The sequence below is a fragment of the Roseibium sp. AS2 genome (assembly GCF_038900065.1).
In the GTDB taxonomy this organism is placed as follows: Bacteria; Pseudomonadota; Alphaproteobacteria; order Rhizobiales; family Stappiaceae; genus Roseibium.
In genome coordinates this window covers 113,792-229,134 of sequence record NZ_JBBMQN010000008.1, presented here as the reverse complement: position 1 = coordinate 229,134, position 115,343 = coordinate 113,792, and the positions used below count along the sequence as shown (strand labels likewise).

The following is a 115,343-nucleotide window of genomic DNA, read 5'->3' as shown; positions in this document are numbered from 1 at the left end:
TGAAGCCGGAAACGCTTTCGCCGTTCGACTGTTCGATCTTTTGACCAGCAGGGAGAGCTGAAGATGCGGGATACCATTCGCTTCCTGAAGGGCGGGCAAACGGTGGAACTTGAGTCTGTCGGCCCCACGGAAACCGTACTCGATTACCTGCGCCTGCGCCGCCGGGAAACCGGCACCAAGGAAGGCTGCGGCGAGGGGGATTGCGGTGCCTGCACGGTGGCACTCGGACGATTGGTCGACGGAAAACTGGTCTATCAACCGGTCAACAGCTGCATCCAGTTGCTCGGCATGATCGATGGCGCCGAACTGGTTACCGTCGAAGATCTGTCACAGGACAACCGGCTGCACCCTGTCCAGGCGGCCATGGTCGAATTGCACGGCTCCCAGTGCGGGTTCTGCACCCCAGGCTTCGTCATGACGCTGTTCACGCTCTACCATGCGGAAGGCGCGGAGAAATCGCGCAGGACCGTGACGGAGTGGCTTGCCGGCAACCTGTGCCGCTGCACTGGATACCGTCCGATCGTCGATGCCGCCATGGAGGCCTGTTTCGATGCCGCCGACGACGCCTTTTCCTGGCGCGCGAGCGACACGCGGGAAAAACTGAAAGCGCTTGCGGACGGCAGCGACGTCTTCATCGGCGACAGTTCAGGGTTCTTTTCCGCTCCCGCGAGCCTGGATGGCCTGGCGGCGCTGTATGGCCAGCATCCGGACGCGACCCTGGTCGCCGGCGCCACCGACGTCGGGCTCTGGATCACCAAACATCTTCGCGACCTGCCGAAAATGATCTGGCTTGGCCGGATCGACGGCCTGGACCGGGTGGAGGACAGTCCCTCGGGCGTGCTGATCGGCGCGACTGCGACTTATCAGGCAAGCGAGGCCGCAATGACAGCCCTGGCTCCGGACCTTGGCGATCTGTGGCGGCGTATCGGGTCCAAGCAGGTGCGCGCCTCGGGGACGGTCGGCGGCAATATCGCCAACGGCTCACCGATCGGCGACACGCCGCCGGCGCTGATTGCCCTGGGAGCCACGTTGGAACTGAGCTCCGTGGAAGGCTCCCGTGCCTTGCCGCTGGAGGCCTATTTCATCGACTACGGCAAACAGGATCGCCGGGACGGCGAATTTGTCACCGGTCTATTCGTTCCCCGCCCGTCCGCCAATCAGGCGTTTCGGTGTTTCAAGATTTCCAAGCGCTTCGATCAGGACATCTCCTCCGTTATGGCCGCCTTCCGGCTGACGCTTGACGAGGCGGGAACCGTGCTCGAGGCGCGGATTGTCTATGGCGGAATGGCTGGAACGCCCAAACGGGCGTCCGCCACCGAATCCGCTCTCACCGGCGCCTCTCTGGAGGATCCCTCCACATGGGGCCCGGCGATGCAGGCGCTTCTGGCGGATTTCTTGCCGCTGACAGACATGCGGGCAAGCGCCGAATACCGCATGGAGACGGCGCGGGCCCTACTGGCCAAGGCGCTTATGGAAATCAGCGGAACGGCACCGGGAGAACTGAGGGTTCTGGCAAGACGGGAGGCAGGCAATGACCGCGCCGCTTGACCGCAGGCACCCGGAGGTGCCGCTCAAACATGTCCGCAAGGCGCTGTCCCATGACAGCGCGACACTGCATGTCGCCGGCACCGCCACCTATATTGACGACATGGTGGAGCCGACCGGCACGCTGCATGTGGTGCCCGGCTGGGACAGAAATTCCGTGCGCGGCCAGATCCGCTCCGTCGATCTGGAAGCTGTACGCGCGGCGCCAGGTGTCGTCGCCGTGCTCACCTGCGCGGACGTGCCGGGCAAGAACGACTGTTCCTCCGCTTTCGGCGACGACCCCGTGTTTGCCGACGGCGAAATCCTCTTTTATGGCCAGGTTGTCTTCGCGGTTGTCGCCGAGACCCGTGACCTGGGCCGCAAGGCCGCGCTTTTGGCAAGGTTCGACGTCGCCCCGACGACACCGATCCTGACCGCCGCCGATGCGGACGCCGCAGACACCACGGTGCTTCCCGACTATCAGTTCCGGCGCGGTTCGCCGGAAACGGGCATGACCGCGGCCGAAACGGTTCTGGAAGGCGCCATGCTGATCGGTGGCCAGGAGCATTTCTACCTGGAAGGGCAGGTCGCCATGGCCCAGCCTCAGGAAGACGGGGGCATGCTCGTCCATTCCTCTACCCAGCACCCGACGGAAATCCAGCACACCGTGGCCAAGGTTCTCGGCGTTCCGGACGCTTTGGTGACCGCCGAGGTTCGACGCATGGGCGGCGGGTTCGGCGGCAAGGAATCCCAGGCGAACCAGTGGGCCGCGCTGGCCGCCCTTGCAGCCCGCAAGACCGGCCGGACCTGCAAGGTGCGCCTGGACCGCGACGACGACATGATCATGACCGGCAAACGCCATGATTTTAAGGTCAACTGGAAGGTCGGCCACGACGGCACTGGCAGGATCCGGGCCGTCGACATGGAGTTCCTGTCGCGCTGCGGCTATTCGGTTGACCTCTCGCTGGGGGTCAACGACCGCACCCTGTTTCATGCGGATTCCAGCTATTTCTATCCCGACGCGCTGCTCCGGTCCCGACGCCTGCGCACGGACACCTGTTCGAACACCGCCTTCAGGGGCTTCGGCGGTCCCCAGGGCATGCTGGCCGCGGAACGCGTGATCGACGCGATCGCAATTCAGCTCGGCAGGGACCCGCTCGAGATCCGCAAGTTGAATTTCTACGACGGCGACCACAACATGACGCCCTACGGCATGCCGGTGGAAGAACATGAGGTCATGCATGACCTGATCGGGCAGCTCGAGGAAAGTTCGGAATACTGGTCGCGCCGCGATGACGTCGAAAGATTCAATGCCGAAAATGCCGTCCTCAAGAAAGGCCTTGCGCTGACGCCGGTAAAATTCGGCATCTCGTTCACCTTGAAACACCTCAACCAGGCCGGCGCGCTGGTGCATCTTTATACCGACGGCTCGGTTCATCTGAACCATGGCGGCACCGAGATGGGGCAGGGGCTCTACCAGAAGGTCGCCCAGGTCGTCGCCGAGGAATTCGGGGTCACGCTCGACAAGGTTTGCATCACCGCCACGAACACGTCCAAGGTGCCCAATACCGGGCCGACCGCGGCGTCCTCCGGCACGGACCTGAATGCCATGGCCGCCTTGACCGCGGCACGCGAAATAAAGAGCCGGCTCATTGCCTTCCTGTGCGAGCGGCATCAATGCGGTCCCGACGCCATTCATTTCACCGACAACAAGGTGCTGGTCGGGGATCAGAGCTTCGCCTTGTCCGAAGTCGCGAAGCTGGCCCATATGGCGCGCATCCAGATGTCCCACGCCGGTTTCTACGCGACACCCGGCATCACCTGGGACCGGGACACGGTCACCGGCCGCCCATTCTTCTATTTTGCCTTTGGCGGGGCCTGCGCGGAGGTCACCATCGACACCATGACCGGGGAAATGACCGTGGACCGCGTGGATATTCTGCATGATGTCGGCCATTCCCTGAACCCGGCGATCGACCTCGGACAGATCGAGGGCGGCTTTGTGCAGGGCATGGGCTGGCTTACCACGGAAGAGCTCGTGTGGGACGAGCATGGCCGGTTGCGCACCCATGCGCCGTCCACCTACAAGATCCCGACCGCCTCGGACATTCCCGATGAATTCAACGTTCGGCTTTATGAGGGCAACGGCAATCCGCAGGACACCGTCTACCGCTCTAAAGCGGTGGGCGAGCCGCCGGTCATGCTGGCCAATGCAGTCTTCTGCGCGATCAACGACGCCGTCGCCAGCCTGGTGCCGGGGCAGATCCCGGAACTGGATGCGCCGGCAACGCCGGAAGCAATCATGAAAGCCGTCCAGGACATGCGCAGGCGGAAGGTGTCCTGATGAATGTGTGGGCGCACATTGCCGATTGCCTGGAGCGTGGCGGCGCCTGCGCCCTTGTGACCGTCGCCCTGGCGGAGGGCTCGTCACCGCGCGACAGCGGCGCCCGCATGATCGTGACCGGGAACGCGGAATTTCATGGCACGATCGGCGGCGGAACCCTGGAATTCGAAGCCATTCGCAGGGCTGCTGCTGCCGTTCAGACCGGCGTTCCGGCGTTTTCCCTCCAAACGGTCTCGCTCGGTCCCGATCTTGGCCAGTGCTGCGGCGGCCGCGTGCAGCTGGCCATCGAGGTACTGACCACCGAAGCGCTGGACCAGGCCCGGCACCTCGCGTCCCTGGAAGCGAAACAAGGCTCCTTCCAGACCGAAGCCCGGGTGACGGAGCAAGGTCTCGGTCAACGGCGGGTGAGCCGGCGCTCCTGCCCCGGACTGTTCGCGATCGAAACGGACGAAACAAGCGGAAGCCGGAGCATCATCGAACAGTTCGGCACCCGGCGGCGCGCCTTGTTTCTGTTCGGAGCCGGGCATGTCGGCAAGGCTCTGGTGCTGGCTCTGGCCCCGTTGCCCTTCGAGATATTCTGGATCGACAGCCGCAGGGAGCAGTTTCCGGGGCCGGTTCCCGCCAAAGTGCACAAGATCGCCTCGGCCAGCCCGGCATCGGAACTCGACCAGGCTCCTGACGGATCCTTTGTTCTGGCCATGACCCACTCGCACGCTCTGGACGAAGAGATCATGGCGCGGGCCCTGTTACAGCAGCGGTTTGCCTATTGCGGGGTGATCGGCTCGGCGACAAAACGTGCGCGCTTCCAGAAACGCCTGAATGCGCGGGGCCTGAATGACGCGCTTGTTGCCAGGATGGTCTGTCCGGTCGGCGTGACGGCAGTCAATTCAAAACAGCCGGCTGCGATTGCCGCCGGCATCGCCGTCGACCTTCTGGTCCGCGACGAAGCCTGTCATCAACAAGCGGCTTCAGGCAAGGGGCTTGCACAAAAACGCACACATGGTCGATAAGGCGGCATTCGCTCGGGGGACAGCGTGGCAGAAACGAGAAATTCAAGGTTGGACGACGGCACGGTCCGGCAAGACAGGTCCGGAACGGACACGTTGCTGGATGCCAGGGGTCTGACAAAACGATTTGGCGACATTCTCGCCAATGACCGGATCGACCTTGTCATCAACAAGGGTGAGATCCACGCCCTTCTGGGTGAGAACGGCGCCGGCAAATCCACACTCGTCAAGATGTTCTACGGGTCTCTGGAGCCGGATGCCGGCGAGATCCTGTGGCAGGGCCGTGCTGTCGGGATCGACAATCCGGCGGCGGCCCGTGACCTCGGCATCGGCATGGTCTTTCAGCATTTTTCGCTGTTCGAGGCACTGACCGTCGTTGAAAACATCGCACTTGCCCTGCCCAGACCCGGCCGGATGGCGGATCTCGCGAACCGCATCGAGACGGTTTCCCGCGACTATGGCCTGCCGCTCAATCCCGCCGACATCGTCGCCGACCTGCCGGTGGGCATCCGCCAGCGGATCGAGATTGTCCGTTGCCTGCTGCAGGAACCACAGCTCATCATCATGGATGAACCCACTTCCGTGCTGACGCCGCAGGAAGCGGACCAGTTGTTCCTGACACTCGGGCGGCTGGCATCGGAAGGCTGTGCCGTTCTTTATATCAGCCATCGTCTTGAGGAAGTGAAACGGATTTGTCACCACGCCACCATCCTTCGCCACGGTCAGGTTGTGCGCGAATGCGATCCGACACTGGAAACGCCGGCGTCGCTCGCCAGCATGATGGTCGGCGCCGATGTGGCCCCCGTGAACGCGGGAGCGCAGAAACCTGAATTTGGCGCGGCACGTCTCAGTTTGCAGAACCTCTCCGCCAGGGCGGCAACGCCTTTCGCCACTGCGCTGAATGACATCTCGCTGGACCTGCGCGCCGGAGAGGTGGTTGCCATTGCCGGAGTCGCCGGAAACGGCCAGGGAGAACTCTTCGATGCGATCTCCGGCGAGGTTCCGCTGGCCCCGGACATGGTCCGGATCGACGGCAAGCTGTGCGGCAACAAATCCATCACATGGCGGCGCCAACAGGATGCCGCCTTCGTTCCGGAAGAACGGCTCGGCCACGGTGCCGTGCCGGGCATGAAGCTCTCTCGCAACATCGTCCTGACGCGCCACAGCACCGCTGACGGCCTGATCACCGGCGGCTTGGTGTCGACAGCCCGGGCAAGCGCCCTGGAAAAACGCATCAAGAAGAATTTCGATGTGCGCATGTCCCACGACGATCCCGAGGCGCGTTCCCTTTCGGGGGGCAATCTGCAAAAATTCGTTGTCGGACGCGAACTTGACCGCAAGCCCGGCGTTCTGGTTGTCAACCAGCCCACCTGGGGCGTGGATGCGGGCGCGGCGGCCTTGATCCGGCAGGCCCTGATCGATCTGGCCCGGTCCGGCTCCGCCGTTCTGGTGATCAGCCAGGACCTCGACGAGATCTTCGAGATCGCCGACCGGATCGCGGTCATTTCCAGGGGCTATCTGTCCGTGGCCGAATCCGCTGCCGGAATGACCCGCGAACGTGTCGGTCTTCTGATGGCGGGCGGCGCCGAGACGCAAGGGGAGGTCGCCTGATGCGCATCGAACTGGTCAAACGCAAGGAACGCAGCCAGCTCATGTTGCTGCTGTCGCCCTTGATCGCCATCGCACTCACGGCACTCGCAGCCGGACTCATTTTCTCAATATCCGGTCACAACCCTCTGATTGCGTTGTACAAGTTCTTCATCGAACCACTCACACAACAATGGTCCCTCGAAGCGACCATCGACAAGGCCACCCCCCTGGTCCTGATCGGCTGCGGACTGGCGGTCTGCTATCTGTCCAACAACTGGAACATTGGCGCAGAAGGCCAATTTGTTGTCGGCGCCGTGTTCGGATCGGCCCTGCCTGTCCTGTTTCCGGAGTTTGAAACCGCCGCGACCCTGCCGTTGATGCTCCTTTTCGGAGCCATCGGCGGTGCCTTGTGGGCGCTGATACCCGCCGTCCTGAAAGCCCGGTTCAACACCAACGAAATCCTGACAAGCCTCATGCTGGTCTATGTCGCGAGCCTGATCCTGGACTATCTCGTGCGCGGCCCCTGGCGGGACCCGGGCGGCTACAACTTTCCTGAATCCCGCATTTTCTCGGATTCGGCAACGTTGCCCGAGGTTTTCGGCGGCCTGATGAGCCTGTCGACGCCCATCACCCTTGTCATCGCCGTGAGCCTCGCCCTTGTTCTGGCAAAAACGCTCAAGGGATTTGAAATCCGGGTCATGGGCGAAAGCCCGCGGGCGGGCAGTTTCTCGGGTTTTTCAGCCCGAGGCCTCACGCTGTTCTCATTCGCTCTGGCAGGTGCGCTGGCCGGTCTGGCCGGAACCATGGAAGTCTCGGGCGGGCTGAACCAGTTGCTGCCGGTCATTTCTCCGGGCTATGGCTTTACCGCAATCATCGTGGCCTTTCTCGGGCGTCTCAATCCGTTCGGCATCATTGTCGCGGGGTTCGTGCTGGCACTGTCCTATATCGGCGGGGAGGCCGTGCAGTCGGCCATGGGCGTGTCCAACAAGATCGCCAGCGTGATCCAGGGGCTGTTGCTGTTTTTCGTTCTCGCGTGTGACACGCTGATCCTCTATCGCTTCCGTCTGACAAGGCGGTGGTCCGCTGCCCGGGAGACCGCCCATGTTTGAAGCTGTTCTTCTCACCGTCATCACCGCCGCCACACCGCTGCTGATTGCAGCGACCGGCGAACTGGTCTCCGAACGCTCCGGCGTCCTCAATCTGGGCGTGGAAGGCATGATGATCATGGGCGCCGTGGTCGGTTTCGCGGTCGCCAACCAGACCGGATCGGGGGCGCTCGGTGTGATCGCCGCCATCGCCGCCGGCATGGCCATGTCCGCCCTGTTCGGCTTTCTCGTGCTGGTTCTGGTCACCAACCAGGTGGCGACGGGTCTTGCCCTGACCATTCTCGGGATCGGGTTTTCCGGACTGATCGGCGAGGCCTACATCGGCGTGCCCGGCCTGAAACTGCCGGAACTCTTCATACCGGTCCTTTCGGACCTGCCATTTGTCGGTCCGGTGCTGTTCCGGCAGGATGCCATCGTCTACCTGAGTTTCGCCCTGGTGGCCGTCGTTGCCTATGGTCTGTTCCGCACCCGCCTCGGCCTCGTGCTGCGCGCCGTGGGTGACAATCACGGCTCGGCGCATGCCCTTGGATATTCGGTCATCCGGGTCCGCTTCGCGGCCGTCCTGTTCGGCGGTGCCTGTTCCGGGCTTGCGGGCGCATATCTGTCGCTTGCCTACACGCCGCAATGGGTGGAAAACATGACCGCGGGGAGGGGCTGGATTGCGCTCGCCCTGGTGGTGTTTTCGTCCTGGCTGCCGCTCCGCGTGGTGGTCGGCGCCTACCTGTTCGGCGCCGTCAGCGTCCTCAATCTGCATGCCCAGGCCGTGGAAATCGACATTCCGTCCCAGTTGCTGTCCAGCTTGCCGTATCTCGCAACCATACTGGTGCTGGTGCTGATCTCGGCAAACCGCAGACTGACGCTGGTCAACACACCGGCCTGCCTCGGCAAGCCGTTTGTACCGGACCGCTAGGTCACGAATTCACACTTGAGGATGAATTGGCATCGAATTTGCTAAATATCGTCAGGAAAAACGAACAAAGCTGGCAGTTTGTCGGCTAAAACGCGCTGGCACCGCAAGGTGACACCATTCGTCGTCCTCCGGACAGCCCGCTCCCGCGCGATCTCGGGAACGGGACAGTAAGCAAGATCGCAAAAAGAGATCAAACCACAGGGGAACGATCCAGATGAAATCTCTACTGAAAACCACTGTTGCCGCCATCGCGTTTGCCGCGGCCGGCTCCGCCGCCAACGCTGCCGATGTCAAGGCCTGCTTCATCTATGTCGGACCGGTCGGCGATTTCGGCTGGTCCTACCAGCACGACCAGGGCCGCCTGGCTGTCGAAGCGGAATTCGGCGACAAGGTTGAAACCGCCTATCTTGAAAGCGTGCCGGAAGGGCCCGACGCAGAACGCGCCATCGAGCGCTTCGCACGCGAAGGCTGCAACATCATCTTCACCACCTCGTTCGGCTACATGAACCCGACCATCAAGGTGGCGAAGAAATTCCCGGACGTGAAATTCGAACACGCCACCGGCTACAAGTCCGCCGACAACGTGGCAACCTACAACTCCAAATTCCACGAAGGCCGCTACATCATCGGCCAGATCGCGGCGAAACAGTCCAAATCCGGCGTTGCGGGCTACATTGCCTCCTTCCCGATTCCCGAAGTGGTTTCCGGCATCAACGCGTTCCTGCTCGGCGCCCAGTCCGTCAATCCGGACTTCAAGCTGAAAGTCGTCTGGGTCAACACCTGGTTCGACCCGGGCAAGGAAGCCGATGCGGCCAAGGCCCTGATCGACCAGGGTGCCGACATCATCACCCAGCACACAGACTCCACGGCGCCGCTGCAGGTTGCCCAGGAGCGCGGCGTCCATGGCTTCGGTCAGGCCTCCGACATGATCAACTTCGCCAAGGATGCCCAGTACACGGCCATCATCGACGACTGGGCACCCTATTACGTGCATCGGGTTCAGGCGGTTCTGGACGGTGCCTGGGAGACGGGAAGCACCTGGGACGGCCTTGCTGAAGGTCACGTGGTCATGGCGCCTTACACCAACCTTCCGGACGATGTTGTTGCGATGGCCCAGGCCACCGAAGCGAAAATCAAGGGTGGCTGGGAACCCTTCACCGGCCCGATCACCAAACAGGACGGCTCCGTTGCGGCCGAAGACGGCGTCACGCTCGATGACGGCGCGATCCTCGGCATGAACTGGTACGTGAAGGGCGTCGACGACAAGCTGCCGCAATAAGACGCAAGCGGCTCGGGACCGGAACAGATCTTCCGGCCCCGAGCCGCATTGACAGGGTCGTTTCAGATTGGCGCGTCCTTGTATTTGTTACAGGACCACCGGTCCGTGACACGACCGGCACGGAAGACAATCCGGTTTGTTCAAGATGATCCAACGTCGTGACCTAATGCTTGGAGCGATTGCCGCCGGCGGCGCGGGACCGGTCCTCAACGCCGCTGCGGAGGACACGGCCGTGTCCGGGCCATCTCCGCTTTTGTCAAGACCGGACACGTTCAGCCTTGCTCTCGGCGGCGGCGCGGCCAAGGCCTTCGCACACATCCCGGTTCTGGAAGCCATGGACGACCTCGGTGTCAGGCCTGCGGAAATCGCGGCGACCTCGATGGGAGCCATTCTCGGCGGTTTCTACGCCAGCGGCCTGAGCGGCCGCGAAGTCCGGGAAATCACGGTCGACCTGTTCACCCGCAAACCGCAGTTGCTGCAGAAACTGTTCTTGAAGAACGGCCGCACCTGGGCGTCCCTGTTCAACATGATGCGCCCGGCCATCATCGATCCTGTCGTGCTGTTCGAAACGGTGTTCCCCGACGGCGTGGCAGACAGCTTCACGGACCTCAGGGTGCCGATGAAGATTATCGCGACGGACTTCCATACCCAGTCCCAGGTCGTTCTGGATCGCGGTCCGTTGCTGCCGGCGATTGCCGCCTCGTCATCCTTGCCCATGCTGCTGACACCGGTCAGCATCGACGGGCGGGTGCTGATCGATGGCGGTTTCGTCAATCCGACCCCTTTCGATGTCCTGCAGGGCAACGGTCATCTGGGCATTGCGGTGGATGTCACCAGCAGCACATTCGCCCGACGCAAGGGGTTGCCAAGCGGCCTGGACACATGGATCGGTTCGATTTCGATTACCATGCACTCGCTGGTGGCGGCGAAACTGGCCTGTTCCCGGCCAGATCTCCTGATCGAGCCCCCCGTCGGGCAGTTCAAGACCATGGACTTCTTCAAGATCGAAGCCATCCTGACCGCAGCCGAACCAGCCGGGGAAGCTTTCAAGCGCGGCCTGGCCGCGCTGCTCGATCGTCCTTGAAAAGGCTCAAAAGGCCGGCGCCCGCTTTTCGAAAATCACCTTGAGTTGCCGCGCCCGCTCCGGCGTCCAGCCGTCTGGAGCGATCAGCGCCGCCCACGCGTCGATATAGTCCGGCGCGACATAATAGTGCCCGAAGCGGGGCACATCGAGCGCGAACATGGAATCCAGCGCCAGTTGCAACATGGTCACCACGGGAAACCAGGAAAGCTCGTCCGTGACATCCGGCGCTCTCGGCATGGACAGCCAGGCTGGCGGCCTGATGGCGCTGTCGAAGGTGAAGTTGACGATCGGGTCGCTGCCGTAGTTGAGAAACACCGCGCGCACAGGTCCCCAGGGCGCAAAGTCACCCGCCAGTCCGCCATATTGGTCCATCACCCGGATCAGGGAACCATTGCCGAGCGCCGGCCGCCAGGAAGGACTGTCCGCATTCCTCTGATCGCGCACGGCAGCCCAGTATTGTGAAAAAAACGGTGACCCTGCCCACAGGGCCCCGTGAATCGGATCACTCAACAAATCGAGCACGGGCAGGGTCGCCTGGGAGTTGAAAGCGCCCTGGCTGAGGCCATGCACATAGAGCCTCGGACGGGATTGCTCCGGTAATCCGGTCCAGTGATCATAGATCGCGTCAAACAGCACACGGGACTGCTCGACCCCATAGTCCGGATGGGCCAGCAGGGAGAGAATGCTCGTCAGATAGGAATACTGCACCGTGACAGTTGCCACATCGCCGCCGGTCATGAAATCGAGAGTGTCGTGTGCGCCGGGATCCATCCAGCCGGTCCCCACTGGAACCATGACGATCAGCACGGAGCGGTCGAACCCGCCCGTTCGCACGAGTTCCGCAAGGGCGAGATCCGCTCGTTGCTGGGCCGTCTCCGCGGACCGCCTGCCGACATAGACCCGCACCGGCTCCTGCACCGGCCCGTCATGGAATTCGGACAATTCTGCAGGCGTGGGAGCCGATGCGATGAAGTGCCGGCCCCAGCGCCCCATTTCATCCCAACGGACCAGAGACTCCGCACTCCCCGTTTTCATCGGATCCAGCGGTTTCGGCGTATCCGGTTCGATCAGGATGTCGGCGGCTAGAAAGGACGCATCGGCGGTCTTGAAGGCGGTGCGGACCAGGGCCCCGTCGATGAGCGCCCAGAAAAGCCAGCCGACCAGACCGATCGAAAGCACGATGCCGACGCGGCGCGGCACCAGTTTTTCCAGCAGGACGGCAACCGAATTCCTGAGCATGCCTGCGCCCCGAAAACACAGCCACAGGCTGAGCGCGATCAGCGACCCGGTTGCGAATATGAAAACCGGAGCAGCCGTCTCGAGTGGAGGAAGGCCGACGGCCTCCCGGGTGGCGTTCTGCCAGCTTGCGGCCTTCGAAAGGGAATAGACCAGAATTCCGGCACTTGAAGCTAACGCAAGCCGGTTCCAGGCCCGTCTGTGCCGCGCCTTGGGTTCGGGAAGCTCCAGATACCGCCAGAGAGCCCTGAGCAGGAGAATGGCTTCGTATCCGAGCGAAGCGGAAACGCCCGCCAGCGCGGCCTGAACAAATGGATCTCGGGGCATCAGGGAGGGTGTCAGCGCGGCACCGAAACTGCTCACCGCAACCACCAGGGCAACCGCGGAAAAACTATCTCTCATGCGCGTCAGGAGCGTCATTGCAGGTCTTCCGGCGTTGTTTATCCCGTTGCAGAGTTTATTGCCTCGGGACCATCGTCAAGGCAGGGCATCACCGCAAGCATCGTAGAGACCCGGAAAACGGCAACCGCCTTGAAAAAACACGCGCAGAAATTACCATGCTTCTTTTTCCATTCAGACGGTTTTAACAGTTCCCGATCATATCTGGGGGCTTAGGAAAGGTGGCCACACGAGTTCGAATGCGACGCTCGGGGTGGACGCCAGTTTCATGAAAGCCTGTCGGCGGAATATCTGACAAGGAAACTCGTACAGGGGTGCTGCATCAAGGCCTTGCCTTTGCCAACGCCTTGAAATTGCCAAACCGGGGGGCACCGGTTGGCCCGAGACAGACACGGAACCGGGCACAAGGAATTGACGGTCCCAAAGAGGGGTCTGTCATCACAACGGATGGCCCGATGCGGTTTGAAAGACTGTTGAAACTCTTATTTCCAGCTCTGTGGGGCGGTCTCGCTCTGGCTGCCGGCCTGGCGGCCCTGGCTCTTTTGCCTGCAGGCGAAGACACCCAGCTCAGCCGGATCCTGCAGCACGGGCTGGCCTTGGCACTGCTCGTTGCCGCTGTCATCTGGATCCGCCATGTCAACGCTCGAAGCAAGACATGGAAAAACCGTGCAAGAGAGAACGCCGCTCAGGCGGAAGACCTGGCCCTGCGGTTGAATCACGACAACGCAACGGGTCTCATCAATCACAAGGTTTTTGCCGAACGGGTGCGCGCCGCCGCGACCGGACTGTCCGGGAACCAGACCCTGTGTGTTGTCAGCATAGATCTGGAGAGCCGCTGGCCGTCGGGCACGACCTTCACCACGGCTAAGGATGAAGCCCTGCTTGCCGCATCCACCGATCTGATGCGCCACGTGGCTGACCGCCTTGAAGTCTGTTACTGCCTTGCCCGGTCTGCAGGAAAGGGATTTTCCCTGATGGTGGCCTTCGACGAGGACCAGGGCGTTTCGGCACCGGACATTGCAAAGGCAATAACCGATGTCTTCCTTCGGCCTGTCCAGACTGCGCTTGGTGCCTCCCTGATCTCACCGGTCATCGGCTATGCGGTTTCCAACGCCCCGGACCAGGACACAGCCGAACTCATCAACAACGCCAATCTCGCCGTTGCCAATGCGAGCGAAACCAGCCGTTGGCGGACAGTGGCCTACAAGCCGATCATGCGGGAGGAACTGGATCGCCGCACGATCGTTGAGAACGCCCTGTCCTCCGCCATCGAGGCAAACGACTGCCTGCCGCATTTTCAGCCGCAATTCAATCTCACGACCGGGCGCATCTACGGCGTGGAAGCCCTTGCCCGCTGGTATCATTCCGATCTGGGCTGGATTTCGCCGCTTGAGTTCATTCCGATCGCTGAAGGCAACGGTGACATCATTTCACTCGGCTGGCGAATTCTGGAAACGTCCTGTTCGGAAGTGCAATTGCTGCCCGGGGACCTGTCGCTTTCGGTCAACCTGTCCGTAGCCCAGTTGCTGAGCGATGATGTCATGACCATGCTGGAGGAATGCCTGGACCGGTCCGGGCTGCCCGCGTCTCGGCTGAAGCTCGAAGTCACCGAAGCGACCTTGATGAGCGACCTGAAGCGGGTTCAGACCATCCTGAACGACCTGCGCGCTTTTGGTGTGGGCATTTCCCTGGACGATTTCGGTGCGGGCTACTCGGCTCTGTCCTATCTGACCGATTTCCACTGGGACGAGATCAAGATCGACAGATCCCTTGCCACAAGAGCCGTGAAGGACGCAAAACAGCGCGAAATATTGAAACTGGTTCTCGGTATAGCCGAGACCATGGGCTCGGAAGTCATGATCGAGGGCATCGAGACCGTCGAACAACGCGACATTCTGGTCGATTTGGGCTGCACACGCGGGCAGGGCTATCTGTTCGGCGGTCCGATGGCCATCGACGACATCAGCACGCTGTTTTTCCCCGAACGCCAACGCCTGGCGCAGGCAAGGATATCAGGTATCTCCCGGCAGTCCTGACCTTTTCAGGGGACGTCGCGAAGTGTTTCAGCCTCCTTGGCCAGAGCTTTCTACAATCTGGTTTTATTCATTTGCACTCAGCCGGAAGACGAATAACGGTCCGCCCGGGCGGCGATGCGTGGCAAAAAAGATCCCCGGGCGCCATGCAGCATTCCCTCTTTGTGACGGTGGCAGATGAGTCTTCGTTCAGACTGAACGTGCAGCCTGTTTCAGGGCATCCCTGAAAGGAAATAAACTATATGAACACCCGCAAAGTCTGTCCGATTGTTCTCAGGGAAAGAGGAGAAGGGATACAATTTCTGGGATTTGAACATCCCCTGGCAGGATGTCAGCTGGTCAAGGGAACCATTGAGCCAGGAGAAAATGATGAAGATGCGGCGCATAGGGAACTGAACGAGGAAAGTGGCCTGTGCCTTGAGCAAACTTTCAAAAGAATTGGGGTCTCGGAAAAAATTGCTCCCGGACAGGAATGGGTTTTTTATGAGGTAATGCTCCCGAAATCAGCCGAGCGATGGTCCCACCATACGGAAGACGATGGAGGTCATGAGTTCCGGTTTTTCTGGTCAGACCTCGATAGGCCGCTGGATGATACCTGGCATGAGATCTTTCACAGGGCACTGGATTTTTATAAAGACAGGATCTCATGATCCAAGACCTTCCTGGTGTCCGGACAGGCAGAACCCGCCTGTCCGCGTGCGCGTGAGCGAAGGCCCGGCAGCCGCGCGGAGAGCCGCAACAAAGCCCGCCGCGTGCTTTGCGGTTCAACAGAGTGTCAGCCCCGCCTCCGGATCACCTTCCGGCCGGTCGATCGTTTGTACAGGACCAACGCTGCGCCGGCCGCAGCCACCACGCCCAAAAGAAGCGCCATATGGAACGGCGTTCCGAGCAGATGCCCGGCAGCCACTTCCCAGCCGGAAAATCCGTCATGTGATCCGGGATGGGCAAACGCAGGTGCGCTGATGGTTGTCGCAAGTGCAGCTGTCAGGATCTGTTTCATTCTGCGATATCTCCTTGGCTAAGGCGTTGTGTGAGGATCTCGATCAGATCTGTATCTGTCCGCTCGGTCAGCGAGACATAGGTGAAGGACATGGTTTCCCGCGCCTGAACCATCGGTCCGGGGAACGGCAGGTAGACGAGTTCCCTGGAGGCGAAGGCGGGGGAGGCGGTCCCGACCTGCCAGTCGCTCACGATCCTGGCGTCGACCAGGTGCTGAACGAGGTGATCGGTGCCCGGCTTGTGAAACGGAACACCGGCAAGCCTCAGGTAACTGGTCTTGTCTTCCGCGCTCCGGAAACCGTCGATGAAACTCGTGCACAGGGCCTGGATTTCGTCGGCCCTGTCCGTGCTCGAGCCTGCATGCACATGGGAATGCAGATGATCGTGGCCCGCGTGGTTGTGACCGTGCCCGTGAGCCCCGTGCCCGTGAGCCTCGTGACCATGAGCGCCGTCCGCATGTCCAGGCCCGTGCGTGTGATCATGGTGGTGGTGATGATGATGGTCGTGTGTCATGCCGTCATCCCAGGTCCGGACCAGCGGGAATGCTGACAGGCTTGTCGATGATCCCCTTGTGCGAGCCCATCTTGCCGTGGGAGACCAGCGTGCCGAGCACATCGACAATGACCCGGGTCGCCAGAAGCGCGGTGATGTCGGAACAGTCGTAGGGCGGCGAGACTTCCACGACTTCGAGACCGCAGATGCCTTCCTTAGCAACCAGCGAGACCAGCTCGAGGGCTTCGCGCGGCAGGAACCCGCCCGGTTCCGGCCAGCCGGTGCCGGGCACGAAGCCGCAATCGACACTGTCGATGTCGAAGGAGATGTAGACGGCGTCCGCATCCTTCCACGCCAATTCAAGCGCCCGGGCAGCGGTTTCCGCAAGGCCCAGTTCCTCCACGTCGCGCATGGTGAAGATGTTGGTGTTGCGCTGGCGCGCGATCTCGACCCCTTCGCGCGGGACCTGCCAGCCGCCGATGCCGATCTGAACCAGGTTCACCGCCGGAACATTGACCAGATCCGTCGCATGGAACCAGGGGGTCGTGTGCATGCGCTCGTCGAGATCCTTTTCCTGGATGTCGATATGCCGGTCGAAATGCACGATGCCGATGCGCTTCGAGGTGCATTGGGCGATGCCGCGCACGCACGGAAAGCCGATGGAGTGATCGCCGCCGATCATGATCGGCAGCGCACCGGAAGACGCCACGTGGGACACAGCCCGGGTGACCTGGTCGAAGGTTTTCTCGATGTTCGCCGGGATGGTGAAGATGTCGCCGACATCGCAGAGCGTCATCTGTTCGCGCAGATCGACACCCATCTCGTAATTGTAGGGCGTATAGAGCGCGGAAATCTTGCGCACTCCCTGGGGGCCGAAACGGGTGCCCGGCCGATAGGTGGTGCCGCCATCGAACGGAACCCCGATGACGGCGGCATCATAGGCACCGACCTGGGTCACGTCCTCGATATACGGCGCCTTCAGAAAGGTGTTGATGCCTGCGTAATGGGGCAGTTCACCGCGCGCGAATGTCGGGATCGACTTGTCGGTGAGGCTGTCGGATCCGGTCAACCCCATGCGCAATGCCCAGGCCTTTTCCTTTTCCCAGGCGTCGGACGGCAGCAGGCCTTCCTTTTCCGCCGACTTCCAGCCGCGCAGCTGCAGCTTGTCGAAATCCGGATGATGCTGGCGTTGCGCGGGGGCGCGCCGGACGGACCCGGCTGCCATGTGATGGGTCATCGGCCCGTTCCGATCAAACAGTGTCATGGACGTTCCTCGTGAGGGTTTGGTGTTTGTATTCCCGAAGAATGCACGGTCTTCGGGACGCGGATGGTTCCCGCGATTTCATCAAGCAACCGGGCCGATCCTGGCTCCGGTGCCGATAGCGGCAGATCGTAGGTGATGGTCGCCCCGTAGGCCTCGGGCGCCTGGGGGTCGTGGCGGACCTTGTCAAAGACGAGCAGGCGGGTGCCGAGCTTGAAGGCTTCGTTGATATCGTGCGTGACCATGAAGACCGTCATGTCGAACTCTTCCCAGAGCCCGAGCAGCAGGTCGTGCATGTCGGCCCTGATCCCCGGATCCAGCGCGCCGAACGGCTCGTCCAGAAGCAGGATGCGCGGTTTCTTCACCAGTGCCTGGGCGATGGCCAGGCGTTGCTGCATCCCGCCGGACAGTTGCGCGGGATACCGGGTCGCGGCATGCGTCAGTCCAATCCGATCGAGAAGACCTTCGGTTTCGGCAAGTGCTTTTTTCCGTCTGGAGCCGAACAGCCGTCCGGTAACCGGTGCGGCCGCGAATTCCGCAGCCAGGACCAGGTTCTCGGCTACCGTCAGATGCGGAAAAACGGAATAGCGTTGAAAGACGATGCCACGATCCGGTGTCGGTTCCAGCGGAAGCGGCTGACCGGCCAGAAGGATCTTGCCCCGGCTCGGATGCTCCTGGGACAGCAGCATTCTCAGGAAAGTGGACTTGCCGCAGCCGGAGGCACCGACAATCGTACAGAACGTTCCAGGCGCCACATCGAGACTGACCCGTTCCAGAACACGGGTATCGCCGTAGTCCTTGAAGACGCCGTCTACCGATAGAATAATGTCCTTGCTCACAGGCCGCCCCCCTCAAGATGTTTCCATCGAAAGGCAACACGTGAGAGGACCCGCAGCAGATAGTCCATCATGAAGGCAAGCAGCGTGATCCAGGCGACATAGGGCAGGATGATGTCCATCGCCATGTAACGCCGGACCAGGAAAATGCGGTAACCCAGCCCTTCCGTCGATGCGATGGCTTCTGCGGAAACAAGGAAGATCCAGGCCGGAATAAGGCCTAACCGCAAAGCCATGACCGCCATGGGCAGAACACCCGGCACAATAACCCTGGTCGCGATCTGCCAGCTGGATGCTCCTAACGTTTCAGCCTTGATGATCATCTCCCGGGGGATGTCGAGCGCTTCCTTGGCGAGGCACCGGATCATGACCGGCGCGGTCCCGACCACGATCAAGCCTATTTTCGCAGCTTCACCGAGACCAAGAATGATGAACAGGATCGGCAGGATCGTAATGGGGGGTATGAGGGAAAAGGCCGCGACGAACGGCGCCAGCGCCGCTTTGCCATAGGGCAACGTCCCCATTGTCAGGCCAATGACGAGCGCAAGAATCGTGGAGATGCCGAGCCCGGCACCGATCCTGCCCAGACTGGCAAACGTGTCCTTCCAGAGCAGAAGTTCACCGTTTCTCCGGTCCGGTTCGAACGCCATCTTTTCCATTGCAGAGGCCATGGACTGGAGCGACGGCAGCAGCCTGTCGGACGGGTTCTCGGCAAGCCGGGCCTGACTGGCGATGGAGTAGACGATTATGAGGGCCACAAACGGAAGCAGTCCCAGCATCAGCGCCGTCGCACGGCTCGGCTTTCGGTTGATCAGGCGCATCCCGTTTCGCCCCCTGTCCCGGCAAGGGCTTGGCCCTCCAGCCATGGATGTGTCGAGAGCCTTGCGATCCAGCCTTGTGGCGTCCGCTCGCAGAGTGTGAGCGCCAGGCTGGCCTGCCACAGGAGATGTTCGCGGCTGCGGGATCCCGGCTCGGTATAAAGGTCAATGTCTTCCGGCGCGTCGCCGCGCAGTATTATCTGAACAGCCCAGTTCCCGGAAGCCAGGAAGATGCCGTCAAGCTCGGCGCAAACCGCCTGGGGAAGATCTTGCGCGGGCCGGGACCCGGCAAGGCATTCCCAGTGTTCGGTGTAGTCTTCCGCGATGCCCGTCTCGACAATGAAGTCCTCGCGTTCGAACCGCATCCGCGCGACATCGAGTGCGGTACCGGGATTGAGATCGAACAGCCGGGACCAGGTGCAGATATGGCCTTCGACACGGGTGACGCCGCAAAATCCTTCCTGACCGGCAATGAAGCGCAATTGTTCGAGGCTGCAACCGGCGAGCGAAGACACGCCGGCAAAATCCGGCCGGTCTTCGGGAATGCGCAAATCCGCATGCCACAAACCAGTCTGAAGCCAATAGACCTGCGCCGGCCGGTCGTTCGTCAGGCTTCCGGCGCCACGCTTTTCCAGCAGGGTGCGATGCCAGAGGCCCTGCCAGGTCTTCGGCAGCTCCTTCATCCGCTCAAGCATCCGCGTCCGCCTTCTGCCGGGCTTCCTGCCCGAACGAAGACAATTCCTTGGCTCCTTCCGGCAGGCCTATTTCGCCGCGTTTCTGCTTTTCGATGAGATAGGTAAAGCTTTGCATGGTTTGCGCCAGAAGGTGGTCGCCGGCCCTGATCGGCCCGAAACCGGGCTTTTCATTCTTCGCGACGAAAGCGGGCAGGGGTTCAACCACCGTGTCGTAGTCGCAGGCGAAAAACAGCGGGAAGGAATAGCGTTCCTCCTTGACCTTGCGCACCCGATGGGACGTGGCCACGAAGCGCCCGTTGGTCCACACTTCCATCATGTCGCCGATATTGACCACGTAAGCGCCGGGCAACAGCGGCACGTCGATCCACTCTCCAGCCCCGTTCATGACCTCCAGACCGGGTGCGGTCGGCAGAAGCAGCGTGAAACATTCGTAGTCCGTATGCGCCCCGATGCCCGGGCTGTCGGTCGCCTCTCCATTGTGGGGATAATGAAGAAGCCGGAGCTGGCTCGGCGGACAGGTGACGTATTTGTCGAAAAAATGTTCATCCTCGCCAAGAGCGAGCGCAAACCCGCGTAGCAAATGGCGGCCAAGATCGAAGACGGCATCATAATAAGTGCTGATCGCGGACTGGAAACCGTCAAGGTCCGGCCATTGATTGGGCCCAAGGAACGGCGTTCCGGCCTTGACCAGCGGGTGATCGGCCGGGACTTCCGGCCCCAGATCGAGGGCCTCCTTGGTATCGCCCTTGCCATCCGCCATGACCTCTTCTCCAGGAGGCACATAACCGCGATGGTTTGTCGATTTTCCGATGTAGATCGCCATCTTTTGTTCGTCGGAAAGCGCGAAGAACTGCTTTGTCAGGTCGATCAGGCTGCTGCGCACATCCGGCGCAACCCCGTGCCCGCTCACATAGAAAAACCCGACCTCCCTGGCGGCCTTGCCGAGTTCGCCGGCAGCGTCCAGCCGGTCCTGCCTGTTTGAGGAGAAAAGGCCGGAAACATCCACGACTGGAAGTTCGGTGAAGGCCAGTGGCGATCTGGAAGCCATGAGAATGCCCGTTTGATTGAGGGTCCACGGAGGGAGAGGCAGCGGCACGGCAGGAGTGATCACGCCTGCCCTGCCGCCTGCGTTTCACGATCAGAGTTCGCCCTTGGCAGCCATCTCGACATAGGTGTTGTCGAAACGGAGTTTCACGTTACTGCTGTTGCCGAAGACCGATCCGTCGGCAAATTCGACACCGACGAATTCGGCGGACTGGGCGCCTTCACCCAGAATTCCGTGATCGAACAGGAAGGTGGCGACGAACTTCATTGTCTCCTTCAGCTTGGCATCGCTCGTGAAGGCAAGCAGATCGTCCGGCTTGTAGAAAAGCGCGGTTGCGGCAAGTTGAGCCTTGTAACCTTCAAGATCGGTGCCGGAGGCGGCCGCCATCGATTCAAGCGCCTCCTTGCCTTCCGGCGTGTCCGACGCCATCAGGGAGAGAACCTCGAACCAGGCACCGGCAAGCGCCTTGCCGAGCGCGGGATTGTCCGTCAGCGTCTCCGTGTTGACCATCATCGCATCGATGATTTCGCCCGGAATTTTCGAGCTGTCGTAGACCAGTTCGCCTTCCTTGGTCGCCAGAATTTCCGACAGCATCGGGTTCCACGTCGCGACCGCGGTGATGTCCGCATCGTCGTAGACTGCAAGCATGTCCGCATCGGACGTGTTGACGACGGTGATGTCCTTCTCGCTCAAGCCGACACTCTCCAGTCCGCGGGCCAGGAAGTAGTGCGAAACGGAAAGTTCGACGAGGTTGACATTCTGTCCCTTGATCGACGCGAGATCGCCGCCGTTCTTCAGGATCAGGCCATCATTGCCGTTGGAATAATCACCTGCGATCAGTACAGTCGTGTCGATTCCGCTTCCCGACGGGATAGACAGGGCATCCATGTTGGTCATCGCGCAGGCGTCGTATTCACCGGCCGTGTACTGATTGATGGATTCGATATAATCGTTGAACTGGGTGATCTCGACGGCGATGTCGTATTTGTCGGCCCACTTCTTCATGATCCCGGAATCCGAGATGTATCCCCAGGGCATCCAGCCCGCATAGATGGTCCAGCAGACCTTGAAGTCTTTCTTTTCCTCCGCCTGACTTGCGGACAAAGACAGCGGCGACATAAGCGCTGCGGCGATCAGGGAAATTTTGGCAATTGAATTCAGCATCTAGGCGCGTCTCCTGTGTGGGGCCAGGCCAATGAAAGGCCCGGATTGGCTCATCAGGTTCTTGCGCACGGCCGGGAGCAGGTTCGCGCGCGCGAAACCTCGTGCAGTTGTCTCCCGGGTTTTTGTCCCGCCGTGTCACCGGTCTATGTCGGCAGATGCCTTATCGACCGGCTTGCGCCTCTCGGTCCTGCGTCGTTTCCGACCGGATCCCTAGGCGCGCTGCACAGCACCAGACGATGCAAGGGGAGGGCCAATACCGAAATAAAAATTGATATTGCAATAAATTCAGAATGTTAAACACAGATACACGCATGTAGGCGCGGCACCGGGACCGGGGCCCTTCTGCCGCCTGATTAATAAACAGGCGGGCGTGACCAGTTTGCACTCATGACAGGACAACAGGGATTGCGACGTGGGCCGACGACGACGGCGTCTCTTCCACAATGCACGACATTCCATCGCCCGGAACGATCAGGCCTCCAACCGTTTCCGATTGGAGGCCTGGTGTTTGGAGATCTGGTGTTCTTGCAGGGCGCAGACCTGCCGCCGGCAATCCGGTCCCCGACGAACCGGGTTCCGCCAGCAGGATCCGGACTTAACCGGCGAAAGAGCAGATCTGCAGGAGCGGCGCCAGATGCCGATCCGCCAGCCCCAGGCAGCAGGAATGCGCCACCATCAAAAACGCCGTCAGGGCGGACCCGGTCGTCAATGCCAACAGCAGGGACGGATCCCTGAACATCTCCGTCATTCCGCTCTCCCGGCTCAATTCAACATGCGTCATGCTACGTTCTCCCGACCGGAAAGCCAATGGCGCTAGGGCCATCGGCACCGGCATCTTGCCATTCGTCTGTTTCTTCACTCGGCGGGTTCTTCGGATTTTTCTGCGCCGCTGTCCTGTTTCTTGCCGCCACCAAAAAGTCCGCCCAGCCAGCCCGCCTTTTTCTGCTCGCCAGCCGCTGGCGGTGTTTCTTCACCGGCCGCAGCCGCCGCTGGCTCGGCATCCGCTTCTTCATTGCCCCCGCTCGGCGCGACCTGCTCCGCGAAAGCGGCAAAGAATTCGCCGGCAAGACGCTTCGACGTAGAATCGATCAGGCGCGCGCCCAGTTGCGCAAGCTTGCCGCCGATTTTCGCATCCACCTCGTAGTGGAGGATGGTGGCCTCCGGACCGTCCTCCTCAAGACGGACCTTGGCAGCACCACGTGCGAACCCGGCCACGCCGCCTGAGCCTTCACCGTCGATCGTATAGCCATTCGGAGGATCAAGATCGTTGAGCGTGACCTTGCCGCCGAAGGTTGCCTTGACCGGGCCGACCTTCAGCCTGACCTTGGCTTCCATCTCCGTTTCGGAGTGCTTGATCAGTTCCTCGCATCCCGGGATCGAGGCTTTCAGGACCTCCGCATCGTTCAGAGCTTCCCAGACCTTCTGTCTGGGGGCCTCGATCCGCTGGCTGTCGGTCATTTGCATAAGGGTGTCTCCGATTGTCCGTTCAAATGTGTTGAATGTGGCTTTGGCGCTGGCCTTTCCGGCGCAGCATCAGCAGTTCCGCCAGGATCGAGAGCGCGATCTCTTCAGGCGTGATCGCTCCGAGATCGAGACCCGCCGGGCCCTTGACACGCTCGAGATCGGCAGCCGGGATCCCCTTGTCCGCTAGCTTGTTCTTGAGCGTCTGCAGCTTCCGCCTGCTGCCGACAAAACCGATGTGGCACGCCGGCTCCCTGAAGGCCTCCTCGAGCGCCGCGAGGTCGCCGCGCCCCTGTGTCGACACGACGATATATCTTTCGCCCTGAACCGGGCTCCGGTCCTGGTCCTCGTTGCCGCCCCCCTCGATCCTGGTGGCCGCGGACGGAAACGCGGTGAGGTCATCTGTGGGCGCGCGCACGGTGACGTCGAAGCCGATGGACGGCGCCTGGACGGCGAGCGCGAGCGCAACAGGACTTGCGCCGTAAAGGAACAATTTGGGACGGGGAAGCACCGGCTCGATGAAAATATCCATCGTGCCCTGGCTCGGACACATGTTCTTCGCGAACTGCACGCCCTCGCGCTCATCGCCCGGTTCGACGCCAAGTTCGGCGAGCAAATCCCCCGGCTGGATCGAAATCAGCCTGGTTTCACCGTCCTCGAACGCGGCTTTCGCCGCCTTGACGACCGCTGACCTGGCGCAGCCTCCGCCGATCCATCCCGCCACGATCTCGCCGTTGCGGTCGACAACGGCTTTTGCGCCGGCCTTTGCGGCGGTCACTGATATGGTGCGCACGACCGTTGCCAGCACGAAGGGTTCGTTGTTGCCCTGCAAACGGCTCATCAGCAGGGACAGGTCATTGCCGGGCGCCCTGACACCTTCGGCTGTTATCGCCGGAACGGAATGTTTCACCGGTTCATCCCCCATGGATTCAGAGCCTTGCCAGATAGGGTTCGAGAGCGGCCAGACTGTCCAGATTGTGCGCGGGCGCAAACAGATCGATATACGGCATCGCAGCGCTCATGCCTCCCGCGGTCGGCGCGTATCCCTGCCAGCCGATCAGCGGGTTCAACCAGACGATCCGCTTGCAACGACGCCGGAGCCGGGCCATTTCTTCGCCCAGGAACGCCGGTTCGCCGGTATCGTAGCCGTCGGACAGGATCATCACGCAGGTCCGCGAATGAATCACGCGGGCCGCGTGCCACCGGTTGAAATCCGCCAATGCCTGACCGATTTTCGTGCCCCCGCCGACGCCCTGCGCCATCAAACCCATCCGGTCGAGCGCGCGGCCGGCGTCCCGTTCCGACAGGGCGGAAGAGACATGAACGAGGCGCGTATGGAAAAGAAAGGCTTCCGCTTCCCGGAAATTATCCAGCATGCCGTGCACGAAGCGTGTGAAGACGCCGGTGTAATTGTTCATAGACCCGGACGCATCCAGCAGGATGACCAGCCTGAGCTGGCGCTCCCGTGGCCCTTTCCGGATCAATTGGATCGGCGTGCCACCATGCGCGATCGAATGACGGATGGTCCGCCGAAGATCGAGCCGCCGGCCTTTGCGTTTCTGCCGGTCCCTACGCGTCAGCCGCACGCGCATCGAGCGTGCCAGACGTTCGGCAAGCGCATGCGCCTTTTCAAGGGCTTCCGGATCCTGGATCTTGCGAAAGTCGACCTGGCCCAGGCTCTCGGCAAGGCTTGCGCCTTCCCGGCGACCCGAGGGCGTTTCGCCGGTGTCCTCTTCTTCCTCACCCGGCACACGTTCGACATCCCCGGCGATGGACTCCTGCCGGTTGCCTTGGGCGTCCATCAACTCGCGAACGGTCTTTGTCCCCTTGCGCGTGCTGCTGCCGGCGACTTTGACGCCCGACTTGACACCTCGGCCGGTCCAGAACGCATCGAAGATCTCGTCGAACCGCTGCCAGTCCGACAGCCGGCCGCAGAAAAGCGCGCGATAAGCTCCCTTCAGACCCGACGGCCGGTTCATCAACGGCGTCCGGAGCAGAGAAAGCGCATCGTGTGTCTCCGCCAGCCCCACCTTGAAGCCGCTGTCGCGCAGGGAACGGACAAAACCGGCCAGCCGGAACCGCAGGACGACACCGATATCATCGCGGCTTTCAAGGGTCAGGGAGGTTTGGGCGTCAGGGGCGGGAAGGGCGGGCATGGCGTCAGGCAACCTTGCCCATGAGCCGGTCGGCGACCTCGGGCGTCACCCGGGCGCGGTCCTCACGGGTCTTGAGAACACAGGCAAGCGTGTCGTAAACGAGCGTGCGGCTGTCATGCAGGTTGCCCGCGCCCAATCCCAGCAGCGCCGACGCCCAGTCGATGGTTTCCGCAACGCCCGGCACCTTGGCGAGATCTTCCTTGCGCAACTTGCCCATGAGTTCGGCAATCTGAAGGGCGAGGGCGGCATCGAGCCCCTCCACCCGCGACAACAGGATGCGTGCCTCCCGGTCCGGCGACGGATACTCCACATAGTGATAGAGACAGCGCCGGCGCAGGGCGTCCGACAATTCACGGGTGCCGTTCGATGTCAGCACGACGCGGGGAATGGACGTCGCGGCCACGGTCCCCAGTTCCGGAATCGAGACCTGATAGTCGGACAGGATTTCCAGAAGGAACGCCTCGAATTCCTCGTCCGCCCGGTCGATCTCGTCAATCAGCAGCACCGGCGCGCGGTCCTGGCGGATCGCCGCCAGAAGCGGACGCTCAAGAAGATACTTCTCGGAAAACACCGCCTCTTCGACGGCGTCGGCGCTCTCGCCGGATCCTTCATGGGCCTTGATGGCGAGCAACTGACGCTGATAGTTCCATTCGTAGATGGAATCGGACCGGTCGAGCCCCTCGTAGCATTGCAGGCGGATCAACTCGGTGTCTTCCAGACGCGCGAGAGCCTTGGCGACCTCGGTCTTGCCGACGCCCGCTTCGCCTTCCAGCAGCAGCGGGCGGTTCAGCATCTCCGTCAGAAGCAGGGCGGTTGCCAGCCCTTCGTCGGCGACATACCCGGTTTCCGCCAGAGCGCTTGCCACTTGTTCCTTGGTCTTGGTCATAAGGTCCGTTCTCTTCAAACCTTCGTATCGTCATTGCCGGACGTGATCCGGTGCTCCATGCCGTGTCCCTGCCGGATCCGAACCGCCTGAATCAGGGGCAGGGGCAAGGCATGGAGGCCACGGTCGTGCCATGGAATGACGGGGCAGGAGAGGTTCGGGTTGCAAACCTCTCCCCTCGTGAAGAGGTGGCATGCGCCACCTCCCTCAGGTTAGCCGTGCGCGCCGAGGTCCTTGGCCGCCTGCCAGATCCGCCAGGCGTCATGCGGCATCTGGACATGCGTGGACCCCAGGAACTGGAACGCATCGTTGACGGCGTTCGAAAACGCCGGGACGCCACCGACATTCGGGCTTTCGCCGACACCCTTGGCACCGATCGGGTGATGCGGGCTGGGGGTCACGGTGTGGTCGGTTTCCCAATGCGGGGTTTCGACAGCCGTCGGAATGAAGAAGTCCATGAAGGACGCACCGAGCACGTTGCCCATCTCGTCGTAGCGGATCTCCTGACCCATCGCGATGGCGAAGGCCTCGGTCAGGCCGCCATGCACCTGGCCCTCGATGATCATCGGGTTGATCCGTGTACCGCAATCGTCCAGCGCATAGAAGCGCCGTGTCTTGGCCACGCCGGTATCGACGTCGATGTCCATCACGCAGAAATAGGCACCGAAGGGATAGGTCATGTTGGGCGGATCGTAGTAGCTGACCGCTTCCAGACCCGGCTCCATGCTCGGGGGCGGCGCGTGATAGGCGGCCCAGGCGATTTCCTTCATCGACTTGCGCGCCTGCGGATTGCCTTTCACCTGAAAGCCGTCAACGTCCCATTCCAGGTCGTATTCCGAGACTTCCAGCATATGGGCCGCGATCATCTGCGCCTTGTTGCGGATCTTGCGCGCGGCAAGGGCAATCGCGGCGCCGGCCACCGGCGTGGAGCGGGACCCGTAGGTGCCAAGACCGTAGGGCGCCGTGTCCGTGTTGCCTTCCTCGACCATGATGTCGGCGGCAGGGATGCCAATCTCGGTCGCGATGATCTGCGCCCAGGTGGTCTCATGGCCCTGGCCCTGGGACTTGGTGCCCATGCGTGAGATCACCGACCCGGTCGGGTGCACGCGGATCTCCGCGCTGTCGAACATCGCCACGCCCAGGATATCGCAGTTCTTGGACGGACCGGCACCGACGATCTCGGTGAAGAACGACACGCCGATCCCCATGATCTCGCGGGTTTCACCGCGCTGGAAGGCCTCCTGCTTGGCCTTCTGCTCGGCGCGCAGCTCGCGGTAGCCGATCGTGTCCATCGCCTTGTGCATGGCGGTGTGGTAATCGCCGCTGTCATATTCCCAGCCGAGCGCCGACTGATAGGGGAACTGTTCCGGCTTGACGAAATTCTTCAGGCGCAGATCCGCCGGATCCATGCCGAGCTTCTGGGCCAGAATGTCCATTCCGCGCTCGATGCAGTAGGCGGCTTCCGTAACCCGGAACGAACACCGGTAGGCCACGCCGCCGGGCGCCTTGTTGGTATAGACACCGTCGACTTCCAGATGCGCGACCGGAAAATCATAGGACCCGGTGACGATGTTGAAGAAACCGGCTGGCCATTTGGACGGATCGGCGCAGGCGTCGAAACCGCCATGATCCGCCAGAACGTGGACCTTCAGACCGGTGACCGTGCCGTCGTTCTTCGCCGCGATTTCGGTGGTCATGTGATAGTCGCGGGCAAAGGATGTGGTGGACAGGTTCTCCATCCTGTCCTCGACCCATTTGACCGGTATCCCGGTCACGATCGACGCGACAATGGCGCAGATGTAGCCCGGATAGGCACCGACCTTGTTGCCGAAGCCGCCACCGATATCCGGCGCGATCACATGAATCTTGTGCTCCGGGATCGTCGACAGCAGCGAAGCGACCGTGCGGATGACATGGGGCGCCTGGAACGTGCCCCAGATGCTCAGCTCACCGGTGATCTTGTCCATGGAGGCGACGCACTGGCAGGTCTCGAGCGGAGACGGATGCGTGCGGTGGTAGGAGATCATCTCCTTGATGGTGACATCGGCCTCGGAGAAGGCCTTGGAGGTCTCGTCCTTGTCGCCCACTTCCCAGGTGAAGATGTGGTTGTGGTGCTTGCGCGGACCATGCGCGCCCTCGGTCTTGCCTTCCAGGTCGGGCCGCAGGACCGGCGCGTCGGCATCCATCGACTTGAACGGATCGACCAGGACGGGCAATTCCTCGTAATCGACTTCGACAAGCTGAATGGCGTCGTCGGCGATGTAGCGGTTTTCCGCCACCACGAACGCCACTTCCTGGTTCTGATAGAGCACCTTCCCGTCGGCCAGAACCATCTGGACGTCGCCCGCCAGGGTCGGCATCCAGGCAAGGTTCACACCCTTCAGGTCCTCGGCCGTCAGCACGGCGATCACGCCCGGAAGCTTCAAAGCCTCCGTGGCATCGATCCTGGTGACCTTTGCGTGCGCATAGGGCGAGCGGACAAAATCACCGAAGACCATGCCGGGAAGCTTCAGGTCGTCGACATACTGGCCCTTGCCCTGTGTGAAACGGACGTCTTCAACGCGCTTGCGCTTGCAGCCCATGCCTTCAAGGGCGGCTTCGCGCTGTTCCCGTGTCGGGGTCATGTCATTCATTCTGCAGCCTCCTGAAAATCAGTGCCGTTCAGCTTGGCCGCGGCGTACTGGATGGCCTTGACGATGTTCTGGTAGCCGGTGCAGCGGCACAGGTTTCCCGAGATACCCATGCGGATTTCGTCTTCCGTCGGATCCGGGTTTTCCTTCAGCAGCGTGTGCGCCCGCATGATCATGCCCGGCGTGCAGAAACCGCACTGCAGTCCGTGCATCTGCCGGAAGCCTTCCTGCAGCGCCGACAGGGTGCCGTCCGGATTGGCCATGCCTTCGATGGTGTTCAGCTCGGCGCCATTTGCCTGCGCCGCGAACAGCGTGCAGGACTTCACCGACATGCCGTTCATCTCGACCGTGCAGGCACCGCAATGCGAGGTCTCGCAACCGATATGCGGCCCGGTCAGGTTCAGGTCTTCCCTGAGAAAGTGGATCAGAAGCGTGCGTGCTTCCACGAAGCGCTGCACCTTCTTGCCGTTGACGGTCACTGTGACCGGGATCTGTTCATTGTCGCTCATGTGTATCTCCCTCAGTCCCGATCTCAGCCCCTGGCCCGTTCCGCGGCGCGCGCAAGCGCCCGCTGCACCATCAGGCCGGCCATTTTCGTGCGGTATTCGGCAGGTCCGCGGCCATCGGAAGCCGGGTCGGTGATGGCTTCGGCGGCAGCAACCGCGCGCTTGACGGTGTCGGCATCCAGTGTCGAACCGGTCAGGATCTCGCCGGCCTCGGCTGCAAGAAGCGGCGTGTCGGACACGTTTGTGAGCGCCACGGAACACATGCCGACCGTTCCGCCCGACATCGTCAGGACGACGGCGGCTGCGGCCGTGGCGTAGTCGCCGACCTTGCGCTTCAACTTTTCGTAGGCGTAGCCGTGACCGTCGGCCAGACCCGGTATCTTGACGGACGTCAGAATTTCTTCCGGTGCCAGGGCCGTGAAATAGGCGGCTTCGTAAAAGTCGCGCGCGGCGACTTCGCGGTCGCCGTCAGGTCCCGTCAGCACATAGGACGCGTTCAGGCACTGCATCAGGGCCGGCATGTCGTTGCCCGGGTCGCCATTGGCGACATTGCCGCCGAGCGTGCCGACGTAGCGGATTTGAGGGTCGGCGATCATCAGGGCCGTTTCCCGGATGATCGGCAGCTTCGCACCCAGAAGATCCGAGCCGATCAGTTCGGCTTGCGTCGTCATGGCACCGATGGTGATGGTTCCGCCGTCTTCCGAAACGCCTTTGAGCTCGGCGATGCCGGCCAGGTCGACCAGATGTTCGGGTGCAGCCATGCGCAGCTTCATCATCGGGATCAGGCTGTGCCCGCCCGAGAGCGGACGCGCCTCGTCGCCGTGACTGACCAGGATGGCAACGGCTTCGGCTACCGACGCCGGCCGGTGGTAAGTGAATTCGCCAGGGATCACGTCTCTCTCCTCCCTCATGCGGCCCTCATCGAGGGACCGGTTACCGGAGGCCCGGCGTATCGTGCCGGTCGCGCCATCCTCCGGCGGACTGTGTCCTGCCTCCGGAACGGGGACAGTTTGTCACATGCACGCAAGAGTGCGGATGTGTGCACTGCACACTCAAGACAGCATGCACAAACGGCATGCGCATTTACACGGATGACGGGATTTAACGCACGAAATACGGCATCGTCACTGACGTATCTCAGGCATCACAGCGTAAGATTGAAATTTTTTATCTTTATTTTCTGTACCTTATAGGGATTTTTTGAAATTCCATGAACACTACCTATTGGTGTATTCTTCAAGAGCCCTTGCACGAACGGCGTATTCCCGCATTGTCCCGGAAACAAAAAACCCGACACGCGGCACGGTTCATTTGAGGATCATTGTGCGGCCGCGGGATGTTCCACCGAGGACGATTTGTCGGCAAGAGCCATCAGGCGCGCCCGCACCCGTGCCCATCTCGACCGGCTGACCGGGACGGACAGGGCTTCGTCGCCGGCCAGCACGAGAATGCCGCCATCGCCGGATCGCCGGAAACTGACCACGTGGTGCAGATTGACGATATGGCTGCGGTGCACCCGGTTGAAGGTCTTGGCGTCGAGATGCTGTTCGGCTTCGCTGATCGACAACGGGCAGAAAAACTCCCGGCTGCCGTCATAGAGCCGCGTGTAATGGGCGTCGGCGTGAATCGCATGGATGTCGGGAATGCCGATCTGGGTCTTCTGACCATCCCGTTCGATGGGCAGGGCCCGTTTGACCGATGGCGCAGGCGCGGGCGCTGCCGCGGCCTGCAGGCCAGCCGCCGCCTTGGGCGGCAACACCGGCTCTGTTTCAGGCATTTGCTCGGCTGCGTCGCCGACGGCATCGGTTGTATTGTTCAAGCCGTCCGCGTCGCTCGCGCCGTGGGCCGGCACCAGCGCCAGCAGAAACAGGCCGGACACGAGAAAGGCAACGCAGGAGACAAGAATCGCCAGCATCGAGGGGCTGAGCGCAGGGGCCCGGAAACCGGCCGGAAGCTGCATCAGCTCAAAGGTCAGGCCGGCCATTGCCGTGTAATGCATCGCCGAGATGGCGAGAGCGAGCACGATGGCCGAAACCACGATCGGCGGCCGCCGGCCCAGACCGAACAAAAGCCACATGGCCAGTCCCGCCGCGTTGAACGCGACCAGGAAACTGGCCAGCACATAGGCCGGGTCGTGCTGCATGAGGAGCGAGCCGTGCAGGGCATACATGCCCAGATAATGCATGGTGCAGATCCCGCTTCCCATGACAAAAGCGGCCAGTCCCAGCCGGATCGGCGTCAGGCGGGCGTTGCTGGCGGCAAAAACGGCGATCCCGACCACGAGCACGCAGACCAGAAAGGACAACAGCGTCGGCAGCACGAGGAAATCGACGGCGACCGGCAGCCGGGCCGCCAGCATGCCGACGAAATGCATCGACCAGATGCCAAGCGACAGTGTCAGCGCGGCGCCCGCAAGCAGCATCCGCCTTCGGGCCGCAGCCGCCTGACCGACCTGCACCGCAAGGTTCAGCCCGACAAAGCTTCCCTGAAACGCCATCAGGAGAGAGAGTGCCACGAGCCATGGCTCGTGCATCACCGACATGCCGACATTTCCCTCCCAACTGACAAAGCGCTCCGAAGCACCGCGATCCTCAGTGACAAATGATAAGCGAAACTGACAGAGGCGGCAAATGAGCTTTGATGCCGTCATGAAAATGCGTTGGTTGATCACACCCTCAGGTAGATCCCCATGACACCGTCCATTCGCCGACACCTTCGAAGTCACAGGATCGAACCGCCCCGGCAGTGTCGTCCAGAGGCTCGGGCACCGGTCTTCGCATCGTCCATTAAGCCAGCGAGGACGACGCAGCAAGAATTGGCCTCATCGGAGGCCGGGAACACGGAATGGAGAGTTTGACGCGGTTTCACGCGGGGGAAATGTAACGCGAAATCACAACTGGCAGGTCCGGGTATTCGGTCTGGCGCGCAGAAAGACACAACTCATCGGACAAACGGCCAATTGGAAAGACAGGACGGGGACAAAGAGCAAGAAATTTGAACCGCATGGTAAGCTACTCTCTGCACCTGCTGATAGGGGAGTAGTTTAAATTTTCTGAACGACCTGAAAGCATAATTTTATGAGTACGTAACCCAAACGCATCCGGAAATTTTGGCGTATCGAATTTTCGTATCCCTTAAAATCTTTGGGACACACCTTGGTAACCTGTTCGAAACCTTCGGATCACTTCGAATTGGTATCTTCCGAACGCTAACTGCTCGTCATGTTTCGAACATACAAACCAGTCTCCAGGAAAGGTAATTTCATTAAACGTTATGAAAAACGCCAAAAAATTACTGGCTTATCAAAAAGAATGATAATCTTTCTAAGATTAAGTCATGTTTAAATAGCAATATTTTCAAAAAAAGACTTTTTACTGCAAAATAAAATAAAAATATATAAATGGACATTATTTATTTTTTCATATATCCTATATTTGAAGATCACCCGTCTTTGGGATTTTTCTAAAAATCAGAATAATTTAACTGAGCGCTAATCTTGGCGCCGGTTTTTCCGTTTCGACGACAGTCGAACGAAAGGATAATTCATGCAAATTCCATCCGTACTTCAAGGTGAGTCTAGAACCCGCCTTTTGCAGGGAGCAGCTCTGGGAGCCGTCATCGCAATAACGGTTGGATTTGGATGGGGCGGTTGGACACTTGGCAGTACAGCAGCAAAACAAACCGCAGAAGCGTCCACGAAGGCTGTCGTCGCCGTCCTGGCACCAATCTGTGCGGACAGGTTCCAGAACGAAACCGATGCCGCCAGCAATCTGGAAACCCTGAAAAAAGAATCTTCATTCAAACAAGCCAGTTTTGTCGACAAAGGCGGTTGGGCAATTCTACCTGGCAACGAGAAGGCAGGAACTGGCGTCGCAAAAGCCTGCGCTGCGATCCTCAATGACTTGAAGTAGTCAACGGAGGGAAGGGCACCTCAACTGCCGGACCGTCAAGAACATGAGAACAAGAATTCCCGGTGAAAAATGATTTTCAGCCCCGGGTTAGCGCCTGATAGGGCGCAATCACTTCACTAATTTCTCCCGAAACCAGATTCAGAGCGGCCCCGGGGCCGCATGGACAAGGGCGCAGATGGGAGACAGCAACGACATCAGCAAATCGATTCCAATGTGCCATCGCGTTGTTCTTGAACATGCGTCAAGGCACGCGATGGTATGCGCAATCCTGAAGTTGCTGAGATTCCGCCGCCAGGAGCTACCATGACCAAAACCCCCACGACTCGGCTTAAAAAAGCGAACAAGATCATTCACCTGCCTTTCGTAAAGAAAACGGAATCGACGGCGGTTGCGACGGTTGCAGATCCTGAAAAAGGTGTCCCCGCGACTGCAATTGTCTATTGCGAGGCGAACTTCGGCTTGATCGACGGCAAGACAGCCAACGGCCTGGTGCGCCACTCCGAGAAATACAAAATCATCTCGGTCATCGACAGCAGCAAAGCCGGCCTCGACGCTGGTAGTGTGCTCGACGACAAGCCCAATGCAATTCCGATATTTCGCGATCTCGACGAAGCCTTGCAGCACGCCGAATGCATTCCGGACTATTTTATTTATGGAATGGCACCGGCCACAGGCATGTTGTCCAAAGCTGAACGTGCGATCGTGCTGGACGCGATCGATCGGGGCATGAATATCGTCAACGGGCTGCATGAATTTCTCAATGACGACCCGGAATTTGCTGCAGCCTGCAAAGCGGCAAACGTGGAGATCCTCGACATCCGCAAGCCTCGGGCCAAAAACGATCTTCGCCTGTTCAGCGGCCGCATCAACAAGCTTACGTGCCCCCGCATCGCGGTACTCGGCACTGACTGTGCCATTGGCAAGCGAACCACGGCAAACGTTCTGACCCAAGCCCTCAACAAACGTGGTATCAATGCGGTGATGGTCACCACCGGCCAGACCGGAAAGATCCAGGGCTCCCGCTACGGAGTGGCACTCGATGCCGTTCCATCACAATTTTGCTGTGGCGAGTTGGAAGCGACCATCATCGAAGCCAGTGAAGGTGAAACCCCTGACGTCATTCTCATCGAAGGGCAAGGTGCATTAAGCCACCCAGCCTTCTGCACGTCAGCATTCATTCTGAGAGGTAGCGTTCCGGACGCGGTCATCTTGCAGCATGCTCCACGCAGGACGCATAGATGCGATTTCGAACACATGAAAATGCCGACACCCCGATCCGAGATCGATCTGATACAGGCCTTTGCTGACACAAAGGTCATCGGTCTGACAATCAATCACGAGCACATGTCCGATACGGAAGTGAGCGCTGCCATTACGGCCTTTGAGGCTGAACTCGGTATTCCGGTTACAGATGCACTGACGCGCCCAGCAGATCTTCTGGTGGACATGGTCCTGTCGTCGTTCCCGGAACTCGAGAGGAAACAAGTTGCGGCTGTAGTGTGACCGCGCCACGGCTGGTAGTCAGTCTCAAAAAGATCCACCACAATGCATCTGTCCTCGTTGCCCGACTTGGACGCCTGGGCATCTCTGTTACCGGCGTCACGAAGGCTTGCATGGGGCAACCACGGCTCGCCAGAATGCTGCTTTCGGCAGGCATCAGGTCGCTGGGCGATTCTCGCATTGAAAACATCGAAAGGATGCGATGCGGTGGCATATCCGCACCAATCACCCTCATACGTTCGCCAATGCTGAGCCAGGTTGATCGCGTCGTCAGGTATGCCGACACGAGTTTCAATTCGGAGCTCGACGTAATCAGCGCGCTGTCGACTGCCGCCGTCAAATCAAACCGCAGACACAGTGTGGTGCTCATGGTCGAGCTGGGAGACCTGCGGGAAGGAATTATGCCGGGAGATCTTTTAAAAGCCGCACGTCAAACACTTCGTTTTCCAAATATCGACCTGAAGGGTATTGGTACCAACCTTGCTTGCCGGAGCGGTGTCTCACCGGACAGCAACAATATGGGTGAGCTGTCCCGTCTGGCCGTCTTACTCGACTCCGCTTGCGGTGCGGTCACGAGCGTCGTGTCGGGTGGCAACTCTAGCAATCTCAAGTGGGCATTGTCCGGGGCCGGCACGGGTCGTATCAACGATTTGAGGCTTGGCGAGGCAATTCTGCTGGGGCTGGATCCACTTGACCGCGCGCCCCTCGCGGGCCTCTACACCGATGCTATCGTACTGGTCGCGGAAGTCATCGAGTCCAAGGTGAAACCATCCCAGGCCTGGGGGAAAATTGCACAAACAGCATTTGGCGACAGTGTAAGGACCAGGGACTGCGGCACCATCAGTCAATCGATCCTGGCCATTGGTGAGCAGGACATAGATCCGCTTGGACTGACACCGCCGCCAGGCATTGAGATCCTGGGAGCCAGCAGTGATCACCTCATGCTAAACACAAGCAAGCATCCCGTGACGGTCGGTTCGGAGATTGAATTTCAGCTCAACTACAGTGCTTTGCTGCGCGCAATGACCTCATCGTTCGTCACCAAGAAATTCAGCGAGCCGAACAAGAACAGGCCATTCACCTCCGGTTTTTCAATAGGTTCACGACAACGCGAGGAACTTCAGCGTTGGCACTAGGTTTGGTCTCATTAACTGAGCCAGAAGATGACGGTTGCGGCGATGCATATGGCAGACATGAAGGAGTGGGCACAGCGGTCGTACCACGTGTGGATACGGCGCCAGTCCTAGAGTTTTCCGAACATGTTCTCGATCTTGTGGCGTCGGCGGCAGAGCACCGGGTCGTGGGGGAGATGGACCTTGCGATTGGTCTTCGAGGGGATGCAGGCTGCGATTTTGCGTTTCGCAAGCGCTTCTCGAAACCACTCGGCATCATAGCCTTTGTCACCGAGCAGGGCTTTGGCCTTCGGGAAGGCGTCGATCATCAGCGCTGCGCCCTTGAAGTCGCTCGTCTGACCTTCGCTCAGCAGCATGATCAGGGGAGGCCATGACCATCACAAACGGCATGGAGCTTGGAGGTCAGGCCGCCTTTGGTACGTCCGATACGTCGGGGTAGAGCCCCTTTTGAGCAGGCTGGCAGCCGTTCGGTGAGCCTTCAGATGGGTTGCGTCGATCATCAACTGGTCCGGCTTGCCACCCTTTGCCGCCAGGTTTGCGATGATCTTGTTGAACACACCCGTGCGGCTCCAGCGGATGAAACGGTTGTAGATCGTCTTGACCGGACCATACTCTGCAGGAGCGTCACGCCAACGCAGAAGAAAGTTTTGTCCTTTCGCGGGAAAGCGGCCGCCCCAAGTGCGCGCGATGCGCCTCCTGTGCCTTATACCAACCGCAACAAATAAGGACCTATTTGATGGCTTGTTCAGGGTCGTCGGCAAGACGCGGGGCGCAGATCGGCCTGGTTGGCGGTCGAGGGATGCAACGCAGTCCGGCGGTCCTGAACAAGCCACCGCAGGCCACGACATGAGACCGCTCCGCAGCGTCGCGCGTCATGGTCGATCTCCCGGATCGCCCTGCGCCCCGCTCCTCGCGGAACAATCGCATGTCATGGTCAAACAGGTCCTTATTTATTGAGGTTGGTATTAGCGAAAACTCCTGATCGCCTGCATTGCAAAGCCACCAATGACGGTGACCAGCATCGACAGCAACCAGCGCAGGAACGCCGCAGTGAGTTTTGCGCCTTTTGCGAGCAGCTGCTTGCCAAGGAAGCGCATGACAACATTCACGAACTCCACGACCCGCTCTGCCGCAGCAAGAGAAGCTGCTGCCATGCTGGACAGCGCTGCGGCCATCTTGTCGAGAACGGTCGCACCTCCGAACAGAGCGAGGCCTGTAACAGCCCCCGCAGCTTCAAGCAAAATTCCGAGGATCTTTTCGATGAGCCTCAAGACGACAATCGAGTGCATCGCGGGCCCGACCGCGGCCGATTGAGCCTGGGCAAGCAGATCGTCAACCGTATCCAGTGAAAAGCGGCGATGGGCGATCACCGGCAGGCCCGTCCAGCCACTCTGGCCAACAGACTTTGCGTAGGAGTCCAGCAAATGGGCACTGACGCTGACCAGGGCACCGGGGCCCCGCAGCAAATAAGCCACCTCTCCAACCGGGATATGACAGAACGGAAAAATCGGCACCATCGGCACCGGGTCCGTGTCGTGATAGACCCGATAGACGTTGCGCGTCCCGAGAGCCTTCGTGACCACCTGGGCGTGGCTGTCCACGCCAGCTCTTGGCGCGCCATAGGTGTAAAGCTTGATGCCGGCCGTGCCGATCAGCGCTTCCGCCAGGATTGTTGCCGCCGCGCCTCCCAGACTGTGTCCGACGATATGGAGCGTGCCGGGGTTCCGGCCGCGCAGAGCGGTCTGCACCTGTCCGAAAATGCTCGCCGCGACATTCTTGAAGCCTTCGTGAACCGGTAGACCGAGCGGACTGCGCGCGGCGCTAATATGAGCATCCGTCATCAGATCATGAACGGAGGTTGGTTCTGTCCCCCTTACGCAAATGAGCGTTTCTCCGTGTCTGGGTGTACCGGCCTTGCCATGCGCGACATAGCCGAACCCGGTCCGGCTCGAACCGCCCGGTATGCTGAGCCCGGAAACACCGGTGAAGCGGGACCCGGACGCAATGTCAAAGTGTTCTCCTCCAGGTCCGGCGGCCTGGACCGCCGTCAACAGATCCGAATCGAGCCGCATCGCATAGGCGCTTTGCGCCAGCTGAACCGTTTGGGCTGGGGACAGGGGAAGGGGCAACGGCGCTCTCCGCTCTTAAACGCTAGGCGAGCCGGCAAACTCCAAAATCATCACCGGTATTGCTGGGCGTATGGTTCAAATCACAAATGAAACGGAGGGGACGGTTGCGCTCGCCGTCCCGTTCGTAATTGGTCTTGGTGTTGAGCCAGCCGCGGTATTCCTTGCCATCGAATTCGATATTGATTTTCTGGACGATGGTAATTTCCCCGGGAACGAGATTGGAAAACCCGGCGGAGCGACTGATCTCTGGAAATGAAAACTGGCCGTTCTTGTCGGTGGTCACGGTGTTCTCGGGAACGGCCCCGGGCTTCGACCAAAGGGTGATCTGCACCACCCTGGCACCTTCGACCGGTTTGCCATCCAGAACAACTGTTCCTGACACTTCTGAAAAGAGAACATTCGTTCCGAACAGGGCCATAGCATTCGTTCCCAGGAAGATTAAGACGACTGCGGCTAACAAAAGCACCGGTCTGTACCGATAAACCGACGATCTGGACATCGGGTCAAGCACCCAAAATTGAAAACTCCGAAGGCAAGACGCTTCGGACAAAAATGTATCGCCAGACTAAATCACATCCTCGCTTGTAATGACAAGCGCGACGGCGTCCCAAATGTAACAAGATTGCAAGCCAAGTTGCCTGTGGCGACGGATCGGACAATCGGAAAATTTGGCGGTGAGGGTGGGATTCGAACCCACGGTACGCTCTCACGCACGGCGGTTTTCAAGACCGCTGCCTTAAACCACTCGGCCACCTCACCGCAGCAGCCGGCAAACCCTTGAAGGCATGCGGCTGCGTACACCGTTTCCTCTGTCGGACGCGGAAAGTCAAGAGCGCGCCAGACAGAGGAAACGTGCGCGGGCGAACAACGGCGGAAAAATCGTGGGGAAGGGCCCGGATCGGGTCCGTTGCGCCGGGCTGGATCGCCGCAGACCCACCCGGCGATGTTCCGGAGCCGCGCGCGGTGAGGGGCAGGACACGCAGGCAGAACACCGGAACATCGCCACAGGGTAGGGGCCGCCGGTCCGGTGTCGTGGGCAGGGTTTGGACCGGCGGCCTGTGCTGGAGGTGGTATCCAGCATTGCTGTGACAGGGCGGTCATCAGCAACAACCTCACCCTAGGCGGAACGGACCGGGCCGGATGTGACCTGCGTCACATCTGGACCCAATGACGATTTCCCCGAACCTGTGCCCATGATGCAACATCCGGATCTGGAAGATTTTCGGCAGATTTTAAGCATTCTTTTCAGAACGTTATGACCGCCCGGCGGTTCAATGAGTGGGACTACACGGTCGAAACCGGTGGAGAGACGTCTTGCCGCGGCGCGGAGGCCTCGACGCAAGGTTTACTTTGAAGTAATAAAATTGCGCTTTAACAAGGGCATATGCGGGACAAGCGGCGGGGGCGGCGCGTCTTGCGGGGACTGATCCATCGATCGGAACGTTGCCTTTTAAAAACCGGTGCGGAACGAACCGCGGGCCGGCAAAATCGCGTGAGTTGCGAGGCCGCCGACGCGTAAGTGAGTAGGACGGCAGTATGCAAGGAACAGGCGGGCAATTGACGGAAACGTCTTTCGGGCCGGAAATCGGTCCCCTGGCAATCGGCCCAGCTCCGGCAAGGTTCGTTCCGGCAAGGTCCGTATGGGTCCAGTTGCGCACCGGACTGATTTCCATGGCGGCTGTTGCCGCAGTTGCCGCGTGCAGCTCCGCACCTCCTGAAAAAGCCAAGTTCAGCCCGAAGAAATACGGCGTCAAGGCCAGCCCGCGCATGGTTGTCAGCGGCAAGCCCGTGCCGAAGGGCGGCGGACGTGCCGTTGTCGGCAAGAAATACAAGATCGCCGGCAAATGGTATTATCCCAAGGATGACCCGAATTACCGCAAGACCGGTCTGGCGTCCTGGTACGGACCGACTTTCCACGGCCGCAAGACCGCCAACGGCGAGATCTTCGACCGCAACGGTCTGACCGCCGCGCATACGACGATGCCGCTGCCTTCCTACGCCAAGGTCACCAACGTCGCCAACGGACGCTCCATGATCGTGCGCGTGAACGACCGTGGCCCGTTCCACGGCAACCGCGTGATCGACCTGTCCGAGCGCGTCGCCTCCATGCTCGGCACCAAGTCTGCCGGTGTCGGCAAGGTGAAGGTTGAATATGTCGGCCGCGCCCCGCTTCACGGTCAGGACGAATCCTATCTGATGGCGTCCTACAGCGGCCCGGGCGCCGTGGAACCCGGCGCGACCATGCCCGGCACCCTGCTGGCCCAGGTTGAGCCGCAAGCCCCGTCCGCCACGCCGCCGTTCGCTGCCCCCCAGGTGGTCTTCGGCAAGGTGCCGGCACCCGGAACGCGCCCCTATATGGCTGTAGCCTCCGCTGCACCGGCAACGGCCGGATTTGGCACCACAACGGTGGCCTTCGATCCGGCGATCGCCTTCGAGGCGGGCAACCCGACCATCAAGGTGGCGTCCAACAACCGGTTCGAGCCGGTCCAGTCCGCTTATACCGATCCGCCGGCACCTGCGACCGGGCAGACGCTCGGCGTTCTGCGCGTACCGGCCCCCGGCACACTGTCCTCTGGCAGTGCCATCTCTTCCTTTACCGCCAATGGCAGGATCTCCGACGCCCACGCGGTTCTTACCGGCGTGACGGAAAAAGGCTTGTCCATGCGTCAACTGGCGGCCAAACTGGACAGCGGCCGGTAAGCATCCTTCTGGGTCCGGTCCGCCGGACCCGCAACACTTCCGCGCCTTGACGAAACTGTTGCGAGGCGAGCGGTCTGATGCGAACGGCATGGTCTGAAACCTGTTTCCGGATTCTCCGGAACCCTGTGCTTTCCGTCATTTTCGCGATTCTTCTTGCCATTCCGCTTGCAAACGCCGACAAGGCGCGCGCGGCGGAAACCATCGTCACCAAGGCCCCCTCCGCTTTCCTCTACGAACCGGCATCTGGAACCATCCTGTTCGCCAAGGACCCCGATCGCGTGTTTGCGCCGGCCGGCCTGGCAAAGGTCATGACCGCCGCGACCGTGTTCGCAGCCCTGAAGGACGGCGAACTCAGACCGGGGCAGACCTGCAAGGTCAGCGAACATGCCTGGCGGACCGGCGGCGCACCGTCAGGACGCGGCGCCACCATGTTCGCGGCGATCAAGTCGGAGATCGCGGTCGAAGACCTTCTGAAAGGGCTGCTGGTACACAACGGCAATGACGCTGCCATCGTGCTGGCGGAATGCCTGGACGGCTCGGAAGCGGCGTTTGCCGACCGGATGACCGCTCTGGCCGCGAAGATCGGCATGAAGAACAGCCGTTTCGGCAATCCGACCGGATATCCGGAAATCCCGGGCCGGACCACCGTGCGCGACCAGGCGCTTCTGGCGGAATACATTCTGGAGACCCATGGCGACCTCTATCCGATGTTCGCCATCCCGGAATTCACCTGGAACAAGATCTTTCAGCGCAACAAGAACCCGCTTCTGGGCGAAATCCGCAATCTCGACGGGCTCGGCGGTGGCAACGACACACAGGCCGCCACTCAGGCTGATACTGGGGCCGATACACAGACTGGCATTCTGACCGGCTATTCCGGTCTCGGCTCCGTTGACCGGGACGGCCGCCGGGTGATCGCCGCGGTCGCCGGCCTGACCTCGGACAAGCATCGCCTGCAGACCCTCAAGGAAGTGATTGAAGGCGCCTGGGACTATTTCACGCTCAAGACCCTATTCACCGCTGGCGAGACCGTTGCCACCGGGCGTGTGTTCGGCGGAGACCAGGGCAGCGTGCCCCTGATTTCCAAAGCCGACGTGGACGTCCTGTTGCCACGGGGCACGACCCTGGACTACCGGATTCGCGTGGTCTACCAGGGGCCGCTGGACGCGCCTTTGCAAAAAGGGGCGAGGGCAGGTGAAGTCCGGGTCATCGGCAAGGACGGCATTGTCTATCGCGCACCCCTGATGGTCGGTGCCGACATCGCCGAAGGCACTTTGTTCGGCCGCGCCGTGGACGGACTGCAGGAACTTCTGTTCGGCTGGATCGGCTGACCCCTGACCCCAGTAGTGTTGAACATGCCCCATCTGATGCACCCTTCAAGGGTCATTGACTGATCGATATATGAAACGTATATGTTTCGTATACTGTCTTTACGGGCCGGGTATCCATGGGAATCGTGAAATGGGAATCGTGAAAATTGAAGAGGGTCTGCACGAGCAGGTCCGCAAGGCGAGCACGGTGATGTGCCGATCGATCAATGCACAGGCAGAGTTCTGGATGAAAATCGGCATGCTGGCCGAAACCAATCCCACGCTCTCCTTCAACGACATTGTCAAGATGCAGCTCCAGGCGGCGGAAACAGGCGCCGCGACCGAAGCGGCGGCCTGATACCAATCTCAACGCAGTCCGGTGGGCCTGAACAAGCCACCGGAGGCCATGACACGAGAGTGGTCCGCCGCGTCGCGCGTCTTGGCCGATGTCCCACATCGCCTTGCGACACGCTCCTCACGGAATACTCGCATGTCATGGTCGAACAGGTTCCTGTTTATTGAGGTTGGTATTACATGGTCAAGACCCCTGACGAACTGGCGCTCCTGCGGGTTTCCGGCAGGTTGCTGGCATCCGTCTTTGAAATGCTGGACCGCCAGTCACTCGCAGGCATGTCGACCTTGCAGGTCAACGATCTGGTCGACCGTTTCATTACCGACGACCTTGCCGCCCGTCCGGCAAGCCGTGGACAGTACGGCTACGAACACGTCCTGAACTGTTCGATCAATCATGTGGTCTGCCACGGCGTCCCCTGTGCCGATGACATCATCGGTGACGGGAACATCGTCAATTTCGATATCACGCTGGAAAAAAACGGTTTCATCGCGGATTCAAGCAAGACCTATCTGGTCGGCGATGTCCCGCCTGCAGCAAGAAGGCTTGTCCGCATCGCTCAGGAAGCGATGTGGAAAGGCATCAGGCAGGTCGGCCCCGGCGCACGGCTGGGTGACATCGGCCATGCGATCGAGAAACACGCAAAGAAGAACGGCTTTTCGATCGTGCGCGAGTATTGCGGCCATGGCATCGGCCGTCAGATGCACGAGGACCCGCAGGTCCTGAATTTCGGACGCCCCGGAAACGGCATGAAGCTCCTCGAAGGTATGGTCTTCACCATAGAACCCATGGTCAATCAGGGCAGCCGCAAGGTCGCGACCGAGGAGGATGGCTGGACCGTCGTGACCGATGACGGCAAGCTTTCGGCCCAGTTCGAACACACCGTAGCGGTCACGCGTCGCGGCGTCGAAGTGCTCACCCTGCGTGGCGACGAAAAAGCAACGCGCGCGCGATGACAACACCTGGCCTGTCCGGTGGAGCCATCCTCCCGGAACGTGAAAAGAGCGGAAAACACAAGGCCTCTGCCGGCAGGCTAACGGCGTCCGCGCCCCTTCCATTGACCACCGGGAACCTGCTAAAAGCCATCCAAGCATTCAAGAGAGACCAACAAGGCCTGATTCCGGTTGTCTGGACATTTCATTACCTTTGAAGGCGGAGAGGGCGCGGGCAAATCCACCCAGATCTCCCGCCTGAAGACCTGGCTGGAAGCACAGGGGAAAACGGTCATCGTGACTCGTGAACCCGGCGGCTCGCCCGGCGCGGAAAAGATCCGCGCGCTGCTCCTGTCCGGCGAGGCCAGGGACCTTGGCCCCCGCGGCGAAGCGATGCTGTTCGCCGCAGCCCGCGCCGATCACGTCGACACGACCATCAAGCCTGCACTCGATCGCGGCGACTGGGTGCTGTGCGACCGCTATGCCGATTCGACCCGGGTCTACCAGGGCGAAGCCGGGGTCGACACCGGCTATCTGAAGCTGCTGGAAACGGCGGCCGTTGCCGGCATTTACCCGGATCTCACCGTTCTGATCGACGTGCCGGCGGAAATCGGCCTCGGACGGGTCGCGGTGCGCTCGAAATCCGATCAGAGCGGCGGCCCCGACCGTTTCGAAGGCGAGGCGCTGAAGGTTCATCAGCGCAGGCGCAAGCTGTTTCTGGACCTGGCACGCGAAGAATCCCATCGCTTCGCCGTTATCGATGGCGCCAGAGAGCTGGATGAGGTCCAGGACTCCGTGCGCAAGGCAGTTCTGAAGTCCTTCCCGGAAGATCTGAAGCCTGCAGACCAGAAACAGTCCCAGCCGGAGGCAGCCAACTGATGGCGCGCGCCAGCGACCCGGTCGATATCCCTCAAGTCGACGCAATCCCCGGCTATCCGCTGCCGCACCAGCGCGACCGGCTGATCGGGCACAATGAAACCGAACAGGAGCTGCTTCAGGCCTACAGGTCGGAGCGGCTGCACCACGCCTGGATCCTGGGCGGCCCCAAGGGCATCGGCAAGGCAACGCTCGCCTTCCGCCTGGCGCGCTTCGTCGTCGCCAATCCGGACCGTTTCGGAGCGGAGGTTGCCGCGGCGCAGGACCTGTCCGTTGCGCCGGACCATGCGGTCGCCCGGCAACTGACCGGGGGCGGACATCCGAACATCCTGCATCTCCGCCGGCCATGGGACGAAAAAGGCAAACGTTTCAAGGCGGACCTGCCGGTGGACGAGGTGCGCCGCACCGTCTCCTTCTTCGGCACGACAGCATCGGCCAAGGCCTGGCGCCTGTGTATCGTCGATGCGGCCGACGACATGAACAACAGCTCCGCCAACGCCCTGTTGAAGATCCTCGAGGAGCCGCCCGCCCGCTGCCTGTTCCTGGTCCTGAGCCACGCTCCGGGGCGGCTGCTGCCAACGATCCGCTCCCGCTGCCGACGTCTCGACCTGACACCGCTCAGCGATGCGGAAATCGGCGAAGGCCTGCGCGACCTGGTTCCGGACGCGGTTCCCGGCGAAGCCGATCTGCGCGAGATCGCGACAGCCGCGGACGGCAGTCTGCGCTCGGCGATCATGCTTCTGTCCGGCGACGGTCTCGCGATCGCGCGGGGTGTGAGGCGGCTGGCGGACACCGCCGACCAGTTGGACCTGGCCGCGGTACACGCTCTGGGCGATCTGGTCGCGGCTCGAGGCCAGTCCGACAACTGGGAAAGCTTCCAGCACATGGCCCGGATCTGGCTGCACGAACGCATGCGGCGGGATCTCGGCGCCGGTGTCGGCAAGGCCTACGCGATGATCGAGATCTGGGAACGGACCAACCAGGCCATTCGCGACGCGGATGCCCTCAATCTCGACCGGAAACAGGTGGTGCTGGACTTCTTTTTCGCCCTGCGCGCCGCCTGAGGATCGTCGAAGGTCTTCTGACCACCGCTGTTCCGTGGTATGGCGAGCCGAACTGCCATGCTCCGGCTTGCCGACCGTCGTCACCACCGGGGTACGTGGCGACCGCGACACGCCAACCGAAACACGCCGCCGAAACACAACGCCGAAACACACCGACCGAAACACTGACCACACCTTCTGGACCGCACATGCTCGTAGACAGCCATTGCCATCTTGATTTCCCCGATTTCGACGGCGAACGTGCCGAACTGATCGCCCGCGCCAAGGCGGCCGGCGTCGACCTGATGGTGACGATCTGCACCCATATCCGCAAATTCGATCAGGTCCTTGCCGTCGCCGAGGAGTTTCCCGAAGTCTACTGCTCGGTGGGCACGCACCCCCACAACGCCGGCACTGAGCGCGGCATTCCGGTGGAGGAAATCGTGCGCCTGGCCGACCACCCCAAGGTGGTGGCGATCGGCGAAGCCGGACTGGACTATTTCTATGACAAGGCGCCGCGCGATGCCCAGGCGGAGGGCCTGCGCATCCATATCGACGCCGCCCGCCAGACCGGCCTGCCGCTCGTGATCCATGCCCGCGATGCGGATGACGACATGGCCGCGATCCTGCGCGAGGAAATGGGGAAGGGGGCCTTCCCGGCGCTCCTGCACTGCTTTTCCTCGGGCCGCGACCTGGCGCTGACCGGGATTGATCTCGGTCTTTACGTCTCCTTTTCCGGGATCCTGACCTTCAAGCGCTCCGAGGAGCTGCGCGAGATCGCCCGGGACTTGCCCGCCGACCGGCTTCTGGTGGAAACGGACGCCCCTTATCTGGCGCCGCAGCCCAGACGCGGCAAACGCAACGAGCCGGCCTATACCGCCATGACAGCCGCTGTTCTGGCCGAAACCCGCGGTGTTTCGGAAGAAGAAATCGCCCGCCAGACCACGGAAAACTTCTTCCGTCTGTTCACCAAAGTACCTGAACAGCAACACCTTGAAGGCGCCACTTCGTGAGCGTGGATGTCACCATACTTGGCTGCGGGTCGTCCGCCGGTGTGCCGCGTATCGGCAACGACTGGGGCAAATGCGATCCCGGTGAGCCGAAAAATCGTCGCTCGCGTTGTGCGGTTCTTGTGGAAAAACGTGTGGACAACACGTGCACAACCGTGTTGATAGATACCGGACCCGACATCCGGACCCAGCTTCTGGAGACGGGCGTCAGCCACCTCGACGCGGTCCTTTATACCCACGCCCACGCCGATCACCTGCACGGGATCGACGATCTGCGCGCCTTCTGGGTGAACAGCCACAAACGGGTGCCGGTGTTCATGGATGCGGAGACGTTCGACCGCGCCAGAACCGCGTTCGGATATTGTTTCGAGACCCCGAATGGCTCGAACTATCCGCCGATCCTTGACCGGCACGAGATGGCCCCGGGACGCCCGGTGACGATCACCGGTGCTGCCGGCGACCTGACCTTCGAGCCGATCGAGGTCGTTCATGGCGACATGAATGCGCTCGGGTTCCGGATTGGCGGCACGGCCTATATTCCAGATGTGTCGGACATACCCGACGACAGTCTCAAGCAGCTGAAAAACCTGGATTTTCTCATCCTGGACTGCCTGCGGCGCAGACCGCATCCCAGTCATTTCTGCCTCGATGACGCCATTGCCTGGACCCGGCGGATCGCGCCGCGCAAGGCTGTTTTCACCAATCTTCACAATGACCTGGACTACCACACGCTGGCCGCTGAACTTCCCGACGGTATCGTGCCTGCCCATGACGGCATGCATCTGACGCTGCCTGAAACAGCACAGACCATGCGGCTTTCCGCCGATGCCGGGTAAGCCACGTTTCAAACCGCCCACGGCAGACCGGCTCAACCGGTCCGCGCTGCATTATCTGGAACGCTATTCATCGTCCGCGGCCAATTTGCGCAAGGTGCTGGAGCGCAAGGTGCTGAAGGCCTGCAATCACCTGGATCTCAACCCGGCGGACTATGTCGGCATGATCGATGCGGCCGTTGAAAGTTTCGTCCGCAACGGCCTTGTCGACGACAAGGCCTACGCTGAAACCAAGGTCAGCGGGCTGAGACGCCGCGGCGGCTCGAAACGCAAGATCGAGGCGCACTTGTCGGCCAAGGGCGTCGATCGCGACATCATCGCGTCCGTGCTTGGTGACGACGATCACAGCGAGGAAGAGACCGGCCACATCTTCGCCAGGCGCCGGCGGCTCGGACCGTACCGGACCGGCGCGGATCGTACCGCACGGCGCGACAAGGATCTGGCCGCCATGTGCCGCGCCGGCTTTGCCTTCGAAACCGCACGCAAGGTGATCGACGCGGAGCAGCCTGCTGACCGTCCAGAAACCGGAGATCCGGACCGGGATCCTGAAGTCTGACGGCTCATGCGGATTGAACCCAACGACAAGTCCCTGACGTTGCTCCAGATTTCACATCTGAAAATGTTCCATAATATTGATTATGCGAATCGCGCATGTAGCTGGAGCATAATGACCTGCTCCCCTGAAAGTTCCTCGTTTTGAGGTTAGTAATTGAGAGTATACAGCTCTTAGACTCATCCATCATGGGGTTGACTGTGCCATTCGTATAGGGCGTCGGGATACTTCTCCTCATTTGACGTCCCGTCCGTCTCCCTAACTTTCGAAAATCCGTTGCGTTCGTAGAAATTTATCGCTCGCCTGTTCTCTTGGAAGACCCACAATTGCAGGAAACTGTGACTCTCCTTTGCCTTGTTCAAGAGAACCTGACCAAGCGTTTTGCCAACATGCATTGGAAGCAAATAGAGATGCTCTATCCAGCCTTCTTTGAACGCGCAGAAACCCACCAGTTTCTGACTTTCAACGGCAACCCATACATCACATTCTGAAAACACCCTATCGCGATAGAACCCTTTATCCTCTTCGAATGAATGCAGGTCTGGTAGGTATGGCAGGAAGTGCGCTCTGGATTTTCGTGCAATTGAAGCAACTGTTTCGGACTCCTCCAAAGCCGCTTTTCTGAACACAGTGTTTGAAACAGTCAATTGAGATAGTCTCCTGAATGTCAGAAAAATATCGTTCACAGAAACAGATCGATTGTAAAGACAGCTAAAAGCTCTGAAGTCTCAGAGAAAACGGTCTGAGCTCTAGTATTGGGCTTAAAACCCCGCACTGCCATCCGCCCCCGGGCAGGCTTAGCAACCCCGACCAGCAGACCTGACCGGGGGCTGATCTCCCTGCCCTGTGGCGTTTCTAAGCCCTTGTTGCATTTACATTAGACATGCCACGCAATGATGTCCCACCTGTGCGATTCAAAGATGTCACGCTCCCCGCGTCCTTTAGATCGTTGGGAGTTTGGGCATGGGATGGGTATTGATGAGTGAGCGTGACTTGAACCGGATTGAAGTGCTGGCCTAGGTTGATGACGGCAACATCGGCGTCACGACCGCTGCCAACCTGATCAACATGTCGAGACGGCATATCTATCGTTTGCTCGACCGGTTCCGCTCCGATGGTCCTGGCGGGATCCGTCACCGGGCTCGCGGCCGCAACCGACGGAAAGGTCGTCAGTGCGCCGAAACGATTGAATGAGACCTAGATCAGATGTTGCAAGTAGGACACACAGATCGCCGACTATCGGGACGCGACGCAATCCAAATTTGTTATGACAGAGCATAACCGCTAGTGGTTCATCGATCCTAATTCATTACATCCGGAGGTTTGGATGCGAGACCACAAGCTCGCCGTCTATACATTCAATCAATTCGTTGCACCCTATCAGTCAGACAAAATAAGTGGGTTCAGAGTAGCTGAACCGGAAATACTCGTAACCATTGAAAATGCGGCAGGATTTATCGCGCGTGCTGGATACGATGGTGAAGAAGATCCTTCATATTGGGGGGAGCAAGTATTTCCGGACTGCTGGACGAACGGGAATGGTGACGGTTGGGCGCCGTCAACTCTCTCCCTTTGGGCATCCGTGGAAGCGCTGATGGCGGCAACTTATCAAGGGCGACACGGGAAAGTGCTCCGTCACGGTAAAGACTGGCATGTGCCAGCGGATCACATTCCGGAATATGTTCTGTGGTGGGTAGCCGACGGAAGTACTCCCAACTGGGCAGTTGCGGTTGATCGGTTTGAGGATTTGATGACAAATGGTCCCAGTCTTCGTGCCTTCACTTTTAAGAATGCGTTTGATCCGAATGGCAGACCATATGAGCCTGATGTGGCGATAGTGAAGGATCTCGCGAAACAGAATGCTCAGAAGGCCTGATGGTTCTCGTTTCCAGCTTTGGAAGTTCCAAATGCCTTTCTCCCCGCAAGGCTTTCCTGCCCTTCGATATGTGGGGTCTCCCGGCGGTTGCTGTGCCATGCAACACTCCTGTTTGTGACCGTTCTGCCTTGCAGGAATCGTAACCATTCTCGCTAGTGACAACAGAGCATAAGGCGACACCAGCCGGGCCGGAAAGCAAGACCAGCATCTACACATGCGCCCTCAGGCGTCCTTTGTCTCGGTCAAGGCCAGCGTGACGCGCTTGCCGGTCTGGATCAGCACCACGCCTCCCAGGATCAGGACCAGTGCCAGGATTTCGAGCGACGTGATCGTCTCTCCGATGGCAGCACCGATGATCACCGCAACGACGGGCGCGATATAGGTCGCGCCAGCCGCGCGAACCGGACCAAGCTTGTCGATGATGAAATAGTAGATCAGAAAAGCACCACCGGTTCCCAGGGCCCCCAGGCCGATGACCGCGCCCCACATCGCGTGGGCGTCGGTTGCTATTGCGCCGATGCCGTCGAAATCCGTCAGCACAGCCAGGGTCAGAACCGCCAGCCCGGTCTGCCAGGTCGCCAGAGCGAGCGGCGGCAGCTTCAGCGGCGACAGGTAGCGGCGCGCATAAACGAAGGACGCACCGACGCTGATCGTTCCGGCCAGCATCCAGAGCACGCCGGAGCTTGAGACACCCGCCGCCCCTTCCCAGGGCCGCGCGCTCAACACGATCCCCGCGAAGCCGAGCAGGACGCCGGCAGCCATCTGACCGGTCGGCCGGTCTTCGCGCAGAAACAGGACGGCACACAGGAATGTGAAAATGGGTATGGCGCCGCTCAACAGGCCTGCGACACTGCTCGGCAGCAGTGCGGTCCCGGCGACGAAACCGTAATAGTAAAAGCTCGTCGCCAGCAGCGACATGACGATGAAATGTGGCAGGTGACGCAAATGATCCCGGTGGATGACCCCGGCGCGCCAGGCAATGACGGCCAGCGGCAGAAACCCGAACAGCACGCGCAGGAATACCGTCTGCATCGGAGAGATCAGCTCCGTGGCCCATTTCATGTAGATAAAGTTCGAGCCCCAGATGAGACCGAGCGCGACAAGTGCGGCGTAGGCGCGGATCATGATATCAGCCTTTCAGACAAAACGGTTCAGGCGCCATGGTGGGCCGGCAGAACCCGGCAGCGTTCCTGTCCCGGCTCCGCCGTCGCAGCAGCCCGCCTGCCCGGTCAACCAGCGCTTCCGGGAAAAATTTTTCTACAGATGACATGGACATCTCCATGCGATCGATTGACCAGAAAAATAGCCGATACAGCGAGATCTTTCGCGCCAGAACGAAACGTGCCAAACTGTAGAAAAACTACAGGCTAGTCATGTCGATTTCCCGTCGTTCACTACCGCCCCTCAACGCATTGCGTGCCTTTGAAGTCTCCGGTCGCACCCTGAGCTTCCGTGCGGCCGGAGAAGAACTGGGTGTCACCCAGGGCGCCGTCGCCCAGCAAGTCCGGCTGCTCGAGGATCACATCGGCCTTGCCCTGTTCGAACGTCTGCCGCGCGGCGTCGCCCTCACCTCCCAGGGCGCGGCCTATCTCTCTGATGTAACGCGGGCGTTCGACACGCTGGGCGACGCGACCGAGCAGCTTCTCGTGCGCTCGGAGGCCGTGACAATCAGTGTCACGCCGACCTTCGCGACCAGACTGCTGATCCCGCAACTCGCCGCGCTCAACGCGGCGCTGCCGGGCATGGAACTGCGCACCGTCGCGACGGAAACCGTGTCGGACTTCGACCGCGATCAGGTGAATATTGCCGTGCGCCTTACACGTCCGCCGTTTCCGGCCTCATTCGAGGCGTGTCTGCTGTTCCGGCAGGAGCTTGTGCCCGTGGCCAGCCCGCACCTTGTCGGCGCCCTGCCTCTGCCTCTGACACCCGGTCAGATTCAGAAGCTGCCGCTCCTGCACGACGCGCACAACCATTTTCCGAAGTTTTTCAGCTCCAGGGGATCACTGCCGGGCGCGGTGTTCAACCAGACGGGACATGCTCTCGATGCGGCACTGGCCGGTCAGGGCGTTGCCATCGTCTGCCGGACGTTCGTGCAGGCCGACCTCGACGCGGGCCGGCTCATCGCGGTCGCCGACACGAGGCCGTCAACCGGGCCCGACTATTACATCGTCCGTAAGCGTGTTTCCTCGCCAAGAAAGGCCGTGGACGCGGTCTGGGACTGGTGTATCGCGACCTGGACAGTGCACCCGTCGGCAGAGCACCGGCGTCCCGGGCCGTGAAAAGCACGACGGCGGCTCCCCTTCCCGGTCTGCCGGATGTCGCGCCCCGTTCCGCTTGTCATCCTCGAACAACATGTCCACCTGTTGCTCTCAGTCCTCGCCGCGTCCGGTCCGGCCGCGCATCTTCTTGATCTGACCGCGTTGTTTCTTGCTTTCCAGCCGCCGCTTCTTGGAACCCAGCGTGGGCCTGGTCGCCTTGCGCGGCTTCGGGCGTTCCGCCGCCTTGCGCAGAAGCTCCAGCAATCGCTCCAGTGCGTCCTCGCGATTGCGTTCCCGCGTCCTGAACCGGTCCGCCTGCAGGATGATTTCCCCGCCCTGGGTCAGCCGGCTGCCCGCCAGCCGCGCTGCGCGCGACTTGACATCCTGCGGAAGCGTTTCATTGCCGTCGAGCTGGAAACGCAACTGGACCGCGGTGGAGACCTTGTTGACGTTCTGTCCACCGGGCCCCGAGGCACGGATGAAGTCCTCGCTCAAATCATCCTTCAGGATGTGCAGGCGTTCGTTGACCGGAATACGGGAGGCAGCATGGGGATCCGCTTCACCCTCGTTCATTCCGTCCGGTCCTCTACTGGCGGCCAGTCCAGTCCGGCGCCGTTGAGGATCAGCGACGTGACAGCAAGCTCGGTTTCGGCCTGAAATGCGGGGTCGCTCAGGTCCCGGCCCGTCAAGGCCATGATCTGCACGGAAAAGTCGGCGTAATGCTGTGTCGTGGCCCAGATGGTGAAGATCAGATGCACCGGATCGACACGGCGCATCTTGCCGGCTGCGATCCAGCTCTCGATCACCTTGCATTTTTCGCCGACAAGCCGCTTCAGGTCCGTCTGGAGGATCGGCAGGATCTGCGGCGCGCCCTGGATCACTTCATTGGCGAACAGACGCGAGGCTTCCGGAAACCTGGCCGAAATCTCGATCTTCTGGCGGATATAGGCCGCCAGTTCCTGCGCCGGCTCACCATCCGGCTTGAGCGTCTTGAGAGGCGCGAGCCAGACTTCGAGAATATGTGCCAGCGTGGCGTTGTAGATCGCCTCCTTGGACGAAAAATAATAAAGAAGATTGGATTTGGACATGCCGGCATCCGCGGCGATCTTCTCCACGGTCGCGCCGGAAAACCCCTTTTTCGAGAACTCCCCGAGAGCTGCTTCCAGAATCAGCGACCGGTTCTTTTCCTGAATCCGGCTCAGTCCGGCCGGCTTCAATATGTCCTGCGGCTGCCCGCTCAATTCTACCATCAATCGTCCCGTTTCCGCCTTGGGAGCCCGTCTCGGGTCCCGGTCAGAACCGCCGGTTTCCACTGAAAACACAGCGTTTCCGGTCGCTTCTGCTGGCCGCATGCCGCCAATGACCAGAAATTAGTCATGTCGACAGGATTTGCATCTTGACCATTTGGTCAAATCACACCTAGGGTATTTTGACCAGATGGTTGGAAGGCTAGTCGATCCCAATTCGCCCTGCAACGGGGTGTCTTGAAGGATTGGCCCGAACTGATCATCATACCCACAGCCGGGGTCAGCCGGCACCGGCAGATCGCCGGACAGAGACATCGGATCTCTTCGGGAAGAGGCAAGGCCCGCCGGAAGGATCCAGGGAACAGTTGGGGAGTGGACCTGCGCGGACAGCACTGCCATGACGGCAGTGTTGGTGCTAAGCCTACTCTCGCCTTGTATGACCATCAGTCGGTCCATTGCTTTGCCGGGACCGCAAGGAGGACGCATGTCAGCACCGAGCCAGGCTGCCACCAACAATCTAGAAGCCTTCTGGATGCCGTTCACGGCCAATCGCCAGTTCAAGCAGACCCCGCGCATGTTCGTGGCCGCCAAGGACATGCATTACACCACGTCCGACGGCCGCCAGGTGCTAGACGGAACGGCGGGCCTGTGGTGCTGCAACGCAGGCCACTCCCGACCGAAGGTCGTTGAGGCCGTGCAGAAGCAGATTGCCGAGCTCGACTATGCGCCCGCCTTCCAGATGGGCCATCCGAAGGCCTTTGAACTCGCCGCCCGGCTTGCGGCGATGGCCCCCTCTCCGCTCGACCACGTCTTTTTCACCAATTCCGGTTCTGAAAGCGTCGACACGGCCCTGAAGATCGCCCTCGCCTATCAACGCACCATCGGCCAGGGCACACGCACGCGCCTGATCGGCCGCGAGCGCGGCTATCACGGTGTCGGCTTCGGCGGTATTTCCGTCGGCGGCATCGTTTCCAACCGCAAGACCTTCGGCACGATGCTGACCGGTGTGGACCACATGCGCCACACCCACGATCCGGACCGCAATGCCTTTACCAGGGGAATTCCGGAAAACGGCGCCGAATATGTCGAGGACCTGATCCGGATCATACAGCTGCACGACCCGTCCACCATTGCCGCGGTCATCGTCGAGCCGGTGGCGGGCTCGACCGGTGTCCTGATCCCGCCCAGGGGCTATCTGGAGCGCCTGCGCGAGATCTGCACCCAGAACGGCATCCTGCTGATATTCGATGAGGTCATCACCGGGTTCGGCCGGCTCGGAGCGCCCTTCGCCGCCGATTTCTTCGGCGTGACGCCGGATCTCATCACCACCGCCAAGGGCCTGACATCCGGTGTCGTCCCGATGGGGGCGGTTTTCTGCGCGGCCGACATCTACGACGCCTTCATGACCGGCCCGGACCACATGATCGAGCTGTTCCACGGCTACACCTATTCGGCCCATCCGCTCGCCTGTGCCGCTGCGCTGGCAACACTCGACACCTATGAGGACGAGGGTCTTCTGACCCGCGCCGCCGACCTTGCCCAATACTGGGAAGACGGGCTGCATTCCCTGAAGGATTGTCCGAATGTCATCGATATCCGCAATCTGGGCCTGATCGGCGCGGTGGAACTGACGCCGATCGCGGGCGAGCCGACCAAACGGGCGTTTTCGGCCTTCCTGAAGGCCTATGACGACGGCCTCCTGATCCGGACCACGGGAGACATCATTGCGCTGTCGCCGCCCCTGATCATCTCGAAGGAGCAGATCGACGAACTGTTCGGCAAGCTGCGCGACGTGTTGCACGCCATCGACTGACGGCGGACCGGCCGCAGTGCGCCGCACCCGGCCCGTCTTGTCCTTCCAGGGAGCTAACCGAGATGAGCAGACAACCAGCCACAGCGAGCCAGCTTGTCGATGACGAACGGGTCAGGGTCACCCGGTTCGACTTTGCCCCCGGCGCGGAGACCGGATGGCACCGGCACTCGATGGACTATGTCATCACCGCGCTGACCGAATGCCGGATGACGCTTGAAGAACCGAATGGCGAAATGCGCGAGGTCACTGTTCCGGCCGGTACGGTCTACCGCCGGGACGAAGGCGTCGAACACAATGTGATCAACGGCGGGGACGCCCCGATGTCCTTTGTCGAAATCGAACTGAAGTAACAGGAGGGTTTGCACATGGCAGCTCCGGGCGAAAACCTGAGGATCAACGCGGACCGTCTGTGGGACAGTCTGATGGACATGGCCAAGATCGGTCCGGGCGTGGCGGGCGGCAACAACCGCCAGACTCTGACGGACGCCGACAGCGAAGGCCGCAAGCTGTTCCAGACATGGTGCGAGGAGGCCGGCCTGTCCATGGCGGTCGACACCATGGGCAACATGTTCATGACCCGGCCCGGCACCGATCCGGACGCCCTGCCCGTCTATGTGGGGTCTCACCTGGACACCCAGCCGACCGGCGGCAAATATGACGGCGTGCTGGGCGTTCTCGGCGGGCTGGAACTGGTCCGCACCATGAACGATCTCGGCATCCGGACAAAACATCCGGTCGTGGTCACCAACTGGACCAACGAGGAAGGCACACGCTTCGCGCCCGCCATGCTGGCGTCCGGCGTCTTCGCCGGCGTTCATACCCAGGACTGGGCCTATGCGAAGGAAGACGCGGACGGCAAGACATTCGGCGACGAGCTGAAGCGCATCGACTGGGTCGGCGATGAGGAGGTCGGCGCCCGCAAGAACAAGATGCACGCCATGTTCGAGCTTCATATCGAACAGGGTCCCATCCTCGAAGCCGAAGGCAAGGACATCGGGGTGGTCACCCACGGCCAGGGCCTTTCGTGGACACAGGTCACCGTCACCGGCAAGGACAGCCACACCGGCTCCACACCGATGCCGATGCGCAAGAATGCCGGTCTCGCCATGGCGCGCATCCTGGAACTGGTCGACGAGATCGCCTGGTCCCACGCGCCGCACGCGGTCGGGGCCGCCGGTCATATCGACGTCTATCCCAATTCGCGCAATGTCATTCCCGGCAAGACCGTCTTCACCATCGATTTCCGGTCACCCGACATTGCCGTCATCAAGGACATGGAAGACCGGCTGAAGGTGGACGCAAAGAAGATTTGCGACGACATGGGTCTTGAGGTCGAATTCGAGAAGGTCGGCGGATTCGACCCTGTCGAGTTCGACAAGACCTGCGTGGAAGCCGTCCGCAATGCCGCAGAACGCCTAGGCTACTCGCACCGGGACATCATTTCCGGCGCCGGTCACGACGCCTGCTGGATCAACAAGGTGGCACCGACCGCCATGATCATGTGCCCCTGCGTCGACGGTCTGTCGCATAACGAGGCCGAAGAAATCACCCGGGACTGGGCCAAGGCCGGCGCGGACGTGCTGTTCCACGCGGTGGTGGAAACAGCCATGATCGTGGATTGACAAAACTCGGCGGGAGATGGTCCCGGCTCAAGGCCGGGACAGCGCAGAACTACTCGGTGCCGTCCCGGACTTGATCCGGGACCACCATCGAAACCGAACAAGGACGATGCCGTACTACGTATATATCCTCGCGAATAAACCGCATGGCGCCATTTATGTGGGCTCGGCACGCGATTTGAGAAAACGGATCGAACAACACAAAGTCGGAATACGAGGAAGTCATACTGAGAAATACAACATCAAAACGCTCGTCTATTTTGAAGTCCATGACGAAGTGCTGGATGCGGTTCATCAGGAAAAAAGGCTTAAACGATGGCGCAGGGATTGGAAGGAAGAGCTGATTGCCAAAGTCAATCCGGATTGGAAAGACGTTAGCGACCAGATTCCTTTCTGAGGAAATTGGAATTTGCGGGAACTGGTCCCGGCTCATGGCCGGGACGGCGAAACAGGGAACGGTGCCGTCCCGGACCTGATCCGGAGCAGATAAACAACGAGGGATACAGCAATGGCGAGCAAGGTAATCAAGGGCGGCACGGTCGTGACCGCGGACCTGACCTACGAAGCCGACGTGAAGATCGAGGACGGCCGGATTGTCGAGATCGGCCCGGATCTCTCCGCCGACGAGACGCTGGACGCGACCGGCTGCTACATCATGCCGGGCGGCATCGATCCGCACACCCATCTGGAAATGCCCTTCATGGGCACGTTCTCGTCCGACAACTTCGATTCAGGCACACGGGCGGCGCTCGCCGGAGGCACCACCATGGTGGTCGACTTCGCCCTGCCCTCGCCCGGCCAGTCTCTGCTGGAAGCCCTGCAGATGTGGGACAACAAGTCCTCCATGGCCCATTGCGACTATTCCTTCCACATGGCTATCACCTGGTGGGGCGAGCAGGTCTTCAACGACATGCAGACCGTGGTTCAGGAACGCGGCATCAACACCTTCAAGCACTTCATGGCCTACAAGGGCGCCCTGATGGTGAATGACGACGAGATGTTCGCGTCCTTCTCGCGCTGCGCGGAACTGGGGGCTCTGCCGCTGGTCCACGCCGAAAACGGCGACGTCGTCGCCACGCTTCAGCAGAAACTGCTGGCGGAAGGCAACAACGGGCCGGAAGCCCATGCCTACTCCCGCCCGCCGGAAGTGGAAGGCGAAGCCACCAACCGCGCGATCATGATCGCCGATATGGCCGGCGTTCCGGTCTATATCGTGCACACCTCATCCGAACAGGCCCATGAGGCCATCCGCCGGGCTCGCCAGAATGGCATCCGCGCCTATGGCGAACCGCTGATCCAGCACCTGACGCTGGATGACAGCGAATACAGGAACGCCGACTGGGATCATGCCGCCCGCCGGGTGATGTCGCCGCCCTTCCGCGACAAGAAACATCAGGACAGTCTCTGGGCGGGTCTCGCCTCCGGCTCCCTGCAAGTGGTCGCGACCGACCATTGCGCTTTCTCGACCGAGCAGAAGCGCACCGGTCTCGGTGACTTCACCAAAATCCCCAATGGCACCGGCGGCCTGGAAGACCGCATGCCGATGCTGTGGACCTATGGTGTCGGCACCGGCCGACTGACGCCGAACGAATTCGTCGCCGTCACGTCGACCAACATTGCCAAGATCCTGAATGTCTATCCGAAAAAGGGCGCCGTTCTGGTCGGAGCGGATGCGGATCTGGTCGTATGGGACCCGGAAAAGGAAAAGACCATCACGGCCTCGAACCAGCAATCGGCCATCGACTACAACGTCTTCGAGGGCAAGAAGGTCAAGGGCCTGCCGCGCTACACGCTCACCCGTGGCCGCGTCGCGGTGGAAGACGGTACGGTCAACCCCAGCCAGGGCCATGGCGAATTCGTCTCCCGCAAGCCGTTCCAGGCCGTCAACAAGGCTCTCAGCACCTGGAAGGAACTCACCGCACCGCGCAAGGTGGAGCGGACCGGCATTCCGGCCAGCGGCGTCTAATTCCGGTCCCCTGCCGGTCGCAGGCAGGGGTCGGCAATGCCGCGCGGCCGGTCCGGCCGAAATCATATTCACCCGGACCGACACCTTGCCCCGCCCCAGCCCTTTCAAACGGCACCCGGCTCGTATACCGAGAGACAAGATGACAGCACTTGCCAGCGCAAAGGACACCTCGATGGTGGAAAACAAGACCAGCGCCAGCCCGAACCGGGTGATCGATATCGACGACCTCTCGCTGACCTTCGAGACCAACGACGGTCCGGTGCATGCGCTGTCCGATATCGACCTGAAGATCGAGGAAGGCGATTTCGTTTCCTTCATCGGCCCGTCCGGTTGCGGCAAGACCACCTTGCTGCGGGTAATCGCCGATCTTGAACAGCCGACGGCAGGGTCGATCACGGTCAACGGGGTCACGTCCGAGGAAGCCCGTCTGAACCGCGCCTATGGCTACGTTTTCCAGGCCGCCGCGCTCTATCCCTGGCGCACGATTGCCAAGAATGTCGCCCTGCCTCTGGAGATCATGGGACTCTCCAGGGCCGAACAGCAGCAACGCATCCAGAGGAACATGGAGCTGGTCAATCTCACCGGCTTTGAAAAGAAATATCCCTGGCAGCTCTCCGGCGGCATGCAGCAGCGCGCCTCGATCGCCCGTGCGCTTGCCGTGGAACCCGATCTCCTGCTGATGGACGAACCGTTCGGGGCGCTCGACGAGATCGTTCGCGATCACCTCAACGAGCAGCTCCTGCAGCTCTGGGCCAAGACCAGCAAGACCGTGGTCTTCGTCACCCACTCGATTCCCGAAGCCGTGTTCCTGTCCACGAAGATCGTCGTCCTGTGCCCGCGCCCGGGCCGCATCTACGATGTCATCGAAAGCGACCTGCCGCGCGAGCGCACCCTCGATATCCGCGAAAGCCCCGAATTCCTCAAGATCGCCCACCGGGTGCGCGAAGGCCTGAAGGCGGGACATTCCTATGAGGATTGAGTGGATGGAAAAGAGACCCTCGTCGCCTCAGGTTCGAAGCTTGCAGCCGGCGCTCATCCTCCCCCCTTGCAGGGGAGATGTCTCCGGCAGGAGACAGAGGGGGGTGTCACCCTCCCGGAACAATCCTGCCTTCCTTGAATGCGCGGCACCGCTTCGCCCCCCTCTGTCCGTTTCACGGACATCTCCGCCGCAAGGGGGGAAAGGGGAGCAAGCGGAATTGCCATCACCCGTCCAGCTTCTCGTGAGCAGCGACGCATGACTGACATGCCCCTCTCTCCGTCCCGCAGCCTCAACCCGTTTTCCGGCCTCATGTCCGGCACGGCCGGCCCCGTCACTGTTGTGGTCCTGGCCATCATCGCCATCTGGTACATCGCCGCGGTCGCGCTCAACACACCGTTCCAGCGCGATATCTACGAACGGGCTGACCAGACAAATGTTCCCGTCAGTCAGCTTGTTACAGATACATTGTTCCAGGAACGGCCCGTCATGCCGGCGCCGCATCAGGTGATCGTCGAGATCTGGAACACCACGGTCGAGAAAAAGATCACTTCGAAGCGCTCGCTGATCTATCACACAGGCATCACCCTCTCCTCCACGCTGCTGGGATTCCTGCTCGGAACCGCGCTGGGCATCCTGCTCGCGATCGGCATCGTGCATTCGCGTGTGCTCGACAAGTCACTGATGCCGTGGATCATTTCATCCCAGACCATCCCGATCCTGGCAATCGCGCCGATGATCATCGTGGTCCTGAATGCCGTCGGCATCTCCGGCCTCCTGCCCAAGGCGATGATCTCCACCTACCTGTCCTTCTTCCCGGTGGCCGTCGGCATGGTGAAGGGCCTGCGCTCGCCGGAGGTCATCCATATGGACCTGATGCACACCTATTCGGCCACCCGGTTCCAGGCGTTCTGGAAACTGCGCCTGCCCTACGCAGTGCCCTTCCTGTTCACATCCATGAAGATCGGCATGGCCGCCTCGCTGGTCGGCGCGATCGTCGGCGAACTGCCGACCGGGGCCGTCGCCGGCCTCGGCGCGCGCCTGCTGGCCGGATCCTATTATGGCCAGACCGTTCAGATCTGGTCCGCACTGCTGATGGCCGCGTTCCTGGCCGGATCGCTGGTCGCCCTGATAGGAGTGGTTGAAAAACACACGCTAAAGCGCATGGGGATGGCCGGATGAGCACGACGACAGCGTCAAAACAACGGTTTGACATGCCGGCTGCCCTGGCCTGGTTCATCGTCGCCATGGTGATCGTCGGCCTGTTCAGCCCGGTCTTCGGCCCCGAGATGGGGATCATGGATGTGCCGCGTCTTGCCATCTGTCTGGTGATTCTCGCGATCGCCGGCGTGCGTTACGAACTCGGTTTCATGCGCAACTGGATGGGAGACCTCGTTTTCGGCCTGGTGACGGCGACCGCCGCCTGGCTGCTGGTCTCGACGGTGTCCAATCATCCCGGAGAGGCGACGCTCGGATTCTGGGCACTGACGGCCGCGGCCTGGGCGGCCGCATGGCTGTTTGTCGAGCGCCTCTCGCTGTGGAAGGCCGCCTCTCCTGCCGCGGCACGCCTCATCAACCTGGCCATCCCGGCCATTTTCGGCGTCACCTTGCTGATGCTCTGGCAGATCGGTGTCACCGGAGCCGGCGTGCCCAAGGTCCTGTTGCCGGCGCCATCGGAAATCTGGCTGCGCCTGACCACCTCCGTACCGACGCTCTGGGCCGATTTTCAGCAGACATTCCTGAAGGCGGTGCTCGCCGGCTATGCCATCGGCTGCGGCTCCGCCTTCCTGACGGCCATCCTGGTCGACCGGGTGCCGTTCCTGCGCCGCGGGCTCCTGCCCGTCGGCAATCTGGTCTCCGCCCTGCCGATCATCGGCGTCGCCCCGATCATGGTGATGTGGTTCGGCTTCGACTGGCCGTCCAAGGCGGCCGTCGTCATCATCATGACGTTCTTCCCCATGCTGGTGAACACCGTCTCCGGGCTTGCCGCCTCAGACGCCATGCAGCGCGACCTGATGCGCACCTATGCGTCCAGCTACTGGCAGACGCTGTTCAAGCTGCGCCTGCCGATGGCCATGCCGTTCATCTTCAATGCGCTGAAGATCAATTCCACACTGGCAATGATCGGGGCCATCGTCGCGGAATTCTTCGGCACGCCCATCGTCGGCATGGGCTTCCGCATTTCCACGGAAGTCGGCCGCATGAACGTCGACATGGTCTGGGCCGAGATTGCGGTGGCAGCACTGGCCGGTTCCGTATTCTACGGCCTCGTCGCACTGCTGGAACGCGCGGTTACCTTCTGGCATCCGTCGGTCAGGGGCTAGTCTCTTGAGAGATGCACCCAGTCGTGCAAGACAGGGGCACCACGAAAACGGTGCCCCTCTTTGTTTCGGAAGGCCTTTCCATGACCCCCAGTCGCGACATTTCCCGTCTTATCGAGATCATGGCAGCGCTGAGAACGCCGCTGACCGGCTGTCCCTGGGATCTGGAGCAGACATTCGCGACCATTGCGCCCTATACGCTGGAAGAGGCCTATGAGGTCGCCGATGCGATTGCTAAGAACGATCTTCTGGAATTGCGTGAGGAACTCGGCGATCTGCTCCTGCAGGTGATCTATCACGCCCGCATGGCGGAAGAGGACAATCAGTTTGATTTCGGTGACGTCGTCGAAGCCATCACCCGCAAGCTGATCCGGCGGCACCCCCATGTCTTCGGAGACGAAAACGGCGACAAGCCGGAGCTGGTCAAGGGCATCTGGGAACGCATCAAGGCCGAGGAACGGGCGGAAAAGCGGGCCGAACGGGAAGCCCTCGGTCTTGCGGAACCGGAAAAGGGCTTTCTGGACGACGTTCCGACCGCCTTCCCCGCCCTCCAGGAAGCCGACAAGCTGCAACGCCGCGCTTCCAGGGTCGGTTTCGACTGGAACGACGCCCGTCTGGTGCTGGACAAGATCCGCGAGGAAACCCACGAATTGGACGAAGAGCTGGCCAAAGGCACCCCGGACAAGGACCGCATCGCCGACGAACTCGGCGACACGCTGTTCGCGCTCGCCAATCTGGCCCGCCATCTCGACATCGATCCGGAAGAGGCCCTGCGCCGCACCAACCGGAAGTTCAGAAAGCGCTTTGCCGCCATAGAAGACCATGCCGGGAAATCGGGCACGACACTTGAGGCGATGACGCTGGACGAGATGGAAGCGGCATGGCAGGCGGCCAAGAAAGGCTGATCAAATCTCGATATTCGCTGCGAACATGTCCCGAAACGGCCCGCGCTGCTTGTCGGAGACACGCACTTCGACTGTGACGAAGTCTTCGGCGTCCGAACGCTCGAGCACTTCCGCCATCTGGTAGAGTTTGGCCAGAAGCGCACCTTCGGCAACCGGCACGCGCACTGTCAGCAGATCGTCGTGCTGAGCCATGAAGGCGTCGATGCGGCTTGAGAGCTGGTCCACCCCTGCGCCGGTCAGCGCCGAAAGAGCAATCGGCCCCTCCGGTCCAGCGTCTTGCAAAAGCTTGTCACGATAGGCCTCGTCGAGACAATCGATCTTGTTCCAGACCTCCACTACCGGTGCCCCGGTAATCGCGTCGACGCCCAGAATATCCAGTGTCTTCTTGACGTCTTCGGCCTGCGCATCCGTATCGGGGTGCGAGATATCGCGCACATGCAGGATCAGGTCGGCTTCCAGAACCTCTTCCAGGGTTGCCCGGAAAGCCGCCACCAGATGGGTTGGCAGATCCGAGATGAACCCGACCGTGTCCGACAGGATCACTTCCCGTCCGTGCGGCAGAGTGACCTTTCGCAAGGTCGGGTCGAGCGTCGCGAACAGCAGGTCCTTGGCAAAAACGTCGGATTCGGTCAGCCGGTTGAACAGGGTCGATTTTCCGGCGTTGGTATAACCGACCAGAGCCACCACCGGCTGCGGGATCTTCTTGCGTTTCTTGCGATGCAGTTCGCGGGTCCGGCGCACCTGTTCGAGCTGCTTCTGGAGAGCCATGATCCGATCCTGGATCTGCCGCCGGTCGGCCTCGATCTGGGTTTCACCGGGTCCGCCCATGAAACCGGCACCGCCACGCTGGCGCTCCAGGTGGGTCCAGGAGCGCACCAGACGGCTCTTCTGCCAGCTCAGATGGGCAAGATCGACCTGCAGACGGCCTTCCTTGGTCCGGGCCCTGTCGCCGAAGATTTCCAGAATGAGACCGGTCCGGTCGATCACCTTGGTCTTGAGGCGCCGTTCCAGGTTGCGCTGCTGAACCGGCGACAGCGGATGATCGATGACAACGAGATCCAGGTCCTCGCTGGCGACGATGCCGGCCAGTTCCGCGACCTTGCCTTCTCCGAACAGGGTTGCCGGTTTGGGATTGTTGATCTTCACGATACCGGACTGAACGATATCGAGGTTGATCGCCGCGCTGAGGCCGATGGCTTCGTCAAGCCGGGCTTCCGGGCTTCTGTTGGATCGCAGATCCGATTGGCCGCCGTCCCCGCGAAGCTGGAGCACAGGCTCCAGTATCATCGCACGAAAAGGCTGGGGCAGACGATCCACCCCAGTGTCCTTCACTCTCAGAGATTGGTGCCCCGGTTCTTCAGAGCCATTGGATTTCGAGAATTCGTCCGCGCGAGACTTCGGTTTCAATCAGCTTGCCTTTTCAGCGTTTTCCTCTGCCTGATCGAACAGTTGAACAGGTCCGTTGGGCATAATTGTGGAAATCGCGTGTTTATAAACCAGCTGCGAATGCCCGTCGCGGCGCAGCAGGACACAAAAATTGTCAAACCAGGTTACCACACCCTGCAATTTCACACCATTGATGAGGAAAATCGTCAGAGGCGTCTTTTGTTTGCGAACGTGATTGAGAAAAGTGTCTTGGAGATTCTGTGCGCGCTCAGCCATAAGTGTTTTTATCCTATTTGCCCCGGATGCGGCCGAGCATCCGGCGTTTCAGAAGCTTATCGTCAATAGCCCTTGAAATTCAAACGCCAAGATATGACGAATCGCCCGCTTCTTGTCTTGCCCACCAGACAGGGCTGTCTGCCTCAGCCCGTCATTGCCTTGTTTTTGGCCCAAATAGGCCAATCGAATCATACCACCCGCAAATCAGTAGCAGTATGGAACAGTTCACGCAATCGGGATGCGACCGAACCCGGATGACCGTTTCCGATCATTTTTCCATCCAATCGTGTGACTGGCATGACGACAGTCGTCGCCGCGGTCACAAAGGCTTCCTTTGCGTTAAAAGCCTCTTCCAGACTAAACGGCCTTTCCTCAAAGGTCAGCCCTTCCTTTTTGATAATTTCAAGCACGACGGCCCGGGTGATGCCGCGCAGGATCCTGTCCTCGGCCGGACGGGTCACGAGGACACCCTCCTTGGTGACGATCCAGGCGTTGGTCGATCCGCCTTCCGTCACGAACCCGTCCGCATCCACGTACCAGGCTTCCTTGCCGCCGTTTTCCCGGGCGTTCTGTTTGGCCAGTACATTCGGCAGCAAGGCCACGGTCTTGATGTCGACCCGCGGCCAGCGGTTTTCCGGATAACTGACGACCGCGATCCCCTCCTCGGCCTGGGCGGCGGCGGCCGCCGCGCTGGACGCGCGCGCGGTGACAACGATGGACGGGGCCACCCCTTCGGGCGGGAAAAAATGGTCACGCCTTGAAACACCGCGCGTGACCTGGATGTAGACAAGCCCGTCGCGCACCCGGTTCCGGCGCACCACCTGATGCAGGACAAAATTCACCGCGCTGCGTGCCATCGGCCAATCGATCCGAAGTTCGCTCAGGGAACGTCCCAGCCGGTCCAGGTGACGCGGCACATCGACGAGGTTGCCGTTCCAGACCTCGCAGACCTCGTAGACACCATCGGCAAACTGATAGCCACGGTCTTCCACATGCACGGCGGCATCGGCGTGGCGCACATACTGGCCGTTGACATAGGCGATCCGGCTCATGCGTTCCTCCAGAAACGGGCGGTTCCACTCGAACCGGTTGGGATTCTTGTGAGTTTTGACTACTCGGTCAAACAAATGCAAGGGCGGATAAGCAGCGCTCTGCCTCAAAAGAAGTCAAGGCTGACGCGGAACATCTGTTCGACCTGACGCACGCGATTGGCAACCGCGAAGATGACGATCCGGTCCTGGGCCTGGATCTGCAGGTCTCCGTTCGGCGTCAACACCTCGCCACCGCGAAAAACAGCGCCGACACGAATGCCGGATGGCAAGTCGATCACCCTGAGCGGCTTGCCGACCAGCGGCGACGTATCCAGAGCCTCCGCTTCCACGATCTCGGCAGCACCGTTCTGCAAGGAATGAACGCCCCTGATCCGGCCGCGGCGCACATGTTGCAGGATGCGCGAGATCGTGACGGCGCGCGGGTTGATGAAGGCATCGATGCCGAGCGCGTTCGCGAAAGCCGGATAGCTCGGATTGTTCAGAAGCGACAGGGAGCGTTTGCAGCCCAGCTTCTTGGCCATCACGGAGGACAGGATATTGACCTCGTCCTCGTTGGTCAGCGCCACCATCGTATCCGCGTCACCCGCGTCGGCTTCATTCAGGATGGTCTGGTCCAGCGCGCTGCCGTGCAGGATCACGGAACGTTTCAACTCGTCCGCGACGGACATCGCCCGCTCCCGGGACGCTTCGATCAGCTTGATCCTGGTTCCCGAATGGCGCTGTTCGAGCGCTTTGGCGACATACAGTCCGATGTTGCCGCCACCGGCGATCACGACCTTGGCGGCTTCCGGTTCTTCATGCCCGAAGATGCTCAGTGTTCTGCGCACCTGGTCGCGCCGGGCAACCACATAGGCAAGATCGCCGGTCAGGATGGAATCGCTGCTCTTGGGCACGAACAGCCTGTTGTTCCTGTAAAGACCGACCACAACGGCTCCCAGATCGGGAAACAGCTCGGTCAGTTGTCGAAGGGGCGTATCCACGACGGGACAGTCTTCCTCGCACATGATGCCGACCACGACCACCTGATCGTCCGCGAACCGGACCGTTTCCACCGCCCCCGGCAGGGCAAGCCGGCGCAGAACCATTTCGCCAACCTCGATTTCCGGCGAGATGATCACGTCGATCGGCATGTGATCGCGTGAGAACAGGTTGCGCCAGCGTCCCTGCAGATAGGACTGGGCCCGGATCCGAGCCACTTTGGTCGGCACATTGAAAAGCGAATGGGCAACCTGGCAGGCAACCATGTTGACTTCGTCGTAGAGCGTCACCGCCACGATCATGTCGGCTTCTTCAGCCCCGGCCTGCGCCAGCACGTCCGGATGGGCGCCGTGGCCGACAAACCCGCGCACATCCAGATGATCGCCGATCGCATTGATGAGCTGCGGCGAGGAGTCGATCACGGAGACGTCGTTCTGTTCGGCGGCCAGCCGTTCGGCGATGCCGTATCCGACCTGACCCGCCCCGCAAATAACGATTTTCATGGAAAGAGTCCTTTCCCGCTTTGCCGTTTAACCCCAGGTGATACCCGGGTCTCAGGTCATGCCGAGGGTTTTCAGCTTCCGGTGAAGTGCAGAGCGTTCCATACCGACAAATTCGGCGGTCCGCGAGATGTTACCGTCGAAACGCTTGATCTGCGCTTGCAGGTATTCGCGTTCGAAGATCTCGCGGGCTTCGCGCAACGGTACGGACATCAGGTGCTCGCCGGTACCCGACGTCGGCAAATTCGGAAGTGTTTCGCCAATCTCGGCCGGAAGCAGGTCCGCGGTGATCGTGCTGTCCGGCTCTCCCCGGCTCAGGATCAGCAGGCGTTCCACATTGTTGCGCAACTGGCGCACGTTCCCGGGCCAGTCATGGGTCTGCAGAACGGCCATGGCATCATCGCCGATCGGGCGAAGCGGTATTCCGGAAGCTGCGGAAATCTGGTCCATGAAATGGTGGACCAGGACGGGGATGTCCTCCCGGCGTTCGGCGAGCCCGGGCACACGCAACGGCACCACGCTCAATCGGTGGTACAGGTCCTGCCGGAACAGCCCGGTGGCGATATGCTCCTCCAGGTTCTTGGAGGTCGACGACAGGATCCGGATGTCGACCTGGACCTTCTGCGTGCCGCCGACACGCGAAAAACTCTGCTCGACCAGAACCCGCAGGATCTTGCCCTGCGTTTCCGCAGGCATGTCGGCGACCTCGTCCAGATAGAGGGTGCCGCCGTGCGCCTCTTCCAGGGCGCCGATCTTTCGAAGGTTGCCGTTCTCATCCTCGATGCCGAACAGCTCTTCTTCCATGCGCGCCGGCGTGATGGTCGCCGCGTTCAACACCACGAACGGGCTTTTCACCCGCGGAGACTGCTCGTGTATCATGCGCGCGGCCTGTTCCTTGCCGGCGCCCGAGGGGCCGACGATCAGGATCCGGCTGTTGGTGCCGGAAATCTTCTGGATCGTCTGGCGCAGATTGTGCGCGGCCGAGGAATTGCCGATGATCTCGTTGCTGTCGCCGCTGCGCTGCTTGAGGTCACGGATCTCGCGCCGCAGGCTCGAGGCCTCGAGTGCCCGTTCGACAATGTGAACCAGCCGGTCGGCCTTGAACGGCTTTTCGATATAATCATAGGCGCCGCGCTTGATTGCGGAGACCGCCGTTTCGATGTTGCCGTGCCCGGAGATGATCACCACGGGCAGGTCCGGGTCCGTTTCCTTGAAAAGATCCAGCAGTGCGAGTCCGTCGAGGCGGCTGCCCATCAGCCAGATATCGAGAACAACGAGCGACGGTTTGCGTTCCTTCACCGAAGCAAGGGCACTGTCGCTGTCATGGGCCGTGCGGGTCCCGTAACCGTCATCGTCCAGGATGCCTGCAATCGTTTCGCGGATGTCGGTTTCGTCGTCTATGACTAGAATATCATGCGCCATGGGCAGCCACTGTCTGGTTTTGCTGTTCGGTATCCGGTTCGATGTCGGCCGTCGCGGCCAGAGACAGGCGAACCAGCGTTCCCGTATCGCCGGGGTTTGATTTCGGGGCGTCGAGCAGTTCGATACCGCCCCCGTGGTCTTCAAGTATCTTGCGGACGATGGCCAGTCCGAGGCCCGTCCCTTTTTCCCGGGTGGTCATGTAGGGCTCCAGCAAGCGGGCCCTGTTTTCCTCAGGCAGACCGATGCCATTGTCAATAACATCGATGATGATACGACCGCTGCCGGCAGGGTCCTCGCCGCGCAAGTGAACCGTGACCTTGCCGTCAGGAAGCCCTTCGCCCGTCCGGGCGCTGACGGCTTCCGTAGCGTTCTTGACCACATTCGTAAGAACCTGACCAAGCAGGCGCGCATCGAACACGGCCGGAACCGGCTCCGTGGGAACATCGGCGGTGACGCTCATATCCGGATTGGCGACCGATTGCATGAAGGCGGCGTCACGAACCGCCTCGCGCAGATCGCCGGACCTCTTTTTCGGCTTTGGCATCCGCGCAAATGAGGAGAAGTCGTCGACCATCTGGCCGATGTCGCCGACCTGCCGGACAATGGTGTCGATGCACTGGTCGAAGACCTCGCGATCTTCCTCGATCCGCTTGCCGTACCGCCGCCGGATCCGTTCCGCCGACAACTGGATCGGCGTGAGCGGGTTCTTGATTTCATGGGCGATACGACGGGCGACATCGGCCCAGGCGGAATTGCGCTGGGCGGAGACCAGATCGGTGATGTCGTCGAGCGTGACCACAAAGCCCTGTTCCCGCCGCGTCGACTGCTCCCGGGTGATGCGGACATTGACCGTTCTCAGGCGCCCTCCCCTGGTGATCTCGATCTGGGTTTCCGGCAGCCGCTCATTGTCGTTGGACAGAACCTCGGTGATGCACTCCTTCAATTCGGGAACCACCTCGACCAGACGCTTGTTGAGAATCTGCACTTCATCGAGTTGAAGGAGTTCAAGCGCAGAGCGGTTGATCAACATGATGGAGGATTCGTCATCGACGCTGATCACGCCGGTAGAGACCCCGGACAACACCGCCTCGTTGAAACGCCTGCGCCGGTCGATCTGTTCGTTCGCCGCCAGCAGCGCGTCCCGCTGCCCGAGCAACTGGCCCGTCATCTTGTTGAAGGTCGCCCCCAGGTTGGCCAGATCGCCACCGGATTTTTCAGTCCGGACCTTGACGGCGAGATTGCCCTTCGAGACGTCATCGGCGGCGGAAATCAGCGCCCTGATCGGCGACACCAGTCTGTTGGCGAACCCGAACCCGATCCAGATGGCGGAAAGCAGCAGCACCAGCGCCACGCCGAGATAGACAAGCGCGAACGCCACCTGCACGCCGAACCGGCTGCTTTCCATCTGCTGATACTGCGATGCCCCGGTTTCGGTCAGGCGCAGATACTCGACCACACGCGGGTCGATGGCCCGGACCGCATAGAGATAAAAGTCTTCGTAGGCCGACAGCTTCCTGACGCCACCGACCAGATTGGAACTCCCCGGTGCGATCAGGATGGGATCGCCGGACTTCGCCTTGAAGAAACTGTCTGCGGGCGGCAACGGCACTTCGATGTTGGGGTCGAGGACGACACGGGTCACCACCTCACCGTTTTCATTGAGAATATAGGCCGCAAGGATCCCGCGCAGCGACACCTGGGTGGAGAAGAACTGGTCGAAACGGGTGGGTTCGAAATCATAGACCGCCTTGGCCCGGTCGATGTCGTTGGTCATGGCGATCAGGTCGCCGCGCAGGACCCTGGCATGTTCCTGCAGATAGGCCTGCGCCACGGTCAAGGCGTTGTCGATGATCTGCCGGGTCCTGTCCTCGAACCAGCGATCGAGGCCCCGGTCCAGCGTGACCGCGGCAAGTATCGCCATCAGGACAGCGGGAACAGCCGAGACAAGGCTGAACAGCGCCACGACCCGCACATGAAGGCGCGCCGCCGCGCGGCCCCGCCGCCGGGCCTGCCAGAGCTTGAGGATCTCGAAGGCAATGACACCAAGCAGGATGGCGGCAAGCGCGCCGTTGATGGTCATGGCCGTCATGATGACGTCACGGGTCGGATCGATGGAGGTCAGTCCCATCAGGATGACGAATGTCACCGCGATCGAGATGAGAGACACCATCATGATGGCAAGACCGGCACGGCGCAGGAACTTGCCTGCGGCGCTGGACTGCGCGACGGATCGCTGTTGTGCTTCGATTATCATTCGGCCTCAGATGCCCGCCGGCGGCGCGAAAATACGCCAGCCTGCAAATCTTGCGGCAAAGTTATCACACAATGTTGCGAAATTGCGACACCCCGGAAAGCCTCTCCGGAAAAATGCGGTGGAAGACCGGACTATCTCAGCTAGTACCTTGATATATTTTGATTAATTTATTTTTGGATTGCACGGGCAGCGGGACTGCACGATCCTCTCGCAAGCCATTCGGATTGCGGTCGGCACGAAACCGGCCGCGATGGTCGGACCACCCGGGATCCGGACCACTGCGAGCCGGTCGAACCGGTTACCGCGTCGAACGCATCACCTGGATGTCGAGATCCCGGATTTTCTTGCGCAAGGTGTTGCGGTTGACGCCCAGTAGTTCGGCCGCCTTGATCTGGTTTCCACGGGTGGCCGCCAGCGCGGCGCTGATCAGGGGATACTCGACTTCCCTGAGAATCCGGTGATAGAGCCCCGGTGGTGGCAGGGCATCGCCGAAGGTGTCGAAATAGCCGGACAGGTACCGTTCGACCGAACCGCCCAGGTTGACGGTCTCCGGAGCGTCCTCTTCCAGGGGCGACACGGCCGGCTGGCTGAGTTCCTGTTCCAGCAGACTTTCGCTGATCACATCCTGCGGATAGAGCGCGGCAAGCCGTCGAACGAGGTTTTCCAGTTCGCGTACGTTTCCCGGCCAGCGGTATCTGCGCAACAGATTGAGCGCCCCCTGATCGATCTGTTTTGCCGACAACCCTTCCTTTTCGACAATCGAGAAGAAGTGCCGCACCAGATCGGGAATGTCCTCGACCCGTTCGCGCAGCGGCGGCAACCGGATCGGCACGACATTGAGCCGGAAATAGAGATCTTCGCGAAACAGGCCCTGGTTGATCAGATGACGCAGATCCTTGTTGGTCGCGGCGATGATCCGCACATCCGTCTTGATCGGCGTGCGGCCGCCCACGGTGGTGTATTCACCCTGCTGCAGGACGCGCAGGAGACGCGTCTGGGCTTCCATCGGCATATCGCCGATTTCATCCAGAAACAGCGTTCCGCCGTCAGCCTGTTCGAAGCGGCCCGAACTGCGGTTTTGCGCCCCTGTAAAGGCGCCCTTCTCATGGCCGAACAACTCCGCCTCGATCAGGTCGCGCGGAATCGCGGCCATGTTGATGGCCACGAAAGGCCCGTTTCGGCGCTTGCCGTAATCGTGCAGCGCCCGCGCCACCAGTTCCTTGCCGGTCCCCGACTCCCCGTTGATCATCACGGTCAGATCGGTCTGCATCAGTCGGGCCAGGACCCGGTAGATTTCCTGCATGGCGGGTGAGCGCCCGACCAGCGGCATCCCCTCGCCCGCATCATCCAGTTCGACGACGGGTCTTTTCTTGGGTTCCTCCAGCGCGCGCTGGACGATGCTGGTGAGTTCCTTCAGATCGAAGGGTTTGGGCAGATACTCGTAGGCGCCCTTTTCCGAGGCCTTGATGGCGGTCATGAACGTATTCTGCGCGCTCATCACCAGCACCGGCAGTTCCGGACGCATCTTCTTCATGCGCGGCAGAACGTCGAAGATATTCTCGTCGGGCATGACCACGTCGGTAATGACCAGATCGCCGTCACCGGAGGATACCCATCGCCACAACGTCGAGGCATTCGATGTCAGCCGGACCGTGTAGCCGGCCCTGGACAGGGCCTGGTTGAGAACTGTGCGGATGGCTGCATCATCGTCTGCAACCAGAATTGTGCCACTCGGCATGGTCAATCAGTTCCTTTGCTTATCCGGCTGGGCATCGCCGCAACATCGCCCGAGAACGCGGGCATCAGAATCCGGAAAACGGTTTTGTGGCGCAGGCTGTCGCATTCGATCACGCCGCCATGATCGCCGATGATCTTGGAAACAAGCGCAAGTCCAAGGCCGGAGCCGTTGGTCTTGGTGGTTATGAAAGGTTCGAAGAGATGCGGCAGCAGGTCGTCGGGCACTCCCGGACCATTGTCCTGCACGCAGAATTCCAGAGGCAGACTGACCTTCTCGTCGGTCCCGGGCACGGACAGGCGCACGCCGGGCCTGAAGGCCGTCGAAATCCTGATTTCGCCGTCCGGATCGTCGCCGATCGCCTCGCTGGCATTCTTGATCAGGTTCAGGAACACCTGGATCAGTTGATCCTTGTTGGCAAAGACCGGCGGCAAGGACGGGTCATAGACCTCGGTAATTCTCTTGTCCCGCGCAAATCCGGAATCCGCGAGCCGTTTCACATGATCCAGAACGACGTGAATGTTCACCGGCTCGCGTTCGATCGGACGCTCGTCGGAAAACACCTCCATACGGTCGACCAGTTTCACGATACGGTCCGTCTCGTCCATGATCAGTCTGGTCAGCGCGCGATCCTCGGCGGGAACAGACTGTTCGATCAACTGAGCCGCACCGCGAATGCCCGACAGGGGATTCTTGATTTCATGAGCCAGCATCGCGGCAAGACCGGTGACCGTTCTGGCGGCGCCGCGCGAGGTCAATTGCCGGTCGATCTTCTCGGCCATGGTCCGCTCCTGGAACATCAGCACCACCGCCCCGGGACGGTCGGCAACCGGCGCGGCGTTGATATCGACCACCTTCGGCGCGCCGATCCTTGGAGAGCCGATATCGACCTTGTACTCGTTGACGGGAGCGGCGCGCTCGCGCACCTGCTCGATCAGCGTCAGCAGCGGACTGCCGAAAGGCACGAAATCGCTGATCGGATGCCGCCTCAGGACCGATACGCTCGATCTCATGAAGATCTCGGCGGCCATGTTCGCCGACTCGATGACACCGTCGGGAGCGACCAGAAGCACCGGGTGCGGAAGCGCATCCAGGATGATCGGTCCGTCAGTGGCAAGTGTGGCTGTCCGGCCGGTGGGAGACACTGTGTCCTTCACGCTGCTGTCCGTTCATTCGTGGTTGAGAACAATTCACTTGTCAGCCGGATGACTTCAGACGGCCTGCTGGATGTCATCAGGGTCTTGCGGACACCATCGGGCAACTTGCCGCCGTGGAGGCCGGCGGCATCGAAGTACCACCCGAGATGCTTTCTCGCGATCCGCACGCCGGCGTGTTCGCCGTAGTGCCCGAGAAGCGCTTCATAATGTTCAATGACAAGTTCGCACAATTCCTGCCCGCCAGGTGGCGGCAGCCGTTCGCCGGTCTCCAGGAAATGGCCGACATGACCGGGCAGCCACGGCCGCCCGTAGGCACCCCGACCGATCATGACCCCGTCCGCGCCTGACAGCGCCAGCATGTTGCGCGCGTCGTCGTATCCCCTGCAGTCGCCATTCGCGATCAGGGGGATGGCAACGGCCTCCCTGACGGCGGCAATGGCGGACCAGTCCGCAGAGCCCTTGTAGAACTGACAGCGCGTGCGTCCATGCACCGTGATCAACTGGATCCCGGACGCTTCCGCCCGCCGTGCCAGCTCAGGCGCGTTGATCGAGTGTTCGTCCCAACCCAGCCGCATTTTCAAGGTGACGGGAATATCGACGGCGGAGACCGTGGCCTCGATCAGGGTGAGCGCATGATCCAGATCGCGCATGAGAGCGGAGCCGGAATACCCCGAGGTGACTTTCTTGGCCGGGCAGCCCATGTTGATGTCGATAACGTCGGCACCGAGATCGGCGATGACCCTGGCCGCCTGCCCCATCCAGCGCGCTTCGCGGCCGGCGAGCTGAACCACGTGCAGGCCCCTGCCTTGCGATTCGGCCCGCATCTGCGTTTCGGCGTCTCCGCGCATGAAGGAATCGCTTGCGACCATCTCGCTGACCACCATGCCGGCACCGAAACGGGCGGCAAGCCTGCGGAACGGCAGGTCGGAGACCCCGGACATCGGGGCAAGAACGGACCGGTTGGATAATTCATGCCGGCCAATCGTCAGCGCTTTTGTCATCAGTGACACAGACTTTCTTTTCTGCTTACAGACTGTGCATATTGCAATATGCCTATATTGTAGACAATTCCTGCAATGCAACAAGTCAAAAATTGCGGTGCTCACGGGTCATAGTTAAAGACGGATTGAGAACCACCCGCGCCTGGTCCGCAGGACCCTCGCAAGGAGACCGCAAATGGCAAAAACAGCGGCCGCTCTGGTTGTCGCCGCGGGGCGCGGCACGCGCCTGGCGGGCAGCGAGAATGCCCTTCCGAAACAGTATCGGCCTCTCGCCGGCCGTCCCGTGCTGACCCATACACTGATCGCCCTGGGGAATCACCCGCGCATTTCCTGTCTTTTGCCCGTGATTCACAAGGACGACACTGTCCACTACGAGACAGCGGCTGCGGCACTGCCGGAAACCTGCGCGAAGAAGCTCGCTCGGCCCGTTCATGGCGGATCCACGCGACAGCAATCGGTTCTCGCCGGGCTGACCGCTCTGGCGGACACGGATTGCGACTATGTCCTGATACACGACGCGGCGCGCCCATTTGTCTCGCCGGACGTCCTGGACCGGCTGTTTTCAGCACTTGATTCCGGAGCGGACGGCGTGCTTGCCGCGCTCGCCGTTGCCGACACGCTCAAGCGGGCGGATGCCGGAGGGCGATCGATTGAAACGGTTGACCGGGCCGGGCTTTGGGCGGCGCAAACGCCGCAGGCCTTTCCGCTGGAGCGGATCCTTGCCGCCCACCGCAGCGCGGCCGGAGCGAACCACCACGACTTCACCGACGATACCGGGCTTGCGGAGTGGGCCGGAATGTCCATTGTATTGAGCGAAGGCGATCCGTCGAACTTCAAGATCACCACCGCGGCCGACCTGAAACGCGCGGAACATCAGGCGACATATCAATTCATGCCCGCAACCAGATCTCATTTGCGGCCACTGGCCGAACTCGCAGATATCCGCACCGGGATAGGCTATGACGTTCATGCGTTCGAAGACGGCGACGCCGTGGTGCTGGGAGGGGTCACGGTCCCGCACTCGAAAAAGCTGAAAGGCCATTCCGACGCGGATGTCGTGCTTCATGCGATCACCGATGCCACGCTCGGCGCGATCGGCGATGGCGATATCGGTCAGCATTTTCCACCGAGCGATCCGCAATGGCAGGGTGCGTCCTCCGACAGGTTCCAGACAGATGCCCTGCGCCGGGTGTCGGACCTTGGCGGCCGGCTTGCCCATATCGACGTGACGATTGTCTGCGAAGAGCCGAAAATCGGTCCGCACCGGCAGGCCATCCGGGAATCGATCGCCGCACTCTGCGAGATGCCGGTTTCACGGGTTTCGGTGAAGGCCACCACATCCGAGAGGCTGGGCTTTACCGGACGCAAGGAGGGCATGTCGGCGCTTGCCAGCGTCACGGTCCGCCTTCCGCTCGGCAACGAGGAATAGAGCGCATGAACGACCCGTCACCGGACTGCCTGGACGACCTTGCACCGCTTGCGGCATCGGTTCTGGATGCCCTGAAAGCCGCCAACCGGATGGTCGCGACGGCGGAATCATGCACCGGCGGTCTGATCTGCGCCGCTCTCACCGAAATCGCGGGCTCGTCCGCGGTCGTGGATCGCGGTTTCGTCACCTACTCGAACGAAGCGAAGACCGACATGCTCGGCGTGCCGCGGGACCTGATCGAGACAGTCGGCGCAGTCAGCAGGGAGGTCGCCATTGCCATGGCGGAAGGGGCCTTGCGCCGGTCCGGGGCGGACCTTGCGGTCTCGGTCACCGGCATTGCCGGACCGGGAGGCGGCAGCGCCGATAAACCGGTGGGCACTGTTCACTTCGCTCTTGCCCGCAAGGACGCACCGACGGAACACCTTCACCGCATGTTCCCCGATACCGGCCGCCAGAAGATCCGCCTTGCAACCGTTCAAACTTCTCTAATATCGATTTTAAATGCAATTTCCGAAGTAAAATCACATTAACGCTTCAACAAGGTCTTGCTGGGTTTCCGGTCTGGCGCCCCCTATGGTCCGCTTGTCTCGCCTGAACGGAAACCACGCAAAGCTTAGCCATGATGAAGTATTCGATCCTTCTGCTTGTCACCTTGTGCCTGTGCGGTGTGGCCAAGGCCGACGCGACCACGACACCTGGCGACTTCCACCTGATTTCCAGAGACCGGCACGGAATTTTCGTTGGCAGCCACAAACTGTTTCAAGACGAAATGCGGGGCACGAACAAGGTGTCCTATTGCCGGCGCACCTATTTTGTCCGCAGTCATTCGGTGGCCTGGGTGCAACTGGAAATCGAGCGCGGACACACCGTTCAGATTGAGTACAATTTCAGGCGCGGCTGGCGTCCGGTCTGCAATCACCCCGAACTTCAGGTGACCCTGAGCGACCTCGGCATCAGCATCAGCGCCAAGGAAGTTCTTGCCAGCGTGGATGAAAGCGCATCCGGCCAGGGCCGGCTGTCCGCCATCGGCGCCATGTTCCAGGCCGGCAGGACCAATGCCGGCGACAGTTCGTACCACACCCGCTAGCGATCCTCGCCCCCTGGCCTGTCGGTCTGCGAGCGCCTGACCAACCGGACGGATCTCACCGGAAAGACCGGCGCTTCAGCAGCAGGCAAAACCAAGAAAATTTTAATCAAATTGCCCGGGCGTCCAAGAGAAGTCCTACAGAGACTTTTGCTAATATGATCATTGACAGGGGTCAATTTCGTTAGACGAATTGTGGGTACAGGGAACGTATATGTCAGTCCAGCGCATACTTCTTGCGGCCGGTATAATCGGTCTGGCCAGCACCGGAGCCGTTGCCGGGGGTAAACTGCCCAAGTCCGGAGATACATACATCATCTCCCGGGACGACAACGAGATGTTCCGGGGCTCTCACCGGATTTACAGACGCATGGCAGACGGACTGATCAAGGTCCAGTATTGCGGCCGATCCTACTGGGTTCGCTACGCGACCGTTGCGTGGACGGAACTTGAGGTCAAGCAGGACTATGTTGTCCGGGTCGAATACAACAGGGGCAAGGGCTGGCGCCCGATCTGCGCGCATCCGGAAACCCAGGTCACGCTTGACGGACTGGGGATCAGCGAGGATCCGCGCATCGTGGTCCAGAACGACGGCATCACCGAAAGCAGGGTGAACCGGTTCGCGGCCATCAGGGAATCCTTCCAAACCGAACCGGCGGGTAAAGCGACAAAATCCTATCACAGCAAATAGACCGGTGCTGAACCCGGCAATGGTAAGGCCCGGGTAAGCGATCGAAGCTAGAATTCATAAAGGGAACGGGCGGCGCAACAAAGTATATAGGGAAATCCTGAGATGAAACGCTCCCGGCTGATCCTTGCGGTATCGATGCTCACCAGCTTGAGTCTGGCAGGCGAAGCCATTGCCCAGGGCGATTTCTACATTCGCTCCCAGTATTCCAACGGCACATTTACAGGCTTTCATGAAATTCTGACCCGGCCAAAGGACGGCTATCACGAAGCCCGCTATTGCGATCGGATCTTCTGGGTCTCCTCCGGCACCGTGATCTGGACGGAAGAAGAAGCGGCCGCGGGTAGAAGACTGATTCTGGAAGAAAATGTCGGCTCCGGCCGCAGGATCGTTTGCGCCGACTACGCGGATTTCGCGACGCTGGAGGATCTGGGTCTGAAAAAGGCCGAAGTCGAACGCATCCGCGGCAAGAACGAACCCCGTGACATGCAGTCCGGCCGCATCCGCATCATCCGGGACGCCTTCAAGCAATTCAAATAGGATGTCTCCGGAAAACCTTCAGGTTCCGTAAACCTGATCGGCCCGCGCCTCGAACGCGGTTGAGAACTTCCGGAAGGCCTTGTCGAACATGACCCCCATGAGCGACCCCAGCGTCCTGCTTCGGAATTCGTAGGATATGAAGAAGCCGACAGTGCTGCCCCCGTCCCCTGCCTCCTCGAAGGTCCAGGTGTTCTCCAGATGCTTGAAGGGGCCGTCCAGATACTCCACCAGGATTGTCCGTTCGTCCGGCTTCAGTTCAACCCTGCTGGTGAAGGTTTCCTTGAAGAGCTTGTAGGCAACGGTCATGTCGGCGACGAGGACCGTACGTCCGTCCTCGAGTTCCTTGCGCCCGCGCACATTCAGATCCTGGCACAACGGCACGAATTGCGGATACTGCTCTACGTCGGCCACCAACCGGAACATGTCATCCGCGCAGTGATTGACCTTGTGGGTGGAGGAAAAGCTGGGCATTCAGGTTCACGGGTCCTGTCGCATCAAATCATCAGTGACCGAGCTTGGCCTTGCGCGCCGCCCGCAGATCGGCGAAATCCTCGCCCGCATGATGCGAGGAGCGCGTCAGCGGACTTGCCGACACCTTGAGGAAGCCCTTGGCGTAGGCGATCCGCTCAAACCCCTTGAAGTCCTCCGGCGTGATGAAGTCCATCACCGGATGATGCTTCTTGGACGGTTGCAGGTATTGGCCGATCGTCAGGAAATCGACGTCTGCCGCCCTGAGGTCGTCCATCAGCTGAAGCACCTCGTTGCGGACCTCGCCGAGCCCGACCATGATGCCGGACTTGGTGAACATTTCCGGATCGAGTTCCTTGGCTTTCTGGAGAATACGAATCGAGTGGAAATAGCGGGCGCCCGGCCGGACTGTCAGATATTTCGACGGCACGGTTTCCAGGTTGTGGTTGAACACATCCGGCTTCGCCTCGACGACAATTTCAAGGGCGCCGTCCTTGCGCAGGAAGTCGGGTGTCAGCACTTCGACTGTCGTGGAAGGCGACGTGTTGCGGATCGCCTGGATCACATCGGCGAAATGCCGTGCGCCGCCGTCATCCAGATCGTCCCGGTCGACCGAGGTGATGACGACATGTTCCAGCCCCATGGCGGCAACCGCGTCGGCGACGCCCTGTGCCTCCTTCGGGTCGACCGGACCCGGCATGCCCGTGCGCACGTTGCAGAAGGCACAGGCGCGGGTGCATGTATCGCCCAGGATCATGAAACTGGCATGCTTCTTCGACCAGCATTCGCCGATGTTGGGACAGCCTGCTTCCTCGCACACGGTCACCAGGTTGTTTTCACGGACCACTTCCTGGGTCTCGCGATAGACCGGTGATGTCGGCGCCTTGACGCGAATCCATTTCGGCTTTCGCTGCACCGGATTGTCGGGGCGATGCGCCTTTTCCGGATGACGCGGCCGCGCATCGGAGGTCTGCTGAGGGCGATTGAGCGTGTCGACGATCGTAACCATGGGTCCTAAGTGTCGCTATTGCCTTGATAGGTCAAGCCGTAATGCCGGCGAGACTGCTATGTGATTATTGCAGGACTGCGCAGTTTTTCCAGCTTCGCGCGCGCATTGTCCGTCAGTGGATGGGACTTTCTTGTGTCCTCGTTCATCTGAACGATCACCGTGACAGCCTTCGCAACGGGGACCAAATCCTGAAACACCGTCTGAGACAGTTTGAACGAGCTTCTGCCGATATCCAGAACCGCTGTGCCGATCTCCACCTCGCCCGGCCAGTTGACCTCGGCGAGGAAGTCCAGTTCCAGCCGTGCGATCACAAAGGCAGAGCCCGTATCGGCAAGCCCGTCGCCGACGATGACTTCGACACGTCCTGTTTCCAGGAAGGTCGCGAAGACCGCGTTGTTGACATGTCCCTGACGGTCCGTATCCGCGTAGCGCAGCTTGTCTCTGGCCTTCAGCGGGAAATCGGCGATCGAAGTCAAGAGATCGTCCCGCCCGTCACTTGAACAGTTTCTTCCACAGGAACAGGAACAGGATCGCGCCGACGACGGAGATGATCAGCCTGTCGAGAATGCCGCCGGTCACATTGAGATCGAAAAGAGACGCCAGTTCGCCGCCGACAAGGGCACCGATCAGGCCGACGACCAGGCTGCCCAGGAACCCGCCCCGGCTGTTCAGAACCCGGTGGGCGACGGCGCCGGCGATGAGGCCGATGATGACTGTGATAATCAGACCCATCGCGGGCTCCTTTTCCAGACCAGACTTAAGCGATCAGCCGCGCAAGCAGCACCACAACGATCGCCCCGATGGCCGCGACAACGACCTCGTTCACGTATTGATTGCCGAGATTGATGTTGATGCCCGCCAGCTTGAACAGGAACCCGCCGACAAATGCGCCCACGAGACCGATGATCAGATAACGGATCAGGCCGCCGCCCCCGACGACAATACTTGCCAGCCAACCGGCGATGATGCCGATCGCCACCCAGATCAGAATTGCTTTTACATCCATGACTGAAAGCTCCCTTTGCCTCTTTGCCCCGACGGACACACGTTACCCTGTTGAGAGGACGCGTCCAGCACGGAAGCACCGAAAGTCTTCCGACTGTCCCGTCCGGGTCTGCAGACGTTTGTCCCGGCAACCTGTGTTGCCGGGTGCCTTGTCAATCAGGCGTTCAGAACGCGGCCATAGGCGTCGAGCACGGATTCCTTCATCATTTCCGACAGGGTCGGATGCGGGAAGATCGTGTGCATCAGCTCTTCTTCGGTCGTTTCCAGGTTCATGGCAACCACGAACCCCTGGATCAGTTCGGTCACTTCCGCGCCGCACATATGCGCCCCCAGAAGTTCACCGGACGTCTTGTCGAAGATCACCTTGATAAGGCCATTGTCCTCACCAAGCGCGATGGCCTTGCCGTTGGCATTGAAACTGTAGCGTCCGACCCGGATGTCCCGGCCCTGTTCCTTGGCCCTGGCTTCGGTCAGACCGACGGAGGCGACCTGCGGGTTGCAATAGGTACAGCCCGGGATCTTGCGGTGATCCATTGCGTGAACACCCGGAACGCCGGCGATCTTCTCGATGCAGATCACCCCTTCGTGCTCGGCCTTGTGGGCCAGCATCGGCGGGCCGGCAACATCGCCGATGGCATAGAGGCCGGCAACGTTGGTGCGGCCGTATTCGTCGATGACGACACAGCCGCGGTCGGTTTTCACGCCGAGCGCCTCAAGGCCGATATTCTCGATATTGCCCTGGACACCGACAGCGGAGATCAGATGATCGGCCTTGATCTGGCTGACCTTGCCGTCCTTGGTCTCGACATGCGCGGTGATCGAATTCGCCGCCTTGTCGACCTTGGTCACCTTGGCTTCGGTGATGATCTTCAGACCTCGTTTTTCGAGCGCCTTGCGGGCGAATTTCGAGATTTCCTCGTCCTCGACCGGCATCACGTTGGCCATCAGCTCGACGACCGTCACGTCGACACCCATGGAAAGATAGAAGGAGGCGAACTCGATGCCGATGGCACCGGAACCCATCACGACCAGCGATTGCGGCATCTTCGCCGGCTTCATGGCTTCGAAGTAGGTCCAGATCAGCTTTCCGTCCGGCTCGATGCCCGGCAGCGCCCGCGGACGGGCGCCGGTTGCGACGATGATGTGCTTGGCGGTGTAGGTGCCCTCGCCTTTCACGCCCTTGGGAACCGGGTTCTGCGGCTCGACCACGGGCTTGGAGGACTTGCCGACAACGACCTCGCCCGGTTTCGTGAGCTTGGCCTCGCCCCAGATCACATCGATCTTGTTCTTCTTCATCAGAAAACCGACGCCGCCGTTCAATCGTGCGGAGACGCCACGCGAACGTGCGACGACATCCTTGACGTCGGCTTTCATGGTGCCTTCCAGCGTCAGGCCGAAGCTCTTTGCATGATTGGCATGGTCGAGGATTTCAGCAGAGCGCAGCAGGGCCTTGGTGGGAATGCAACCCCAGTTGAGGCAGATCCCGCCCAGATGCTCGCGTTCGACGATAGCGGTCTTGAAACCCAGCTGCGCGGCCCGAATTGCGGTCACGTATCCGCCCGGCCCCGAACCGATGATGATCACGTCGTAGTTGGTGTCAGCCATGGTGTTTTCCCCGGCACAAGAAGTCATCGTTCAAAAACGGCGCGGCGTTGCCGCCGCGCCGGAGACCATGCCTCAGACCAGCATGCTCATCGGATTTTCGATGTAGCCCTTGAAGGCCCCGAGCACTTGCGCTCCAAGCGCTCCGTCCACGCAGCGGTGGTCGGTGGACAGGGTCACGCTCATGACCGTGGCCACGGACAATTCGCCGTCCTTGACGACCGGGCGCTTCTCGCCGGCGCCGACGGCCAGGATGGTCGCATGCGGCGGGTTGACGACCGCCGAGAAGTTCTTCACGCCCATCATGCCCATGTTGGAAACAGCCGTGGTGCCGCCCTGGTACTCTTCCGGCTTGAGCTTGCGCTCTTTCGCGCGCTTGCCCAGGTCCTTCATGTCGTTGGAGATGACGGACAGAGACTTTTCCTCCGCGCGGCGGATGATCGGCGTGATCAGCCCACCGGGAATGGACACGGCAACACCGACATCGGCGTGCTTGTGGATGACCATGTTGTCGTCGGTCCAGGAGACATTCGCATCCGGAACATCCCGCAGGGCAAGTGCCAGCGCCTTGATGGTCATGTCGTTGACCGACAGCTTGTAGGCGGGAGTGCCGTCCTTGTCCTTCGGCGCAGCGCTGTTGAGCTGAGCCCGGAGCGCCAGCAATGCGTCCAGTTCGCAATCCACGGAAACATAGAAATGCGGAATGGTCTGCTTGGACTCGGTCAGGCGCTTGGCGATGGTCTTGCGCATGCCGTCATGCGGCACCAATTCGTAGGACCCTTCGTCGTAAAGCTTCAGCACCTGATCGGCGGACGGGCCAGTGGCCAGGGCCGGTGCGGCGGCCGCCTTCGGAGCCTCGGCGGCGGCCGGAGCAGCCTTGCCGGTTCCCGCTTCCAGAGCGGCCTCGATGTCGCGCTTGATGACGCGCCCGTGCGGGCCTGTCCCCTTGAGCGCCTTCAGGTCGAGACCGTTGAGCTGAGCAAGCCGGCGGGCCAGCGGCGAGGCAAAGATGCGCCCGCCATCGGCAGCCTTCGGAGCCGGAACCGGCTCGCTTGCGGCCGCGGCGCCGGTTTCGATCACCGGAGCACTGTCCGGCACGGCCGGCGCCTTGTCGCCGCCGGAAGGCGCCCCGGAAGCGTCAGAAGCGCCACCCGATGTATCGATGGCACCGGCATCTTCGCCGTCTTCCAGCAGAACGGCGATCAGTGCATTGACCTTGACGCCCTCCGTGCCGTCGGGCACGACGATCTTGCCGACCGTGCCCTCGTCCACGGCTTCGACTTCCATTGTCGCCTTGTCGGTCTCGATCTCGGCGATGACATCACCGGCAGAGACCTTGTCGCCTTCCTTGACCAGCCATTTGGCCAGGTTGCCCTCCTCCATTGTCGGAGAAAGGGCCGGCATGGTGATATTGATTGGCATGTCCGTCTCCCGCGCCTCAGGCTGTGTAGGTTACGGCTTTGACCGCATCGATGACGTCCCCGACATTCGGCAGCGCCAGCTTTTCCAGGTTCGCGGCATAGGGCATCGGAACGTCCTTGCCGGTCACGCGCAGGATCGGTGCGTCGAGATAATCGAAGCCCTTCTCCTGAACCTGGAACGCGATTTCCGAGGAAACGGAGCACATCGGATAGGCTTCTTCCACCGTCACCAGCCGTCCGGTCTTGCGGACCGAAGCCAGAACCGTATCGATGTCCAGGGGACGGATCGTGCGCAGGTTGATGACCTCTGCGGAAATGCCCATTCCGGCAAGTTCCTCGGCAGCCTTCAAGGCATAGGTCATGCCGATGCTCCACGACACCACCGTGACATCCGTGCCGCCGCGCTCGATCTTCGCCTTGCCGATGGGCAGGACAAAATCTTCCATGTCCGGAACATCGAACGATTGCCCGTAGAGGATCTCGTTTTCCAGAAAGATGATCGGATTCGGATCACGGATCGCGGCCTTCAGAAGGCCCTTCGCGTCGGCAGCCGAATAGGGCTGGATGACCTTGAGGCCGGGCACATGCGCATACCAGGCGGCATAGTCCTGGGAATGCTGTGCGCCGACGCGGGCGGCCGCGCCGTTGGGACCGCGGAACACGATCGGCGCCCCCATCTGGCCGCCGGACATGTAGAGCGTCTTGGCGGCCGAGTTGATGATCTGGTCAATCGCCTGCATGGCGAAGTTGAAGGTCATGAACTCGACGATCGGTTTCAATCCGGACATGGCCGCGCCGACACCCAGACCGGCAAAGCCGTGTTCGGTGATCGGCGTGTCGATCACGCGCTTTTCGCTGAATTCATCCAGCAACCCTTGCGTGATCTTGTAGGCACCCTGGTATTCGGCGACTTCCTCACCCATGACGAAGACGTCAGCGTCACGGCGCATTTCCTCGGCCATCGCGTCGCGCAGCGCTTCGCGGACGGTCGAGGATTTCATGGCTGTCCCGGCCGGCACTTCCGGATCCTCGGCGATCTCCGGTGCCGGAGCCTGCGGTGTCGGCGCGGAAGCAATGGCGGGCGCGCTCGGTGTTTCTGCGGGAGCCGGCGCAGGCGCGGTGGCTGCGGCGTCGATCGCGCCGGCGTCCTCACCCTCGGCAAGGAGAACGGCAATCTTCTCGTTGACCTTGACGTTGTCGGTACCCTCGGCGACGAGGATCTTGCCCAGCGTGCCTTCGTCGACCGCTTCCACTTCCATGGTGGCCTTGTCGGTCTCGATTTCGGCGATCACGTCGCCCGCAGCAACGCTGTCACCTTCGGCTTTCAGCCACTTGGCCAGCTTGCCTTCTTCCATTGTCGGCGAAAGCGCCGGCATCAAAACGTCGATCGGCATGTTAATCCCCGGCGTTAGAGCAGAATGTCGGTGTAGAGTTCGGACGCGTCCGGCTCCGGATCGGTCTGGGCGAATTCGGCGGCCTCGGCCACCCTGGCCCGGATTTCCTTGTCGATCCCCTTGAGGTCGTCTTCGGAAGCCCAGCCCTGTTCCAGCAACCGTGCACGGACCTGCTCGATCGGATCATGCTCCGAGCGCATTTTCTGGACTTCGTCCTTCGAACGGTATTTCGCCGGGTCGGACATGGAGTGACCACGATACCGGTAAGTGATCATTTCCAGAATGTAGGGACCCTTGCCCTCGCGGCACCAGGTCAGGGCTTTCTCGGCCGCGGCCATGACAGCACGCACATCCATGCCGTCGACCTGGGCGCCCGGAATGCCGAATGAGGCCCCGCGCTGGGAAAGGTCGGTGGTGGCGGACGCGCGGGCAACACTGGTGCCCATGCCGTATTTGTTGTTCTCGATCACATAGACGACCGGAAGTTTCCAGAGTTCGGCCATGTTGAAGCTCTCGTAGACCTGGCCCTGATTGGAGGCGCCATCGCCGAAGAAGGCCATCGCCACGTTGCCGTTCTCGCGATACTTGTTGGCAAAGCCGAGTCCTGTGCCGAGCGAGACCTGCGCGCCCACGATGCCGTGCCCGCCGTAGAAGTGCTTTTCCTTGGAGAACATGTGCATGGAGCCGCCCTTGCCTTTCGACAGGCCGCCGCGGCGCCCGGTCAGCTCGGCCATGACACCCTTCGGGTCGAGATCCATCGCCAGCATGTGGCCATGGTCCCGGTAGCCGGTGATCATCTGATCGCCGTCCTTCTTGGCCATCTGCATGCCGACGACGACTGCTTCCTGGCCGATATACAAGTGACAGAATCCGCCGATGAGGCCCATGCCGTACAATTGTCCGGCTTTTTCCTCAAATCGTCGAATCAGAAGCATTTCTCGGTAGGCGTGAAGTTCCCGGTCCTTGTCGAACTCTGCGATCGCTGGTTGCGCCTTCTTGGCGGAACTGCGGCTCCGGCTGGTGCTCTTTGAGCTAGCGGAAGTGGTTTTTGATGCTGCGGCCATAACCCTCTTCTCGGCGTGACGTTTCCCCTAAGACAGTTAGCAGCAACTTATCTTGTCGCTGCTGTCAATCCAATCCATCAAAATCACACAATAAAACAGCACTAAGCCAATGTAAATGCTTGCCTATTTATATTTTAACTGAATTTTTGTTAAACGCGGAAAATGAACTATTTTTCAGTTCATCTCATAGCGGTGCCCCGGGCGCAGGACCACCAGCTCGTCAGCATGCACCAGGTTGAGATTGAGTCTGGCCCGCTCGTCCAGCATATCAGGGTCGAGACTTTCCGGCCGCAGCAGACTGACCCGGGCGAGCAGGTCATGGCGCTGTGCGGTCAGCACCGACAATTCCTGTTCGAGTTCGGACACCTGCCGCTCGATCATGGCACGGCCAACAATCCCGAGCTCACCACTCATTGCGTGAAACCCGAAGTAACCCAGGGCTGCAATCGCAATGACAGGTGTGATCAGACGGCGGAGAAAGGATTGCTTTCGCTGGCGGGTGGCTGCTCGGGGCACTCTTGGACCTTAACGCTGAACTACTGGTCTCTTTATCCCCCCACTATGCGGATTTAGGTTTAATAGAGTCTTGAGAGGGAAAATGAATCCCCCGACAAATTTCAACCGGCGAAGATTCAACCAGAAGAAGCAATGCCATGGACCCGTTTGCGGACGAACGCGACAAAATGGTGACCTCCCAGCTCCGCCGGCGAGGTATCAGCGACGCACGGGTCCTGGCGGCCATGGCGAAGGTGCCAAGGCATCTGTTCGTGTCCGGCACGCGCCGGACAAAAGCGTATTGGGACGGGCCGCTGGCGATCGGACACTACCAGACAATTTCCCAGCCCTACATCGTTGCCCTGATGTGCGAGGCGCTCGCCTTGACCAGAAACTGTGATTGCCTGGATATCGGCACAGGCTCCGGTTACGCGGCAGCGGTGCTCTCTGAGCTTTGCCGCTCCGTTGTTTCCGTCGAACGCTTTCCGGAACTGGCCGCTTTCGCCAGGAACAACCTGCAGCAGGCCGGCTATCGCAACATCGAGGTTCACGACGGTGACGGCTCTCTCGGCTACGAGCCGAAAGCTCCCTACGACGCAATCTCGGTCGCCGCCGCGGCGCCGGTCGTACCCGTGGAGCTGAAAGCGCAACTGAAACCAGGTGGCCGTCTGGTCATCCCGGTCGGCAGCCGGCAATCAGGTCAGGATCTCATTCGGGTCACACGGATGCCGGACGGCTCGTTTCACACGGACAATCTGGGAAGCGTCGCATTCGTTCCGCTTGTGGGCGCGGAGGGCTGGCCGGAAGGAAACTGACCGGAAAGCCTGTGCCCGGCCCCGGAACAAGATGGCCTGTGCGCCCGGAAAATCGGCGCATCAGAGCCATCAAGGCGTTGCCAGCCGCGCCAGTTTGGTCAGGACCGCCGCTGCCCCTTTAAGGCGCGTGTCCGTATTCTCCCAGTCCCGTGTCAGCACAACCTTCTGGTCCGGACGGATCTTGGCCAGCACGCCCTGCTCGGCAATATAGGAAACCAGCCCGGCTGGGTTCGCGAATTCACTGTTGCGGAAGGTCAGGACAATGCCCTTCGGCCCCGCATCCACCTTCTCCACGTTGGCCTTGCGGCACAGCCCCTTGATGTAGACGATCTTCAGGAGATGCTGGACCTCTTCGGGCAACGGTCCGAACCGGTCGATCAGTTCGGCGCCGAACGCGTCGATCTCTTCGGCTTCGGTGACATCGCCGAGACGCCGGTAGAGCTGCAGACGCAATTGCAGGTCGCTGACATAGGTCTCCGGGATCAGCACCGGTGTGCCGATATTGATTTGCGGCGACCATTTTTCGTCGCCGAAATCGGCGCCGCCGTCCTTCAACTGGGCAACCGCCTCTTCCAGCATCTGCTGATAGAGCTCGAAGCCGACTTCCCTGACGTGGCCGGACTGCTCCTCACCCAGAAGGTTGCCGGCACCGCGAATATCCAGGTCGTGGCTGGCCAGCTGGAAGCCGGCGCCAAGCGTTTCCAGCGACTGCAGCACCTTCAGGCGCCGCTCGGCCGTCGCCGTCAGCGTCTTGTTGGCCGGTACGGTGAAGAGCGCGTAGGCCCGGGTCTTCGACCGGCCCACCCGGCCGCGCAACTGATAGAGCTGGGCAAGGCCGAACATGTCGGCCCGATGCACGATCAGCGTGTTCGCGGTGGGAATGTCGAGACCCGATTCCACGATCGTGGTCGACAGCAGGACGTTGTACTTGCCCTCGTAGAAGGCATTCATCACGTCCTCGAGTTCGCTCGGTGGCATTTGCCCGTGGGCGACCGCCACCTTCAGTTCGGGGACCTGGCTCTCCAGGAACTCGCGCCGCTCGGCAAGATCGGCCAGCCGCGGACAAACGTAGAAACTCTGCCCGCCCCGATAATGCTCCCGAAGCAGGGCTTCCCTGACTACAAGCGGGTCGAAGGGAGAAACGAAGGTTCTGACCGCCAGCCTGTCGACCGGCGGCGTTGCGATCAGCGACAGCTCCCGCACACCGGTGAGGGCAAGCTGAAGCGTGCGCGGGATCGGCGTGGCCGACAGGGTCATCACATGAACGTCCGACTTCAGTTCCTTCAGCCGTTCCTTGTGCTTGACACCGAAATGCTGCTCTTCGTCGATGATCAGGAGACCGAGATCGCGGAACTGGATCGACTTGCCGAGCAGGGCATGGGTCCCGACGACGATATCGACCGAACCGTCCGCGATCCCCTTCTTGGTCAGGTTCAAATCCCGTGTCGGTACAAGACGGGACGCATGGCCGACATTGATCGGCAAACCGTGGAACCGTTCGCTGAAGGTCTTGTAGTGCTGGCGCGCCAGCAAGGTTGTCGGGACAACCACCGCCACCTGGCGGCCCGACATGGCGGCAAGGAACGCCGCCCGCAGAGCCACTTCCGTCTTGCCGAAGCCGACATCTCCGCAGATCAGCCTGTCCATCGGCCGTCCGGAGGCAAGATCGTCGAAAACGGCGTCGATCGCCGTCAGCTGATCCTCCGTTTCCTCGTATGGGAAACGGGTGGCGAACTCGTCATAGACCCCTTCGGGCGTTTCCACGACAGGGGCTGTTTTCAGCGCTCGTGCTGCCGCGGTCTTGATGAGGCCGTCGGCAATCTCGAGAATGCGTTTCTTGAGCTTGGCCTTGCGGGCCTGCCAGGCACCGCCGCCGAGCTTGTCGAGTTGCGCCTCCTGGTCTTCCGACCCGTAGCGGGACAGGAGCTCGATATTCTCGACCGGCAGATACAGCTTGTCGCCACCGGCATATTGCAGTTCCAGGCAATCATGTGGCGCGCCGACCGCCTCGATCGTCTTCAGGCCGATGAACCGGCCGATGCCGTGCTCGACATGGACGACCAGATCGCCTTCCGCGAGGCCGGTCGCCTCCGTGATGACATTGGCGCCCTTGGCCTTGCGGCGCGATTTGCGCACCAGGCGGTCGCCCAGAATGTCCTGCTCGCCGATAAAGCTGATATCGGCGAGTTCGAACCCGTGTTCGATACCCAAAACGCAGAGTGCGGTGGTCTTGGCCGGCAGCGTCTCAAGATCCGCGAGCGTCTCCACCTCCTGGACCGCGCCCAGGCCGTGATCGCCGAGGATCTGCCCCAGCCGGTCGCGGGAGCCTTCCGACCAGCAGGCGATCATCGTCCGCTTGCCCTGCTTCTGCAAGTCACGAACATGGGTTGTCAGCGCGTCGAAGATGTTGACATCGCCGGCGGCGCGCTCCGCGGCAAAGCTGCGCCCCTGACGCCCGCCAAGGTCCAGGACCACCTTGCCGCTGCCCGGTGGCGGCGTGAACGGATCGAGCGACGCAGTTGCCCGGTCCGCGATCGCGGTCGTCCATTCGTCCTCCAGCACGTAGAGGCTTTCCGGTTCGACCGGCATGTAAGGCACGTTCCCGGCAGCCGTGCCCAGTTCCCGGGCTTCCTGGCGGGCCTGATAATACTCGCGCACCTGACCGCTGCGTTCGCGCACGGCATCGGCGGTGCTGGTGTCGAGCACGACCGGCGTGTCGCCGATATAGTCGAACAGGGTTTCAAGCCGCTCGTGAAACAGAGATAACCAGTGTTCCATGCCCGCATAACGCCGGCCATCGCTGATCGACTGGTAGAGCACGTCTTCCCGGCTGGTTGCACCAAAGCCGGCCAGATAGGACCGCCGGAACCTGGAAATCGCGTCCTGCGACAGCACGACCTCGCTCATCGGCACGAGGTCGAGGCGCCTGAGCTGCTTCGATGTGCGCTGGGTCTCCGCGTCGAACGAGCGGATCGATTCCAGCGTGTCCCCGAAGAAATCCAGCCGGACCGGTTCTTCCGATCCGGGCGCGAACAGGTCGACAATGCCGCCGCGTACGGCAAATTCACCCGTCTCGCGCACTGTCGGTGTGCGTGAAAATCCGTTCATTTCCAGCCAGGACGAAATGGCAGCCATGTCCACCTGATTGCCCGGAGCCATCGAGAACGTCTGGTCCGCCATGAACGAGCGTTCCGGCATGCGCTGCAGCGCCGCGTTCAAGGTGGTCAGCAGGACGGTCTTCCGGCCGGGCGCAACCCCGCGTGCCAGTTGCCCCAGCGCCAGAAGCCGGCGCGCGCTGATGGCTGCATTCGGCGATACCCGGTCATAGGGAAGGCAATCCCAGGCCGGCAACTGGAGGATCTCGACACTGCTGTCGAAGAAACCCAGAGCTTCCGCGATCATCGACATGCGGGTGGCGTCGCGGGCAATGAAGACGAGCGCAAGACCGTCATCGCCGGCTTCGGCCAGCATGCGCGCAAGCGCAAAACTTTCCGCACCATCCGGCACGCTGGCCAGCGTGACGTTGGCCCTGTCCTTGAGCAGCCTGTCAAACACGGAATGCAGTCCTGTCTGTTATTTTGCGAAGCCGGCCGGGCCGGCTGTTTCATGATAGGCGATGATCCGTCGGTAAAGCGGCCCGTCCCATTCCTCGGGCAGCGGCTTACGGCCGGTCATCCAGGCGTAGAGATCCTGATCATATGCGGTCAGGAGATGTTCCAGTTCGCGCAGTTCGTCTTCGTCAAGGCGATCGATCTCGGCATCGGCGAAACCGCCCAGAAGCAGATCCATTTCCTTCATGCCCCGGTGCCAGCACCGGAACAGGATCTTTTTGCGCCGGGGATCGCGCGTGTCGCCGGAAAATTCTGACATGGACAGCCTGTTTGAAACTGGCCGGCGCCGCGAGGCGGAGACGGTTTTCCGCTCTGCCGAAAGCCCGGTCCGGTGAATTCGTGACGGATATATAGCGTCACAATTCCGGCTTGTCAGCGCCCGGTTCACAGATTGTTCTAATTGTTGCGCGGGCGTCCGTGTTCATGGCAGAACAGGAGCCTCGCTCGCCGAAAGGCCCGCCGATCCCATCAAGGTTTCCCAGCCGACCATGCGCCCTCCGGTCCTCGATCCCCTTTTTGCCCCGGTCTCGACCCTCCCCGGCATCGGACCGAAGATCGCCAAGCTGGTTTCGGCGCTGGTCGGAAGCCAGCCCGACCGGGATGCCACCGTCGCCGATCTCCTGTTCCACCTCCCCCACAGCCTGATCGACCGCCGTCACCGGCCCGGAATCGCCTATTCGGAAAACGGCGACATCGTCACGCTCGATGTCATTGTCGGCCGCCATATGGCGCCGCCTGGAAGTTCCAGGGCGCCCTACCGCATCAGCGCGCATGACGACACCGGCGAGATTACGTTCGTGTTCTTTCATCCACGCCGCGACTGGCTGGAAAAGACCTTTCCGGAAGGGGCCCGGCGGATCGTTTCGGGAAAGGTCGAATGGTTCCATGACCGGCCGCAGATGGTGCATCCCGACTATGCGCTCGCCCCGGAGGAAGCCGCCGAGATGCCGGCGGTCGAACCGGTCTATCCGCTGACCGCCGGACTTACCTCCAAGACCCTGCAAAAGGCCGTTCGCGCCGCGGTGGGCCGTATTCCGCGATTGCCGGAATGGCTGAACGATGCCTATCTGCACCAGACCGGCTGGCCGGATTTCGCCGAGGCCCTGAAGACGGTTCACGCACCGGCGGAACGGCAGGATCTGGACCCGGACTCGCCGTATCTGCAACGCCTTGCCTATGATGAACTGCTGGCAAGTCAGTTGGCCCTCGCAATGGTCCGGGCTCACATGCGCACACTTGGCGGAATTGCCCGCCGTCCGACGGGAGACCTGCAGCGGGCGGTCATCTCCGCCCTACCCTTCCAGCTCACGGACAGTCAGGTCGGGGCTATTGAGGAAATCAACGAGGATCTTGCCAGGCCGGTGCGCATGCTCCGTCTACTTCAGGGCGATGTCGGCGCGGGCAAGACCGTGGTTGCCCTTGCCGCGCTGGCACAGGTGATCGAAACCGGCGCGCAAGGCGCGCTGATGGCACCGACCGAGATCCTTGCCCGTCAGCACTACGCCTCCCTCGCCCCCCTGTGCGACAAGGCCGGCATCCGCCTGGCCCTGATGACCGGCAAGGACACCCAGAAGGAGCGGCGCGCCCGCCAGGCGCAGATCGACGCCGGCGAGATCGACCTTGTGGTCGGCACACACGCCCTGTTTCAGGGAACCGTCACCTTCCGGAACCTCGGGCTGGTGGTGGTCGACGAGCAGCACCGCTTCGGGGTGCATCAGCGTCTGGCCCTTTCGGAAAAAGGCCAGGGCGTCGACGTTCTGGTCATGACGGCAACCCCGATTCCGCGCACGCTGGTACTCACGTGTTTCGGCGACATGGACGTCTCCCGGCTGACCGGCAAGCCGGCAGGCCGCAAACCGATCGCCACGGTCTCGGTGTCCCTGGACCGTCTTGAGGAAATCATCTCCCGCGTCGGTGCGGCGATCGCCGAAGGACAGAAAGTTTACTGGGTGTGCCCGCTGGTCGAGGAATCGGAGAAAATCGACCTCGCTGCGGTGGAAGATCGGCACCGGGTCCTGGAACAGGTTTTCAGGCAAAAGGTCTCGCTGGTCCACGGCCGTATGACCGCCGCGGAGAAGGATGCCGCAATGGGCGACTTCAAATCCGGCACGACCAGGATTCTTGTCGCCACCACCGTCATCGAGGTCGGTGTGGACGTTCCCGATGCCACCATCATCGTGATCGAACATGCCGAGCGGTTCGGGCTCGCACAGTTGCATCAGCTCCGGGGCCGCGTCGGCCGCAGCGACAAGACGTCCTCCTGCGTCCTTCTATACAAGGGACCGCTCGGTGAGACTGCGGGCGCCCGGCTCAACATCATGCGCGAGACCAATGACGGCTTCCTCATAGCGGAGGAGGATCTGAAACTGCGCGGCGGCGGTGAAATCCTCGGCACCCGCCAGTCGGGCACGCCGGGCTTCCGGATCGCCCGCGCCGAGGATCACGCGGACCTGATGGAAGTTGCCAGAGACGATGCCCGGCTCATTCTGGAAACAGACCCCGACCTGACCTCTCCGCGCGGAACGGCGCTGCGCTGTCTGCTGTATCTGTTCGGCCGGGACGCCGCTATCCGGCTGCTGAGAGCCGGCTGATCAGGTCTTTTTGTCGGCGGCGACACGTTGCAACTGCTGCGGATCAACAATCGCGTCCTTGAGTGTTTCGGGATGTTTCGGGCTGACCAGACCCGCAGAGATGACGAGCTTGGCGGCATCCTCGACGCTCATGTCCAGCTCGACGATCTCCTCCTTGGGCACGAACAGGAGAAACCCGGAAGTCGGATTGGGCGTTGTAGGAAGAAACACGGACATGGTCTCAGCTCTGTCGGCGAGACGCCGTGCCACTTCCCCCTTTGTCTCGGTGGAAATGAACACGATTGCCCAGAGCCCCTTGCGCGGATATTCGATCAGGGCCGCCTTGTTGAAACTGCTGCCACGTTCATCAAGTACTGTCTCAAATATTTGCTTCAAGCCGCTGTAAATATTACGAACAAGCGGCATTCTTCCAACGACGTTTTCGCCAAAGGATATGAGGCTGCGACCAAGAAAGTTGGCTGCCAGGAAGCCGACGATCGTCAGCACGAAGATTGCCACGATCAACCCGAAGCCAGGCACGGAAAACGGCAGGTAGGTGTCCGGATTGTAGATCTTCGGCACAAACGGTTTCACCCAGCCGTCGACCCATTTGATGAAGGTCCACGTCAGCCACAACGTGATTCCGATCGGACCGGTGATCACCAGCCCCGTCAGAAAATAGTTTCGAAGACGCGTTGCCGCACCCGGCCTATGATGACCTATCTTGTGCGTGTCATCTGATTTATGTTTGCTGCGGCTCATGGGCGACACCCGGCTGAAGTCCCTATATGTGCACGTCTATTCAACGGACCGCTGTTAGATAAGCATTTTTACCGCGCCGCGGTATCCTTCGCTCGGTTAATTTTTCAGCGATCTACCCAAAAAATGCGGATTTCGGAGGCAGTGTTGCGGCGAACCACGTTCAAACTCTTGGGAGCCGGGTGTGTCGGGATAGGTTTTCTGGGCGCAATTCTGCCACTGCTGCCCAGCACGATCTTCTTCATCCTCGCGGCCGCCTGCTTTGCAAGGTCCTCTCCCGCCCTGGAAGCCCGGATCCTCGGCCATCCCGTATTCGGACCGCCCGTGGTCGCCTGGCGCAAGCACGGTGCCATCGGCAGAAAGGCAAAGACGCTGGCAGTCTCCGGCATGGCCTTCGGGTACGGCATGTTCATCTACACCGTCCGGCCGGATCTCTGGCTGGCCGTTGTCGCCGGACTGTTTATCGCCGCAAGCGCGGCCTACGTGCTGAGCCGTCCATCCGGCGCACCCGTCCGCTCGACCGACGACAGCCCGGACCAGTCCTGAACCCGCCTGCCCTGACTTGGCCTATCTTGTCCTGACCTGACCTGTCCTGTCCTGACTTTCCATAAGGTGCGCCTCCCGGCGGTCGCCCGGTGCATTTTGCTCCCGGTCCCGTCCCGAGCCCACAGTCGCGCCGCATCTCAGCCCGCCAGGGTCATTCCACCGTGACCGATTTTGCCAGATTGCGCGGCTGATCCACGTCCGTCCCCATGAATACGGCCGTGTGATAGGCGATCATCTGCACCGGCAGGGCATAGATGATCGGGGCGACGATGTCGGACATGTTCGGCATTATCACGATGTTCTCGGCCGCGTTGCCGCTCTCCGCCGCGCCCTGTTCGTCGGTGATAAGCACGATCCGGCCTCCGCGCGCCGCCACTTCCTGCATGTTGGAAACGGTTTTCTCGAAGATCGCATCGAACGGCGCGATCACGAAGACCGGCATGTTCTCGTCGATCAGGGCGATCGGACCGTGTTTCAACTCCCCGGCCGCGTATCCCTCGGCGTGAATGTAGGACAGTTCCTTCAGTTTCAGCGCCCCTTCCAGGGCAAGCGGAAAACTGGTCGACCGGCCGAGATAAAGGGCGTTGCTGGCCTTGGAAAGCGGCTGAGACAGGGTCTCGATCTCCGCCTCCGCCGCTAGCGCCTTGAGCGCAAGACTGGGAACCTCGGTCAGTTCCGCGACCAGTTCCTGCTCCCGCTCCGCGGACAAGACGCCTCTTTCGCGGCCTGCCTGCAGGGCCAGCGCGGCCAGAACCGCGAGCTGGCAAGTAAACGCCTTGGTCGAGGCAACGCCGATTTCCGGCCCGGCGATTGTCGGGAAAATCTGGTCGGCTTCACGCGCGATCGTGCTTTCAGGCACATTCACGATCGCCCCGATCGCGGCGCCGTGCGCCTTGCAGTAACGCAGCGAGGCAAGAGTGTCCGCCGTCTCGCCCGACTGCGAAATGAACAGCGCCGTGTCTTTGTCCGTGACCGGGGTCTCCCGGTAGCGGAACTCGCTGGCAATGTCGATTTCAACCGGCAGGCGCGCGTATTTCTCGAACCAGTACTTGGAGACGAGACCGGCGAGATAGGCCGTGCCGCAAGCGGTGATGATCAGCCTGGACAGATCCTTGAACCTGAGGGCTCCGGCGTCCTCGACGCTTGCCCGGTTCGACGTGTAGTCGAAATAACGCGACAGCGTATGGCCGAGCACTTCGGGTTGCTCATGGATTTCCTTGGCCATGAAATGCTTGTAATTGCCCTTGTCCATCAGGCTGGACGTCACCGAGGACTTCGCCTCGGGCCGCTCGACGGGGACGTTGTTCTCGTCGAAGATGCTGGCGCCGGAATGGCTCAGCACCGCCCAGTCGCCCTCATCCAGATAGGTAATCCGGTCGGTGAAGGGAGACAGCGCGATCGCATCCGAGCCGAAGAACATTTCCCCGTCGCCGTGCCCGATCGCGAGCGGCGATCCCTTGCGGGCGCCGATCAGCAGATCGTCCTCGCCCGCGAACAGAATGGCCAGCGCAAAAGCGCCCTTCAGGCGCGGCAGCACGTCCGCGACGGCTTCCCTTGGCGTCTTGCCGCGCTCCAGCGCCAGATTGATCAGGTGGGCGACGACTTCCGTGTCCGTTTCCGTCCCCAGAACGGCCCCTGCCCCGGCGATTTCATCGCGCAATTCCAGATAGTTCTCGATGATGCCGTTGTGGACCACCGCCACCGAACCGGCCAGGTGCGGATGGGCATTGGAAACGGTCGGCGCGCCATGGGTCGCCCATCTCGTGTGGCCAATCCCGGTGGTTCCCGACAGCGGCGTTTTTTCAAGGGCGGCTTCCAGGTTTCGAAGCTTGCCTTCGGCCCGGCGGCGCACCAGCGCGCCGTCCACCAGCGTGGCGACCCCTGCGGAATCATAGCCCCGGTATTCCAGGCGTTTCAGAGAATCCACAATGCGGGGGGCAACTTCGGTACGACCCAACACGCCAACAATGCCACACATGAAAAATGCCCTTTGATAAAATTTTCCAGAACGCCGCCCTGCTTTAGACGACAGAAGCGATCAAGCTGAAATCAATCCCTGTTTCAGAAAGTGACAAGACCCCGAGGCGTCAGGATTTGGCGTCCCTGGCTGCGTCCCCGGCGGATTGCCCTTTGGCTTCCCTGGCAGCCTCCTTGGCCGACTTGAGTCGCGTTTTGAGCTGCACGGCCTTGCCGTCCTTGACCACTTGCCGCGCGCGTCCGAACGCCAGCGCGCCGTGCGGCACGTCCTCGGTTATCACGCTGCCGGCGGCAATGAAAACGTCGTCTCCCAGACTGACCGGCGCCACCAGCGTCGAGCTGGAGCCGACAAAGCTGCCTGCGCCGATTTCCGTACGGTGTTTCAGGAAACCGTCATAGTTGCAGGTAATGGTGCCGGCCCCGATATTCGACTTCGACCCGACACTGGCATCGCCAATGTAACTGAGGTGATTGGCTTTGGCCCCCGGAGCGAATGTGGCGTTCTTGACTTCCACGAAATTGCCGATCCGGGTTTCGGCTCCCAGCACCGCCCCCGGCCGCAACCGCGCATAGGGACCGACGACGCTGCCCTCACCGACAACAGCGCCTTCAAGATGGCTGAATGCGCGAATGCGGGCCCCCTTGGAGACCCGGACCCCGGGGCCGAACACGACATTCTGTTCGACCGTCACGTCCGGTTCCAGATGCGTGTCATGGGAAAAGAAAACAGTGTCCGGCGCCAGGAGCGTGCAGCCGTTTTCCAGCGCTGCCCGTCGCATGCGCGCCTGATAGTCGGCCTCGCAGGAGGCAAGTTGCGCACGGGTGTTGATCCCCTGCGTCTCCACTTCCTCCCCCGCGACCGCAACGACCGTCAGGCCACGTGCATTCGCAATTTCCACGGCGTCGGTCAGATAATACTCGCCCTTGATGTTTTCGTTGCCGATCGCTTCCAGAAGTGCCAGTGCCTGAGACCCGCGGAACCCCATGATACCCGAGTTGCACAAGGTGATCCTGCGCTCCTCGTCCGTGGCGTCCTTTTCCTCCCGGATCGCGACCAGCCGTCCGTTTTTAGTCAGCAACCGGCCGTAACCGAACGGGTGACGCGTCTCGAACCCGAGAACGGCGACATCCGCGCCCTCCTCCAGGGACTTGCGAACCGCGCCGATTGTCTCGGCCGTCACCAGCGGCGTATCGCCGAACAGGACGAGGACGTCCTCTGCTGCCGTTTCCAGGGCCGGTCTGGCCGCCAGTGCCGCATGCGCCGTGCCCAGCCGTTCTTCCTGAACGTGACAGGACACACCGGGCGCGATGTCATGCACCAGCGCCTCGAGTTCGGACATTGCCGGACCGGTCACGACGGAAATCCGGTCCGACCCCGCCTGCTCGAGTGCCTTGACGACATGACCGACGAGCGGCAATCCGCCAATCTCGTGCATCACCTTCGGAAGATCGGACTTCATCCGGGTTCCCAGCCCCGCGGCAAGGACGATTGAAAGGCAGGAACGCATTGTCATGAAAGATCCAGTGTCATTTTTTGGGGTACCGCGGACGCGAATGCGCCTCTATATGCCCCGATCCACAGAACATTGAAAGATCTGACTGCACAAGCGCTCCGGTTTGCGTTTCATTAACCATAATCAGCCCCTGATAGGGTAACGTTGGTAAGATTCGCAGGCAGTTTCGGGAAGCGGGGACTTTGGCAAAAGGGCAGGCGCAAAAATCTATTCGGGACATCGTCCGGGATACATTCACGCCGTCGCGCGTCGGCCTGTTGTCGTGGGCGTTTGCCGCGGTTTTCATGGGCACCGTCGGGCTGGCCTCCTATCAGTTCAGTTACAACCATGCGGCATTTCTGCCGCCGGTCTCGGGAACAGGCGGCCTTGCGCTGCCGCCCATTGGCGATGTTGCGGCAACCGCATCCACGCCGGCAACGGCGGGCGACAGCGCCACGATTGCGTTGATGCGCCTCCCGCCGGCGTCACCGGGCATGCCCGCTTCCGACATCAGCCAGGGCCAGATCGAGGTCCTGCAACGCGAGCTTGTCGGCCTCCGCCGCCGCCTGAGTGCTCTTTCGGAACAGAACGGAGCCTATTCCCGTCGGATCGCCGCACTTGAAAAACAGGTTGCCTTCGCCAGGCTCTCCGGAACGGCGTCCGTGACTGCGGATCGGGACAAATCGACCGAACCGGGGCCCGGTGTCGTCATTACCAAGGCTGCGCCGGCGCAGATGTCCGAGAGCGCGCGCCGAGACACCCCTGCCCGAAAACCGCAACCGGCAAAAGCGCCGGCGCCCAGCCCGGTGATGGCCGGGTCTCAGCAGAAGTCCACTCCGCGGCAGATCGATCTTTACCGGACCGGCGCCGCCACACAGCTGGTTCCGGCAGGTTCCATTGACCCGAGCGCACCGGTTCGGATCGTGCCGCAGGCGCCGGTAGCCTTGCCGCGGGTCCCGCTGCCTGCAACCTCGGACGCTCCCGCTTCGACAGGCTCGATCCCCACGTTGCAGGAAGCGGCCCTTCCCGATGAATTCGACGCGGCGCCGACACAGACAACCGAACGACCGAAAATCATCACCCCGTCCAGTCCGGCCGGGCGACTGAAAGGCGGCGGCGATGTCCACCTCAAACGCAGCGATTTCGGCGCCATAATCGGGCACTTCCGGTCAACCGCCGCAGCAGCCAAGGCCTGGGCCGATTTCAAGATGCAAAATGCCGAGCGCATGCGCGATCTCCGTCCCCTGCTCATGGGCAGGCAGACCGATGAGGGCGGCATTGCCCTGATGGTCGGACCGTTCGCCAATGCCGCTGATGCGGCGATCGCCTGCCTGCATCTGCTGGATGTTACCGAGCTTTGTCAGCCGGCCATTTACGCCGGGGACCCGCTCGTGACGGCTGCCCAGTTCAGGGACACGGCATTTTGAACGCGAAGCCGCGTCAGCCGATGGTTTGCAGTGCCGGGAAGGTTTCCAGCAACCAGTAGGACAGAACCGCCATCTGGCCGGTCAGAAACATGACGCCGGTCACGACGAGCACACCGCCCATGGCTTTTTCAACCAGTCCCATATGCTTGCGGAACCGTTTCATGAAATTCAGGAACGGACCTGCGAAAAGCGCTGCGATCAGGAACGGTATCCCGAGCCCGAGCGCATAGGCACTCAACAGAAGCGCGCCTTGAGTGACCGTGTCCTTGGAGCCGGCAACGAACAGAATGGTCGCCAGAATAGGCCCGACGCAGGGCGTCCAGCCGAACCCGAAGGCGAGCCCGATCAGATAGGCCCCAAGGGGCCCCGCCGGCTTGGTCTCCACATGGACCCGTGCTTCCCGGTAGAGCAGGCCGATCCGGAAAACGCCCAGAAAATGCAGCCCCATGACGATGATGGCCGCACCGGCGATATAGCTGAACAGGTCCAGATAACCGCGAATGAACTGGCCCGCAAAGCTTGCCGTGGCGCCGAGCATGACAAACACGGTCGAAAACCCCAGCACGAAAAACACCGCGCTGAAAAAGACCCGCCTCTTCGCCGCGCCGCGGTCGTCGCCCTCACCGCCCAGTTGTTCCAGGGAGACCCCCGCCAGAAAACCGAGATACGGTGGCACAAGCGGCAGCACACAAGGCGAGATGAATGAAAGAACCCCGGCAAGCGCGGCGCCGATGATTGTCACGTCCTGGATCATTTGAATTCCGGTTGTTGCTTGGATCACGGATCCTGTCAGACCGCAGGTTCTAGTCTGTTCGCGTCCCGAGGCAAACTCACGATGCACTCACCATTTGGAGAGGTTCGGGCTCGGCTCAGTCGGACCCGTCCGTGCCGTCCGCGGGCACTAGACCCAATTCGCGATACAAGGTCAATGCGCCAGGATGTAGCGGTGCGCTCATGCCGTGACCGGCCATGTCCCGCAGGGACAGGTTGCTCAGCGCCGGGTGCAGGCGCTTGAAACTGTCGAAATGATCGAGCAGGGCCTGAACCATGGTCTTGACGATGGCATCCGGCATCTTTGCGGAGGTCACGAATGTCGCGACCACTCCGAAGGAATTGACCGGGCCGTCCAGATTGTAGAGGTCGGCGGGAATGACGGCCGGCATGTAGTAGGACGTCTCTTCCAGCAGGCTGTCCACCGCCGCGCCTTCAATCCCGATCAGCCGGATGGCGCATTTTTCCTGCGTCTCCTCGATCAATCCTGCCGGATGGCCGATCAGAACGAAATAGGCATCGACGGATCCCGAACAGAGCGCTTCGGCCAGCTCGGACGTCTTCAGGCCGGACAGGTTTGCCTGATCAGTGGCTGTCCATCCCAGCTGGCTGATCAGGGCATGCCAGGAGGCAGCCGACCCCGACCCCTTGCTGCCCACGCTGATCCGGGCCTGTTTCAGGTCCTCGAAGGACCGGAACCTGGTGTCCTGCCGGACGACGACGGTGGCAACTTCCGTGTGCAGGGAAAACACCGATCGCAGGTCTGAAAACGGTCCGGCTGTCTCGAACGCCGATGTACCGTGATAGGCGTGGGACTGCCAATCCGACTGGACATAGCCGAAATCGATTTCGCCGCTGCGGATCTTGTCGATGTTGTCGATTGACCCGGAGGTCGTTTCCACGGAGCACCGGACACCGTGCACGGCCCGGCTGGCGTTGACAATCTTGCAGGTGGCCCCCCCGGAGGGATAATAGACGCCCGTGACACCGCCGGTGCCGATCGTGACAAATTGCTGGTCGGCGGCCCGGCTTGGCGCGCTGCTGTCGAACCCGGCCACAACGGCTGTCAACAGCAGGAGCGTCAGGACCGGCCACCGGGGCTTCGGCATCACGACCGCGCTGATCCGGTGAACGGCCGGGCGCAACAGGTTCGGCAATGTGTTGACCAAGGCGATGTTCGCTCCCTCCGCCGACGGTTCCAGGGCACCGCCTTCACAACGGATAACAAACACCCGTGCCCTTGACCAGATTACCACCCGCGATTAGCGCATGAATGAAGTGATTGTGAGCAAAATTACCGGTTATGACTGGCAGTCGGCCCGAAAACCGGCCCGGAATGCCGACCCTGAAAGCCGCCCCTCAAAGTCGCCCTGCTCCCGGGAATCAAAAAAGGCGCCTCAGCGCCCCGTCCCTGCCTCGCAAATATGCTCCGGCCCCCACCCCAGGGCCGGTCATATCCGGCGACCTAGCTTGTACGTCCACCCCGGATGACCTCGAAGATCTGCCCCTTCAGCTCATCTTCCGCATCGCCGTCCCGCAACCCCTGACGCCATTGATCGATGATCAGCCGCAAGCCGAGCGTTTCGCGGCTGTGCGGAAGGTCGCCGATGAAGGCTGCGAAAAAGGCGTCCAGCCGTTCCCGGTCGATCAGACCCTGATCGATCAGCCCGTGAATCAGGGTCATCGTCGCCGCGATGTGCCCTTTCACGAAATCGAACTCGACGGAGCTCGAATGTGGATCCATTGTCGGTGTATGCATGTAACCTCTCATGTTTGGGATAACGTTACATCACAAAGCTTTATTGCGCTACCTGACAGTTTTTGCAGGAGAACGAACTTTATTTTCTTAAAAATGAAATAAGTTGATTAGCATCCACGAACATATTTCGAGTTGTAAGTGATTTTATTGACGTTCGGTATTTTATTATTAAAGAATAATTTCGGAAGACACGGCTTGCAACCGGTTTCAAGTCTGTGAATGCGCGGTCACCCGGCAGGAAAAACACCTTTCCCCGGCTCTCTGGAAAAAATCGTATTTGCCTCTTGCATTGTCGTCACTGTCGGCCTAAACACACGCCACCAACGCGGCGGCGCTGCCAAAAAACGCACCCGCCCGCGCCGGAATTTGGTGAGAGCCGATAGCTCAGCTGGTAGAGCAACTGACTTTTAATCAGTAGGTCCAGGGTTCGAACCCCTGTCGGCTCACCATTTATTCCAACGACCTTTCCAGACAGATGGCTCCTGCCGAAAACGCACCCGCCCCGGGGCCGAGCGCAGGTTGAGCTGCGCGCGGATTGATGCGTGTTGCTCCCATCCGGTGTGGCGGGACACGCCCTGTTTAGTGCGCGCATGCCACCATCCGGCGGAAGCCAGGCAGCCATCAGACCTGAAATTCCGCTCACCTGCGACCGGCCGGTTCGCAACGGCCTCAGACAGAGCGCAGTTGATAGGCCCCGTTTACTGGCATAGTCCCGGTTCACCGACCAGGAGCGCTGCACACCGCTGATAGGCGGGCCGGAACAAGCCTCCGGTGGCCGCGTCTTGGAGACTGTTCTGCCGCGCCGCAGGGCCTGACAAATGACCCAGATAGCACGAGACGTGCTCCTTGCCGGACAGTCTCCAAACGCGGTTGGAATTACACGGCGGGCGCTTCTTCCGTGGCGGGTTTGGTGCCGCCGAGCCAGCCCTTGACCGTTTCGCGCATCGACTGCAGGCAGACATAGAGGATCGGGATCATCATCACGCCGATCACGGTGGCGAACAGCATGCCGCCGAAGACGGCGAAGCCGATGGCCTTCTGGCTCGCCGCGCCCGCGCTGGAGGCCGTCATCAGCGGCACGACACCGAGCAGGAACGACAGCGCGGTCATCATCACCGCCCTGAAGCGCAAATGCCCCGCTTCAATGGCGGAGTCGCGAATAGACATGCCACTGTCGCGCTGTTCCATCGCGAATTCGACGATCAGAATGGCGTTTTTGGCGCCCATGCCGACCAGCATGATCATGCCGATCTGCGTATAGAGATTGACGTCGCCCCCGGTCACGAACACGGCCACAAGTGCGCCCATGATGGCGAAGGACACCGACATCAGGATCGCGACCGGCATGGTCCAGCTCTCGTATTGCGCCACCAGGAACAGATAGGTGAACAGGATCGACAGCAGCAGGATGAACAGGACGATCTGGCCTGACCCCAGCTGCTGCTGGGCCGTGCCCGTCCATTCATAGCTGTAGCCGGGTGGCAGCGCCTCAGCGGCCGCGGCCTCGACTTCGTTGATCACCACTCCTGTGGACGCGCCTGGCCCCGGATCGGCCATCACCGCCGCGGACCGGAACATGTTGTAGCGGGTCAGGATCTGCGGACCGAGAACGTTTTCCGTCGTCAGGACGCTGCGCATCGGCACCATGGTGCCATCCGTCGCGCGGACATAGAGCCGTCCGATGTCCCCGACCTGGTTGCGAAAGACCCCGTCGGCCTGGATCATGACCTTGTAGACCCGGCCGAAAATGTTGAAGTCGTTGATATAATAGGAGCCGAGATAGGCCTGCAGCGTTGAAAAGACATCAGCAACATCGATGCCGAGCGACTTGACCTTGTCCCGGTCAAGATCGATGAAAACCTGCGGCACATTCGCCCGGAAGGTCGAATAGGCCCGTGCGATATCCGGACTCTGATTGGCCGAATAGACCATCGATCCGACAGCGGATGCCAGATCCTGGGGCGTGCCCTCGCTTTGCTGAAGCATCATCTGCACGCCGCCGGTGGTGCCCAGACCCGGGATCGGCGGCGGATTGAAGGCGATGATATTGGCACCCGGGATGGTCGAGAACTCGGCCCAGAACTTCGCGAGGATCGCATTGATCCGCAGATCCGGCGCCTGCCTGTCTTCCCAGTTGGACATGGTCGCGATCACCAGAGCCGCGTTCGAGGAGGTCGCGCCGTTCAGGATGGAGTACCCGTTGACGACGACCAGGTTCTCGACGCCCGCCGTCTTTTTCGCCAGATCCACGACCCGGGCGGTGACGGTTTCGGTTCGTTGCAGCGCCGAGCCATCCGGCAATTGCACGTCCACCATCAGGTATCCCTGGTCTTCCGAAGGCAGAAAGCCCTGAGGCAGCGTGCTTCCGAGCGACATGATGACCGCCACCGCCCCGGCGACGATCACAAGTCCGACAAAGGCGACCCGGACCAGGCGCCTGACGATGGCGGTATAGCCATCGCGCACATTGGTGATGCCCCGGTCGAACAGGCCCATGATACCGCGCGGCGGCCCGGACCGGGCCTTCAGGATCAGCCCGCACAGGGCGGGTGACAACGTCAGGGCGTTGATGGAGGAAATGACTACCGAGACGGATATGGTGACGGCGAACTGGGAATAAAGCGCGCCCGTGATCCCCGGCATGAAGATCGTCGGCACGAACACGGCCAGCAGCACCAGTGTGGTGGCGATCACCGGGCTGGTGATCTGCTCCATCGCCTTGGCGGTTGCCTCCCTGGGCGGCAGTCCCTCATCGGCAATGATGCGTTCCACGTTTTCCACGACCACGATGGCGTCGTCCACCACGATCCCGATGGCCAGCACAAGCGCGAACAGGGAAATCGTGTTCAAGGACATGCCGAACACGAGCAGAATCGCGAAGGTGCCGATCAGGGAAACGGGAATGGCAACTGTCGGAATGATCGTTGCCCGCCAGTTTCCCAGAAACACGAACACCACCGAGACCACGAGCAGGAAGGTCAGGAACAAGGTGGCAATCACGTCGTCGAGCGAGGCCTGGACAAAATCCGTGGTGTTGAAGGGAACGCCGTATTTCAGGTCGTCCGGAAAGACGCTGGACAGGCTCTCAAGACGGGCCAGCACATCCTCGGCCACCTGAAGCGCGTTCGCGCCGGGCGCCTGATAGACGGCGAGAACCGTTGACGCCTGACCGTTGAATTCGCCAGACGCATTGTAGAATTGCGCGCCCAGATCGACCCGCGCGACATCGCCGATGGTGACGACTGCGCCGTCGTCTCCCGTCCGCAGGATGATGTTTTCGAATTCCTCCACGCTCGTCAGCCGGCCCTTGGCCTTGATCGTATACTGGAACTGCTGCCCGTCGGGAACCGGCGGTGCGCCGATCTGGCCGGCGGCAACCTGGATGTTCTGGTCCTTCACGGCCGCGATGAAGTCGCTCGGGGCCATGCCGAGGCTCGCCAGCCGGTCCGGGTCCAGCCAGATGCGCATGCCATAGGCGTAGTCGGTCATCACGTCGGCACGGCCGACGCCCGGCACTCGTGCCAGCGCGTCCTTGAGATTGATCGAGGCGTAGTTGGACAGGAACACCTCGTCATAGGTGCCCTTCGGCGAATACAGCGTGATCACCAGCAGCATGTTGGTGCTGGCTTTCTGCACGGTCACACCATTGGCCGTCACTTCGCTGGGCAACTGGCTGGTCGCCTGATTGGCGCGGTTCTGCGTGTTGACCGTGGCAATGTCCGGATCGGTGCCGACCGCGAAGGTCACGTTCAGGGAGTAGGTCCCGCTGTCATTGCTCGTCGACTGCATGTAGAGCATGTCGTCGACGCCGTTGACCTGCCCCTCGATCGGGGCCGCGACGGTCTCCTCAAGCACCTCCGCGTTGGCACCGGTATAGGTTGCCGCGACATTCACCACCGGTGGTGTGATGTTCGGGAACTGCTCGACCGGCAGCGACACATAGCCGAGCAACCCGGCGATCGTGATCACGATGGAGATCACCAGCGCGAATTTCGGCCGGTATATGAAAAAGCGGGAAAACATCTGGCTTTACTCCACCGGCTTGGTGGCAAGAACCGGTGTCACGACGACACCTGGCCGCACTTTCTGCAGGCCCTCCACGATGACTTCCGTTCCGTCGTCCAGTCCCTTGGTGACGACAAAATTGGCCGCCACCTGCGCGCCGAGTTCGACATATTTCTGCTCGACCTTCTTGTCGGCCGTGATCGCCAGCGCGAAAGCGCCCTGCTGGTCGCGCTGTATCGCGGCCTGCGGCACCATCAGAGCGGTCTCGGTCTTGGGCGCCTCCAGAACAACGGTGACATAGGTTCCGGACAGCAGCCGCGTGTCGCTGTTTTCAAACTGGCCGCGGAAGGAGATCGTCCCGGTGGCCGCATCGACCTGATTGTCGATGTAGACGATCTTGCCTTTTTCGCCGTAGGGCTGCCCGTTCGGCAGCACCAGATTGATATCGGGAGATTTTTCCGGCGAGATGTCTGCCGGATTGATGCCATGCGTTTTCACCGCGTTGAGATACTCGGCTTCGCTGACCGAAAAACTGACATAGACCGGGGCCAGCCGGATGAGCCTGGCGAGGGCCTGCGTGTCGGGGCCGACCACTTCGCCGACACTGTAGGTCGTCTTGCCCATCTGGCCGGGAAACGGCGCCTTGACGTCCGTATAGCTGAGGTTGAGTTCGGCTTCCTCCTGCGCCGCTTCCGCCGCGTCGACCGAGGCATCCGCCTGCTCTTTCTGGGCGAGCGTCGCTTCGTAGGCGGCCTCCGAAACATGGCCCTTTTCCAGAAGGTCCTTGTCACGTTTCTCGTCGGCTGCCTTCAAGGCGGCGTCGGCTTTCGCGCTTGCCAGATCGGCTTTCGCCTTGTTCAGGGAGGCCTCATATTGCGCCTTCTCGATGGTGAACAGGAGATCACCCTTTTTGACGATCGATCCGTCCGGAACCGCTTTTTTTTCCAGAAACCCGCTGACGCGGGCAACCAGGTCCACCTGATCGACGGCGGCGATCTGACCGACGAATCGCGTGCTTTGGCGAATATCCTGACTGCTGACTTTCGCCACGGTCACGGATGGCGGCGGCGCTTTGGGCGCGGCTTGCTTCTTGCTGTCATCGGAACAACCGGCCAGAAAAACCGATGTTACCGCGGCAAGGGCAAGGAAACGGGACGTCGAGACGAAACGCAAAAAGGGCATTATGAAACTCCGCTGGCCGGCCGCCGGGTCGCTGCGCGTGCCTGGCCTCACTATAAAAGGGCTGAATGATTCAACAAGAGGCTAATGTGCCCGTGTTTTTCAATTCACAAGGGAATTTCACCTGCATTTTCAATCCCGGACACCCTCTCACATGGAAGTGACCGTCAAACGACACGTCTTCGGCCCAACGGGCGGCATGACGAGACGCAAAGACCGGGCGGCCAGATCGGCTTGCCGGACAAGGCGACCAGACAAGGTGGCCAGCCAGGGGGGCTGAAAAGGTGACCATACGGGGCTGCCAAATCGGGCAGCCTGACTAATTCGCGGGAGACAGGATCAGGGTCAGGCCCGACAGCCGGTCGGCGGGCACGGTCCTGCGTTGTTCAAGCCCCTTGCAGGCCACGTCCAGAGCCGCGATCCTGGGCAGGCTGCCCCTGGCACCGGCCAATGCGTCCGGTCCCAAAAGGGATTCGTAGGCATGGGGCGTCACCACATGAATCTTGCCCCGCGACGTGGCGATCTCCAGCCCGAGACTGGTGGCACGCATTTCGCGCTGACCGGTAAAGCCGCCGAGAAATTCGTGATGATCGGAAGGGTCTTCGGCGAGCAGATAGACCGCGCGAACGGACGTCGCGCCGTTCCGGTGTTTTTGGAAATCGGGTTTCCAGAAACTGTCCGGATAGCGGTTGCAGCAGGCGAAATACCCGATTTCGGGGCTCAAAGGATTCTCGGCGAAGGTCAGGTCAAAGGCGACCTTCGCGGTTGAGCCGTCCGGCAGATTGGCGATGCGCTCGAAGGAAAACGGCTCGAACAGCGTGAGACCGGCTTTCTGAAAGTCGGACCGGTCCTGCTCAGCGCCGGAACTGTCCAGCACCAGCATGCTGGCCCCTTGCCGTTTTTCAAGAAAGTCCCGGTTGAAGGCACCGAATGAAAACACCCCGGGGGAAGCCTCCACAATCTTTTCGGGCTCGACAACACTCAAGAGCTCGATGAAGAACCCGTCCAGTTGGACAAGCCGGTTGGCAGTTCCCCAGGCGTGCCGGTTTTCCGGGGTCACGGTGAAACCGAGTTCCTCGAACGCCCGACCGGCGGCCTGGTGATCGTTCACCGCTACAACAACGTGATCCAGTCCGCGCACCATGGCCCTGCCCTCTCGTCCCCAGCCTTCTCGTCCCCAGCCTTCTCGTCCAATGCCTACTCGTCCAATGCCTGCCACCGGCGCCCTAGACGAGCCGGCTTTGCTGAACAGCCGCACCGATGAACGAGGCGAACAGCGGATGTGGCTCGAACGGACGGGACTTGAGTTCCGGATGATATTGCACACCGACAAACCAGGGGTGGTTTGCGATTTCGACCGTTTCGGGCAGAACGCCGTCCGGAGACGTTCCGGCAAAGATCAGGCCGCATTTCTCGAGCTGCTCACGGTAGCCGATATTCACTTCATAGCGGTGACGATGCCGTTCGGAAATGTGGGTCGCGCCATAAATGTCGGCGATCCGGGAGCCGGACTTGAGGGCCGCGGGATAGGCGCCAAGCCGCATCGTGCCGCCAAGATCGCCTTCCGAATCGCGGACTTCCCTGGCATTGCCCTTGGTCCATTCGGTCATCAGTCCAACAACCGGTTCCGGCGTCGGACCGAATTCGGTCGAGTTGGCCTGCGTGATGCCCGCAAGATTGCGGGCGGCTTCCAGAACCGCCATCTGCATGCCGAAGCAGATGCCGAAATAGGGAATCTCGCGCGTGCGGGCGAAATGCGCCGCGGCAATCTTACCTTCCGACCCGCGTTCGCCGAAGCCGCCCGGCACCAGAATGCCGTGCACGCCTTCCAGATAGGGTCCCGGATCCTCCTTCTCGAAGGTTTCCGATTCGATCCATTCGAAGTCGACCTTCACCCGATTGGCGATACCGCCATGGACCAGCGCCTCGATCAGCGACTTGTAGGCATCCTTGAGCACCGTGTACTTGCCGACAATCGCGATCTTGACCTCGCCCTCGGGATTCGCAACGGCTTCCGAAATGCCTTCCCAGCGGTCGAGGGTGGGTGCGGGCGCGCCCTTGATGCCGAAGGCTGCCAGCACTTCGTCGTCGAGACCTTCCTTGTGATAGGCGATCGGCACGTCGTAGATCGACTTCACATCATAGGCCGGAATGACCGCGCTTTCACGCACGTTGCAGAACAGCGACAGCTTGCGTTTTTCCGTCTCCGGGATCGGCCGGTCACAGCGGATCATAAGGATGTCGGGCTGGATGCCGATGGAACGCAGTTCTTTCACCGAGTGCTGGGTCGGCTTGGTCTTCATTTCCCCGGCACTAGGAATATAGGGCATCAGGGTCAGGTGAACATAAACCACGTCGCCGCGCGGCAGATCGTTGCCGAGCTGCCGGATCGCCTCGAAATAGGGCAGACCCTCGATATCGCCGACCGTCCCGCCGATTTCCACCAGCACGAAGTCATAGCCTTCATTGCCGTCGAGAACGAAATTCTTGATGGCATCGGTCACGTGGGGAATGACCTGAACGGTTCCGCCAAGGTAATCGCCGCGCCGTTCCTTGGCGATGATGTCCTGGTAGATCCGGCCGGTGGTGATGTTGTCCTGCTGGTTGGCGGGCCGCCCGGTGAAGCGTTCGTAATGCCCCAGGTCGAGATCCGTTTCGGCACCGTCGTCGGTGACGAAGCACTCGCCGTGCTGATACGGGCTCATGGTGCCCGGATCGACATTGAGATAGGGATCGAGCTTGCGCAGTCGAACCTTGTAGCCACGCGCCTGGAGCAATGCACCCAGAGCCGCCGAAGCCAGACCTTTACCAAGCGAGGAGACCACGCCGCCAGTGATGAAAATATATCGCGCCATGGACCGATACCATATTCTTGCCGAGGGCGTCTTGGCCACTCTGGAGTTGCGTTCTCAACACATAAAAATGCCCTGCGAGTTCAGCCGCAGGGCATATGTCGGATGAACGGGCCGTTCGGCCCTCTCGGCCGCCTTACTGCGCGGCCGGGACCTGGGGTCCGGAAGGTTGGCTCTGCTGTTTCAGCGAATCGAGGATGCCGCCGGTCCCGCTGTCCGCCGGCGTGTCACCGGTCGCAGGAGCGCCCTGGGTCGCAGTGGGCACCGCGTCCAGAATGGATCCGGGACGTTCCTGGTTCTTCGCGATCAGGCTGAGCGCCAGGGACGTCACGAAAAATCCGACCGCCAGGATCGCCGTTGCGCGCGTCAGAATGTTCGCTGTGCCCCGGCTGGACATCAGGCCACCACCCCCGCCACCGCCTATACCAAGCGCGCCGCCTTCGGATCGCTGAAGGAGGACAACAAGCACCAGGGCCAACACGACCATCAGGTGGATGACGATGACTACGGTTTCCATCGAATGCCATTCTGTATGAATTCAAGATTGGCGGCCTTCTACACCAGACGCCACCAGCTTTCCACCCTTCAATTGCGCCTTCGTCACACAAGCTTCAAGAGCCGAGCGCGTATCTCGTTCACCTGGACCCGTTTAATGGCGGCAAACCGCCCATCCGCAGTAGCGCGCCGCTTGCACGAGGTTTGCCCGCTCATGCACGCGGCACTGCAAGATGCCCGCCGTTTCCGGGTCCTTCGGGTTGGGCCGGATTGCGCGCTATTCAGCCCGGATCCTAGCTCCGTGAATAAGCGTCCAGGATACCAAGGAAGTCGTCCGCCTTGAGGCTGGCACCGCCCACCAGGGCACCGTCCACATTGCTGACCGCCATCAGTTCTCCGGCATTCGCCGGCTTGACCGACCCTCCATAGAGCAGGCGCATGGAACCGCCGGCATCGGCCAGGCGGCCCACCAGGGCCTGCCGCATCGCCTTGTGCATATCGGCAACGTCGCCCGCGGTCGGGGTCAGGCCGGTGCCGATTGCCCAGACAGGCTCATAGGCAATCACCGTGTTTTCGGCTGTGGCTCCATCCGGCACGGATCCCTCCAGCTGCCGTTCAACAACACTGACGGCGTCTCCGGCCTTGCGTTGTGTTTCGGTCTCCCCGACACAGATGATCGCGACAAGGCCCGCCCGCCAGGCCGCCTGTGCCTTGGCTCTCACGTCCGAATCGGTCTCGCCGTGATCCGCCCGCCGTTCCGAATGTCCGACGATCACGGCGCTGGCGCCGGCATCGGCAAGCATTTCCGCCGATATGTCACCCGTGTGGGCGCCCGAGGCTTCGGCGTGACAATCCTGTCCCCCGACCGCCATCGCGCCCTTGCCGGCCTTGTCGGCCAGCGCCGCGATGAGCGTTGCCGGTGCGCAGATCATGGCGTCCACGGATTCGGCAAGGTCGTCCGGAATTCCGGCGATCATCTTGTAGAACTCCGCCTGGTTCGATTTCAGGCCGTTCATTTTCCAGTTACCGGCCACCAGCGGTTTGATCCTGGCGCTCATGTTCCGTTTCTCCCGCAGATGATATGAATTTTGCTGCCTATAGAGCAGAAGCGCGGGGGCGTTGCAATCGTCCCGTAAGTGGCTAAAAGCAATTAGGCTCTGAAGTTGACCGATGCCGCCTTGCGGCCACGGCACCACCTCTTTATGATCCGCCCGCTCCGGCAAGGCCGGCCCTGAGATCAGCCCTGTTTGCGGCTGCTGGAATAAGAAGAATACGGGAGACGTCATGCTCGACGCGCTGCGCAAGGGCGCTGGCACCTGGCTTGCCAAGATTTTCATCGCACTGCTGATTTTCAGCTTCGCCGTCTGGGGCGTGAGCGGGTTCCTGACCGGTGTCGGCCAGAACACCGCGGCAAAGGTCGGCGACACGGATGTCTCCCTTTTCGACCTGGACCGGACCTATCGTCAGGATCTCAACCGGGTCAGCCAGCAGTTCGGGCGTCAGCTGACCCCGGCAGAGGGCGCCACGCTCGGCCTGTTGCAGCAATCGCTCGGCAAGCTGGTCGCGGAGGCCGCCCTGAACGACACCGCCAACCAGATGAACCTCGGCGTCTCCGATGACCGTCTGGCACAGATCATCCAGAGCGACCCTGCCTTCCAGGGTCCCGGAGGACGCTACGACAGGAACAGGCTGCAGCAGGTTCTGCAGTCGAACGGCTACCGTGAAGACGAGTATGTGGTCCAGCGCCGCAAGGTCGCCGAACGCGGCCAGCTGGCCGAGGGGCTCGCCGGCGGCATGAAGGCACCTGCAGCCTACGTGGAAGCCTTCGATGCCTTTCAGGGCGAAAACCGCAAGGTGGATTATCTTTTGATCGCACCGGATTCCATCGGCGAGATCGAAGATCCTTCCGACGAGGTTCTCAAGGCGTATTTCGAAGACAACCTGTCCGACTTCCGGGCACCTGAATTCCGGGAAATCAAGTATGTCGCGCTGACGTCGGATGCGCTTGCGCGCCCGGACGACATCGCTGCGGAGGATGCGCGTTCCGAATATGAACGCCGGCAGGACGATTTCTACCAGCCGGAGCGCCGCAAGATCCGCCAGATGTCGTTCCCGTCCGAGGAAGCTGCCAATGAGGCGGCCGAGGCACTGGCGAACGGCAAGACATTCGACGAATTGATGGCCGAACGCAATCTGAACGCCAACGATGTGACCCTGGGTGTCATGGCGCGGGCCGACTTTCTGGACGAAGCCATTGCAGAGGCCGCCTTCTCCCTGGAAGAGGGATCAACCAGTGGTAAGGTCGACGGCCGGTTCTCCACCGTGATCGTGAATGTGGAAGAAGTTCTCCCGGAAAGCACACAGCCATTCGAGGACGTTCGGGACGACATCGTCCAGAGCCTTGCGACGGAACAGGCAGAACGGGAAATTCTCGATCTTCTCGACGAGATCGAAGATGCCCGGGCCGGTGGCGCGCTGCTTGACGAGGTCGGCGAGCGGTTCTCGCTGCCGGTCGATGCTCCGGCAGCCTTTGATGCGTCGGGCAACGGCGTTGCGGGCGAAACGATCGACCTGCCGGACGCCGAAGGTCTGGTCGCCGGAACCTTCCAGAGCGATATCGGCATCGAGAACGATGTCCTGCAACTGGGTGGCCAGGGGTTCCTCTGGTACGACGTGGTCAAGGTCATCCCTGCCCGCGACCGCACCCTGGACGAGGTCCGCGCGGATGTGATCGAAGCCTGGAAGCGGGACGAACTTGCAAGCAGACTTCAGGACACAGCCGTGGATCTGCTCGCCAAGGCCGAAACCGGAACACCCTTCTTCGCACTTGCCGCGCAGTCCGGGCTCGAGGCCCGGACTGCTTCCGATCTCAAGCGCAATACGCCGTCCGGCGATCTGGGCCGTGAGGCGATAGAAGCGGTGTTCGGCGGGCCGGTCGGCACGACGGCGGAAACCGTTTCTGCCGACGGCACGGGACGGCTGGTCCTGAAAGTCACCGGTTCGACCGTTCCGGAGTTCGACCCCGCCGCGTCGCAGGCAGCAAGTATCGGCGGCCAGCTTTCCCGGCAATTGTCGGACACGCTGCTTGGCCAGTTCATCACGGACCGCGAGAACAAGGCGGGCGTCGAAATCAACAACGCCGCAGTCAGCCAGATTCTGGGACTGAACGAATACTGACCTGAAGTGGGTGGACAGACTTCATGAGCACATTCAAGGACCTGATCGCCAAGGTCGCGGACGGCCATGCCCTGAGCCTCGACGAGGCCAGGGAAGCCTTCGAGGTGATCCTGTCCGGTGCGGCCACTCCCTCCCAACTGGGCGGCTTCCTGATGGCGCTGCGCGTGCGCGGCGAAAGCATCGCCGAGGTCACAGGCGCTGTCGCCACCATGCGCTCGAAGATGCTGCCGGTGGTGGCACCGGAAGATGCCATCGACATCGTCGGTACCGGTGGCGACAATTCCGGCAGCTACAACATCTCGACCTGTACCGCGTTGGTGGTCGCCGGCTGTGGCGTGCCTGTCGCCAAGCACGGCAACAGGTCCCTGTCGTCGAAATCGGGCGCCGCCGAGGCCCTGGCGGAACTTGGCGTCAATATCGACATTGGTCCGGAACAGATATCCGATTGCCTCCACAAGGCCGGCATCGGTTTCATGTTCGCTCCGCTCCATCATGCGGCGATGAAACATGTCGGTCCGACCCGGGTAGAACTTGGCACGCGGACAATTTTCAACCTGCTCGGGCCCCTGTCCAATCCGGCGGGCGTCAGCCGGCAGCTGGTCGGTGTATTTGCCCGAAAATGGGTGGAACCGGTTGCGGAAGCCCTGAAGGCGCTGGGGTCCCGGAAAGCCTGGGTCGTGCATGGCTCCGACGGCATGGATGAAATCACGACAACCGGCCCAACGTTTGTGAGCGAACTCAGGGACGGCGAGCTGAGATCGTTCGAGATCTCGCCACAGGATGTCGGACTGCCGATCGCCAATCCCGCGGACCTGAAGGGCGGCCTGCCGGCGGAAAACGCAAGGGCGCTGCGTGAGGTCCTGGCCGGAACCCGGAATGCCTATCGCGACATCGTCCTCTTCAATGCCGCAGCCTCACTGCTGGTCGCGGACAAGGTGAGCGATTTGAAGACCGGCGTCGAGCAGGCTGCTCAATCCATTGACAGTGGCTCGGCGGCGGACACACTTGAAAAGCTTGTTGCAGCGTCGAACGGATAGAACATGGCCGATATCCTCCAGAAAATTGAAGCCTATAAACGCGAGGAAATCGCCGCTGCGAAATCCGCGACGCCGCTGCCCGATCTCAAGGCCCGGCTGAACGATGTCTCCGCGCCGCGCGGTTTCCTGAAGGCGATCGAGGCCAGATGTGCCTCCGGCGACTATGCACTGATCGCGGAGATCAAGAAG

The 115,343-nt window shown here is 61.1% G+C and carries 102 protein-coding genes, 2 tRNA genes and 1 pseudogene (1 of these 105 cut by a window edge); 46 read left to right on the top strand and 59 right to left on the bottom strand.

The window, feature by feature from the left end; genetic code table 11:
• The first annotated feature begins 63 nt into the window (after positions 1-63).
• The 8 genes from xdhA to WNZ15_RS22105 all read left to right on the top strand — a co-directional run bounded on the left by xdhA (position 64) and on the right by WNZ15_RS22105 (position 10,844).
• Positions 64-1,548, top strand: a complete 1,485-nt coding sequence (xdhA, locus tag WNZ15_RS22140) for a xanthine dehydrogenase small subunit (protein WP_342895196.1) — start codon at positions 64-66, stop codon at positions 1,546-1,548.
• The gene (gene xdhB / locus WNZ15_RS22135; protein WP_342895195.1) at positions 1,532-3,868 is read left to right on the top strand and encodes a xanthine dehydrogenase molybdopterin binding subunit; all 2,337 of its coding nucleotides are present in this window, start codon (positions 1,532-1,534) and stop codon (positions 3,866-3,868) included. Before xdhA ends, xdhB begins: the two co-directional genes overlap by 17 nt.
• Positions 3,868-4,878, top strand: coding sequence for a xanthine dehydrogenase accessory protein XdhC (xdhC, locus tag WNZ15_RS22130; RefSeq protein ID WP_342895194.1), 1,011 nt, complete (start codon positions 3,868-3,870; stop codon positions 4,876-4,878). The genes xdhB and xdhC overlap by 1 nt, the downstream gene beginning before the upstream one ends.
• A 48-nt stretch (positions 4,879-4,926) precedes the next feature.
• Positions 4,927-6,486, top strand: a complete 1,560-nt coding sequence (locus tag WNZ15_RS22125; protein WP_342895270.1) for an ABC transporter ATP-binding protein — start codon at positions 4,927-4,929, stop codon at positions 6,484-6,486.
• Positions 6,486-7,574, top strand: coding sequence for an ABC transporter permease (locus WNZ15_RS22120; RefSeq protein ID WP_342895193.1), 1,089 nt, complete (start codon positions 6,486-6,488; stop codon positions 7,572-7,574). The genes WNZ15_RS22125 and WNZ15_RS22120 overlap by 1 nt, the downstream gene beginning before the upstream one ends.
• A complete protein-coding gene (locus tag WNZ15_RS22115) occupies positions 7,567-8,481 on the top strand; it encodes an ABC transporter permease (RefSeq protein WP_342895192.1) in 915 nt (304 codons plus the stop codon). Before WNZ15_RS22120 ends, WNZ15_RS22115 begins: the two co-directional genes overlap by 8 nt.
• Before the next feature lie 214 nt (positions 8,482-8,695).
• Positions 8,696-9,760: a BMP family ABC transporter substrate-binding protein gene (locus WNZ15_RS22110; RefSeq protein ID WP_342895191.1), complete on the top strand. Its 1,065-nt coding sequence runs from the start codon at positions 8,696-8,698 to the stop codon at positions 9,758-9,760.
• 145 nt (positions 9,761-9,905) lie between these two features.
• Positions 9,906-10,844 (top strand): patatin-like phospholipase family protein, encoded by a 939-nt coding sequence (locus WNZ15_RS22105; protein ID WP_342895190.1) that lies wholly within the window; start codon positions 9,906-9,908, stop codon positions 10,842-10,844.
• A 6-nt stretch (positions 10,845-10,850) separates the two neighbouring features.
• On the opposite strand, the gene WNZ15_RS22100 is transcribed toward WNZ15_RS22105, so the two are convergent.
• Positions 10,851-12,500 (bottom strand): alpha/beta-hydrolase family protein, encoded by a 1,650-nt coding sequence (locus WNZ15_RS22100; RefSeq protein WP_342895189.1) that lies wholly within the window; start codon positions 12,498-12,500, stop codon positions 10,851-10,853.
• 452 nt (positions 12,501-12,952) lie between these two features.
• Between WNZ15_RS22100 and WNZ15_RS22095 the strand changes: the two genes are divergently transcribed.
• A complete protein-coding gene (locus WNZ15_RS22095; RefSeq protein WP_342895188.1) occupies positions 12,953-14,515 on the top strand; it encodes an EAL domain-containing protein in 1,563 nt (520 codons plus the stop codon).
• A gap of 239 nt (positions 14,516-14,754) precedes the next feature.
• On the top strand, positions 14,755-15,162 hold the full coding sequence (locus WNZ15_RS22090) for an NUDIX domain-containing protein (protein ID WP_342895187.1): 408 nt from the start codon (positions 14,755-14,757) through the stop codon (positions 15,160-15,162).
• Positions 15,163-15,287: 125 nt separating this feature from the next.
• Here the strand turns inward: WNZ15_RS22090 and WNZ15_RS22085 are convergent, their stop codons facing one another.
• From WNZ15_RS22085 to WNZ15_RS22005, 17 genes are all read right to left on the bottom strand, one after another.
• Complete coding sequence (locus WNZ15_RS22085; protein WP_342895186.1) at positions 15,288-15,512, bottom strand: hypothetical protein; 225 nt, start codon at positions 15,510-15,512, stop codon at positions 15,288-15,290.
• Positions 15,509-16,024 carry a hypothetical protein gene (locus tag WNZ15_RS22080; protein WP_342895185.1) on the bottom strand — a complete coding sequence of 172 codons (516 nt, stop codon included), beginning with the start codon at positions 16,022-16,024 and terminating at the stop codon, positions 15,509-15,511. The genes WNZ15_RS22085 and WNZ15_RS22080 overlap by 4 nt, the downstream gene beginning before the upstream one ends.
• A 4-nt stretch (positions 16,025-16,028) precedes the next feature.
• A complete protein-coding gene (locus tag WNZ15_RS22075) occupies positions 16,029-17,240 on the bottom strand; it encodes an agmatinase family protein (RefSeq protein ID WP_342895269.1) in 1,212 nt (403 codons plus the stop codon).
• A 23-nt stretch (positions 17,241-17,263) separates the two neighbouring features.
• Positions 17,264-18,103, bottom strand: a complete 840-nt coding sequence (locus WNZ15_RS22070) for an ABC transporter ATP-binding protein (RefSeq protein ID WP_342895184.1) — start codon at positions 18,101-18,103, stop codon at positions 17,264-17,266.
• The gene (locus WNZ15_RS22065) at positions 18,100-18,921 is read right to left on the bottom strand and encodes an ABC transporter permease (protein WP_342895183.1); all 822 of its coding nucleotides are present in this window, start codon (positions 18,919-18,921) and stop codon (positions 18,100-18,102) included. Before WNZ15_RS22065 ends, WNZ15_RS22070 begins: the two co-directional genes overlap by 4 nt.
• Positions 18,912-19,613 carry a hypothetical protein gene (locus tag WNZ15_RS22060; protein ID WP_342895182.1) on the bottom strand — a complete coding sequence of 234 codons (702 nt, stop codon included), beginning with the start codon at positions 19,611-19,613 and terminating at the stop codon, positions 18,912-18,914. The genes WNZ15_RS22065 and WNZ15_RS22060 overlap by 10 nt, the downstream gene beginning before the upstream one ends.
• Positions 19,606-20,661, bottom strand: a complete 1,056-nt coding sequence (locus tag WNZ15_RS22055; protein WP_342895181.1) for a 2-oxoglutarate and iron-dependent oxygenase domain-containing protein — start codon at positions 20,659-20,661, stop codon at positions 19,606-19,608. Before WNZ15_RS22055 ends, WNZ15_RS22060 begins: the two co-directional genes overlap by 8 nt.
• Positions 20,662-20,751: 90 nt before the next feature.
• Positions 20,752-21,822 (bottom strand): putative urea ABC transporter substrate-binding protein, encoded by a 1,071-nt coding sequence (locus WNZ15_RS22050; protein WP_342895180.1) that lies wholly within the window; start codon positions 21,820-21,822, stop codon positions 20,752-20,754.
• A 595-nt stretch (positions 21,823-22,417) separates the two neighbouring features.
• Positions 22,418-22,603, bottom strand: a complete 186-nt coding sequence (locus WNZ15_RS22045; protein ID WP_342895179.1) for a hypothetical protein — start codon at positions 22,601-22,603, stop codon at positions 22,418-22,420.
• 74 nt (positions 22,604-22,677) lie between these two features.
• On the bottom strand, positions 22,678-23,286 hold the full coding sequence (locus WNZ15_RS22040; protein ID WP_342895178.1) for a carbon monoxide dehydrogenase subunit G: 609 nt from the start codon (positions 23,284-23,286) through the stop codon (positions 22,678-22,680).
• A gap of 22 nt (positions 23,287-23,308) precedes the next feature.
• Positions 23,309-24,124: an XdhC/CoxI family protein gene (locus tag WNZ15_RS22035; RefSeq protein WP_342895268.1), complete on the bottom strand. Its 816-nt coding sequence runs from the start codon at positions 24,122-24,124 to the stop codon at positions 23,309-23,311.
• 88 nt (positions 24,125-24,212) lie between these two features.
• On the bottom strand, positions 24,213-25,439 hold the full coding sequence (locus tag WNZ15_RS22030) for a VWA domain-containing protein (protein WP_342895177.1): 1,227 nt from the start codon (positions 25,437-25,439) through the stop codon (positions 24,213-24,215).
• Positions 25,440-25,443: 4 nt separating this feature from the next.
• Positions 25,444-26,325, bottom strand: coding sequence for a MoxR family ATPase (locus WNZ15_RS22025; protein ID WP_342895176.1), 882 nt, complete (start codon positions 26,323-26,325; stop codon positions 25,444-25,446).
• Positions 26,326-26,534: 209 nt separating this feature from the next.
• Entirely contained in the window at positions 26,535-28,955 is a 2,421-nt protein-coding gene (locus tag WNZ15_RS22020) for an aerobic carbon-monoxide dehydrogenase large subunit (RefSeq protein WP_342895175.1), read from the bottom strand.
• Complete coding sequence (locus WNZ15_RS22015) at positions 28,952-29,461, bottom strand: (2Fe-2S)-binding protein (RefSeq protein WP_342895174.1); 510 nt, start codon at positions 29,459-29,461, stop codon at positions 28,952-28,954. Before WNZ15_RS22015 ends, WNZ15_RS22020 begins: the two co-directional genes overlap by 4 nt.
• Positions 29,462-29,484: 23 nt before the next feature.
• Positions 29,485-30,351, bottom strand: a complete 867-nt coding sequence (locus WNZ15_RS22010; RefSeq protein WP_342895173.1) for a xanthine dehydrogenase family protein subunit M — start codon at positions 30,349-30,351, stop codon at positions 29,485-29,487.
• Positions 30,352-30,776: 425 nt separating this feature from the next.
• Entirely contained in the window at positions 30,777-32,000 is a 1,224-nt protein-coding gene (locus WNZ15_RS22005) for an MHYT domain-containing protein (protein ID WP_342895172.1), read from the bottom strand.
• A 1,003-nt stretch (positions 32,001-33,003) separates the two neighbouring features.
• On the opposite strand from WNZ15_RS22005, the gene WNZ15_RS22000 reads away from it, so the two are divergent.
• The 3 genes from WNZ15_RS22000 to WNZ15_RS21990 all read left to right on the top strand — a co-directional run bounded on the left by WNZ15_RS22000 (position 33,004) and on the right by WNZ15_RS21990 (position 36,005).
• A complete protein-coding gene (locus tag WNZ15_RS22000) occupies positions 33,004-33,369 on the top strand; it encodes a hypothetical protein (RefSeq protein ID WP_342895171.1) in 366 nt (121 codons plus the stop codon).
• Between the two features lie 303 nt (positions 33,370-33,672).
• Positions 33,673-34,872 (top strand): DUF1611 domain-containing protein, encoded by a 1,200-nt coding sequence (locus WNZ15_RS21995; protein ID WP_342895170.1) that lies wholly within the window; start codon positions 33,673-33,675, stop codon positions 34,870-34,872.
• Positions 34,869-36,005: an alanine/ornithine racemase family PLP-dependent enzyme gene (locus tag WNZ15_RS21990; RefSeq protein WP_342895169.1), complete on the top strand. Its 1,137-nt coding sequence runs from the start codon at positions 34,869-34,871 to the stop codon at positions 36,003-36,005. Before WNZ15_RS21995 ends, WNZ15_RS21990 begins: the two co-directional genes overlap by 4 nt.
• A gap of 11 nt (positions 36,006-36,016) precedes the next feature.
• Here the strand turns inward: WNZ15_RS21990 and WNZ15_RS21985 are convergent.
• From WNZ15_RS21985 to WNZ15_RS21970, 4 genes and pseudogenes are all read right to left on the bottom strand, one after another.
• Positions 36,017-36,640, bottom strand: a pseudogene (locus WNZ15_RS21985) (IS5 family transposase); the annotation flags it as partial.
• A gap of 327 nt (positions 36,641-36,967) precedes the next feature.
• Positions 36,968-38,131, bottom strand: a complete 1,164-nt coding sequence (locus WNZ15_RS21980) for a lipase family protein (RefSeq protein ID WP_342895168.1) — start codon at positions 38,129-38,131, stop codon at positions 36,968-36,970.
• A gap of 22 nt (positions 38,132-38,153) precedes the next feature.
• Positions 38,154-38,549: a DUF6795 domain-containing protein gene (locus tag WNZ15_RS21975; RefSeq protein ID WP_342895167.1), complete on the bottom strand. Its 396-nt coding sequence runs from the start codon at positions 38,547-38,549 to the stop codon at positions 38,154-38,156.
• A 251-nt stretch (positions 38,550-38,800) separates the two neighbouring features.
• Positions 38,801-38,890 (bottom strand) — tRNA-Ser (locus tag WNZ15_RS21970).
• Positions 38,891-39,802: 912 nt separating this feature from the next.
• Between WNZ15_RS21970 and WNZ15_RS21965 the strand changes: the two genes are divergently transcribed.
• The 9 genes from WNZ15_RS21965 (at position 39,803) to WNZ15_RS21925 (ending at position 47,743) form a co-directional block, all read left to right on the top strand.
• Positions 39,803-40,831: a septal ring lytic transglycosylase RlpA family protein gene (locus WNZ15_RS21965; RefSeq protein ID WP_342895267.1), complete on the top strand. Its 1,029-nt coding sequence runs from the start codon at positions 39,803-39,805 to the stop codon at positions 40,829-40,831.
• Between the two features lie 125 nt (positions 40,832-40,956).
• On the top strand, positions 40,957-42,162 hold the full coding sequence (locus tag WNZ15_RS21960) for a D-alanyl-D-alanine carboxypeptidase family protein (protein ID WP_342895166.1): 1,206 nt from the start codon (positions 40,957-40,959) through the stop codon (positions 42,160-42,162).
• Positions 42,163-42,292: 130 nt separating this feature from the next.
• A complete protein-coding gene (locus WNZ15_RS21955) occupies positions 42,293-42,499 on the top strand; it encodes a ParD-like family protein (RefSeq protein ID WP_342895165.1) in 207 nt (68 codons plus the stop codon).
• A 176-nt stretch (positions 42,500-42,675) separates the two neighbouring features.
• Positions 42,676-43,449 (top strand): type I methionyl aminopeptidase, encoded by a 774-nt coding sequence (gene map / locus WNZ15_RS21950; RefSeq protein WP_342895164.1) that lies wholly within the window; start codon positions 42,676-42,678, stop codon positions 43,447-43,449.
• A 168-nt stretch (positions 43,450-43,617) separates the two neighbouring features.
• Complete coding sequence (gene tmk / locus WNZ15_RS21945) at positions 43,618-44,304, top strand: dTMP kinase (protein ID WP_342895163.1); 687 nt, start codon at positions 43,618-43,620, stop codon at positions 44,302-44,304.
• Entirely contained in the window at positions 44,304-45,365 is a 1,062-nt protein-coding gene (locus WNZ15_RS21940) for a DNA polymerase III subunit delta' (RefSeq protein WP_342895162.1), read from the top strand. Before tmk ends, WNZ15_RS21940 begins: the two co-directional genes overlap by 1 nt.
• A 188-nt stretch (positions 45,366-45,553) precedes the next feature.
• Positions 45,554-46,357 carry a TatD family hydrolase gene (locus WNZ15_RS21935; protein WP_342895161.1) on the top strand — a complete coding sequence of 268 codons (804 nt, stop codon included), beginning with the start codon at positions 45,554-45,556 and terminating at the stop codon, positions 46,355-46,357.
• Complete coding sequence (locus WNZ15_RS21930) at positions 46,354-47,190, top strand: MBL fold metallo-hydrolase (protein ID WP_342895160.1); 837 nt, start codon at positions 46,354-46,356, stop codon at positions 47,188-47,190. Before WNZ15_RS21935 ends, WNZ15_RS21930 begins: the two co-directional genes overlap by 4 nt.
• Positions 47,180-47,743: a regulatory protein RecX gene (locus WNZ15_RS21925; RefSeq protein WP_342895159.1), complete on the top strand. Its 564-nt coding sequence runs from the start codon at positions 47,180-47,182 to the stop codon at positions 47,741-47,743. Before WNZ15_RS21930 ends, WNZ15_RS21925 begins: the two co-directional genes overlap by 11 nt.
• Positions 47,744-47,919: 176 nt before the next feature.
• On the opposite strand, the gene WNZ15_RS21920 is transcribed toward WNZ15_RS21925, so the two are convergent.
• Positions 47,920-48,387: a GNAT family N-acetyltransferase gene (locus tag WNZ15_RS21920; RefSeq protein WP_342895158.1), complete on the bottom strand. Its 468-nt coding sequence runs from the start codon at positions 48,385-48,387 to the stop codon at positions 47,920-47,922.
• 680 nt (positions 48,388-49,067) lie between these two features.
• Here WNZ15_RS21920 and WNZ15_RS21915 point away from each other — a divergent pair.
• Positions 49,068-49,616 (top strand): DUF3291 domain-containing protein, encoded by a 549-nt coding sequence (locus WNZ15_RS21915; RefSeq protein ID WP_342895157.1) that lies wholly within the window; start codon positions 49,068-49,070, stop codon positions 49,614-49,616.
• 222 nt (positions 49,617-49,838) lie between these two features.
• Here the strand turns inward: WNZ15_RS21915 and WNZ15_RS21910 are convergent, their stop codons facing one another.
• Positions 49,839-50,741, bottom strand: coding sequence for a DMT family transporter (locus WNZ15_RS21910; RefSeq protein ID WP_342895156.1), 903 nt, complete (start codon positions 50,739-50,741; stop codon positions 49,839-49,841).
• A gap of 248 nt (positions 50,742-50,989) precedes the next feature.
• Between WNZ15_RS21910 and WNZ15_RS21905 the strand changes: the two genes are divergently transcribed.
• Positions 50,990-51,895, top strand: coding sequence for a LysR substrate-binding domain-containing protein (locus tag WNZ15_RS21905; RefSeq protein ID WP_342895155.1), 906 nt, complete (start codon positions 50,990-50,992; stop codon positions 51,893-51,895).
• 90 nt (positions 51,896-51,985) lie between these two features.
• Here the strand turns inward: WNZ15_RS21905 and arfB are convergent, their stop codons facing one another.
• Positions 51,986-52,447: an alternative ribosome rescue aminoacyl-tRNA hydrolase ArfB gene (arfB, locus tag WNZ15_RS21900; protein WP_342895154.1), complete on the bottom strand. Its 462-nt coding sequence runs from the start codon at positions 52,445-52,447 to the stop codon at positions 51,986-51,988.
• Positions 52,444-53,124 carry a TetR family transcriptional regulator C-terminal domain-containing protein gene (locus WNZ15_RS21895; RefSeq protein WP_342895153.1) on the bottom strand — a complete coding sequence of 227 codons (681 nt, stop codon included), beginning with the start codon at positions 53,122-53,124 and terminating at the stop codon, positions 52,444-52,446. Before WNZ15_RS21895 ends, arfB begins: the two co-directional genes overlap by 4 nt.
• 481 nt (positions 53,125-53,605) lie before the next feature.
• On the opposite strand from WNZ15_RS21895, the gene WNZ15_RS21890 reads away from it, so the two are divergent.
• The 9 genes from WNZ15_RS21890 (at position 53,606) to mazG (ending at position 62,721) form a co-directional block, all read left to right on the top strand.
• On the top strand, positions 53,606-54,934 hold the full coding sequence (locus WNZ15_RS21890) for an aspartate aminotransferase family protein (RefSeq protein ID WP_342895152.1): 1,329 nt from the start codon (positions 53,606-53,608) through the stop codon (positions 54,932-54,934).
• A gap of 62 nt (positions 54,935-54,996) precedes the next feature.
• Positions 54,997-55,284: a cupin domain-containing protein gene (locus tag WNZ15_RS21885; protein WP_342895151.1), complete on the top strand. Its 288-nt coding sequence runs from the start codon at positions 54,997-54,999 to the stop codon at positions 55,282-55,284.
• A gap of 15 nt (positions 55,285-55,299) precedes the next feature.
• On the top strand, positions 55,300-56,556 hold the full coding sequence (locus tag WNZ15_RS21880; RefSeq protein ID WP_342895150.1) for a Zn-dependent hydrolase: 1,257 nt from the start codon (positions 55,300-55,302) through the stop codon (positions 56,554-56,556).
• A gap of 106 nt (positions 56,557-56,662) precedes the next feature.
• Positions 56,663-56,950: a GIY-YIG nuclease family protein gene (locus WNZ15_RS21875; RefSeq protein ID WP_342895149.1), complete on the top strand. Its 288-nt coding sequence runs from the start codon at positions 56,663-56,665 to the stop codon at positions 56,948-56,950.
• A 111-nt stretch (positions 56,951-57,061) separates the two neighbouring features.
• Complete coding sequence (hydA, locus tag WNZ15_RS21870; protein ID WP_342895148.1) at positions 57,062-58,519, top strand: dihydropyrimidinase; 1,458 nt, start codon at positions 57,062-57,064, stop codon at positions 58,517-58,519.
• A gap of 172 nt (positions 58,520-58,691) precedes the next feature.
• Positions 58,692-59,498, top strand: a complete 807-nt coding sequence (locus WNZ15_RS21865) for an ABC transporter ATP-binding protein (protein WP_342895266.1) — start codon at positions 58,692-58,694, stop codon at positions 59,496-59,498.
• 309 nt (positions 59,499-59,807) lie between these two features.
• Positions 59,808-60,677, top strand: a complete 870-nt coding sequence (locus WNZ15_RS21860; protein WP_342895265.1) for an ABC transporter permease — start codon at positions 59,808-59,810, stop codon at positions 60,675-60,677.
• A complete protein-coding gene (locus tag WNZ15_RS21855) occupies positions 60,674-61,819 on the top strand; it encodes an ABC transporter permease (protein ID WP_342895147.1) in 1,146 nt (381 codons plus the stop codon). Before WNZ15_RS21860 ends, WNZ15_RS21855 begins: the two co-directional genes overlap by 4 nt.
• An 80-nt stretch (positions 61,820-61,899) precedes the next feature.
• On the top strand, positions 61,900-62,721 hold the full coding sequence (gene mazG, locus WNZ15_RS21850; RefSeq protein ID WP_342895146.1) for a nucleoside triphosphate pyrophosphohydrolase: 822 nt from the start codon (positions 61,900-61,902) through the stop codon (positions 62,719-62,721).
• Here the strand turns inward: mazG and hflX are convergent, their stop codons facing one another.
• The 9 genes from hflX to dusB form a co-directional block, all read right to left on the bottom strand.
• Entirely contained in the window at positions 62,722-64,008 is a 1,287-nt protein-coding gene (gene hflX, locus WNZ15_RS21845; protein WP_342895264.1) for a GTPase HflX, read from the bottom strand. It abuts the gene before it with no gap.
• Positions 64,009-64,128: 120 nt separating this feature from the next.
• On the bottom strand, positions 64,129-64,383 hold the full coding sequence (gene hfq, locus WNZ15_RS21840) for an RNA chaperone Hfq (protein ID WP_006934516.1): 255 nt from the start codon (positions 64,381-64,383) through the stop codon (positions 64,129-64,131).
• A gap of 188 nt (positions 64,384-64,571) precedes the next feature.
• Positions 64,572-65,435, bottom strand: coding sequence for a D-amino-acid transaminase (locus WNZ15_RS21835; RefSeq protein WP_342895145.1), 864 nt, complete (start codon positions 65,433-65,435; stop codon positions 64,572-64,574).
• A gap of 104 nt (positions 65,436-65,539) precedes the next feature.
• A complete protein-coding gene (trkA, locus tag WNZ15_RS21830) occupies positions 65,540-66,916 on the bottom strand; it encodes a Trk system potassium transporter TrkA (protein ID WP_342895144.1) in 1,377 nt (458 codons plus the stop codon).
• A 51-nt stretch (positions 66,917-66,967) separates the two neighbouring features.
• A complete protein-coding gene (locus WNZ15_RS21825; RefSeq protein WP_342895143.1) occupies positions 66,968-68,335 on the bottom strand; it encodes a sigma-54 dependent transcriptional regulator in 1,368 nt (455 codons plus the stop codon).
• The gene (locus tag WNZ15_RS21820) at positions 68,325-70,589 is read right to left on the bottom strand and encodes a PAS domain-containing sensor histidine kinase (RefSeq protein WP_342895142.1); all 2,265 of its coding nucleotides are present in this window, start codon (positions 70,587-70,589) and stop codon (positions 68,325-68,327) included. Before WNZ15_RS21820 ends, WNZ15_RS21825 begins: the two co-directional genes overlap by 11 nt.
• Before the next feature lie 298 nt (positions 70,590-70,887).
• A complete protein-coding gene (gene ntrC / locus WNZ15_RS21815) occupies positions 70,888-72,327 on the bottom strand; it encodes a nitrogen regulation protein NR(I) (RefSeq protein WP_342895141.1) in 1,440 nt (479 codons plus the stop codon).
• A 2-nt stretch (positions 72,328-72,329) separates the two neighbouring features.
• Positions 72,330-73,481, bottom strand: coding sequence for a nitrogen regulation protein NR(II) (locus tag WNZ15_RS21810; protein WP_342895140.1), 1,152 nt, complete (start codon positions 73,479-73,481; stop codon positions 72,330-72,332).
• Positions 73,478-74,482, bottom strand: a complete 1,005-nt coding sequence (gene dusB, locus WNZ15_RS21805; RefSeq protein WP_342895139.1) for a tRNA dihydrouridine synthase DusB — start codon at positions 74,480-74,482, stop codon at positions 73,478-73,480. Before dusB ends, WNZ15_RS21810 begins: the two co-directional genes overlap by 4 nt.
• Before the next feature lie 175 nt (positions 74,483-74,657).
• Between dusB and WNZ15_RS21800 the strand changes: the two genes are divergently transcribed.
• From WNZ15_RS21800 to WNZ15_RS21780, 5 genes are all read left to right on the top strand, one after another.
• Entirely contained in the window at positions 74,658-75,911 is a 1,254-nt protein-coding gene (locus WNZ15_RS21800; protein ID WP_342895138.1) for a bifunctional 2-C-methyl-D-erythritol 4-phosphate cytidylyltransferase/2-C-methyl-D-erythritol 2,4-cyclodiphosphate synthase, read from the top strand.
• A gap of 5 nt (positions 75,912-75,916) precedes the next feature.
• Positions 75,917-76,441 (top strand): CinA family protein, encoded by a 525-nt coding sequence (locus WNZ15_RS21795; protein WP_342895137.1) that lies wholly within the window; start codon positions 75,917-75,919, stop codon positions 76,439-76,441.
• An 89-nt stretch (positions 76,442-76,530) separates the two neighbouring features.
• Positions 76,531-76,998: a hypothetical protein gene (locus tag WNZ15_RS21790; RefSeq protein ID WP_342895136.1), complete on the top strand. Its 468-nt coding sequence runs from the start codon at positions 76,531-76,533 to the stop codon at positions 76,996-76,998.
• Between the two features lie 211 nt (positions 76,999-77,209).
• Positions 77,210-77,686 carry a hypothetical protein gene (locus WNZ15_RS21785; RefSeq protein ID WP_342895135.1) on the top strand — a complete coding sequence of 159 codons (477 nt, stop codon included), beginning with the start codon at positions 77,210-77,212 and terminating at the stop codon, positions 77,684-77,686.
• 102 nt (positions 77,687-77,788) lie between these two features.
• Complete coding sequence (locus WNZ15_RS21780; protein ID WP_342895134.1) at positions 77,789-78,223, top strand: hypothetical protein; 435 nt, start codon at positions 77,789-77,791, stop codon at positions 78,221-78,223.
• An 18-nt stretch (positions 78,224-78,241) separates the two neighbouring features.
• On the opposite strand, the gene WNZ15_RS21775 is transcribed toward WNZ15_RS21780, so the two are convergent.
• The 10 genes from WNZ15_RS21775 to WNZ15_RS21730 all read right to left on the bottom strand — a co-directional run bounded on the left by WNZ15_RS21775 (position 78,242) and on the right by WNZ15_RS21730 (position 86,702).
• A complete protein-coding gene (locus tag WNZ15_RS21775; protein WP_342895133.1) occupies positions 78,242-78,694 on the bottom strand; it encodes a type II toxin-antitoxin system RatA family toxin in 453 nt (150 codons plus the stop codon).
• Between the two features lie 31 nt (positions 78,695-78,725).
• Positions 78,726-79,700, bottom strand: a complete 975-nt coding sequence (gene lipA, locus WNZ15_RS21770; RefSeq protein WP_342895132.1) for a lipoyl synthase — start codon at positions 79,698-79,700, stop codon at positions 78,726-78,728.
• A 56-nt stretch (positions 79,701-79,756) separates the two neighbouring features.
• Positions 79,757-80,176: a thioesterase family protein gene (locus WNZ15_RS21765; protein ID WP_342895131.1), complete on the bottom strand. Its 420-nt coding sequence runs from the start codon at positions 80,174-80,176 to the stop codon at positions 79,757-79,759.
• Positions 80,177-80,192: 16 nt separating this feature from the next.
• A complete protein-coding gene (locus WNZ15_RS21760) occupies positions 80,193-80,432 on the bottom strand; it encodes a GlsB/YeaQ/YmgE family stress response membrane protein (protein ID WP_342895130.1) in 240 nt (79 codons plus the stop codon).
• Between the two features lie 25 nt (positions 80,433-80,457).
• Entirely contained in the window at positions 80,458-80,706 is a 249-nt protein-coding gene (locus tag WNZ15_RS21755; RefSeq protein WP_342895129.1) for a GlsB/YeaQ/YmgE family stress response membrane protein, read from the bottom strand.
• A gap of 155 nt (positions 80,707-80,861) precedes the next feature.
• On the bottom strand, positions 80,862-82,310 hold the full coding sequence (gene lpdA, locus WNZ15_RS21750) for a dihydrolipoyl dehydrogenase (RefSeq protein WP_342895128.1): 1,449 nt from the start codon (positions 82,308-82,310) through the stop codon (positions 80,862-80,864).
• 72 nt (positions 82,311-82,382) lie between these two features.
• The gene (locus WNZ15_RS21745) at positions 82,383-83,729 is read right to left on the bottom strand and encodes a pyruvate dehydrogenase complex dihydrolipoamide acetyltransferase (protein WP_342895127.1); all 1,347 of its coding nucleotides are present in this window, start codon (positions 83,727-83,729) and stop codon (positions 82,383-82,385) included.
• A 16-nt stretch (positions 83,730-83,745) separates the two neighbouring features.
• Positions 83,746-85,122 (bottom strand): pyruvate dehydrogenase complex E1 component subunit beta, encoded by a 1,377-nt coding sequence (locus WNZ15_RS21740; RefSeq protein ID WP_342895126.1) that lies wholly within the window; start codon positions 85,120-85,122, stop codon positions 83,746-83,748.
• 14 nt (positions 85,123-85,136) lie between these two features.
• Complete coding sequence (pdhA, locus tag WNZ15_RS21735; RefSeq protein WP_342895125.1) at positions 85,137-86,186, bottom strand: pyruvate dehydrogenase (acetyl-transferring) E1 component subunit alpha; 1,050 nt, start codon at positions 86,184-86,186, stop codon at positions 85,137-85,139.
• A 174-nt stretch (positions 86,187-86,360) separates the two neighbouring features.
• Complete coding sequence (locus tag WNZ15_RS21730; RefSeq protein WP_342895124.1) at positions 86,361-86,702, bottom strand: septum formation initiator family protein; 342 nt, start codon at positions 86,700-86,702, stop codon at positions 86,361-86,363.
• A 137-nt stretch (positions 86,703-86,839) separates the two neighbouring features.
• Between WNZ15_RS21730 and WNZ15_RS21725 the strand changes: the two genes are divergently transcribed.
• Complete coding sequence (locus WNZ15_RS21725) at positions 86,840-87,496, top strand: protein-L-isoaspartate(D-aspartate) O-methyltransferase (protein ID WP_342895123.1); 657 nt, start codon at positions 86,840-86,842, stop codon at positions 87,494-87,496.
• 69 nt (positions 87,497-87,565) lie between these two features.
• Here WNZ15_RS21725 and mfd read toward each other — a convergent pair whose 3' ends face one another.
• Positions 87,566-91,051, bottom strand: coding sequence for a transcription-repair coupling factor (gene mfd / locus WNZ15_RS21720; protein ID WP_342895122.1), 3,486 nt, complete (start codon positions 91,049-91,051; stop codon positions 87,566-87,568).
• Between the two features lie 18 nt (positions 91,052-91,069).
• Complete coding sequence (locus WNZ15_RS21715; protein ID WP_342895121.1) at positions 91,070-91,366, bottom strand: succinate dehydrogenase assembly factor 2; 297 nt, start codon at positions 91,364-91,366, stop codon at positions 91,070-91,072.
• A 229-nt stretch (positions 91,367-91,595) separates the two neighbouring features.
• Here WNZ15_RS21715 and recG point away from each other — a divergent pair, with 229 nt between their 5' ends.
• The gene (recG, locus tag WNZ15_RS21710) at positions 91,596-93,698 is read left to right on the top strand and encodes an ATP-dependent DNA helicase RecG (RefSeq protein WP_342895120.1); all 2,103 of its coding nucleotides are present in this window, start codon (positions 91,596-91,598) and stop codon (positions 93,696-93,698) included.
• Here the strand turns inward: recG and WNZ15_RS21705 are convergent, their stop codons facing one another.
• Positions 93,699-94,439 carry a DUF502 domain-containing protein gene (locus WNZ15_RS21705; RefSeq protein ID WP_342895119.1) on the bottom strand — a complete coding sequence of 247 codons (741 nt, stop codon included), beginning with the start codon at positions 94,437-94,439 and terminating at the stop codon, positions 93,699-93,701.
• A gap of 141 nt (positions 94,440-94,580) precedes the next feature.
• On the opposite strand from WNZ15_RS21705, the gene WNZ15_RS21700 reads away from it, so the two are divergent.
• Positions 94,581-94,982 carry a YbaN family protein gene (locus WNZ15_RS21700; protein ID WP_342895118.1) on the top strand — a complete coding sequence of 134 codons (402 nt, stop codon included), beginning with the start codon at positions 94,581-94,583 and terminating at the stop codon, positions 94,980-94,982.
• 151 nt (positions 94,983-95,133) lie between these two features.
• Here WNZ15_RS21700 and glmS read toward each other — a convergent pair whose 3' ends face one another.
• Both glmS and glmU read right to left on the bottom strand, forming a co-directional pair.
• Positions 95,134-96,960: a glutamine--fructose-6-phosphate transaminase (isomerizing) gene (gene glmS, locus WNZ15_RS21695; protein WP_342895117.1), complete on the bottom strand. Its 1,827-nt coding sequence runs from the start codon at positions 96,958-96,960 to the stop codon at positions 95,134-95,136.
• A gap of 109 nt (positions 96,961-97,069) precedes the next feature.
• Positions 97,070-98,473 carry a bifunctional UDP-N-acetylglucosamine diphosphorylase/glucosamine-1-phosphate N-acetyltransferase GlmU gene (glmU, locus tag WNZ15_RS21690; protein WP_342895116.1) on the bottom strand — a complete coding sequence of 468 codons (1,404 nt, stop codon included), beginning with the start codon at positions 98,471-98,473 and terminating at the stop codon, positions 97,070-97,072.
• Positions 98,474-98,655: 182 nt separating this feature from the next.
• On the opposite strand from glmU, the gene WNZ15_RS21685 reads away from it, so the two are divergent.
• Positions 98,656-99,879: a hypothetical protein gene (locus tag WNZ15_RS21685; protein ID WP_342895115.1), complete on the top strand. Its 1,224-nt coding sequence runs from the start codon at positions 98,656-98,658 to the stop codon at positions 99,877-99,879.
• 13 nt (positions 99,880-99,892) lie between these two features.
• Here the strand turns inward: WNZ15_RS21685 and WNZ15_RS21680 are convergent, their stop codons facing one another.
• The 3 genes from WNZ15_RS21680 to WNZ15_RS21670 form a co-directional block, all read right to left on the bottom strand.
• Positions 99,893-100,633, bottom strand: a complete 741-nt coding sequence (locus tag WNZ15_RS21680) for a cytochrome c biogenesis protein CcdA (RefSeq protein WP_342895114.1) — start codon at positions 100,631-100,633, stop codon at positions 99,893-99,895.
• A 115-nt stretch (positions 100,634-100,748) separates the two neighbouring features.
• On the bottom strand, positions 100,749-101,819 hold the full coding sequence (locus tag WNZ15_RS21675) for a TAXI family TRAP transporter solute-binding subunit (RefSeq protein ID WP_342895113.1): 1,071 nt from the start codon (positions 101,817-101,819) through the stop codon (positions 100,749-100,751).
• A gap of 296 nt (positions 101,820-102,115) precedes the next feature.
• Positions 102,116-102,409 carry a hypothetical protein gene (locus WNZ15_RS21670; protein WP_342895112.1) on the bottom strand — a complete coding sequence of 98 codons (294 nt, stop codon included), beginning with the start codon at positions 102,407-102,409 and terminating at the stop codon, positions 102,116-102,118.
• A 373-nt stretch (positions 102,410-102,782) separates the two neighbouring features.
• Here WNZ15_RS21670 and WNZ15_RS21665 point away from each other — a divergent pair.
• Positions 102,783-102,858: transfer RNA gene (locus WNZ15_RS21665), tRNA-Lys, on the top strand.
• A 427-nt stretch (positions 102,859-103,285) separates the two neighbouring features.
• Here WNZ15_RS21665 and WNZ15_RS21660 read toward each other — a convergent pair.
• The 6 genes from WNZ15_RS21660 to tpiA form a co-directional block, all read right to left on the bottom strand.
• On the bottom strand, positions 103,286-106,432 hold the full coding sequence (locus tag WNZ15_RS21660) for a multidrug efflux RND transporter permease subunit (protein ID WP_342895111.1): 3,147 nt from the start codon (positions 106,430-106,432) through the stop codon (positions 103,286-103,288).
• A 6-nt stretch (positions 106,433-106,438) separates the two neighbouring features.
• Positions 106,439-107,596: an efflux RND transporter periplasmic adaptor subunit gene (locus WNZ15_RS21655; RefSeq protein WP_342895110.1), complete on the bottom strand. Its 1,158-nt coding sequence runs from the start codon at positions 107,594-107,596 to the stop codon at positions 106,439-106,441.
• A gap of 316 nt (positions 107,597-107,912) precedes the next feature.
• On the bottom strand, positions 107,913-108,737 hold the full coding sequence (locus tag WNZ15_RS21650) for a VOC family protein (protein WP_342895109.1): 825 nt from the start codon (positions 108,735-108,737) through the stop codon (positions 107,913-107,915).
• Between the two features lie 82 nt (positions 108,738-108,819).
• Positions 108,820-110,448, bottom strand: coding sequence for a CTP synthase (locus WNZ15_RS21645; RefSeq protein ID WP_342895108.1), 1,629 nt, complete (start codon positions 110,446-110,448; stop codon positions 108,820-108,822).
• A gap of 133 nt (positions 110,449-110,581) precedes the next feature.
• Positions 110,582-110,962 (bottom strand): preprotein translocase subunit SecG, encoded by a 381-nt coding sequence (gene secG, locus WNZ15_RS21640; protein ID WP_342895107.1) that lies wholly within the window; start codon positions 110,960-110,962, stop codon positions 110,582-110,584.
• Between the two features lie 271 nt (positions 110,963-111,233).
• Positions 111,234-111,998 (bottom strand): triose-phosphate isomerase, encoded by a 765-nt coding sequence (tpiA, locus tag WNZ15_RS21635; protein ID WP_342895106.1) that lies wholly within the window; start codon positions 111,996-111,998, stop codon positions 111,234-111,236.
• 226 nt (positions 111,999-112,224) lie between these two features.
• On the opposite strand from tpiA, the gene WNZ15_RS21630 reads away from it, so the two are divergent.
• The 3 genes in view from WNZ15_RS21630 to trpC are tightly spaced (at most 23 nt apart) and all read left to right on the top strand, a layout consistent with a single transcriptional unit that may run on beyond the window.
• Complete coding sequence (locus WNZ15_RS21630; protein WP_342895105.1) at positions 112,225-114,117, top strand: SurA N-terminal domain-containing protein; 1,893 nt, start codon at positions 112,225-112,227, stop codon at positions 114,115-114,117.
• Positions 114,118-114,140: 23 nt separating this feature from the next.
• Positions 114,141-115,154 (top strand): anthranilate phosphoribosyltransferase, encoded by a 1,014-nt coding sequence (trpD, locus tag WNZ15_RS21625; protein ID WP_342895104.1) that lies wholly within the window; start codon positions 114,141-114,143, stop codon positions 115,152-115,154.
• Positions 115,155-115,157: 3 nt separating this feature from the next.
• Positions 115,158-115,343, top strand: partial view of an indole-3-glycerol phosphate synthase TrpC gene (gene trpC, locus WNZ15_RS21620; RefSeq protein ID WP_342895103.1) — the beginning only. Its footprint extends 627 nt past the window's final position; the window shows 186 of its 813 coding nt (coding positions 1-186); it begins with the start codon at positions 115,158-115,160; the stop codon falls past the right edge of the window.

Bases quoted from the DNA above. Each gene is read 5' to 3' on its own strand.
- xdhB (WP_342895195.1), top strand. From the start codon at position 1,532: ATGACCGCGCCGCTTGACCGCAGGCACCCGGAGGTGCCGCTCAAACAT.
- WNZ15_RS22055 (WP_342895181.1), bottom strand. From the start codon at position 20,661: ATGGCTTCCAGATCGCCACTGGCCTTCACCGAACTTCCAGTCGTGGAT.
- arfB (WP_342895154.1), bottom strand. From the start codon at position 52,447: ATGAACGAGGGTGAAGCGGATCCCCATGCTGCCTCCCGTATTCCGGTC.
- WNZ15_RS21660 (WP_342895111.1), bottom strand. From the start codon at position 106,432: ATGTTTTCCCGCTTTTTCATATACCGGCCGAAATTCGCGCTGGTGATC.
- WNZ15_RS22045 (WP_342895179.1), bottom strand. From the start codon at position 22,603: ATGACGCATGTTGAATTGAGCCGGGAGAGCGGAATGACGGAGATGTTC.
- secG (WP_342895107.1), bottom strand. From the start codon at position 110,962: ATGGAAACCGTAGTCATCGTCATCCACCTGATGGTCGTGTTGGCCCTG.
- glmS (WP_342895117.1), bottom strand. From the start codon at position 96,960: ATGTGTGGCATTGTTGGCGTGTTGGGTCGTACCGAAGTTGCCCCCCGC.
- WNZ15_RS21645 (WP_342895108.1), bottom strand. From the start codon at position 110,448: ATGGCGCGATATATTTTCATCACTGGCGGCGTGGTCTCCTCGCTTGGT.
- WNZ15_RS21835 (WP_342895145.1), bottom strand. From the start codon at position 65,435: ATGAGCCGGATCGCCTATGTCAACGGCCAGTATGTGCGCCACGCCGAT.
- WNZ15_RS22020 (WP_342895175.1), bottom strand. From the start codon at position 28,955: ATGAATGACATGACCCCGACACGGGAACAGCGCGAAGCCGCCCTTGAA.
- trpD (WP_342895104.1), top strand. From the start codon at position 114,141: ATGAGCACATTCAAGGACCTGATCGCCAAGGTCGCGGACGGCCATGCC.
- WNZ15_RS21865 (WP_342895266.1), top strand. From the start codon at position 58,692: ATGGTGGAAAACAAGACCAGCGCCAGCCCGAACCGGGTGATCGATATC.
- WNZ15_RS22040 (WP_342895178.1), bottom strand. From the start codon at position 23,286: ATGCAAATGACCGACAGCCAGCGGATCGAGGCCCCCAGACAGAAGGTC.
- WNZ15_RS21915 (WP_342895157.1), top strand. From the start codon at position 49,068: ATGCGAGACCACAAGCTCGCCGTCTATACATTCAATCAATTCGTTGCA.
- WNZ15_RS22035 (WP_342895268.1), bottom strand. From the start codon at position 24,124: ATGAGCCGTTTGCAGGGCAACAACGAACCCTTCGTGCTGGCAACGGTC.
- hydA (WP_342895148.1), top strand. From the start codon at position 57,062: ATGGCGAGCAAGGTAATCAAGGGCGGCACGGTCGTGACCGCGGACCTG.
- dusB (WP_342895139.1), bottom strand. From the start codon at position 74,482: ATGACAAAAGCGCTGACGATTGGCCGGCATGAATTATCCAACCGGTCC.
- WNZ15_RS21860 (WP_342895265.1), top strand. From the start codon at position 59,808: ATGTCCGGCACGGCCGGCCCCGTCACTGTTGTGGTCCTGGCCATCATC.
- WNZ15_RS21885 (WP_342895151.1), top strand. From the start codon at position 54,997: ATGAGCAGACAACCAGCCACAGCGAGCCAGCTTGTCGATGACGAACGG.
- WNZ15_RS21965 (WP_342895267.1), top strand. From the start codon at position 39,803: ATGGCGGCTGTTGCCGCAGTTGCCGCGTGCAGCTCCGCACCTCCTGAA.
- WNZ15_RS21825 (WP_342895143.1), bottom strand. From the start codon at position 68,335: ATGGCGCATGATATTCTAGTCATAGACGACGAAACCGACATCCGCGAA.
- WNZ15_RS22015 (WP_342895174.1), bottom strand. From the start codon at position 29,461: ATGAGCGACAATGAACAGATCCCGGTCACAGTGACCGTCAACGGCAAG.
- WNZ15_RS21895 (WP_342895153.1), bottom strand. From the start codon at position 53,124: ATGGTAGAATTGAGCGGGCAGCCGCAGGACATATTGAAGCCGGCCGGA.
- tpiA (WP_342895106.1), bottom strand. From the start codon at position 111,998: ATGAGCGCCAGGATCAAACCGCTGGTGGCCGGTAACTGGAAAATGAAC.
- WNZ15_RS21630 (WP_342895105.1), top strand. From the start codon at position 112,225: ATGCTCGACGCGCTGCGCAAGGGCGCTGGCACCTGGCTTGCCAAGATT.
- WNZ15_RS21655 (WP_342895110.1), bottom strand. From the start codon at position 107,596: ATGCCCTTTTTGCGTTTCGTCTCGACGTCCCGTTTCCTTGCCCTTGCC.
- xdhC (WP_342895194.1), top strand. From the start codon at position 3,868: ATGAATGTGTGGGCGCACATTGCCGATTGCCTGGAGCGTGGCGGCGCC.
- hflX (WP_342895264.1), bottom strand. From the start codon at position 64,008: ATGATACTGGAGCCTGTGCTCCAGCTTCGCGGGGACGGCGGCCAATCG.
- WNZ15_RS21800 (WP_342895138.1), top strand. From the start codon at position 74,658: ATGGCAAAAACAGCGGCCGCTCTGGTTGTCGCCGCGGGGCGCGGCACG.
- WNZ15_RS21910 (WP_342895156.1), bottom strand. From the start codon at position 50,741: ATGATCCGCGCCTACGCCGCACTTGTCGCGCTCGGTCTCATCTGGGGC.
- WNZ15_RS21740 (WP_342895126.1), bottom strand. From the start codon at position 85,122: ATGCCGATCGACGTTTTGATGCCGGCGCTTTCGCCGACAATGGAAGAA.
- WNZ15_RS22060 (WP_342895182.1), bottom strand. From the start codon at position 19,613: ATGCTTGAGCGGATGAAGGAGCTGCCGAAGACCTGGCAGGGCCTCTGG.
- trkA (WP_342895144.1), bottom strand. From the start codon at position 66,916: ATGAAAATCGTTATTTGCGGGGCGGGTCAGGTCGGATACGGCATCGCC.
- WNZ15_RS21755 (WP_342895129.1), bottom strand. From the start codon at position 80,706: ATGGATGTAAAAGCAATTCTGATCTGGGTGGCGATCGGCATCATCGCC.
- WNZ15_RS21875 (WP_342895149.1), top strand. From the start codon at position 56,663: ATGCCGTACTACGTATATATCCTCGCGAATAAACCGCATGGCGCCATT.
- WNZ15_RS21780 (WP_342895134.1), top strand. From the start codon at position 77,789: ATGAAACGCTCCCGGCTGATCCTTGCGGTATCGATGCTCACCAGCTTG.
- WNZ15_RS21905 (WP_342895155.1), top strand. From the start codon at position 50,990: ATGTCGATTTCCCGTCGTTCACTACCGCCCCTCAACGCATTGCGTGCC.
- WNZ15_RS21795 (WP_342895137.1), top strand. From the start codon at position 75,917: ATGAACGACCCGTCACCGGACTGCCTGGACGACCTTGCACCGCTTGCG.
- WNZ15_RS21890 (WP_342895152.1), top strand. From the start codon at position 53,606: ATGTCAGCACCGAGCCAGGCTGCCACCAACAATCTAGAAGCCTTCTGG.
- WNZ15_RS21935 (WP_342895161.1), top strand. From the start codon at position 45,554: ATGCTCGTAGACAGCCATTGCCATCTTGATTTCCCCGATTTCGACGGC.
- WNZ15_RS21760 (WP_342895130.1), bottom strand. From the start codon at position 80,432: ATGGGTCTGATTATCACAGTCATCATCGGCCTCATCGCCGGCGCCGTC.
- WNZ15_RS22050 (WP_342895180.1), bottom strand. From the start codon at position 21,822: ATGCTGAATTCAATTGCCAAAATTTCCCTGATCGCCGCAGCGCTTATG.
- glmU (WP_342895116.1), bottom strand. From the start codon at position 98,473: ATGACAATGCGTTCCTGCCTTTCAATCGTCCTTGCCGCGGGGCTGGGA.
- WNZ15_RS22115 (WP_342895192.1), top strand. From the start codon at position 7,567: ATGTTTGAAGCTGTTCTTCTCACCGTCATCACCGCCGCCACACCGCTG.
- WNZ15_RS22100 (WP_342895189.1), bottom strand. From the start codon at position 12,500: ATGACGCTCCTGACGCGCATGAGAGATAGTTTTTCCGCGGTTGCCCTG.
- WNZ15_RS21995 (WP_342895170.1), top strand. From the start codon at position 33,673: ATGACCAAAACCCCCACGACTCGGCTTAAAAAAGCGAACAAGATCATT.
- WNZ15_RS21650 (WP_342895109.1), bottom strand. From the start codon at position 108,737: ATGGTGCGCGGACTGGATCACGTTGTTGTAGCGGTGAACGATCACCAG.
- WNZ15_RS22090 (WP_342895187.1), top strand. From the start codon at position 14,755: ATGAACACCCGCAAAGTCTGTCCGATTGTTCTCAGGGAAAGAGGAGAA.
- WNZ15_RS21785 (WP_342895135.1), top strand. From the start codon at position 77,210: ATGTCAGTCCAGCGCATACTTCTTGCGGCCGGTATAATCGGTCTGGCC.
- WNZ15_RS22085 (WP_342895186.1), bottom strand. From the start codon at position 15,512: ATGAAACAGATCCTGACAGCTGCACTTGCGACAACCATCAGCGCACCT.
- WNZ15_RS21670 (WP_342895112.1), bottom strand. From the start codon at position 102,409: ATGCATACACCGACAATGGATCCACATTCGAGCTCCGTCGAGTTCGAT.
- WNZ15_RS21975 (WP_342895167.1), bottom strand. From the start codon at position 38,549: ATGGCCCTGTTCGGAACGAATGTTCTCTTTTCAGAAGTGTCAGGAACA.
- WNZ15_RS22075 (WP_342895269.1), bottom strand. From the start codon at position 17,240: ATGACCCATCACATGGCAGCCGGGTCCGTCCGGCGCGCCCCCGCGCAA.
- lpdA (WP_342895128.1), bottom strand. From the start codon at position 82,310: ATGGCTGACACCAACTACGACGTGATCATCATCGGTTCGGGGCCGGGC.
- lipA (WP_342895132.1), bottom strand. From the start codon at position 79,700: ATGGTTACGATCGTCGACACGCTCAATCGCCCTCAGCAGACCTCCGAT.
- WNZ15_RS21680 (WP_342895114.1), bottom strand. From the start codon at position 100,633: ATGATCCAGGACGTGACAATCATCGGCGCCGCGCTTGCCGGGGTTCTT.
- WNZ15_RS22005 (WP_342895172.1), bottom strand. From the start codon at position 32,000: ATGTCGGTGATGCACGAGCCATGGCTCGTGGCACTCTCTCTCCTGATG.
- WNZ15_RS21775 (WP_342895133.1), bottom strand. From the start codon at position 78,694: ATGCCCAGCTTTTCCTCCACCCACAAGGTCAATCACTGCGCGGATGAC.
- hfq (WP_006934516.1), bottom strand. From the start codon at position 64,383: ATGGCTGAGCGCGCACAGAATCTCCAAGACACTTTTCTCAATCACGTT.
- WNZ15_RS22080 (WP_342895185.1), bottom strand. From the start codon at position 16,024: ATGACACACGACCATCATCATCACCACCACCATGATCACACGCACGGG.
- WNZ15_RS21880 (WP_342895150.1), top strand. From the start codon at position 55,300: ATGGCAGCTCCGGGCGAAAACCTGAGGATCAACGCGGACCGTCTGTGG.
- WNZ15_RS21855 (WP_342895147.1), top strand. From the start codon at position 60,674: ATGAGCACGACGACAGCGTCAAAACAACGGTTTGACATGCCGGCTGCC.
- WNZ15_RS21725 (WP_342895123.1), top strand. From the start codon at position 86,840: ATGGACCCGTTTGCGGACGAACGCGACAAAATGGTGACCTCCCAGCTC.
- mazG (WP_342895146.1), top strand. From the start codon at position 61,900: ATGACCCCCAGTCGCGACATTTCCCGTCTTATCGAGATCATGGCAGCG.
- ntrC (WP_342895141.1), bottom strand. From the start codon at position 72,327: ATGCCGAGTGGCACAATTCTGGTTGCAGACGATGATGCAGCCATCCGC.
- recG (WP_342895120.1), top strand. From the start codon at position 91,596: ATGCGCCCTCCGGTCCTCGATCCCCTTTTTGCCCCGGTCTCGACCCTC.
- pdhA (WP_342895125.1), bottom strand. From the start codon at position 86,186: ATGGCCGCAGCATCAAAAACCACTTCCGCTAGCTCAAAGAGCACCAGC.
- WNZ15_RS21820 (WP_342895142.1), bottom strand. From the start codon at position 70,589: ATGATAATCGAAGCACAACAGCGATCCGTCGCGCAGTCCAGCGCCGCA.
- WNZ15_RS22120 (WP_342895193.1), top strand. From the start codon at position 6,486: ATGCGCATCGAACTGGTCAAACGCAAGGAACGCAGCCAGCTCATGTTG.
- WNZ15_RS22000 (WP_342895171.1), top strand. From the start codon at position 33,004: ATGCAAATTCCATCCGTACTTCAAGGTGAGTCTAGAACCCGCCTTTTG.
- map (WP_342895164.1), top strand. From the start codon at position 42,676: ATGGTCAAGACCCCTGACGAACTGGCGCTCCTGCGGGTTTCCGGCAGG.
- WNZ15_RS21790 (WP_342895136.1), top strand. From the start codon at position 76,531: ATGATGAAGTATTCGATCCTTCTGCTTGTCACCTTGTGCCTGTGCGGT.
- WNZ15_RS22030 (WP_342895177.1), bottom strand. From the start codon at position 25,439: ATGCCCGCCCTTCCCGCCCCTGACGCCCAAACCTCCCTGACCCTTGAA.
- xdhA (WP_342895196.1), top strand. From the start codon at position 64: ATGCGGGATACCATTCGCTTCCTGAAGGGCGGGCAAACGGTGGAACTT.
- WNZ15_RS21705 (WP_342895119.1), bottom strand. From the start codon at position 94,439: ATGAGCCGCAGCAAACATAAATCAGATGACACGCACAAGATAGGTCAT.
- WNZ15_RS22105 (WP_342895190.1), top strand. From the start codon at position 9,906: ATGATCCAACGTCGTGACCTAATGCTTGGAGCGATTGCCGCCGGCGGC.
- WNZ15_RS22065 (WP_342895183.1), bottom strand. From the start codon at position 18,921: ATGCGCCTGATCAACCGAAAGCCGAGCCGTGCGACGGCGCTGATGCTG.
- WNZ15_RS21925 (WP_342895159.1), top strand. From the start codon at position 47,180: ATGCCGGGTAAGCCACGTTTCAAACCGCCCACGGCAGACCGGCTCAAC.
- WNZ15_RS21940 (WP_342895162.1), top strand. From the start codon at position 44,304: ATGGCGCGCGCCAGCGACCCGGTCGATATCCCTCAAGTCGACGCAATC.
- WNZ15_RS21955 (WP_342895165.1), top strand. From the start codon at position 42,293: ATGGGAATCGTGAAAATTGAAGAGGGTCTGCACGAGCAGGTCCGCAAG.
- WNZ15_RS22025 (WP_342895176.1), bottom strand. From the start codon at position 26,325: ATGACCAAGACCAAGGAACAAGTGGCAAGCGCTCTGGCGGAAACCGGG.
- WNZ15_RS22110 (WP_342895191.1), top strand. From the start codon at position 8,696: ATGAAATCTCTACTGAAAACCACTGTTGCCGCCATCGCGTTTGCCGCG.
- WNZ15_RS21715 (WP_342895121.1), bottom strand. From the start codon at position 91,366: ATGTCAGAATTTTCCGGCGACACGCGCGATCCCCGGCGCAAAAAGATC.
- WNZ15_RS21745 (WP_342895127.1), bottom strand. From the start codon at position 83,729: ATGCCAATCAATATCACCATGCCGGCCCTTTCTCCGACAATGGAGGAG.